Origin of the sequence: Thermoanaerobacterium sp. CMT5567-10, assembly GCF_030534315.2 — a bacterium.
In the GTDB taxonomy this organism is placed as follows: domain Bacteria; phylum Bacillota; class Thermoanaerobacteria; order Thermoanaerobacterales; family Thermoanaerobacteraceae; genus Thermoanaerobacterium.
This window is the reverse complement of sequence record NZ_CP130558.2, coordinates 2,006,200-2,121,542: the sequence shown is the minus strand read 5'-3', so window position 1 is coordinate 2,121,542 and position 115,343 is coordinate 2,006,200. Positions and strand designations below refer to the sequence as shown.

The window sequence follows — 115,343 nt, the reverse complement described above, 5'->3', positions numbered from 1 at the left end:
CTTGTAGCATTATTATACTGTAAAGTTAATATGGGACAGGCTTTTGTCCTCCATGCGGTTTTTCCGCTCTTTAAAGTATGGTCCCTACACCAGATTTGCCTTTTCTCACGCGAAATCTGCTTTGTCGTATATAAACCCCTGGCAGCAGAGGATTCATGTTTATATACTAATAGCTAATTGCGAGGTTGCTACATAATCTGGCCCACAGTTATCTCAAATTAACTTTCATTTACACCATTACCTTTGAAAGGAGGTGCCATAGCTTTGAATAAACTTTTTGTAGGCATGGATATAAGCTTGGATGATGTCAAGGTTCATATTCTCGACCAAGACGGTAATGATGCTTGCTCTCGTTTTTCTGTAGATAATAATCCTTCTGGTTGCGATATTTTAGTGTCTCATATCTTGAATTGTTGTAATAAATACAACATTCAGAAGGTTTTTATTGGTCTAGAATCTACTTCAGTCTATGGTTGGCATATTCAGTATTATTTAGCTGACCATGCTTCCTTGAAGCCTTTTAATCCTTCTGTAACTACTTTTAATGCTAATACTGTCAAGGCTTTTAAAAAGTCTCTTGGCGATTTGCCTAAGAATGACTGGGTTGATGCTTTTGCTATTGCTGAAAAATTAAGGTTTGGAAGGCTTCCTAAATCTTGTCCTGTAGATTTTAGATACCTTGCTCTCCAAAGGCTTACCCGCCATCGCTTTCACATTGTTGATAGTATTGTCAGGGAGAAAAATTATTTCCTAAGTAATCTGTTTCTTAAATTTAGTGGCTTATGTCAGATTAAAGTTTTTAGTAATAATTTTGGTACGGCTGCTACTGAAATATTTAATGAGTTTTTAACCCTTGATGATATTGCGGCTCGACCGCTTGAAGATCTTATTGCCTTTTTAGTTGATAAAGGCAGAGACCATTTTAATGACCCTAATGCTACGGCTAAATTACTCCAAGATGCTGTACGCAAATCTTATAGAATCAACGCTAATGTAAATGATTCTTTGAATTTTGTTATCAAGTCTTGTCTTGATAATATACAGTATCTTGAAAAGCAGAAGAAAGCTTCTGAAAAGACCATTGCCAATGAAGTCAAAGGATTTAAGAATCAATTTCTTTGTCTTACTTCAGTAAATGGCATTGGTCCAACTATAGCAGCTGGCCTAATATCTGAGATAGGCGGAATATCAAGGTTTGATAATGATAATGCCCTTGCAAAGTTTTCCGGCATATATTGGTCAGAATACCAGTCTGCGGATTTTAAAGCGGAGGACACATATTTAAAACGCACTGGTAATGAGTATCTCAGATATTACTTTATTCAAGCAGCCGACCAACTTAGGAAATATTGTCCTGAGTTTTCGCAATACTATGCTCGCAAATTTAATGAAGGTAAAACTCATAAACACAAACGTGCTTTAGTTTTAACGGCACGCAAAGCTGTAAGGTTAGTCTTTGCTCTGCTGCGCGAAGAAAAACTTTATAAACCACCAGCAATGAAAGGAGATGATTGTAAAGAATAACATAATATCCCATTACCATAATTAACATATATTCCCATTGCTGTTTTTAGTAATGGTTAGCTTTGTTATGCTCTTTTTTAGCTATTTTTTTAAAAAAATTTTTTAATTTTTTTAAATCACCCCTTGACATATTACCGAAATACTTCTCTTACCTCAAATCTTTTGTAGGTATTTCATCCATATCAGTAAACGTCTGATTTTCTCCAACCATTCCCCAAATAAATGTGTAGTTTTTTGTACCTACGCCTGAGTGAATTGACCAGCTTGGTGATATAACCGCTTGCTCATTTTTAACAACAATATGCCTCGTCTCATTTGGTGTACCCATGAAATGGAATACTACATTATCTTCGTCCATATTGAAATACAAATAAACTTCCATTCTCCTATCGTGGGTATGGCACGGCATCGTATTCCATATGCTACCAGGCTCTAATATCGTCATACCCATGACTAATTGACAGCTTTGACACACTGCAGGATGTACATATTGATTTATTGTCCTTTTATTGCATTCTTCATCTGTACCGGCTTTTACTTTGTTAGCCTCACTTAAGCCTATTTTTACAGTAGGATAACTCTTGTGTGCAGTCGCACTATTTATATAGAATTTTGCTGGATTATTTGCGTCCAAGCTTTCAAAGCTGACTTCTTTTATGCCCATGCCCACGTACAATCCATCGCTGTTATTTAATTCATACCTTTCACCGTCCAAATTCACAATGCCTGTTCCACCTATATTAATTATTCCCATCTCTCTTCTTTCTAAAAAATAATTAGAGCCCAATTCTTTGCTTGCCTCTAAGTATAGTGGCTTATCTGTCGGAACAGCACCTGCTACGATTATCCTGTCTACATGACTGTACACCATATAAAGCTTACCTGGTGTAAATAAATTTTCAATTAGAAAATGCTTTCTTAACTCAGTTGTGTCATAATGCTTAACGTCTTCATAATGACTTGCATACCTTACTTCCATATTAAAAGCCTCCTCTTAATTTATCATTTCAGAGTGTTACCATTAACGAAATGTTCCAAATTAAGTATACCCCTTATTTAGAGAATAGTCAATAACGCTAAATATTTTCTCCTAAAGATTTTCTGATCACCAATTTAGGTTTAAGTATGATCTTTTTTGGTACCGTACTTTCATCTGCTAATAGATTTAATAAAGTTTCAGCTGCAACTTTCCCCAGTTGATTGCCATTTTGATCTACCGTCGTCAATGGCACAGGCAGCATTGATGATTGCTCAATATTGTCATATCCGGCAACTCCTATGTCCTCAGGTATCCTGATATTGTTTAAATAACAATATTTTACAACTCCTAAAGCCACCGTGTCATTTATTGCAAAAATGCTATCAACGCCTTTCTCAATAAGCACTTTTGTCAAGTTAAAGCCATCTTCAAATGTAGCATTGCTATTTAAAACAATTTCATTATCGAGCTCTATATTATTTTTCTTCAAAACATCTTTATACGCTTTAAACCTTTCATTAGAGGCACTAGAGCTGCTAGACCCCAGTATAACTCCAATCCTTTTAAATCCCTGTTTTATCATGTGACTTATAATTTCTGATGCTCCATGATAGTTGTCATTGCCAACAAAGCTTACGTCAAGCCCTTCCACATAGTTATCTGCCATCACAAATGGTATTTCATTCGCTATACCTTCATAGTCTTCTTTCCTTGGCTGCACAGGCAAAATAATTATTCCATCAACTCTTCCTTCCGCAAGGAAATTCAAATATCTTATCTCATCATCTTTTCTTCTATCGCTGTTGCACAGCAAAAGTCCATAACCTTGCAAACTCAGATATGAGCTTACACCTTTGCTTACGTGTGAATAATATTGATTTGTTATATCAGGAATGATAAGTCCTATCATGTTGGTTTTCTTTGTGACAAGGCTTCTAGCTGCAAAATTAGGCCTGTATCCCAATTCTTCACATGCTTTCAATATTCTTTCTTTTGTAGCTTGTGATATCTGATTGCTATTATTCAATGCTCTCGATACAGTCATGGCTGAAACTCCGCAGTATCTAGCCACATCTCTTATGTTGACCAAAATAATCACCCTTACTTCGTTCAATAGATATTTTATAAATAAATTATCACATATTTTTATTAATTCCACAATAACATAAAATAGATATATAAAAATGAAGATAAGTGCAGAAGAAATTTTCCTCTGCACTCACGAATTCATTTTATATTTAGCATTCAAGATATTTTTTAAGGGTATTTCTTACTGCACCAGTACCAGAAATCAGTTCTTTAAAGTAGCTTTCTACCTTTTCTCCCAAGCCAACCTCATATAAGTCAAGTCCAAATACTTCTTTGTTTGAAAGAATGGGCCTTAAGTTGTCTTTTACGGAGTCAACATCGCCAAGCCTGATATTTGATACGTGAGATTTTAAATCATTCAAAAGCGGATCAGGACTTAAATCCATTTGATTTCCTTCATCATCAATCCCCATCAGATATCTGCACCAGCCTGCTATGACTAAAGGTATAAATTTTAAGTCATTTACGTCAAGATCGCTTCTATGAATATACGATTTAATCGTCTCCCCAAACCTGATTCCCATCTTTTGTGATGTATCTGTCGCAATTCTTTGTGGCGTATCCGGCATGTACGGGTTCGGAAGCCTTACTTCGATTACTTCTTTTATAAATTCTTCCGGATCAAGTACTTTTGGATTTATGACAACAGGCATCCCTTCAACATAGCCAATTTTTTCAACCAGCTTTCTTAAACAATCATCCTTCATTTCATCTGCTATTGTTTTATAATCTAATAAGCATCCGTATATAGCTAATGCTGTATGAAGCGGATTTAAGCATGTTGTGACTTTCATTCTCTCGACTTTTTCAACTGTCTCTTTGTCGGTCAAAAGGACTCCTGCCTCTTCAAGTTTCATGCGCCCATTGGGAAATTTATCTTCTATAACCAAGTATTGAGCTTTTTCAGCATTTACAAATGGAGCAATTACTGTATTTTTAGATGTCTTGATTATGTTCATATCTTCTAAGCCTTTTTCCTCTAATGATTTTTTTACTAATTCATGTGGCCTTGGAACTATCTTGTCTATCATCGTAAGCGGGAAAGAAATCTTTGACGGATCATTTAAATATTGAGTAAATCCCTTGTCTACAAATCCTTTATTTGCCCATTCCTCGGCAATTGTCATTACAGCACTGTAAAGCCTTTCACCATTGCCAGAGAAATTGTCTAGGCTGACAAGTGCGAGAGGATACTCTCCCTTTTTATACCTAGAGTAAACAAGAGATACAAGCTTTGACACGACATTCTTAGGATTCTCCGGTCCTGCTTCAATGTCTTCCATGACTTCTTTTATAAAATTACCTGCAAAATCTTTTAGATTGTAGCCTTTTTCTGTTATTGTCATACTTACTATTTGAAGCGAAGGATTAGAGAATACCTCATTTAATCTGTCCCAATTTTCTTTGTTTGATGGATCTGCCAATATAATATCAGCGATGCTGCCTACTACTTCTTTTTCCAATGTTCCATCGGAATTCATTATAACTAGTAGCCCTAAATTATCATAAGGCACGTATATCTTGTCGTGCACTTCAAAATCGTACGATTCAACTGCGATTATACCTGAATCTGCCAAGCCTTTATTCAGAAGTGTTTGCTGCAGCATTGCTATAAATCCTCTAAATATATTGCCCGCTCCAAAGTGAACCCATTTTGGATTCTTCTTTGTTTCGTCTATCATCTTATCTATATCAAACTGCGGAAGCTTTATCCCCATCTCTTCCCATTTCTTAGGATCTTTTAATTCATGTCTTTTTAATTTCATCCCAAATCTCTCCCTACTCAAAATTTTATATTGTTAATCTTGCTCCCACTCTGTATGGAAAATGCCTTCCATATCAATTCTTCTATAAGTATGTGCACCGAAGAAGTCCCTCTGCCCTTGTATTAAGTTTGCAGGAAGATTTGCTTCTGACATGCTAAAGAAATAATCTAGCGAAGAATTAATCGTAAGCGTCGGGATGTAGAAATCTTTGGCCAGTTTTGTCACTTTCTTTATAGATTCTAATTTTTCTTCCAAATAGCTTATAGACTTTTGACTGTTTAACAAGTTGATATTTGTTTTGTCATCAGAGAGGATTTCTCTTAAGAAATCTAAAATTCTGGCCCTTATAATGCATCCACCTTTCCAAATTCTTAAGACTTCAGAAAGATCTATATTGTAGTTGTACACCTTTGATGCTTCAGATATAAGCCAAAGCCCTTGTGAAAAAGAGGCAAATACAGCAAAAAGCAGCGAATTCTTTAAATCCTCAATTATTTCATCTCTGTTTAAATTGCCTGTAGGATAATTTCTCTGTACTCTCTCTGAAATCTTAGTTCTTTCTTCTTTAAAGAAAGACAATGCTCTTCCAACAACTGCAAGATTTAAAGACGGTGTAGGAATTCCCAAGTCAAGAGACGTCTCTGCCGTCCACTTACCTGTACCCTTTTGTTCTGCTTCATCTAGAATAAGCTCTACAAGTGGCCTTCCCGTCTTTTCGTCTTTATGCTTCATGATTTTATACGATATTTCCATCAAATATGAATTAAGCTCACCTTTATTCCATTCTTCAAATATATTGCAAATTTCTTCACTGGAAAGCTTCAAAACCTTCCTCATCACGTCGTATACTTCTGATATTGACTGCATTATAGCATATTCTATTCCATTGTGAACCATCTTTACAAAATGTCCAGCAGAATAATTGCCAACATATGTGCAGCATGGGCCAGATTCTGTTTGGGCAGCTATTTTAAGAAGCAATTCATTTACCATGTCATAAGCCTCTTTTGTTCCACCAGGCATCAACGACGGTCCATGCAGTGCACCGTATTCGCCGCCAGAAACACCCATACCTAAATAATATATTCCCTTTGCTTTCAGTTCTTCAATTCTCCTGTTTGTGTCTTTAAAGTATGAATTGCCACCATCTATTATTAAATCCCCTTTGTCTAGATACGGTAAAAGTTCTTGTATGACATCGTCAACAGGCTTACCAGCCTTAACCATGAGGATTATTTTTCTCGGCTTTTCCAAAGACTCTACGAATGATTTAATATCGTAGTATGGATAAATCTTTTCGTCTTTCACCTTTTCATTTATAAATTCATCAGTCTTTTGACGAGATCTATTGTAGCCTGACAGGCTATAGCCCTTTCTTGCAATATTTAAAGCTAGATTTTGTCCCATTACGGCTAGTCCAATTAATCCAATGTTGTTCATCTTATTTACCTCCATCTTTTATAATTTACTGTGAACCTCAAATAGGTTCTTTAAATCCTTTGTCATCAACTTAAAAAATTGAAATCCCTTGTCATATTGCCTTATTTTTTCATCTTGAGGCACATAAACATTTTTTATTTTTACCATTTTCTTTGTCGCTTCATCAAGGTCTTTATATATCCCTAGTGAATAGAAGCCAAGCAATGCTGAACCTAAAAGCTCAGGCTCTTCTACATTAGATACCTTTATAGGCAGGCCTAATACAGATGAAAATATGTCCATCCATAAATCAGAGTTCGTACCACCTCCTCCTGCCCTTATCTCTTTAACTTCAACGTTGTTGTCCTTGACTGCTTCATAAAGCATCCTTAAAGAGTACGCAACACCTTCCATTCCAGCCTTGATCATATGCCCTTTATTGTGATTGTTTTTCAGCCCAAAATATACACCTGATGCAATATTCCCAATTTCCTTATCTCTCTCTCCTGTGATATACGGCAAGAAAAAGAGATTTGACGTATCTACCTTTAAAGCTTCATTTGTCAGTTCATCATAACTTATATTAAAAATATTGTCTCTTAACCACCTTAAAATTATCCCTGCATTGTTTATGGCTGCACCGACAAACCATTTTCCTGATGAAAGGTAATACGTTTGAAGCCTCATTGAGTCTTCCTTATCCAGTATAGCTTCAGGATAAGCTACTCTAAACATTCCAGTAGTGCCTATATTTATCGCGCCAACACCTTCTTCAAATGCTCCGATGCCTATACCTACTGCCCCACCATCATATACACCAGGAAGAAGTTTTACATCTCCTTCCAAACCTAAAAGCTCTTTTGATTTTTGTGGCAACTCAACCAAAATTTCATCTGACGGCACTATCTCAGGTAGCCTGCTTTCATCTATTCCCAAAGCATTAAGCGAATAACTGTCCCATTTAAGTGTATTAATATTCATAAGACCTGTAGCGGATGATATGCTTGGCTCTGTATACGGCTTATCAAGCAGCTTTGATATTATATAATCTTTTGAGCTTAAAAAATACTTTGCTTTATCAAATACTTCTCTTCTCCTTTGTTTTAACCAAAAAATCTTAAATAAAGGTGCATGAAATGTAGGTGCAAAGCCTGTCCTTTTGTACGCTTCATTTACATCAATTGTGCTTAACAGGTCTTCATAAGTTTCCTTTGCCCTTAAATCAAGAAGCGTCATTATCCCCATCAATGGGTTTAAATCATCATCAACCGGAACTAATCCAAACATGTAAGACGATGGTATTATCAACGAAATTTTCCCTTCAAATCCCTTTGATGCTTCCTTTGCCGCCTTAACAAACGCTGCAAAAAGCACTTCTGGATTATGTTCAGCCTTTCCATCATTATCCCTCTCTAGCGGAATCTCAGACCTAGAAAGGCTTAATACATTTCCGTCTTTATCTACAACGCCTGCTTTTAAATTAGTCGTACCTATATCAACACAAAGAGCTAACCTATCTTCCATATTAATCCTCCACGATTCTTATTTTATCACGCCATCAGGAACTTCGCCATTTAAAACTTTCTCCACATCTGAAACGACTTTGTCTCCCATTCCTTTTAAACATTCTCTAGTGTATGCAGAAATATGTGGCGTGATAATGACATTTTCATACGCTAAAAGCGGATGATTCTCATCAATAGGTTCATTTTCAACAACATCCATGCCTACACCGGCAACAATTCCATCATCAAGAGCTTTCATTAAGGCATCCTGGTCTATAAGCTCTCCTCTAGCCGTATCAACAATATAAACGCCTTTTTTCATTATTGAAAATTCTTTTTTAGATAGCATGTGGTAATTTCCTGCATTTAACGATGCATTTAAAGATATCATGTCTGCCGTCTTGAGAAGCTCTTCTAAAGTCTTTACCGGTTCTGCTCCTCTTTCCCTTATTAAACCCGGTGCCAGATACGGATCGTATGCTATAACTTTAGCATTAAATCCATATTTCAATATTTCACAAACCCTGCTTCCAATATTGCCGATGCCAATTATACCTACAACTTTATCTCTTATCTCGCACCCCATGAAGCTAGCTCTTTCACTCCATTTGCCTTCTTTTACTTTTAATGAAGCTGCTCTTACTTTTCTAATCACATCAAGAAGTAATGTAACTGCTGATTCTGCAACAGCTTCTCTTTCAACGTATCCGTCAACCTTTGTAACGTATGTCCCTTTTTCCTGAGCGCTTTTTATATCAATGTTGTCGTACCCTATGCCATGCCTTGTAATAAGAAGCGTCTTGTCTTTATACTGGAAAAACTCCTTGTCATAGTACGGCTTCACACTGGCTATGATGATTGAGTATCCCATAAGTTCGTGAGCCAATTCTTTGCCTCTCATATCGTATGGAAATTGAAACCTATCAACTTCTCCAAAGGATTTCAGTTTTTCTAAATGTTCAGGAAAATTTCTCCCGAAACTACTGGAATTTACAATAGCTATCTTTACACTCATTAGTTTCTCCTCCTAAGATTAATTTTTATAGAATATTTCTTTTAAATGGTTCTCTATGTTCTTAGAAACCATTTTATAATGCTCTTCTTCATATTTATTCAGGAAATCTACAATTTCTTTTCTCTTTAAATCCAGCAAAACTCCAAAGGATATGTGGAAAAGCTGTTTTATCTCAGGTTTTAAAATAAATTTCGGGTTATTAAGTTCTGGTTCTTCATTAAAATCTTCTTTCTTAATTAGAACTTTATAAGACTTTTTGCTTTCCTCCAGATTTTCAAGAGCGATTTTATAGAGTTCCCTGTAAAATTCTTTGTCATAATTGTATATTAAATTTATAGCCTGCAGCCAACTTGTACCTGATGTCTTTATATGAAAATTTTTCTCAGTAATATCGCTAAATATCCTGTAAATGCTGAACTTATCGCTTCCTGAATGTAGGCTTATCTTGTACCCGCCTATCATCCTTGACAACTGGTAATGTTTTTTGAGCTCTAACAAAAATTCATCCAAATCTCCAATGTAGTCAACAGCCTTTTCAAATTCCCCAGGAAATTTCGGTGCTATGCTGAAGAAATCTATGCCGTTTCTGTGGAGATATTCTGCTACATACAAATGGTCCTCCAAAGTCGTTACCTTTCCACCCTCATCTATAGATATCTCCATATCAAAATCACTTAATTTTTCTTTTAAAATGTTATTTACTTTATCCACAAACTTCATAGCATTTTCATAAGCAACCGCCGATTTATAGAGTTCCTCTTCTGATACAACATATCCGCTATCTGAAATTATGTCTAATTTTTTACCGCTAAAATCTTTAATTATGTCTTTGCTTACCTGAGATAATTCTTGAGCTTTGTTTCTCATCTCTGATGGATTTAAACTGCTGATATCAATTAGCTGTTCGCTTAAGTCCAATGTGTACATTGTATATCCTGCATTTATACCTTCCAATAAATAATATTCGTCCTTGATATGATCTGCATCTGCGCCAAAATGTCCTATATATCCTGTCTCTAATACCCCCAGCACCACCTTTAAAAGAACGTCTTTAAAATCTCTATTCGTCTTTATAAGCTCTCTTGGAGATTGCTGTGCTAATATTGGAAAAACATCGTATTTTTTTAATGCGGTTAATTGAGCTGCTGTAACAAGCCCGAGTCTATCACCAGTTCCAAATGAGGAATTTCCTCTGCAAACTGTAGGCCCTATATGAAATTTGCCATTTAATGTAACGTAATTTTCAAAAGTAAATGGATATATGTTTAAACGCAACTTATCACTGACGTTTTTATCTTCAGAAAAATATGCCCCATTAAGTTTTACATCGCTAGAAGACAGAATGCCGACCATTTTTTCATTTTGCCTTTTAACGACGAATATATATATATTTTCTCCTAGTTTCCTTAGAGAATCAGGGTAAACTTTAAATCCATTCTCTTCCAACGTGGACAAAACATTCTCTATCATTTCTCTTCTCTCCTTTCAAACACGAAAAACCATTATAGATCTATACCAATACTATATTGACATGACTCTTTAAATCTTCTATCACATCAAGGTTTTGGTCTCCTGACGTTATCACCTTGTCAACATCCTTTATGTTGCAGAATGATACCATAGCATCCTTGCCAAATTTACTGCTGTCAACAACAACTATAGCCGTTTTTGCAGAGCCAAGCATGGACCTTTTAACTTCCGCTTCAAAAATATCTGACGTTGTAAAGCCTTTTTCTGCCGAAACGCCCGCTGCCGCAAGAAAAGCTGTATCGACATTGTATCGTCTTACATATTCCACAGTATCTGGTCCTACTAATGAATAATTAACGTTTTTTAAGTTTCCACCAGTCAAAAGTAAACTAATATCGGTATTGCTGGCAAGTTCTGCAGCAATATTTAATCCATTTGTTATAACGGTAATATTTTTTACACCTTTAAAATTGATAGCACGGGCTACCTGATAAGTTGTGGACCCTGCATCTAAAAATATGCTCATGCCTTCTTTTATTTCATCCAAAGCCTTATTCGCTATTTTCTCCTTCTCTTCGATATTTTCTTCCATCCTAAATAGTAATGGTGGAACAATTACATTCTTTTTCAGTACCCCGCCGCCATAGTTTCTCTCAATTAGTCCTTCTTTTTCTAATTCTTCAAGATCTCTTCTTATTGTCTCATCAGATACCTGGAACATCTCACAAAGCTCAGATACTTTCACAGACTTTTTCTTCATAAGTATTTCTTTTATCTTACCTCTTCTTGTCGCAGCTAACATAAAACACCATCCTAAATATACACAAATTCACATCACAACTATATCAAACATGACAAATCATAATTCAAAAGTAAATGATTTATATTATTATTTAAAAATTTATCAACGCTCACAAATTTCGCTTTTGAAAAAATTTTTATATTATAAATCTATATTTGGCTTTTTCTCTTCTTTAATTTAATATATTCTACATAAATCCAAAAATTCCTTCTTAAAATCAAAAATTTTTATGTGGTTTTTGTGGATTTCACATTACACAATTTTGTATTTTTGCTTTAAATATAAAATGCCTTCGTCAATAAAAGGTTCTTTTGTATTTTCCATCAAAATATTGATGTACGGCTTGTTATATTTTATAAATTTAAATATGGTATTATAATCCAGCAAGCCTTTTCCAACAGGCACAAATTCTAATTTTCCATTCTTTATTGTGAAGTCCTTTGCATGAACAGCCACAATTCTATCACCGTAAAGTTCAAACGCTTCATTAAATATGGTATCTTGATTCATGTAATTTTCTTCTGTCAATAAGTTTGTCGGGTCAAATATAGCCTGCAAATTGCTTGACCTTATTTCATCCATAAGCCTTTTCATCATTTTAGGAGAATAAACCGGATGATTTACACCAGCCTCAATCCCAACAAAAACTCCAAATCTTTCTGCCTCTTCTACCAATTCACTGACGCTTTTTACAACTTCAAGAAAAGGTTCTTCACGGAAGTTATCAGTAGTAAAGCCCATCTTAGCATGTACATTTCCTGTCTCTGTCCCCACGATGCTACATCCAAAATCCCTTGCAAACCTGATGTGCTCTTTAAAAAACTCTAATGATCTCCTCCTTTCATCTAAGTCTGGATGAATTATGTTTACATAGCAGCCAAGCACTGCGATTTGAATGTTATGCTTTTTAAAAGAATCCCCAATATAGCGGGCTAACCCGGAAGATAAACTTCCATTTTTCAAATTTAATTCTGGAAAAGATTTATTAATGGCCAATTGAACAGAAGAAAGCCCTTTTTTAAAAACTTCTTCCGGGAGTTTCTCTATTGAAAGATGCTCTAAATCATGTGCTCTAATACCTAAATTCACAAATACCACCTCTATACCACAGCTTTCTGCCACTTTGTGCCCCTTAACCTTGTCAGGTAAAGTATGCCTCTCACAGCCCAGTCTGTAAACATGCCTATCCAAACACCAACAAGCCCAAAATTTAAAATTACTCCTAAAACATAACCTAATATTATTCTGAATACCCACATGCCAATAATAGACGTCATAAGAGTATATTTTGCATCACCAGCGCCTTTTAATCCTGCAGGCAAGACAAATGACAATGCCCACAAAACCATACAAAGCAAATTAAGCCTTACAACCTTCACAGCTATATTTATGACGTCCTGATTTGTGGTATATATTGAGACTAAAAATCTTGAAAATGGATATGAAACAAGCCCTAGTATACCCATGCATGTGCTAGCAAGAGCTGTCATGTAGTACAGTGATTTTCTTGCTGCATTTGGATCACCCCTGCCCATGTCCTGACCAACAACTATCGTTGAAGCTATGCTTAATGCATTCCCAGGTATATTGAATATCTGCTGTATTGAAAAACCTATAGAATTGGCAGCTATTGATGCAGTTCCAAAGTAGACAACAAAGACCTGCGTTATAAGTTTGCCACCGCTGAATAAAAGCGACTCGATTCCTGCCGGAAGCCCAATATTAAATATAGATCTAAGCATTTTGTAATCCGGCTTGAAATAACGCAAATTGCTTAATTTTATCACGCTAGTTCCCTTTATTAAAACATATAAAGCAATTATAGCTCCCACAAGCCTTGACAATCCAATACCTATTGCTGCTCCTTTCACACCCATGCCATGAAATCTTAAAATCTTTAACCCGTATATAAATAAATAACTTAAAATGACATTCAATACGTTTATGAATATATTTATATACATAGGTGTCTTGGTATCTCCAGCACCTCTTAAAACTCCAAATGCCACCAACTGGGCAGTTATGAACGGGTATGTTATAAGACTTATCCCTAAGTATAAAATTGCATTTTCAAAAACCAACTTTTCAGCTTTGCCAAACAGCAAATAGACAAGTGGATATCTTAAAACCCATATTAAAATCGTTATGATAATTGTAATGATCTCTCCAACGTATAAAATTTGTTTACTCGCCTCATTGGCTTCTTTTTGATTTTTTTGACCAATATAAGCTGCTACAACAACTGTGCCACCTATTGCAAGTGAAGAAAAAAATCCAATTAAGATGTTATTTATTGAGTCAGCCATACCTATAGAAGATATGGCTGCTTTTCCTAATCTACTGGCTAAAATTGTGTTTACTATTCCCATTAAACTTATAAACGTTTGTTCGGTTATTATTGGTCCAATCAACTTTAATATGCCTTTATTAATAAACATTGCTTTCCTCGATCCCTTTAAAGCTTTAATAGTAATTATCTAATGTATAGGAAAGATGACCCTTGAAAAGTATATAACTCAAGTCAGTATTACAACGCTTAATAAAGTAGATACCGTGACTATTTGTGATACATACTCCTTGCAATAGCTGTCATTTTGCCATGTCTACAGTGTTACGCCATTCTTAAAAATAGCAATCTCCTTAAAATTGTTCTTCTCGTTATTAACAAGCTCCCCACTAGCCACCCTAATTACATATCTAACCAATTCTTCTAAAACTTCATCGATATTTTTATCTTCAACAAGAGTTCCAGCATTGAAATCAATCCAATTTTGTTTTAATTGGTATAATTGAGTATTTGTAGATATCTTTATTGTTGGAACAAATGTGCCGTACGGCGTACCTCTTCCTGTCGTAAACAATATTAAGTGGCATCCAGAAGCCGCTAATGCAGTAGATGAAACAAGGTCATTTCCAGGCGCATTTAAGAGGTTTAACCCTTTCTTCTTAACCGTATCACCATACCTTAAGACATCAACCACCTCTGATTTACCACCTTTTTGAACGCACCCTAGAGATTTTTCTTCCAGAGTTGTTATCCCGCCAGCTTTATTTCCTGGAGAAGGATTTTCATATATAGGCTGATCGTATTTCATGAAGTACTGCTTAAAATCATTTATCAGGTTAACAGTCTTTTTAAATACATCTTCGTCATGTGCTCTTTCCATAAGCATTTGCTCTGCGCCAAACATCTCAGGGACTTCTGTCAGTACAGCACTTCCACCCTGCGATATAATAAAGTCTGCAAAAGCACCAACTAAAGGATTTGCTGTAATACCTGAAAACCCGTCAGAGCCACCGCATTTAAGTCCTACTGTCAATTCGCTTAAGTCTACGTCTTCCCTCTTATCTTCTTTCATATTGTAATAAAGTTCTTTTAATAATTTTACACCTTCATCTACCTCATCTTCAGCATCCTGTGCAACCAAGAATCTGACTCTATCTTCATCGTATTCACCAAGATTTTCTTTAAATGCAGGTATATTGTTGTTCTCGCATCCAAGCCCTAAAACCAAGACACCGCCGGCATTGGGATGCTTTACTATATCCATTAGAATTGTTCTTGTATTGGCATGATCATCTCCAAGCTGTGAACACCCATAGCTATGTTTAAATATCTCTATTCCGTCAATACCGTCTATCTTGACTTCATCTTTGAATCTGTTTATAATTTTTTCTCCTAAACCATTTACACAACCTACAGTCGGTACAATCCACAGCTCATTTCTTATACCTACTTTGCCGTATTTCCTTCTATATCCCTTAAAAGTAATGCTTCTTTTCTCATACACACTTTCCTCAATTTGCCTCTTATTGTAAGTATATTTTAGAATTCCGCTTAAATTAGTACTCATGTTGTGGGTATGAACCCATGCACCTTCAGATATATTTGAAAGTGCATGACCTATAGGATACCCATACTTTATTACGTTCTGTCCTTCTTTAATATTGCCTAAAGCAATTTTATGGCCCCTCGGCACATCATCAAGAAGTGTTATTTTTCTACCATCTTCTACAATTTCTTCACCTTTTTTCATATTCTTTAATGCGACTGCCACATTGTCGCTGGAATTTATTTTAATGACATCCTTCATATTATTTTAGCACCTCTTTTAAGGATTCTTTGATTCCATTTTTCTCAATTGAGTAGAGATACTCTGTAACAGCATCATTTAAGCCTTTGACTTCATTTAGATTCATCCTCCACACTTTATCGTATTCTAGAACTCTAGTGACAATGTATTTTATACCATCATAACTGCCATCGAAGTTTTTCCACAAGTTTTGATACATCTTTAGTATTTCAGGATCGTCATTTAATGGTATGACTTCGCTGCCTCTTTGCCCTTTGTAAAACTCTATATATGCAGAAAGCGAAAAGACCAGTTTATGAGGTAATTTTCCAAACCTTTTGACGTACTCTAAAAGAGAGGGCAAAACTCTTGTCTCATATTTTGACATTGCATTAAGGGCTATGCTTGTCAGGTAGTGTTTTACGTATGGATTCTTAAACCTGTCAAAGACTTCTTTGACAAACTCTTTAATCTCATCTTCCGGCAAGTCTAAAGTTGGCATTATCTCCTCATATGCAGCATCTCTTATGAATTTGCCTACCACTTCGTCTTCTACAGCTTCCTTGACTGTATCTATACCATATAGATAAGCAATAGGTACCATTGTCGTATGCATCCCATTTAAGATTCTTACTTTTCTATCCCTGTATGGTGTTATATCATTTACAAATTTAACATTTAAGCCAATCTTGCTTGCAGGAAACTCTTCTTCAATCCATTTCGGTCCTTCAATAACCCATAAGTGGAATATTTCTCCTACATCTACCAGACTATCTTCGTACCCTATCTCCTCCTGTATCTTGTCGATATCCTCTCTTGGATATCCTGTTACAATCCTGTCAACCAAAGTCGAGCAAAATACATTGTCATTTTCTACCCAGTCAACAAACCCTTTCTCTAGATTCCAGATATCTGCGTATTTTAAAATCATTTCTTTAAGCTTCAAACCATTTTTATCAATAAGTTCACACGGAATTACAATAAGTCCTCTGTCACTTCTTCCATTAAAGTGTTTATACCTTCTATACATAAAGGCAGTCAATTTTGCCGGAAAGCTGTTATGTGGTGTAATGTCAAACCTGTCACTTTCATCAAATGCTATACCTGCTTCAGTGGTATTTGACACCACAAATCTTATACTATCACTTTCGGCCACTTTAAGAAAGCTCTCATAATCTCTGTATGGATCTATTCCTCTGCTGATGCTGTTCATTATCTTATGCACCCTCTCAGCTTTTCCATCCCTTATCCCTTGAAGAATTAATGTATATAATCCATCTTGTTCATTTAATATATTAACTAAGCCATTTTGAATAGGTTGGACAACAACGACACTTCCATTAAAAACGCCTTTTTCATTCATCTCATTAATCATCCAGTCGACAAATGCCCTTAGAAAGTTCCCTTCTCCAAATTGTACAACTTTTTCTGGGTATTTCTTATAATCCTTATAAATCTTTGACGATAACTTCATCAATTTCATCCTCCTTGATATGATTTATTCTAGCACACGTGAACATTTTATTTTAAAAAAAATATTTATTCGATTTTTTCATCATCAATATTCAATAATATAAAAGGCTCTGTCGACGCATTTTCTACTATTACATTTTTTAATTTCAACTTTTTAATATTGTTTAAGTAAAAGCCATTTCTGCACATTTCATCTACAAAACTAAGCATCTCTGGATAATCAGGCTTTGCATTTAAATCAAATTTAATATAAATATTCTCCATCGTTACTTTCTCAATCTTTCTTTCTGGAAGTCCATACATATATCCAGCAGCCACCTGCGTATCGTTGCACGTTATATCTTTTAGATATATATTGCCAATATAAGGCGTCCTGTCATCTACAGGGAGTTTTTCTTTGCTCCACACATATTCAGTCTTTCCATCCGCATCACAGAAGTAAAAGCTATTTATAGTAAATGGAGTCAATACCTTATCCATCTTTATATTTGACGCATGTATCTCATCAATAATGCCTGTACTCCCTCTTCCTCTTCTAGTCTTTATGCGTATTCCTCTATCTGTTTTTCTGAATACGCATCTATCTACATGCACATTTTTTACACCGCCAGACATTTCACTTCCTATTACAACTGCTCCATGACCATATTTCATCAGACAATTTCTGATGTATAAATTCTCAGATGGAACTGGCAGTTTTCGACTGGTCGCTAATTTCCCCGATTTTATGGCAATGCAATCATCGCCTACTGAAAATCTGGTTCCTAAGATGACAACATCTTTGCATGACTCTGGATCTAGTCCATCAGTATTTGGTGCATCTTTTGGATTTTCTATATTTAGATTGATAAACTTCAAATTTTGAGAAAGCAGAGGATGTATCGTCCAAGAAGGCGAATTTTTTATTGTAATACCTTCTATTAACACATTCTTGCACTTGTTTAAGAATATAGTTCTAGGTCTCCATGCGATTCTTTTGACCTTTGCGTCGTGCCACCATGTATCAAAGCTGGAATTGCCGTCAATTGTGCCTTCTCCAATAATATTCACATTTTCTACGTCAATTCCTGTTATTAAACTTGCAAAAATCTCTTTTGCTTCACCTTCCCATGAGCCTAAATAGCTGTCCTCAATCTTTTTGCAATCTATTTCTCCAGGAAGGATAGGGTACATCTCCCTCTCTTTTGCTCCTAATAAAACTGCGCCTTTTCCTAATTCCAACGTTATATTGCTTTTTAAAAAAAGTGGATATGTCAAGTAGATGCCTTCGGGGAAAAAAACCCTTCCTCCATCCGGGCAGGACATAATAGCCGCTTGTATAGAAAAAGTATCAATTCTCTTTCCATCACCATTTGCACCAAAATCCCTGACATTAATATATGCTGTCTCAGGCTTTGTCCTTATAACAATTTCGTCCGCATCTCCAGTCTCAATATTTTTAATTGATACGCTATACTCTTTATCAGGATCTAAATTTTTAATCGTAAATACATTTTTATCAATTATACCCAAATTCACAGAATTTACATATAAAATATAATTGCTATCAGCGTAATACGATTCACAATTATCAATTTCAATAGATATAGTCCTTGATGTTGTAGAAATAACGCTTAATTTTGCCATATAATCTACTTCTCTCTAAAAAATTAACCTTTCAAACCACTTGTAGATATACCTTCAACAAAATACTTTTGCGCCGAGAAAAATACAACTATTGATGGTATAAGTGCAATTATCGACATTGCTATGATCTTATTCCACTCAAAGTTTCCTGATGTAACATCCATAGCCATCTTTAGCGCTATTGATACAGGATATTTACTGACAGATGATATATAAATAAGAGGTCCCATAAAGTCATTCATAGACCACATAAATTGAAATATCGTTACAGATACTATAGCTGGTGTTATGACAGGCAATAATATCCTCGTCAATATAGTAAATGAATTGCATCCGTCGATCTTTGCTGCCTCATCAAGCTCTTTAGGTATCCCTCTCATAAACTGTATAATCATAAACACAAAAAACGTTTCGGCTGCAAATATATCATTGGCATACAAAGGAACAAATGTATCCAATAGATGCAACTGCTTCCAAAATAAATAAAGCGGTATTCTCAATACAATCTGTGGCAAAAACATTGTGGAAATCAGTATAGCAAAAAGCGGTTTCTTAAAAGGAAAATCAAACCTCGAAAAACCATATGCTGTCAAAACAGACGAGATAACTGTAAAAAACACTCTAGGAATGACATATTTAAATGTGTTAAGGAAATACGTAGTAAATGTATACTGAGTACCAGTTATCCAACCTTTTATATACGGTGTAAAATCTATCTTTTTTGGTATAAAACTAATTGAAGTAAATATTTCACTGTTTGTCTTAAACGACGCACCTATAAGCCAAATAATCGGATATAGCATTATAAGTGCGCCAACAGTCAAAATAGTATATCTAAAGAATAAATTTGCTTTCCTTCTAAGCTCTCTTTTTCTATATTCCTTATTCATCCTAAGTTGTATATTATTTAGAGTTGCTTCATTATTCATTATGACTCGCCTCCTCCTTCATCTGAATAGAATACCCAGTACTTAGACGACGAGAATACAAACATCGTAAATATCATTATTATTATGAAGAGGAACCATGATATAGCACTGCCATAGCCCATGTTAAAGAACTTAAATGAATTATCGTATATCATCATAGGTAAAAGATAAGTCTTATAAAGTGGTCCACCTTGTGTTATCATGTAAGGCCCATTGAATTCTTGGAATGCTTGTATAAGCTGCATTACAAGGTTGAAGAATATAATAGGCGTTAAAAGTGGAATAGTAACTTTAAAGAAAGTTTTAATCTTTCCTGCACCGTCAACTGCTGCAGCTTCATAAAGCTCCTGCGGTATATCTTTTAATCCTGCAAGGAATATTACCATTGTTGAGCCAAACTCCCACACTCTTAAAGCACTTATAGTAAATATTGCACCTAAACCTGTTGAAAACCATCCTACTGGTTTAATCCCAAATAAGCCTAAGAACTGATTAACAAGTCCAGTATTTGCAAAGACAAACTTCCACAAAACTGCTATTGCTATATTACCGCCTAAAATTGATGGTACGTAATATGCTGTGCGGTAAAAATTTATACCTTTTAATTTATAGTTTAAAATAAAAGCTATAAAAAGTGAGAAAGTCAACTTAAGTGGAACAGTAATAACAACATACTCTAAAGTTGCAGTAAATGACGTCCAGAATGTACTGTCATGAAACATATTTACATAATTTTGAATGCCAATAAATTTTGGAGCATTAATAATATTATAATCTGTAAAGCTTAATATTAAAGATGTTACAAATGGATATATTGTAAATATCAAAAGGCCTATGAGCCACGGCAATATATACAATAATCCTATACGCTTATTTTCCATTTGAACCCTCCTATCAAAACACAACATGAAATCAATTAATGTGTGGAACTACAAATAATAATCTGTAGTTCCACATTGTTATTATCATTGTGTCTTATTTTGTTATCTGGCTTAGCACATTCTGAAGATTTGTGTACATCTCTTTTGCTGCCTGATCAACAGTCTCTTGGTTGTAAGATATCTTATCTATTGTCTGATCATATACTTGTTGTAGTTTTGGATCTTCTAGATATGGGCTTAATGGCAAACCCGGATTTGATTCCAATATTTGTAATCCTTCTAGTTCTAATCCTGATACTTTTCCATCCTTTTTAAGTGTTTCTAATGCTGATTTGCTTACAGGTATTCCTCTGCTAGTACCCATAGCTTCTACACCTTGAGGATCATTCAATATGAAATTCAAGAATGTAGCTGCTTCTTTTGGATATTTACAATCTTTGTTGATTGCAAACAGCATTGACGGTTTTAGTATTGCTGCTGATGTCTTTGCATCTGAATTCATAGGCAATCCTGCCGTTACTAATTCCATATTCTGCTCTTTTATTGGTGTTGCACTCTTTGATATCGCACTAGTCCATTCAAATAGCCCTGCAAATTTTCCATTTAAAAAGCTTGGAAGCTGTGCTATAGGTGCTAGTCCATTGCCGCCTTCTGCTGCTATTGCTTGTATCGGCGTTGTGACTTTCTTGTCTAATAGAGTTTTATAGAATGACAATGCTGTCTTTATATCATCTTGTGTGAAATTCAACTTCCCATCTGTTGTCAAGAATGGCTTCCCTGTTACTTGCTCTGCATATGTCATAGATATTAGCCATGAGTCATACGATCCTGTGATGATCGGATAGCTACCACTTGGGAATTTCTGTGCATCGTTTATAAGATCATCCCATGTCTTTGGGATTGTTGCACCGTATTTATCATAAATTGTCTTGTTTACGTAAAGTACTCTTCCTGTCATGGCTACTGGTATACCATTTAGTTTACCGTTAACAGTTCCAGTCGCTAATATATCCTTAGAATAATTATCCAACCCTAATTCGCTTGATAATTTGTTTAAGTCATAGAACCCATTGCCGTCTTTAGAGAACAATGGCAGCCAGTTCCAGTTTATCTGCATTATGTCTGCTGCTGTTCCGCCTGCTAACTGTGTTGTCTGTTTGTCAAGGTATCCATCCCACCCTGCATATTCTGCTTGTATCTTTATGTTTGGATACTTTTGTTCAAAGAGTTTTATTGCATTTAATGTTGCCTGATGCCTTGTGTCATCACCCCACCATGAAAATCTCAACGTTACTTGTTTTGTTGTCTGGCTTTCAGATGCCTGTGTACTGCTATTAGGGTTCTTTTGGCTTGTTGAACTATTTGATGAGCCACATCCTGTAAGTAATGTCGTAATACCTAGCGCTGCTGCAAGTGCTAATGCTACAAGCTTTTTCATAAATGATCCTCCTTAACTTAAATTTATTAATGATTTACTTATTGCCGAACTTAATACAGAACAGTCATGCATGTATAATGAGCTATCTTAACGGTTAATAGTTTGCAGTCATATTACCGCCATTCACTGTAGAACCACTCTTTATTCTGTATTTTGTACTTGTCGCAGTACTATTGTATTGGTATGAGTAACAGTTATTAATGGTAACAGGACCATCAATCATAGAAAAGTTGTAATAGGTTACACCGCTTGCAATAGTTTTAGGTTCATATGCGATACAGTTAGTCAAAACAGTATGACCAGGATTGTTATTCGAAGAAAAACCTTTTTTCTGATTACCAATTGCTGTGCAATTGGTAACTATATGTGCCACGTTTGCATCAGAACCACCAAGCTTGAAACCTTCTCCATTGCCAGCCGTAGCTTTACCATTGCTGAGGTAACCATTATAATTGGATTTGCAGTTAGTAATTTTGACTGATGTATAACATGCGTATAAATCCCATCCATCATCCGAGTTGTATTCTGCAATACAATTATCAAATGTATTACCTTCACCTGGACTAAGTTTGCATGCAAAACCATCCGCATTTCCCTGGCTAACGTCTACATTATATTTTGACACACAATATTTTACCGTATTATAGCTTGCCCCACTGGAAATCTGTATGCCAGTATCGGCGTTGTTATAGGTCTCACAACTGTTTATGATATTGTGGGTTGAAGATGATCCCTTCATCAAAATACCGTTATCACCGCAATTTTTAATAATTAAGCCACTTAATTCCCAGTATCCACCCGTTATATTGATCCCAATAGAAGAACTGCTTACCGGTTGTCCTGAAAAATCAAGCACCGGCTTACTGTTCAAATCGTAAGCACAAATTTTCGTCATATTGGAAGTTGATGCTCCACTTTTAGAGCCAAGGATGATAGTTCCTGTCATGTTTGTACCGTATTTATATGTTCCTGGCATAATGTATATTGTCGATCCAGCTATAGCTAAAGAAACAGCTTTTTCTATGGTTTTAAAAGGCGTATTTATGCTGGTTCCTGAATTCGCATCGCTACCTGTTGGAGATACGTAGTAATTTGTTGCGGCAGAAGCGTTGCTACTCATAAACATTGTAAAAAGTAACGTCAAGATAAAAACAAAAGACATACACCGGCAAATCCTTTTTAACATAAAAAGACCTCCTTAAAAATATTTTTTTATTTTGCATGTACAAAGATGTTTACGTATGACCTCCCTTTTCTCACCCCTTTCAAAAAATTTTCATTATTTATTTGAATTTAGAACTTCACTGTACGCCATCATCAATGCTCCTACACCTTTAGGATCATCATACACAACTTTTTCTGATATATAGTAGTCGTAGCTTCCATCTCTGTAAGGATTATTGCCTAATCCTGCTACACCACATATACCAGCAAGTCTTAATATTCCTCCATCTTCTACAAGGTATTTTTCTACTGTGCCATCAAAAGCCCTAATCCCAAATTCCTTATATCCTAATGGCAGGATGTGGAGTCTTACTCCCTTTAATATGCTGTAAGATATCATAAGAGTTGCAGAAGTCTCCAGGTAATTTCCTTTTTCATTTCCTTTGTCTAAAACTTGATACCACATCCCACTACTTTTATCCTGATACATTAAAAGTCCATCTATCGCTTCTTTAAAGACGTTTTCAAGTACATTCTCTTCTATTGCCATATCTTCATTCATTTCTTCCAAAACATCAACAAGGGCCATTACAAACCAACCTTCTGCTCTTCCCCAAAAATTCGGAGAAACACCAGTTTTTTTATCTGCCCATGCTTCTTTTTTGCTTTCATCGTATCCATGGTAGTAAAGTCTTTTCTCTTCATTCCACATGCGTCTTCTTACATTTAAGAATTGATTTAAAATATCATTAACTTCATCAATATTGCCAAAATTCTTGATATACTTAACATAGAAGGGCATTACCATATACAACCCATCAAGCCACACTTGATATGGATATATATCTTTGTGCCAGAAATTTCCTTCATTTGTCCTGGGCTGCGTTTTGATTTGATTAAAAATACTTTCTATAGCCTTTCTATACTTTTCTTCATTGGTCAATTCAAAAACGTCAAATAATATCTTCCCCGAATTTATGTCATCTAAATGGTGATTATATGGCTTGTAGCCTTTAATGTTGCCATCTTCACTGATAAATTCATCAAGATAATTCAAAACAAATAATTTGAATTTTTCATTTCCTGTAGCCTTATATAAATCCCATGCACCTTTCAAAACACATCCGTCTTCATAACACCATGATTCCTTATAGCTATGATAATTTTTTATATAATTATCAATAAATTTATCAATCGTTTTCAAAACTTTCAATCCTCCAAATAAAACTATATAGTTTATGCTATATAAAACTTATTTTATTTACATTGTCTAAAGATTTTAAAATTAATATAGGTGCACACGTTAACTATATACGCAAGTTAATTTTATCATTTTAATTCTGCAACAGAATCCCTTATTTTTAGTATTGTAGGTATATATATTCTCTCTCCATCATTTTCATTGTTTTCCAGCATATTCATCAACTTCTCAGCACCTTTTTGGCTTACTTCCTTTATAGGTTTCCTTACCGTTGTCAAGGCAGGAATTATATATCTGCAAAATTCGCTATCATCAAACCCAATCACAGATATATCATTAGGTACTCTAAGGCCTTTTTCGTAAATAGCTTTTATCGCACCAACTGCCATATCATCATTGGAACAAAATACGGCCGTAGGTTTCTTTTTTAGCTTCAACAGTTTATTCATTGCACTGTATCCACTTTCTATGTCATATTCACCGCTTACGATATAGTCATTGTTTATTAGTATTTTGCTTTCGATAAGTGCTTTTAAAAAACCGTCTTTTCTATCTATAGTAGATTTAAAGCCTTCTTTACCTTCTATTATAGCTATATCCTTATGTCCTTTTTCTATCAGATATTTAACTGCATTGTACGCACCTGTTTTTTCTTCGCTTAGTATGTTAACAACTGATTTTTCATTAACTTCCCTATTCAAAACAACTAAAGGTATATTTTTTCGCAATACATAATACATAAATTCATTATCACTTTCACTTTGACTTGTGAGAATGATTCCATCAAAACGGTTTTTTTCAATAGACGAGTAATCTTTGTACTCGTCTATTCCTCTTATTATCAAATTGTAGTTTTTCTTAATTACGCTATTAACACCCCTTACAGTCTCATAGAAAAAGCTTGGGGATGTTCCTTTAAATATTGTAGAAAAGAACAAACCGATGTTGTAAGATTTATTAAGTACCAGACTTTTAGCATTGTAATTTGGAACATAATTAAGCTTCCTCGCAATTTCTTTGATCTTAGCCTTTGTCTCTTCTTTTATCTGCGGGCTGTCATTTAATGCTCTGGACACTGTAGTATGTGAAACATTTGCAAGTTTTGCTATATCTTTTATTGTAACGCTCATTTCCTGCACCTTCCAAATTGTATATATAAATGTAAGAAACTAGACTCCAAAATAATTTACAGCATTATTAAATGATATATCTTGAACTATCTTACCCAATAAATCTATGTCATCAGGCACTTCTCCTTTTTCTACCCATTCGCCAATCAAATTGCACAATATTCTTCTGAAGTATTCATGTCTTGGATAAGATAGAAAACTTCTTGAATCAGTAACCATTCCAACAAACTTGCTTAGAAGCCCTACATTAGCAAGTGTCTTCATCTGCTCTGTCATTCCATCTATGTTGTCATTAAACCACCATGCTGAGCCAAACTGCATTTTACCCGGAATACCTTCACCTTGAAAACTGCCCATCAAAGCTGCTAAAACATAATTATCTTTAGGATTCAATGTATATAAAATAACTTTAGGAAGAGATCCTGTACTCTCCAATGAATCTAAAAACTTCGAAAGTGGATATGCAATATTTACGTCATTTATGGAGTCATATCCAGTATCAGGACCTAACTTTTTAAACATTCTCGAATTTGTATTTCTCAGTGCTGCTATGTGAAGCTGCATCGCCCAGCCCAGCTCTTTATATCTCTTTCCTAAGAACTGAAGAACACTTGTCTTGTATTTATCTACTTCAATCTGAGACAACTTCTCGCCTTTTAATGCCTTTTTGAATATTTCATCGACTTCTTCCTTTGTACTTTCTTCATAAGCCACAAAGTCCAATGCATGATCTGACAATCTGCATCCATAGCTATCAAAAAACTTCAATCTGCTGTTTAAAGCATCTAAGTAATCATCATAACTTTCAATAGCTTTGCCACATACTTTGCTTAGCTTCTTAACCCAATCTTTAAAATCATCTTTGTCAATATTTATGCCTTTATCAGGTCTAAATGCAGGCAAAACCTTTACGTCAAAGCTATCATCTTCTTTTAAAAGCTTATGATACTGTAGGCTATCTGTTGGATCATCCGTAGTACACAATATCTCCACATTGGATTTTTTTATAATATTTCTCACGCTGAATTCGTTGCTATTCAATGTTGAATTAACTTTTTCCCATATCATTGGAGCTGTCTTTTCATTTAATAGCTCATTTATTCCAAAGTACCTTCGCAGCTCTAAATGTGTCCAATGATAAACAGGATTGCCAATAGCCATAGGCATGGTCCTTGCAAACTCTAAAAATTTGCTGTAGTCATCTGCATCACCTGTAATATACCTTTCGTCTACTCCATTGCTTCTCATAAGTCTCCATTTGTAATGATCGCCATATAGCCAAACTTCAGTAATATTTTTAAACCTTCTGTCTTCATAGATATCTTTAGGATTCAAGTGGCAATGAAAGTCAAAAATAGGCGATTTTGATGCATACTCATGAAATAGTTTAACAGCAGTTTCATTATTCAGAAGGAAATCTTCATCCATAAACTTTTTCATATAATCAGCTCTCTCCCATGAAAATTTGTTCACGTTAACATTTGATTTAATTTTATTATAGTACCGATAATTTTAAATGTCAAGTTAATGTTAAAAATTTTTTGCTCTAACGTAAAAACCTGCCGAAGCAGGTCTTTTTTACTATCCAGGAATCGGTAAACATATCACCTGTCCTACCACAAGGTTATTTGGATCTATATACGGGTTTAACGCCAATATTTTATCGACAGTCGTACCTACAGTCTTTGCAATTTTATAAAGTGTATCACCTGGTGCTACTTCCCAGTATATCCCTGTTGGACATTCAGTGGTTTTGCCATAAGGTATTATGGGCGGCAGACAAATTACTTGCCCCACCATTAGCCTATTGGGATCTATGCCTGGATTTTCATTTATTATGTCTTCCACAGGCCTATTTATTTTTTGCGATATAAGCCACAGCGTATCCCCCGGCGCAATTGTGTAATACCTTCCTGATGGACAATATGGCATAATATGACCTCCTCTCAATTTTTGATATTATATTATATTCAAGAGAAATCTTATTGCCATATTTTTTCAAGGATTGCTGTGGTATAATTATATATAAGGTTATCTAAATTGATACAATAATTATCTCTACATAAATTCAAATTAAGGAGGTTTTTAATATGGGATATATCAACATAGATGTCAAAAGAAGATTTATGGGGCGCTTTAAATACGATAATGATCTTCTACAAGAGATAACCAACTTTATCATTAATGAAAATATCAGATCGGGAGAAATAAGGATAATTGGAGCAATCAAAAAAGCCAGATTCGGCTATTTCAACCAATCTACAAAAGAATACAAATTCATCGAAAAAAACGAACACATGGAAATATTAAGTGCCATAGGAAATATTTCTTTAAAAAATGGCAAACCTTTTCCGCATGTACATATAACATTGGCAGATAAAGATGGAAATGTGTTTGGTGGACACTTGATGGAAGGTACAAAAATATTCGCTGCTGAATTTGTAATAGTTGACTATGGTGAAAATAACCTCGAGAGAGTTGACGACGAGTTTACAGGACTTCAGCTCTGGAATCTCTAATATAAAGAAGATTAAAAGACAAGCAATGCCTTTTAATCTTTTTTACTTGAAAATGCGGATGATTGGATGTGCATATTTTATCACATCGATGTTTGTATCGTAAATTATATGCCTTATAATAGGCATGCCTAATATTTTCACCATTCTATCGTAGTCGCTGTTTTTAAACTTATCCAGTTTATCTCTGTAATCCGAAAGCACATTCAGCTTATCCGTAATCACTTTAACCATTTTTTCATAATCTTTGCCGGTCGCAATAGACCTAGCCGCAAAAATACCGCTTTCTAATGCGTGAAATGCTCCAAGCCCTAAAAGAGGATCGATAAATCCTGCAGCATTTCCTACAAAATACAAGTTGTCAATCTTATGCTTTTTTGCTATGCCTGTGTTAAGATCAAACTCATATGTTTCCACAATCTCATAATTTAATCCTTCATTGTGTAGAAACAGCTGCCATAAATCATCAAGTTCACCGTGCTGTGTATATGTCGTTATAAGTACCAACGAAGCCCTGCTTTTATCAAACGGCATAAGGTAACCATACCCTGAACGGGCATAATCTGTATCAAACCAAAGTTCTGCTGTATGCGGTTCAAAATCTCCTAGTACGGTTGCACCTTTAATCCAAGTCGTTACAGTAGTCCTCCACTCAGTAAGATTCTCCAAAATGCTTGGATTTCCAGTTGCAACGACAACATAATCATATTCCCTTGAAAGTTCTTTAAAGTCTGGATCAGAGTTAAAATTTATCTTTGACTTTACGTCTCTTGCTAACTGATTATCAAGTGAATTCATATCTTTGCTTCTTAACACAAAATACCCGTGATTGCCTTTCACAACCGCTCTATATTTAGGAGAGTGCATGATAATAGTAGTCATCCTCTGTACAGGACTCATGGAGATGCCGTATATATGTCTGAAGTAGTTTATAGGGTCTTTAATTGGCCTATCTTCCATATTTAAAAGAGAACCTATATTTGGCTGTACAGTACCTATCATGTTTTTCCTCTCAAACAATATGCACGTTATACCCATCCTCTCAAGTTCATGGGCACATGCAAGACCTGATATTCCAGCTCCTATTATGGCAACTCTCATTCCTTCATTTCCTTTCGTAAAATTTTATCTGTCTTTAAACTCTAATTAACTCATTTACAGCGTATCGTATTAAAAATGAAGAGTATTTAATTATATTAAAATTTGTATCATAAATTAACTGCTTTATTAAAGGTGTAGTCAGAAACTTTATAAGCCTATCAATTTTATCATTATCTACAGTATCAATAGCTTTTCTAAACTCCAATAACTTTATATTAGCATTTGTCAAATAAGCCATTTCATTCTCAAAATTGCAACCTGTGGCAATGCTTTTAGCAGCCAAAGCCCCTCCTAAAATTGATGCAAACTGTCCAAATCCTAAAAACGGTTCAATCGCTCCACCTGCATTTCCTATAAAATACAAATTTTCATATGTGTGTGGAAAACTATTTCCAGATATATGCTCATAATCATATACACATATAATATCATAACCTATTTTCTCTATCTTTAAGAAATTTTCCCAATACTTATCTATCTCTTCTTTTGTAATGTATGGCACAATCAATGCAAGAACGGCCCTTCTATCGTCGAATGGTGCCAAATACACGTAGCCGCTTTTGCAGTAGGCTGTATTCATCCACATTGTAAGAACATTTGGATCGAATTTGCCTATAACTTCCGCTATTTTAAGCCTTGTCTTGACAAGCGTCTGCCAGCAGCCTAATTCATTTGGTATCTGATGATTCCCTGTTGCAACTATAACATAATCATATGCTTCTTTTAAATTTTTATAGTCCGCATGAACATTAAAATTTACATTTGTCTTCAATTTCTTATAAAGCTGGCTTTCTACAGATGTAGCACCCTGCCCTTTTAATAAAAAATAGCCCAATCTTCGACTAGCTACTGTGCGAGTAACTGTCGGTCCGTGCATCACAACTTTATTTATGTTGTTTAATGGTACAATGTTTATGTCAAAATTGTTTTTTAGATAATCTAGCGGATCATTTATTGGTCTGTTGACTACATTTAAAAGTCCTGCAACATGATTAAATGTATCGCCGACTTTCGATTTTCTCTCGAATATATCCGGTTTAATCCCATATGATTCAAGCCTTATGGCTGCAGTTAAACCTGATGAACCAGCTCCTATTATCGCTACTTTCATGCATTTTCCCTCGGAGTTGTATATACAACACTATTAGGTTCAGTCGGCTTAGATTTTAATGACTCTATATTTTGCTGAATCATAGTGATAAACCTCATTTCATCATCCCTCATTTGCGTAAATATCTGCCTTACGTATGGATTCGTAATAATTATAAGATTTTCATTGTAAAACATCTGCTGATTTATCAAATCTTTTACCAAATCCTGCAGCACATCGATCATATCCCTTGACATATTCTTCTTAACAAGGGAATTGATGTGCATCGTCTTCTCCGCCGTCACTATTTTATCTACATGATTTAAAGCCGTTATCTCTACTTGCTTCAATATCGCTTGCATCTGGCTATCTGATATATTTTTCCCGTAATCTTTTGCCTTATTATGTATAATATTCTCAGATTTTTTTGCTTTTATAAAAGCACTTGATATAATTTCTTGAGGACTCATATTCTGCATATTGCATCACCTTTATTTAGATTTTCCACTTTGTATTTTTTATATTCATAAAAAAGCGGCCTTTACCATTCAGATAAAAGCCGCTTTAGTTTTTGAAGAATTTATATATCCAATTGTTTTATTACATCTGCCATTACACTTGCCGAACGTCTAAATTTCTCAACTTCGTAATCAGCCAAAGGCAAATCCAGAATCCTTGCAACACCATTTTTGCCCACAATTGATGGCAAGCTTAAAGATACATCTCTTACACCGTATTGACCGTTTAATGGAGATGAAACTGTAAGAATTGAATTTTCATCCCTTATGATACACTCAACTATTCTTCTTACTGCTACAGCCACAGCATAATACGTGGCACCCTTTTTATCTATAATTTTATAAGCCGCATTAACAACTTCATTTTCCACTTCTTCTCTAAAATTTGTATTGCAAGCTTGTCCGCACAAATTGCAGTACTCATTAAATGTTATTCCTGAAATATTTGTTATACTCCACGCCGCAAATTCCGTATCGCCGTGTTCTCCAATTATCCTTCCATGTACATTTCTAGGATCAATATTGCAATGTTTACTTAAAAGATACCTAAATCGAGAACTGTCAAGGACAGTACCTGAACCGAATACACGTCCCCACGGAAGTTTCGCTATTTTGTATGTAACATACGTTAATATATCAACAGGATTTGTTACAATCAGGTATATAGCTTTATCATTGTATTTTAAAAGTTCAGGTATCATGGACTTGAATATAGATGTATTCTTTTTTACAAGGTCCAGCCTAGACTCTCCTGGCTTTTGAGCCGCACCTGCTGTTACAACTACTACATCTGCGCCCTCGATATCCTTGTAGTCGCCAGCATACACATTTACAGGCTGTATAAGCGGTATACCGTGGCTTATGTCAAGTGCATCGCCTATCGCCTTGTCTTTATTCAAATCTACTAAAACAATGTCTGTCACAGTCCCACTTAAAGCCAGCGTAAATGCCGATGTTGCACCGACAAATCCTGAACCTATTATAGCCACTTTACTCATAACATTACCTCCTAAATAATATAAATTTTCTCTTAATAATATTATAACATTTTCTAATAAAAGTGTCTAAAAGTTTAATCTTATTTTGTCCTTTTAATTGTATAAAAATACCGCTTTAGCTATCATGCCTTAGCGGTTTATTATGCTGCTAACTTTTTTACAAGTTTTTGAACTTTTTGTCTTAATTCATTTTCTCCAATATACAAGTGATATTCATTTCTGATATTTTCATCCTGCTCATAATATTCACAAGCCATATAAATATCATCAAACAAACTCATTTCTTCATCTGTTAGTAAATCTTGCTTTTGTTCATAAAGCACTTGGAAGTCTTCGATAAAATCATTTATGTTCAAGTTATTATTTACATATTGCCGACAAATTTCTATTAATTGTATTGCGACATTACTCATTAATTCTCCTCCATTCTTTTACTATTCGTTTCCTTGGAGTTATAGTAATTATCCAGCCCTGTTCTTTATCGATATGTACTGATATGCCATTTTTGTACCTGACTATATTGCCATTAGGTTCAATATATTTTTCACCATTTTGTAATACATCCAATAACATCTGTTTGTCATCTGGCAATCTTCCAGAAGCTGTTTTTCCAAGTATTTCATTCAATGCATGTTCAGTAGGAACAAAGCCATTATCAGTAAAAAATTTGGCTAAATCAAGCAACTTTTCCTTATATTCAGGTTTATATTTCCCTTTTAATATTATATTGCCCTTTTGTTTTTCCATATATTCATTATACTGCTTTAATATACTACCGTCAATTCATCTCGACGTAGGAATTGTGAATCATATATTATTATGTTTAAAAATAAATACTAGTGGAATATTAGAAATTAGAAATGAAACATATTAATGATTTTTTGAAAGGATTGAGACAAAATGAGTGATATAGATGAAATAAAAAAATTGATGGAGAGACTATCTGAAAGCGAAAGGGATAAAGAAAATGCCAGTAAAAAAATGCAGGAAGTCTTATGTAAATCAATAAGAGAGATAAAAGACATTCTGCTTACGCTTAAAAAATACATAGCAAATGAAAATGTAACGCTAAGAAGCTACAGCGGCAAAACATTTGCCACAGGTGAAGGCATCGTAATTTTTGACAGGGGCATAGACGAGAAGATAGTCCTTAAACCGGATAACAGCTTTTACCTCTTTAAAATAGAAAATGACCAATTAGTGACAGAAAAAATAGAAGACCTAGATATACATGACTATATGAGTTATGATACTCTTTTTGACAGCGTAAAAAAGTCCCTTATAAAATGCATACAAAAAAATGAGGAGGATATTTTGGCATATAGAAGTACCATGCTTAAAATAGACAAGTACAATAAGGATTTAGAGGAAATACTTTCACTAAAGAAAGCAACAGATGAAAAAAATGGTGGTGATAAAAACAAAATAAATTAAAATTTAATATGAAAAGGAATTCATTACTAATTTGTAATATAATATTAATATTTTTTTAATAAATTTTATCTTTAGGCGTGCTATTATTATATATAGAATGAAAATACAGTTTTCTTAAGTTGATATGTTTGCCCATGGGGAGGATGAATAGAAATGAAGGGTAAGGTTTTTCAAGTTGTCTCATTTGTAATGGTATTTTTAATAATGGGCTTCATGATATCAATGGAATTTAAAACTATCCAAGGCAGTGTAAAAACTGCCGCAGATACATCCCGCAACAGCAACGTAAATGTAGATGAACTAAGCAGCCAGCTTCAAAACATGACAGATGAAAGAAACGCTTTAAAACAACAAGTGGCAGAGCTAACTCAAAAGCTCAATACTTTAAATAGCTCATCTTCAAAGTATGAAGCAACATTAAATGCACTGTCGCAGGATGTAGAAAAGTACAAAGAACTAGCAGGCTTCACTGCCATGTCGGGGCCTGGTGTAATAGTTACCCTTAACGACAGCGACCTGCAACCAAAAGATGGCGAAGATCCAAATATGTTTTTGGTACACGATGAAGACTTGATAAAAGTCGTAAATGAGCTTAAAGCTGGCGGAGCTGAAGCAATCTCCATAAATGACCAGAGGCTTATAGCCACATCTGAAATAAGATGTGTTGGCCCAACTATAAACATAAATTCTACAAGGTATGCACCGCCGTACGTCATAAAGGCAATAGGAAATCCAGACACATTACAGGCATCATTAAATCTTAAAGGCGGCATTGTAGATACTCTTAAATATTATGGTATAAAAGTTAACATAGAAACTTCAAAAAATATCATAGTTCCAGCATATTCAGATCCGATTAGCTTAAAGTATGCAAAAGCAGCAAATTAATATTGCCTCTTACCTTAATACATTATCAAAATAGGTTCAGTCTTGACTGAACCTATTTTTTATCTTATTTATTAATTTATTCTGAGCAATGATGTAATATATGTAAAATTTCCCTGCAATAGACGGAAACGAAACAACCAATCTCATATTTCTCTTTTTATTATTCGTCCAATCCTCTTTATACTTTTCATCCCCCCGCAGAAAATCGTAAATTTCATCTCCCACTTCAATTGAGCGCTTTATAGAAAGACCCAAAGTAACCGCACCAACGCTTAACCTGCTGTAATTCAAATCATACCCGCTTATATAATAATACCTTTTACCACCAATATGGTAGCTTAATAAGCTTGCCACAGTCTTATCCTTGTCTTTAAGTTCGAATAAGCTTAATATCCCCCGCTCAAGAAAGTCAAGCGCTACATCTTTGTGAAAATTTCTGATCCTCTTAGAATAAAATGCCCCAGGCATATGTCTTTTTCTCCATCTTGCCTGATGCATTTCAATAAGCCTATCCATTGAATCATCAATTTGATTTTCATCTGTAACGCACATAAAGTTGCCATCATGCTTACTAAAATATCTCTTTATCTCATACTTTATATTTCTTCTGAATTTTCCATCAAGGGAATCCAAATATTCATCCCATGTAGAAGGAAGCTCTATATAAGGACATATATCCTGTACATCATAATCATAGTAAAGGCCACTTCCCATTATGTAAGGATATATACCGCTGCTTTCCGGAAGATGCTCGAGATCTAAAACTGTAAATTGATCTATGACAGTCTCCAAATACTTTATCAGCGAGCGATAAAATATATCCTCACAACCATACCTTACCACAAAATCAAGATAATCGCTGTTGTTAGAACCAATAAATTTAATCCTTTTTATAGGCAGCCCCATCTCGCCAAATGTAATCATAAATGGTGCTATTCCGATGGGCCCATAATTATCAACTATCAAAAGAACCCACAACCTTTTGCCACTTCCAAAGTATTTCCACCAATTTATAACCCACTCAAAAGTATTGAAAGGATACATCTTTGAATTATCCTCAAGCTCATGCCATATGTTTTTAATGCTTAAAAGAGTCTTTACATCTGAAATTATCTTTATTTCTATGTCAAGTATTTTTCCTTCATCCATAAAAATATCCTCCATACAACGTACATAAATAAGACAAAGCCAATCAACATCACAAAGTACATCCACCATGGATATGTCTTTCCTATCAAATCGATCTTCAAAATCTGCATTGATACCAAATACGATACAGATGTCCAAAAGAATGACCACAAAAGGTCTCCAATAGCTGAAAATATAAAAAACGATTTGAAATCCATGCGTGTTATGCCTGAAGCCCAAATAGCAGGTGTCCTAGGCAATCCAATAAGACGGCTTATAAGGTTAGTCATGCCACCATATTTGGAAAACCAGCGGTCCATGCCCTCCAAGTCTTTTACAGTTATCTTTAAATAGCGACCATATTTCTCTACAAAAGTCCTGCCAGATCTAGCACCTATTATGTACGCTAAAGTATTCCCTGTTAAATTGCCTAAAGCTGCTATAAGCGCAACAGCTAGAAAGTTCATCTGTCCTTTTGATATAAGATAACCTGCTGCAAGAAATAATATCTCCACAGGTCCAGGCATGCCAGTGCCTTCCACAACTAATGACAAAAATAAGGCTAAATAACCATAATCTATTATTAAACTGTATAAAATATTCGTACTTTCCATAATTACCTTCCAACAAAAATTTTCTATATAATAGTATACATCTTTATCGTAAAATTTAAAAGTCTAAACGACAAATGAAAAAAGAGCCTATTAAGCTCACTAGAAAATAAAATTTGAAATTGATTTACCGTTCATTTTTTATAATTTTCAATCACATTATTGTACATATCATAAGTTTTCTTCGCAATTGATTCCCAGCTAAACATCTCTTCAACTCTTTTTCTGCCGTTTGCGCCAAATGTTGCTGCAAGTCCTCTATCGTCAAGTAGCTTTTTAATATGCTCCGCCAAATCTTCAGGATTACCTGGTTCTACTAAAAATCCGGTTTCTCCATCTACCACAACTTCCTTTATGCCTCCAGTTGCGCTAGCGACTACGGGAGTATTGCATGCCATCGCTTCTAGATTTATGATTCCAAACGGCTCATAAACAGATGGACATACGAATACTTCTGCATTGCTGTAAAGCTCAATAATCTCTTCTTTAGTCACCATTTTATCAATCCAAATTATATTGGGATAAAGTTTCACCTTCTCCTCCATCTCCATTTTTATTTCCTCTGTATCAGGTGATGAAGCACACAATACAACTTTTACATCTTGTGGCAAATATTTTACAGCATCTATAAGGTGTATTATCCCTTTTTGCCTCGATATCCTTCCGACAAATAAAATGTACCTTCCGTCTATACCGTATTTTTTTCTGGCAACATTTGAATCTGTCTTTTTATACTGGTTCAAATCAATGCCGTTATATATAACCTCGATTTTATCTTCTGGCACATTGTAGCACTTCATTATATCTTTTTTAGAATCATTTGATACAGCAATGATCCTGTCAGCCGCTTCAATTCCCGTCTTCTCCATCCAAGTGCTTAAGTGATACCCATTCCCAAGCTGCTCTTCCTTCCAAGGCCTTAGAGGCTCTAAGCTGTGGATTGTCACAACAAGCGGTATATCATAAAGCATCTTGGCAAGAAAACCGGCCATAAATGTGTACCACGTGTGGCAGTGGACAATATTTGACGTAATTGGATCCTTTACCATTGCAACATCAATAGACAGTGGACCAAGCACCTTTTGCAATTTATCTAAAGAATTTTTCTTTATTATATCCCATTCCCTGTAGCCTCTTACACTCATGTTATTTAAAGACGTATTTTGCTCTCCAAAGCATCTGACATCTACGTCCATAAGCTTAGATAACTCTTTAGTCAAATAATCAACATGTACACCAGCTCCACCATAAATATTGGGTGGAAATTCATTTGTAAATATCGTCACCTTTAAATTATCCATAGTATACCTCCAAATAAGATTTCTTCTTGAATTCTTCTATGCATTCAATGATACCTTTAAGTGGAATCTTAAACCACGATGGTCTGTTGTTGACTTCGTAAATTGCTTCAAATATAGCTTTATCCAATTTAAATAAAGCTAAAATAGCACTTAAATGGTCTAAATCCGGTATCAAGTCTTTTTTATTTGAATTTATAATATTTACATAATTTTCTATAAATACATTTGTAATAGCGGTTGCCCATACCGATAAAAGATTTTCTATCTTTTCTATATCTAGATCTCCTTTCCCACTTTCCTTGTATTCAAAATATTGAGAGTATGCAGCATAATTAAACGACCTTATCATTCCTGCTACATCTTTTAACGGCGACAGGTGCTTGCTTCTCTCATATATTGATTTTGTCGGTTCTCCTTCAAAATCAATCAAAATGTACCCATTTTCCGTTTTTAATAGCTGCTCTAAGTGTAAATCGCCGTGGCATCTTAAATATTTACCGAAATACGGCACTAAGTCTTTAATATTGCTTATACTATCAAATAAGAATTTTTTATTATCAAGAATGTCTTTTATCATATACTCTATTTCGCCGCTGTATTCACCACTGCTTATATATCTAAAAAGAAGGTTAAGATTTGATATTATCTGATTTACCAACTCATCAATATCAGACTCTTTTGGAACTATAACACCAAAATTTTCTTCTGCAATTGAAGATAATTTAATATGCATATTGGCGATCATAGCTGATATGTTTTTTACTTCATCGATGTAATCACTGCAATTTTTATATATATAGTTTAAACAATCACTTCCATCGTATTTTGATATAAAGTTTCTTAAGTAGTCCTGCGTATACTGCCACATATCTGCAATATTGTCTATATACTGTGAAAACATCGAAAGAGTGTATATATTATTGTCCCTATCTACGTACAAAAAATATCCTCTTATATCCTGAACATTTAAAAAGCCATATTTTCTCAGCATATAAGTCATTTCAAGATCAGGATTCATTCCATGAACCATTCTCCTAAAAGTCTTTACTATCTCATTTTTGTTAAGCAGCGTCAAGCTATTGCTGGATTTGTTGTTAAGCCTTTCTGAACTGTAAATATCATGACTTAAAAGCATATATGGCTTAAGCCGCCCGCCAGACTTAAACTCTACATCTTTTCCATCTTTTAATATCCTATCTAAGCATCTAATGTATTCCACATCATCAACCGCATCATATACCACCGCCAAATAATTGCTTCCCTGGTAAGTTGTTAAATAGTCATCACTTAATATATTTTTTCTTATAATTAATGGAAAATAATAGCGAGATTTTTTCTCTTCGCCATTTATAGTATTAAAAATAAAATCTATTAGTGCAGCAATAATAATAATTGATTTGTCTATATGCAATATAGCATAGTCGAAAAGTCTCTTATTCTTTATATTAAGTGCTTTCTCTTGAAACCACCTGAATTTCTGTATTTTTTCATCTTTAATGCTTTTTATTACAGAATCAAGATTTGATATAAGGCCGTCAAATTCTCCTTCTTCTATAGCCATGTAAATCATTCCTTTCAATTAATCTAGCCGCAAAATAGATGCAGCTTGTTCTGGCGGCGTCGGATTTATATACGCACCTGTTGCAAGCTCAAATCCTGCAAAAGTCGTAAGTCTCGGCAGTATCTCTATATGCCAGTGAAAATCTCGTTCATCTTCGTGAGGGAGCGTGTGAATCACTATGTTGTACGGCGGATAGTCAAATAAATCTTCATATCTATTTATAATATATTTTAGCAATGATGATAAGCTTTTAATGCCATCACTGTCTATCTTGTTGAATGCTCTCCTATGTTTTTTAGGCAATATCCATGATTCATACGCAAACCGCGATGCAAAAGGACAAATCACAACAAACCTGTCATTTTCAGCCACAACTCTTGTCTTTTCAGTCAATTCATCATTGACAATGTCACAGTAAGGACATGTTCCTTTCCCATTTTTATATTTTTCTACTCCTTGCAACTCCCTTTCTACTGCTTCTGGTATAAATGTAACAGCCATAATCTGCCAATGCCCATGCTCCAACGAAGCACCACCGTTTGCACCAAAGTTTTTAAACATCTGAACATATTTAATATTTTTATCTTTTACTATTTCATCATACCTTAAAATCAGTGCCTTTATAATATTTTGGATCTCATCTATCTCCATCTGCCCCAACGTCTTGTCGTGTTGATTGCTTTCCACAATAATCTCAGCAACACCATAGCCATCATTTGCTTTGTGTAATTCATTGTCGCCTTCCACCATTGAACCATTTGTATCTTTGCTAAAAGCAGCAAATTTGTTGTTGAAGCCTCTCAATGTCCACATCCCTTTTTCATCGCAAAACTCAACAAGCGTTGGTGGTGTCATGTGTTCATTTCCCGGACAAAAGGGGCAAGGGCCATTGCTCTTTACCACATCTGCCTTTTTAAAATCGTGAGGCCTTTTCCCTCTCTCCGTCGATATAACTGCGATTTTTCCTGTCACCACATCGTATCTTATTTCAGACATGCTATCACCCTTATCTTAAAAAAAGTAACTTTGATGCAAGCGATTGCTATGAAATAAACAAAAACCTGCTTTTGAACATAATCTAACACTAAAATTCATTTTGTGTGCAACCGAGTGCGCTCCTTAAATATATAATATACTCTTTTAGAAAAAATGTCAATCTAATTTTTATAATCTAATACCTATAAAAAAGCACTCAAATTGATGAGTGCCTAATGCATTTATATATGCTATAATTATACTTGAGGTAGTCGGATAAGCAGGGTGCGGTTGCCACTCTCCTTATAAGGAGGTGGTTGCTATGATGAATACATATCAAACGTTGTTTTTAATGATAATGTTTGGAATGTTAATTATAGCAGTCCTCGATTTTAAGAGGAAATAACCGCCCTGCTAACCCCAGGACGGTTTAAGATTTTTGAAAACCGCTTCTTGGGCAACCGCATTTTGCGGACGGCTGCCTCTCTATTTATATTATAGCATAATTCTTAAAAAAATAAACAAAAATTTAGCTGTCTTAAATCTATTATTAAACTAATATTCCATTAACCAATAAACATTGTTATGAAAAATATTATTAAAAGCGAACGATTAATGAAGCTTACGTAATATATCACGATGAACGAAGCGCAGTTTGGCGTATGAGCGAAAGCTAAGCCTAACAACGCATAGACGGCGTTAGCCAAACAAGCGAAGAGAATCGATGATATATAGTAAGCGAAATTTGTGAGCGTTAATAATATTTTCCATGAATATAATCTCTCATTCCAAATTATAATTTAGTATGGTCTTCCATATATTCTTAGAAATGAGAAGGAGCTGTTTATATTGGCTTTTATGATAGCTATGTTTTCTTTAAGTTTGATCTTTATATTAGCATCATGCTTATATTTTACAAATGCCGTAGAATGGTTAGGTAAAAAACTTAATTTAAGCCAAAGCGTCATTGGCAGTATTTTTGCCGCTGTAGGTACGGCAATGCCTGAAACAATAATACCTATAATAGCAATTGTATTTCACAAGGGCCAAGCATCAGAAGAAATAGGAGTCGGAGCCATAGTTGGTGCTCCTTTCATGCTGTCGACACTTGGCTTTTTTGTTACAGGTGCTTCAGCAATAATATATTTTTTATTTAGGAAAAGACCTTTTAAAATCACCCCTTCTATCGCAGGATTTCAAAGAGACTTGACATATTTTATCATCATATATTCTGTGGCCGTCATTACATCATTCATAAATAGCTACTTAAATATCAAAGCAGCGATATCAATATTCATTTTGCTTTCATATTTTATTTATGTAGCCCACACATTTTCTTCAAAAGAAGACAGCTTAAAAGATGTAGATAATCTGTTTTTTTCAAAGCACTTCCATCTAGATACAACTTTATATATTATAATTCTGCAGCTTGTCTTTTCACTTTTTGGAATCTCTTACGGTGCCCATATTTTTATCAAATATACAGAACAACTGTCAGCATTGTTGGGAGTACCACCTGCAATCTTATCACTCATAATAACGCCTATAGCAACTGAGCTTCCGGAAAAGCTTAATTCAATCCTTTGGATAGGGCAAAAAAAAGATACCCTTGCACTTTTGAATATCACAGGTGCAATGGTATTTCAATCATCGGTGCCTGTAGCCATAGGTATGATGTTTACAGAATGGAATTTAACAGGTCTGACAATGCTGACGACTGTGCTAGCGCTTATCTCATCGTATATAAGCCTTATATATGCAGCCAGCAAAAAAAGCTTAAGCCCATTTATTTTAATGGCAGGCAGCATATTCTACTGTATATTTTTGCTACAGCTTCTTTGATTATTCTTTTATATACGATGCAACAATCTCTCCGAAGTAGAATGTATGGTAGTCTGGGTACCACCTTTTATCAATATCAGCATTAAGATTCTCCTTTAACATTTCCTGCTTATACACGACTTTGCATTCGTAGTGCAGTGAACACTCTCCTATGATAGGCGTCTCAATTTTTTGAGATGGAATTGGGGTAAGATTGCACTCCTTAAACTTGTCAAAGTCCCTTCCTGATTTTGTACCGCAAAACGCAATAGCTTTATTTAAGTCCTCATTTAGAGGTACGCTAATCGTAAATTCACCTGATTTTTCGATTTGACTGTATGTAAAGCGGGACTTTCTGACTGCAACTAAAAATACTGGCTTACCCCAAAAATACGTTATTCCTCCCCATCCTATTATCATAGTATTTAGCTTATTCTCTTTAGTAGTTAAAAATATCCCTCTTGATGTAAGCTTTTGATTTACTTCTTTCATGTACATATCATAAGGCACTTCTTTAATATTCATTAAAATCCCTCCATTAATATTTTATTCATTATACATTTTATAGCTTAATCTTTAAAAAACCAAATCATATGAAAAAACCCCGAGTAAACTCGAGGTATAATACATATTTATTGCTTTTTTATTAGATCCGCTATGGCTGATATACTTCCTAAAGTATCAACTAATTTGTCTGGAATTATCAGTTTATTAGCAGGGTTTTTCGCCATCTCCTGCAGTGCTTCTATTTGCTTTAATGCTATGACAGTCTCGTTTGTTCCAGACTCTAATATAGCTTTATTAACCAATTCAATGGCTTTTGCTTGCGCTTCAGCAATCGTTTCAATGGCTTTTGCTTTACCTTCTGCCTCTAATATCTGTGACTGCCTTAATCCTTCGGCCTTTCTAATATTAGCTTCCTTCTCGGCCTCTGCCTGTAAAATTTTTGCCTGCTTTTGCCCTTCAGCGACAGCTATGGCACTTTGCTTTTCTCCCTCTGCTTGAAGTATAGTAGCCCGCTTATCCCTTTCTGCCTTCATCTGCTTTTCCATTGCCTGCCTTATTTCGTCTGGAGGAGTGATGTCCTTTATTTCAACAGACAGTATCTTTATACCGTATGCATCTGTAAGCTGATCTATCACTTTGAGAAGCTCTGCGTTTATCTTGTCCCTGCCTGATAAAACCTCATCAAGTGTCATTTCACCAATGATGTTTCTCATGTTTGTTATTGTAGAATAAACTATGCCTGATTTGTAATTTTCTATATTGTATATTGCATCTTTTGCATTCATTACTTTATAAAATATTACATTATCAACAGATATCTTGACATTGTCCTTCGTAATAACATTCTGCGGTTCAATATCTAGAATCTGCTGCTTGATAGATACTTTTGCCCGTACATAATCAACAAAAGGTATCACAAAATGCCAGCCCGGCTCCAATACCTTGTAAAACTGTCCTAGCCTCTCAATTACATATACATATCCCGTTTGAACAACCTTTATGGATGCTAAAACTGCGATTAATATAAGCAGAAGTAAGATAAGAAACAATATCAACAACTTTATTCCTCCAATCTCTTAACAATTAATTTATTTCCTGATATTCCAGTTATTAAAGCGGTGTCACCATTTTTCAAAGGTTCATCAGACTTAACGGTCCAATATATTCCCTCGAAAAAGACTTGGCCCTCTCTACCTACGTCACTTTTTATCTCAATCGTCTTTCCTATATATTCGCTTTCATACGGGTACGTCTTTGGTATATTTTTAAATCTCTTTCTTAAGTATTTGAAAGAGAAAATGAGTGATACAATTCCTATGGCGAGAAAAATAAAAATCTGAATTGGTGTATTAAGCCCCAGTAGATCTGCACATATTGCGAAAAAAGCTCCGATTGAAAAGTTGAAAAATATGAAGTTGCTTGTTATTAAGTCAATTGCAATTCCTACTATCATTACTGCCAACCATAATGTCAATATGCTATCCGTATTTATCCCCCTTTCTTGTTAAAAATTTGATATTTTATCTTAGTATATCACAGTATGTGTCCAACATAAAGTAGTTAGACAAGATATTTTATAAATTTTCTATAAATTTTTTAGGCAATATATTAGAGCCGATCGCATAGTATCGGCTCTTTTAAGGAGGGTAAACAATAACTTTCATTTATACGCGGTGGCTTCACCTATTTTGCTAATTCTGCTTTCCATGTTTACAGCCATTATCTGAGAACCATCTAGAAAACTAGGAATAATTTTAAAAGAAATCGGAAACCTTGCTGCTGTCGTCACCCGTCTACATCTACCAATAACTCTTCTAGCCGATGCCATACTTCGACCGTCTATTGAGCCAAAATGATTTCAAATTATCGCTTATTACAATCTGATGTACCACGACGCAGGAGTTTCACGAGTACTTGCCAGTGGAACAATTGACAATGGCAAGGTGATTCAGGCCTTTATAGTCATGACACCTTTGACTATATTGGTCATGTGAAGGGCTACTCAGGTTTATCACAAGGCTGTGTCATGATAGAAAAATGAATAATTAAAGAGGGTTGTTTTATAGAAAATTTGACTTAATAAAACAATCCTTTTTTAATAGCCGTTAAACTACTAGTTTGTTAAATTTACCCAGATTAAGTTTCTAGAATCTAAAGATATTTTAAAATTAAACCTAGTATTATACTTTAAATGTTAAAAATTTATAACACCACATGTATGCTTATTGATTCCCGTATAATTCACACTAATATATTTTACTAATCCATTTTCATTGAAAGGATTAACTTCACCTAAGATAAGTGGTTGCACATAATTTATAATTTCATCTTTCATGCCATTTCCTTCTTCATTTATCCAATTTAAAGGAACATTTTTAACTCTATTACTTACATCTTGTAATTTTACTAAATCTGTTTTACATTTATATTTATCATTATTTAACCTTGTTATAGCAGTCATATATCCACTATAACCAGCAATGGCATATTTCACAGAATCTCTACCAACCATCTCAGACTCATCTACGTCAGTTTTAGATGCACAATGTATGGCACATCTCTGCAAAATTCCCAATTTGATTAATTTAACGTTTTTAGTAATGTTTTTCTTTACCAAATCTCGAAGATGTTTACCTGCTCCACCAAGGCGTTTATGTCCAAAAGGATCTGTCTCAACTATATTTTTATTTATATATTCACCATTCTCATCCTTTATGCCTTCAGAAACTACAATAAGAAGTTTGTTATTCCTTTTAATTGCATTTTCTACATCTATTAGAAATTTAGATTTGTCAAAACTTATTTCTGGAAGATATATAAGTTGATTCACGTTTGGATTAATACTCTTTAAAATACCCGTTGAAGCAGCTATCCACCCAGCATCTCTTCCCATTACTTCTACTATCACTACTGACTCTTTTTTATATGCATTTATATCAAACCATATCTCAATGCATGTATTAGCAACATACTTTGCAGCACTACCAAATCCAGGGCAGTGATCAGTTTCAACAAGATCATTATCAATAGTTTTAGGCACCCCAATTATATTGACATCATAGCCTATTTTATTCATATAGATATTTAATTTATTTGCAGTATCCATAGAATCATTTCCACCAATATAAAGAAAATATGTTATATTATACTTCTCAAAAATATTTAATATTTTTTTATACTCTTCTTCATTTACATCATGTTCTTCCAATTTATACCTACAAGAACCAAAAGCAGATGACGGCATATATTTAAGAGATTCTATTGTATTTTTATCCATAGTGTCAATATCAATAATACGATCTTCTAATATGCCTTCTATTCCGTATAAACCAGCATAAACTTTATAATCACTAGCTAACGATATAAATTCTTTAATAGCTCCATACGCAGAAGCATTAATAACACTCGTAGGTCCGCCAGATTGCGCAATTAACAAGTTACCTCTGCTCGATTTCATACAATAAATCACCTCAAATTTTGAATATCTCAACATCATAACTATAGCTTTTTTGGCAATATTATATAAACCATAGTGAGAAATCCACAATAATACCAAATGATTTCCCGCTATGGTTTAATATTATACTTTATTTAGCAGAGAATTCTTTATTATCTTTCTTCCCTCTTTTAAATCCTTTATATATCCCAACGCCATAAGCTGGACTATCACATTGCCATAGATTGAAGCTTCTACAGGTCCTGTTATTACTTTTTTATCTGTAACATCTGCAGTTAATTTGCACAGGAACTTATCCTGTATCCCACCACCAACCATATGGATAGTATCTATTTTTCTCCCTACAATGCCTTCTAAATTATTTAAGCAATTTTTGTATTGCTCAACTATACCATTGTAAGCAGCTCTCGCTATGTCACCAATATTCTGCGGCAAACCCTGTCCCGTTTTTTCACAATATTGCTTTATCGCTTCAGCCATATCATCGGGAGCTATAAACAATTTGTCATCGGGATTTATGATAAATTCTTCGTGCTCTGCTTTAGATGCCATCTGGCTGATTTCTGGAAAACCTAATTTTATGCCATTTGAATTCCAGCTTTGTTTTAATTGCTGAATAATCCACAATCCATTTATATTTTTAAGTAGCCTTATAAAGCCTTCTACTCCACCTTCATTTGTGAAGTTGTACTTCTTTGTATTTTCATTTATTATAGGTCTTTCACTTTCAACACCTAATAGTGACCAAGTACCACAAATCAAATAAGCACTTGAACCGTTTTCGAGAGGTGTACCTGCAACTGCTGATGCCGTATCATGGCTTCCAACAGAAATCACTGGAATATTAGATAATCCCGTTTCTTCCTGAATTTCTTTTGTTAAATAACCTATTATATTCCCAGGCATTAATATTTTTTGAAAAATGCCTTCCGGTAAATTTAACTTTTTTATAAGATCGATCGCCCAATCCCTTTTTTCAGCATTCAACATCTGTGATGTTGATGCAACAGTGTATTCATTATATTTCTCATGCGTCAGATAAAAGTTAAACAAATCTGGCATAAATAATAATGTTCTTGCATTATTCAATAATTCTGGACGTCTCGTTAAATCACAATACAATTGAAATATTGTATTAAATTCCATAAACTGTATACCAGTAATATTATAAATCTCTTCCAATGGCAATATCTTTTCGACATCTTTCATTATTCCATTTGTTCTCTGATCTCTGTAATGAATTGGGTTTGATATCAATTGATCATTTTTATCAAGCAACCCATAATCAACACCCCATGTGTCTATGCCAATACTCGATATTTTAATTTTTCTTTTGGATATTAACTTTAATCCGTTTTTTAATTCATGAAATAATCTCAAGAAATCCCAATAAAGTGATTGCCCAATCTTAACTGGTTCATTTGGAAATCTATAAACTTCTTCGACATCGATTCTTTCACCGTCAAATTTCGATAACATAAGACGTCCACTAGAAGCACCAAAATCGAAAGCTAAATTATACACAATATCTTTCATTTAAATACCATCCTTTAGCCTTAAATTTTAAGCCCTAATTTTTATAATTTCTTTTTCATAATCTTTAACGACATCAATCCATGATGTACCAATTGGCACATTTTCGTCCATGCAGTATTTGTTCCAAACGGAGTAAAATGGCAATGTTTTGAATTCTTCCATCAAAGCAAGCCTTGCACCAAAATTTCCTTTGTTTTCTTCTTCCAACAATAGATGTACAGGCTCTAATAGTGATATTAATATAGCTTTCAGAGTTGCTCTCGCACCTATTACCCATGCCATTATCCTGTTTATGCTTGCGTCAAAGAAATCCAAAGCAATATACACTTTATCATAAGCATTACATCTTCTTATTTCTTTTGCTAATGAGAGCAAATCTTCATTTAAAATGACTACATGATCACTATCCCAGCGAACGCCGCGGCTTACATGAATCAACAAATTGTTACTAAATATCAGTATTGACGATATCTTATCAGCAATATTTTCTGTTGGATGAAAATGCCCCATATCAAGACACAACATTACATCATTTCTTGAGGCATAGCTCATATAAAATTCATGTGACCCTACTACATAGCTTTCAGATCCGATGCCAAACAATTTGCTTTCTAGAGAATCAATGATGTTTGTTTTGTCGTATTTTACTGAAAATATTTCATCTAAAGATTCTTTAAGTATCTTTCTATGTTCAATTCGATTAGCAGGCAAATCTTTTGAACCATCAGGAATCCAAATATCGTTTACACATTGTATTTTTAATTCTTTCCCTATCTCATTTGCAATTTCACGGCATCTTTTGCTATGTTCAATCCAAAACTTCCTTATATTTTCATCTTTGCTTGAAAGCGTATAGCCTGAGTTTGCTTTAGGATGTGAAAAAAACGTAGGATTAAAGTCAAGACCAAGGTCATTTTCTTTCGCCCAGTCTATCCATTTTCTAAAATGCTCGACGTTTATTTCATCTCTATCTACAAATTTACCATCAGTTTCTGCATAAATGGCATGCAAATTTACTTTGTGTTTGCCCGGTATAAGGCTTAAAGCTTTTTCAATGTCTTGCCTCAGTTCTTCACCATTTCTTGCTCTGCCAGGCCAGTTTCCCGTAGCCAAAATACCTCCACCGCTTAATCCATTGGCATTTTTCTCAAATCCAGTTACATCATCACCTTGCCAACAGTGAAGGGAAATACGAATCCTTTTCATTTTCTCTAATATTTCATCAGTGTCTATGTCAAACTTTGCATAAACCTCTTTTGCATGATAATAATCACTTAAAATTTTATCTTTTTCTACTTCATACATAATAAACATCCTTTCGAGAAATGATAAGTATATTTTAAAATGTGAAACTATTCCAAATAGAATATTTCGCGCAAAGGTTTTATAGGCTCCTCTTTATTAAAATCAAATGAGCCCTCCACCATTTTTGATGTTATTGCATTCCACTTATTGCAAATTTCACTTTTAGCAATATAATCAAATGCAGCATTGACATCATCACATTCGAAACAATAGAAAAATTGGTTCCCATTTTGAAAAATTGAGTAGTTCTTTATTCCAGCTTTGCGATGCTCTTCTAATATCTCTGGCCACGGATTAAGATGCATTTTTACATATTCATCTACATACTCTTCCTTTACAGTCCATGTCCAAGCAAATTTATGACTATTTTTCATTTAAAAGACACCTCTCTTCAAACGCCTCTTGAATTTTTCTCAAGAGGCGTAGTTTCTATTTAATTAATTTAAATTATTTATTATCAATTTAATATACTTTCGCCCATTCATCTATATTTTTGATGTCGAACTTAAATGGCGCCCCAAGTAATGTTTGAGTTCCTCCATCATCGGCTTTGACCACTGCTTTAGAACCCAATCTACCAGCATCAATTGTATCTCCTACTTTACCTGATATTTTACCTTTAGCCAAAGCATCAGCCGCATATCCTGTTAAATAACCAACATCTATTGGATTCCACAAATACATCCATTGACATACACCGCTTTTAATATAGGCAGCCATTTCACTTGGCAATCCAAGACCCGTCAATTGTACTTTCCCCTTAAGGCCTTTATCTGTGAGAACTTTCGCAGCTGCTGCAATACCTACTGTTGTTGGGGATATAATCCCTTTTAAATTAGGATAAGCTTGTAATAATCCTTGCGTTTCAGATACACTTTTATCACGAAGATCGTCACCATAAGCAATTTTAACAAGTTGAATATTTTTATATTCTGGCTTTTCTAATTCTTTCTTCATCCAGCTAATCCATGTATTTTGATTTGTTGCTTGTGAAGTAGCGCTTAGAATAGCAATTTGGCCTTTTCCTCCAATCATCGTAGCAATTGCCTGTACCAAAGTACGACCGATCATTTCTGGATCCGCTTGGTTGACATGAACCATACGGCTTTGAGCATTTGTAGCAGAGTCAAACGAAAGAACCTTTATACCAGCATCCATAGCTTTTTGTAAAGCAGGTTGCAATGCATCAGGATCATTAGCAGCAATTGCTATCGCATCAACTTTTTGTGCTGTAAGCTGTTGAATTATCTGAATCTGAGCATCAGCTGTCGGTTGTACTGGTTCTTGAACTATTGCTTCATCACCGAGCTCTTTTAAAGCATTTTTAAAACCTTCTATTTCCTTTTCGTTATACGGGTTTCCCGTACTCTTTACAACAATAGCAATTCTCTTTTTGGCGTTATTACTTTGATTACTAACATTAGAACTATTTTTTGAATTATTATTTGTATTATTTGTAGAGTTTGTACCAGAACTGCAAGCAACTAAAGTTAATGTTACTAAAAATAGCGACAAAACTAAAGCCAACACTTTTTTGAATTTTTTCATAAGCATTCATCCTTTCTAAAAATTTTTATTTATTATTTAAAAATAAATTTATATACTAACAGCATTCGCTGTTGTATAAACATCGAATAATAACTATCTTAAAATTTTTTCCCACTTTTATTCTGATTGATATTTGCGATCATTACCGCAAATATCAACAAAGCTCCAACAACTATAAGCATTGTCGTTGATGGTATATTAATAAGACCAAGTCCATAATGTAATAGTCCAATTATAAAAATTGATATTATTGGTCCAATAATTCCACCTTTTCCACCCGCCGTACTTACACCACCAAAAACAGCCATTGTAATTACATCCATTTCATATCCAAGCGCTACATCTGGTCTAGTGCTACCCATTATAGAAGTAAGAAATATTGATGTAACCGAAGACATAAGACCTGCAAGTATAAAAATCATCAATTTAATTTTGTCAACCTTTATACCAGAAAATCTACTAGCAGTAATATTATTTCCCATTGCATAAACATACCTGCCAAAAGTAGTCTTATGCAATAACAATCCATAGAGCACGGCTGTAATTATAAATGCAATTAACATATACGGAATTCCACCAATGGAACCCCAACCAAAATACTTATACCACGAAGGAAAATTTCCTATAGCCTGATCTTTTAATATTGCATAACATAAACCACGGTATAATGTCATAGTAGTAAATGTGACAATAATTGAAGATAAATTAAATTTAACAATAAGTAAACCATTTATTAAACCGCAAACAATTCCGATAGCAAGTGAAATCAATATAGCTATCGCCATCGGTAATCCAGCTTTATATAAAGCTGCCATAATAACAGAAGATAAAGCGACGGTAGATCCAACTGAAATATCTATCTCGCCTAAAATTAGTATAAAAACCATAGGAAATACTATAAAAGTTTCTGCTAAAAATGTAGTTGTCGCATTAAGTAATTGGCCCGCATTTAGATAATATGGAGAAATGACAGAATTAATAATATTTACAATTATAAATATTATAACTAACATCCATTCCCAACTCATAAATAAATTCTTAATACTAATCTTATTGCTGCTAAGCTCCTTATCATTCGCCACCATTGATTAGTGCCCTCCTTTTTAAATTATTGTATCTAGCTCTCCTTGTTACAAAAACATTAATTAAAATTCCAATTAGTATAACGAATCCCTGAATAGCTTGTTCCCAGAAAGATGATACCTTTATTAATGGCAATGCATTGTTTAATGTCCCTATTAGTAATGACCCTAAAATAACTCCAATAATTTTACCACTACCACCTGCAATACTTACACCGCCAAGAACGCATGAAGCTATTACAGTAAGTTCATAACCAGTAGCTGTATCACCTTGAGCAGAAGCAAATTTTGAAACCCACAATACACCTCCAAGTCCTGCTAATAATCCCATAATCGTGTAAACCATTAATAAGACATTGTCAATCTTAATGCCAGTTATAATAGCAGAATCAGGATTACTTCCTACTGCATAAATTTGCCTTCCTGTTCTTGTATAATTGATAAAATAATAGAAAAACAGATAAATAATTATAGCTATAAAAATCAAATTATTAATTCCTAAAATTGAACTTGTTGCTATACTTTTGAAACTTGATGGCATCTGATCAGCACTAACCCAACTACCACCACTTATTATATATGTTAATCCCCTATATACATTCATCATACCTAGAGAGGCTATTATCGGCAAAATCTTAGCCTTAGCAACAAGCAATCCAACGATAAAGCCACAAACCATCCCAATCATAACACCAATTAAAATTGCAACAATCGGGGATAAACTTTGATATTTACTTACTGTCAAAGCCGATGTCATACCAGACAATGCAAGTGTTGCACCAATTGAAAGATCAATTCCTCTGGTAACAAGAACAAGCATCATACCAACAGCCAAAATACTTAATATCGCTGTGTTGGTAATTAAATCCTTAATATTCTCTACTGTTAGAAATCTTGGATTAATTAATTGAAATATTATACAGAGCAAGACTAAAAATATTACTAAGCCTAATTCCTTGAAATTATAAAAATTATATTTTCTATGATCATCCTTTGAAATTTTCTTAAGCATAATCATTTTCCTTTCTTTTAAAATTACTACTTCTCTTCTAAGCAATACTTATCTTTCTATTATGCATTGCCGCATCAAGAATTAATTCTTGTGTTGCATCTTTTCTACTTAGAATAGCTGTTACTTTACCCTCATGCATAACAACTATATTGTCACTCATTCCAAGTACTTCTGGCATTTCAGAAGACACCATTATAATTCCATAACCTTGACAAGCTAAATCACTCATCATCTCATGAATGGCAGCTTTTGCACCAACATCAATGCCTTTTGTTGGTTCGTCAATAATCAATACTTTCAAATTCGCACTCAGCAATTTAGCAACAACTACTTTTTGTTGGTTACCACCAGACAACGTACTTGCAAGACTATAAATACTATTAGCTTTTACATTCACTTTCTTTGCCATATCCTCAGCTACTTTTGCTTCTTTAGATTTATTTATCCAAACACTATTATTAATTTTCTCAAGTGTTGCTAATGTTATATTCATTCCGATACTCCATTGAAGAATTAGGCCCTGCTTTTGACGATCTTCAGGAAGGTAACCAATACCAAGTTCCATAGCTTCCCATGGATTATTTATTTGTACTTCCTTTCCTTCTAAATAAATTTTTCCCTTATCAATTGGCAAAATTCCAAATATAGCTTGGCAAACTTCACTCCTCCCGGCACCAACAAGACCTGCTAATCCAAGAATCTCTCCTTTATGAAGCGTAAAAGAAACATTATCGAAATATCCCATTTTACCAAGACCTTCAACACGCAGAAGTTCATCACCAATTATTGTTTCTTTTTTAGGAAATAGTTGTGATATTTTGCGACCAACCATAGCTGCAATTAAATCATTTTCTGAAATTTCGTTGACGCCCCATGTTCCAATATATTTACCATCTCTGAATACAGTAACTCTTTCCGCTAACCTATACAAATCTTCCATCCTATGTGTAATAAAAATTACAGAAACACCATTATTTTTTAATTGCTCTGTTATTCTGTACAATTCTTCACATTCTCTATTTGTAAGAGATGCCGTCGGTTCATCCATAATTATTATTCTTGCTTTTGTTGAAATCGCTTTAGCAATTTCAACAATTTGTTGTTGAGCTACAGTAAGCTCACCCATTAAAGTTTTTGGATCAATATCAGAGCCTAATTCTTTTAATAACTTGTTTGCTTCTTCATGCATTTCATTCCATAAAATTCTGTTGAATCCTTTCTTTATTTTTTCATGACCCATAAAAATATTTTCAGTGACACTTAAATCTGGATAGCATGTAACTTGTTGATAAATAGCTGCAATTCCTAATCTCTGAGCATCTCTCGGACTCCTCAAAATTACTTTTTGCCCATTTACATAAATTTCACCATCATCTGGAGAATACACTCCAGTTATTATTTTAATAAATGTAGACTTTCCAGCTCCATTCTCCCCCATCAGCGCATGAACTTCACCTTCTTTTAGCTGAAAATGTACATCATCTAATGCCTTAACTCCAGGAAATTCTTTTTTAATTCCCTTTAGTTCTAAAATATAATCAGACATATCACTTATCATCTCCCACATCTATGAATTATTAAAATTATAGAAAACTTTTACAGTATTCAAATAATGACTTTATCTAAATCCAGCATATAAGCTATCTTTTCAAAGATAGATGCATTATGACCTACAGATAATGCAAAATGATGCGTAGGTGCTTCTATAAACCAGCGATTCATATATTCATCTGGATGACAATTAAATTTAATATGCGTTTGAGTATTTCCTATCATCAATATTGGAGCTTTAATCGCTTCTCCCTCACTTATAATCATTTTCATTTTCCTATCAACTGTTTGGGTTATTCCAAGAGTAGTAACAGCACCAGAAATTACTTTTGCTTCTACCGAAACTCCGCTACCTTTTTTCCCATGGTATAATCCCATACCTCTTAATATAGGTTTACCATCCGAAATTAGAATATGAAATGGTCCATCATGTCCCATTATAATTGTCTCTAAATCATAATCAACAGCTACTATTTCCGAAAAACTACCGCCTTTTCCTAAAATATCACATATTTTCATTGCAATAGCAGTTTTTAAATCTCCTTCACCTGCACAAGGCACTCCTTCTGCAGTAAGTATTGAATGACCAACAATAAATCCACTTTGCAATTTTTCATAGAAACTGCCTTCATACCCATGATAATAATAAGCAAGTGCGTCAAGATCATATTCTTTTACTAATCTTTCTTGTGCTGCAGCAACTTTACATGACCATTCCAATTGTTCATCAGATGGTTTTTTTGCTATTGGATCAGATGGCGAATCACCACTGATTTGAAAAAATTCATTTACTTGCATCATTTTTTCTTCAATTTCATCTTGAGTGACTTTATCCAAGCATCTATTTAAATCATCCATCTCTAAAATCTCAACATGTATTCCAAATTGCGCTTGAACCATTGTAAAGTCACTATACATATCCAACATCCCACTATAATTATTTCCAAGAAAGCCAAAACGACTATATTGTAATGTTCGTTTCACAGTAGCCGCTTGAACCCACTCGCTAATCTCTTTCCATGCTCTTAATGCTTCTTTTCTTTGCGATGTGTTTTCATCTGTAACTGATATCTCAGGTGTTTTATCCATGCCAAGCAATCCATTAACAATTCTATATCTAATTCCTGAACGATTCAAAGCATTTGTAAATTCAGGAACAGGACATGCACCACAATGAGCTAGCCATTCACCTGTTGAAGTTTTCTCATAATTCATTCTTGCCGTAGGTTGTAAATTTAATATTATTAAAGGCGCCTTGCAAATTTGGTGCACTGGTAACATTGACGAACTTGTGCAATACGTAGCAGAATGACAAAAAACTATATCAACATTCTTTGAATTAAACCATTCACCAGCACATCTAGCAGTTATCTCATCGTCAACAAGTCCAAAGTTGTAAACCTCTCCCAAATCACATAAACGAGATTCAATAAATTTCCCATACTCTATTATTCTCTCTTTCAAACCTTCAAATTGATTCCAATAGGCTTTTAAACCAACTGTATATAAACCTATTTTAGCCTTATTAATTGGTTTTACTAATTTAATCATTACGCTTAAATCCTCCCTAATTCAACGTTTACCTAATTCTATAATAAAGCATTTTTACATCTTTCTTAAATAAAAATAATTTATTATTTTTCATCTAATCTAAACAATTATATGTTTATTAATTTAACTATTATATATATTCGACGTTTTTTGTTAAATTCCTTCTTGTTTTTAATATTTTTTATTAATTTTTTTATTATTTTTTTGTTTTAATAATGTTATATATTGTATTTTCTTTTTTTATCTGTTTTTTAATGGTCACACAATCTTCTCCCAAATAGATTTATCAGGATTTGGTATTACAGATTTATTCAAAAGCATACCAGACTTTTCTAAGATTTTGCATCCTGCATTAATTGATGCTTCAACAGCAGCAAGTTCGCCTGTAAGCAGCAAGTATGACTTGCCACACATTCCCCTTGCTATTCTTATTTCTATAAGGTTTACTTTTGCTGTTTTGGCAGCGGTATCTGCTGCAAGTATTATTGATGCTGCTGAAAATGTCTCTATGATGCCAAGTGCTTCTACACCGTTGATTTCAGAAGTACCATTCATAGCTTTATATATTGATTCATGAGGATTCCCAAGTATGAAGCTATCAATGACATTATCTGAATACTGGCTGATACCCTTTTCTATAGCTGAATTGACTGCACTTAATTTCCCACTCAATAGAACGATGTATTTGCCTGGGCAAACTGTCTGAGCTTCGATTATTTCGACGTCTGCAGTTTTCGCCATATCATCAGCAGCAGTTATTCCTGTAGCAACTGATTTGTATTCAACTAATCCTATTGCTTTATCCATTAAAATCACCTCTCGGTTCGATAACAACACTATGGTCAGTGACATCTATTATAACACCTTCAACACTAGCATGTAATCTAGCACCTAGCTTATTATTCGGAATATCGCCTATTAAATCTCCTTCTTTCACCATGTCTCCAACTTTTACTACAGGATTTGCTGCTACTCCAACATGTTGGTTCAATTGCATAATGACAGAACCTGAAGGAACAATAGTATCAGCGCTTAATGGTGCATCAACATTATATTTATTAAGTGCAAGTCTTGATATAAGTCTTTCCATTGGAACTAACCTTTCATTTCTCATAATATTAGCTTTTTCTGGCTTTTTACTATGAGGATTTTTTACACCATTTTGCCTTAATTTTGTTTTTATTTGACTTATTATTTTTCTCGGCGACAAACTTTGATGACACGAATACATTTCACATAATCCGCATTCAGAGCATAACATAGTTATCGTGTATGCAGTGGTATCAGCAATAATGCCATTTGCAACTGCATTCATAACCTTATGAGGTTCTATAGAATGTCCTAACAGGTGTCTTGGGCATAAATTTGTACACATTTGGCATTGAGAGCAAACAGACATTGCACGTTTTAACTCTATGCTTATGTTTGTCTTTCTTTTTGTTATCACAGGGTGGTCTTTTGGGAGAGCAATAATAGCTTTTGTTGTTTTTGTTATTGGGGCTTTTCTATCAACTATTTTCCCAGTCATGGGACCACCCATTATTATTTCATAATCTTCTTCTAAGCATCCTCCTGCTTTTTCAATAAGCTCAGCCACAGATGTGCCTACTTTTACTTTAAATGTACTAGGACATTTGACATTTCCAGTTACAGTTACATATTTTTCTGTGACTGGGTGTTTTAAATAAATAGCATTATAAACATTAAGCACAGTTTCCACATTCATTACAATAGTTCCAACAGAGATAGGTATAGAACCTTCTGGCACAATTCTACCAGTCGTTTCATATATTAATACAACTTCGTCGCCAGCAGGATAAACGTCTGGCAATACCTTTAACTCTAAGTTTTTATAATTACCAATTGAGTTCTTAACTGAACCAATTGCAGCCTTGTATGCTGATTTTATCGCTACTAAGCCACATTTAGCACCTAATGTATCAACTATAAGGGATAAAGTCATTAATATTTCATCAGTATATACGGCAAGCAACTGCCTATCAACTCTCAAAAGCGGTTCACATTCAGCACCATTTAAGATGACTGTATCAACTCCAGCGCTGAGCTTTGCATGTGTAGGAAATCCAGCACCACCTGCGCCAACTATCCCATTTTCAAAGACAATATTTTTAAGTTCATCAATATTCATTTCCTCACCCCAGATAAACTAATCCTCAATTATCACATCTTTTATACTGTCAACTATACCGACAATTGCTGCATCTACAGGCGAATCTGGCACACCACATCCAATCCTAGCCGAACTTCCAAAAACGACGATAACTATTTCTCCTACACCTGCACCTACATTATCTATTGCGACAACCCTATTTTTATTGTCATAATTCATTTCACTTATGGGTTCTACTATTAAAAATTTATTGCCTATTAAATTTTGATTTTTGCGGGTAGAAATAACTGTACCAATAACTTTAGCTATTATCAATTTTTTTCAACTCCTATTTTTATCTAACAATTTCAACAAAATCGCCACTTTTTATCCCCATGCAATTAGCTTCATCTGTGTCGATATGCATCTCAAGGGTAAATTTTTCTCCAACCCTTATATGCACATTTTCAAAAATACCGCCTCGTTCACCTTTCACTTTTACAGAAACTCTGTCATTGTCTAAAACATTAAATCTTTTGGAATCTTCCGGTGACATGTGAATATGTCTTTTGGCTATTATACATCCTTCTTTTAATGATATTGCGCCTTTCGGCCCTACGATTGTGATTGGCGATGAACCTTTTATATCACCTGATTCCCGTATAGGAGGGTTTAACCCTAAACTTATTGCATCAGTCTTCGATATTTCTACCTGCGTTTTATCTCTTAAAGGACCCAAAACTCTCACTTTCTCAATAGCATTTAATTTGTAACCGATAATTGTCACATATTCCTCTGCTGCAAACTGTCCACCCATCAATTCTTTCTTCTTTTTTAACATATAATCTTTGCCAAACAATATCTCCAAATGTTCTTTAGTCAGATGTACATGGCGTGCCGAAACGCCCACTGGTATCTTCAATGAATTCCTTTCACTAAGCGTATTCGCTATCGTCTTTGATATGATTTCTATCAATTTTTCGTCCATCGTTATCACACTACTTTATTGTAGGCAATATTTTCTCTACATCAGCATGAGGTCTTGGTATTACATGAACAGCAACCAATTCTCCAAGTTTTTTAGCTGCATTTGCTCCAGTTTCTGTTGCTGCTTTAACAGCTCCAACATCTCCTCTTACCATAACAGTTACAAGCCCTGATCCTATTTTTTCAGTACCTATCAATGTTACATTAGCAGCCTTTACCATTGTATCTGCCGCTTCGATTGCTGCAACCAATCCTCTTGTTTCTACCATTCCCAATGCTTGTTGTTCCATGATCATTTCCTCCTTGATTTCTTTATTTGAAGTTTTTATCAAATTATTTTTTTGCCTCTGCTCAGATTCTCTAAGCTTTGTGCCTAATTCACTTTTATTCTCCTTAATATTCGTCTCTTTTTCTTCAGAACTCATTTATTTCACCACCATCTACTTTAAATAGCTTTTCTGCGCTAATATTTATCATCCTCATGGTTTCTGAATGAGGATTTGGAATCACCGCATGTGCAACTGTGCGCGTAATTTTGTCAGCTTTATTTTTGCCATTTGAAATTGCTTCTTGGACAGCCGAAACTTCTCCTTTAATAATGATCGTCACAAGTCTGCCTCCAAGTTTTTTCTCCCATGTCATAAACTCTATATTTGCTGTTTTTAACATAGCATCCAGTGTTTCCACTGCTGTGACAAATCCATTTACTTCAATAAGTCCAATTGCATACATTTATTGCACTCCTAAATGTGTCAGCAAAAAGCTGACACGTGTAAATTATTTCAGTGTTGGTAGTATCTTTTCAACATCAGTGTGAGGTCTCGGTATTACATGGACAGCCACTAATTCACCTAATTTTGAAGCTGCACTTGCACCAACTTCTGTCGCAGCTTTTACTGCACCAACATCTCCTCTTACCATGACAGTTACAAGTCCTGAACCTATTTTTTCAGTTCCTATCAATGTCACATCTGCAGCCTTAACCATAGCATCTGCCGCTTCTATTGCTGCAACCAATCCTCTCGTTTCTACCATTCCCAATGCTTCCTGTACCATATTTAAAATCCTCCTCAATTCTATTTTTTATTTTAGACAATTTAGTTTTAATAGCTTTTCAGTATCATTCTCAGGTTTTGCTATTATATCTGTGGAAACTACTCCAGATATTTTATTTGCTGCATCAACTGCAGCATCAACTGCTATTTTTACATTCTCAAGATCTCCTCTAAGTTTAACAACTATTATCAATGGAACTGGCAATGCTTCAGCGTTTAATGGCTTATTATTATCGAAAGACTCTATTACGACATTTGCTTTTTTGCATGCAGCATCTGCTGCTACAAATGCCGCTACCAATCCATACACTTCGATTAATCCGACAGCTTGCATCATATCACCTAAAATCTGTCATTTATATACACTACTTTTATTCCTTCCTGCTTCATATTGACTTCCATCGCTTCATTCATCTTATCAAGTGAAAACTTATGTGTTATCAACTCTTCAATCGGAAGTCCTATTTCTTTAGCTCTTTTAAGAAAATCAAAAGTTGTCAAATAATCTTGAGGGGTGTAAGTCCATGAGCCAACTGCTGTTATTTCTTTATTGCAAATATCATAATGGGGATTTATCTTACAATCACCATTATTTACAAAAAATCCAACTTCGCATAAACCACCTCCTCGTCTTACAAACTTCCAAATATTAGATGCTGCAGAAGGAACGCCTGTACATTGAAATGCGAAATCTGCGCCAATTCCATCGCTTGCCTTTTTAACAGCTTCAACAAGTTCATCAACATTGCTGTATTTAGTAAAATTAACGAGTTCTGTAGCACCTAATCTTTTAGCCATATTTAGTCTATTTTCATCACCATCAACCGCTATGATATTTTCTACTCCAAGCGTCTTTACAACTGAAAGCAACAGTAATCCTATAGGACCGCAACCTTGTACGAGAACTTTACTGTTGAATTTTAAAAGGCCTGTCGATTTTGCACGTTCTACCGCATGTACAACTACTGCCGCCGGCTCTACAAGAAGCCTCAAATTAAGATTCATATCATTAACTTTATAAAATGTTGAATTTTTTCTTATGACGATGTACTCTGAAAACCAACCATTTAAATGATAATTATCATCAGGTATTAAACCATAGATCTTTGAATTCTCACACAAATTTGTCTTATCTGGATGATTTAAGCATATATCGCATTCACCGCACGGAACTACAGATGTAACGATCTTATCTCCTTTTCTAACTTCTTTGCCTGCAGAGTCACGTCTTACGTTTTTCCCCAGTTTGACTATCTCGCCTGTTCCTTCATGTCCTAAAACTAATGGTATAAGGCCAAATGGATCTCCTTTGTACTCATGCACATCCGTGCCGCATACGCCGCATCCCTCTACCTTAACAAGCATTTCATCATCATTTATTTCTGGGATGTTAAATTCCTTTACTTCTATTTTTTTAACTTCTGTAAGTACGGCTGCTCTACATGTAGATGGTAATGTTGAATTGTTCTCTTTAATATTCTCTTTAGGCTCATTTTTCAAATCATTTAATATTTTTTTCACTATTTCCTCAATGTCTATCTGATTGACTTCCATATTATCCTCTCCTATCTTATTGATAATCCATCTGCCAACACACATCTTCTGCTTTTGGTAAAAGTCCTTGCAGATGTCAATCCTTCACCTGTTCTGCTTGCAATCGTGAATGTACAGTAACCTTCACCGCCATATCCCAATGCAGCGTACGATGGCGCATTCTTGACAAATATAGCAGTGTCAATGATTTTGCCAAACTTTGTTAAGTTGTCCACGTTTTTTGAATGCATATGTGCTGAATGTCTATTGCCGTGTTCTAATTCTGTCGCAATCATTATAGCTTCATCAACATTTTTAGCTCTTACTATTCCTAAAATAGGCATCATTAGCTCTTCTACCACCAGCGGATTATCTTTTTCAGCCTCAAAAATTATGCACCTTACGCTCTCATCAACATCTACGCCTATGGCTTTTAATATTAAATGAGCATCTTTGCCGACCCATTTCCTATTTAATGTTGTTTTGCCACCTTTGTGATCTAATACAAGCTCAATGAGTTTTTCGATTTCTTTTCCTTCAATCTTGTAGCATCCATTCTTTTGCATGTAATAAATAAGCTCATCTGTTATTTTATCTACAGATACTACTTCTTTCTCAGCAATGCAAGGTAAATTGTTGTCAAATGTAGCACCATCGATAATGTCTTTCGCAGCCTTTTTGATATCTGCAGTCTCGTCAACTACAACTGGTGGATTTCCAGCTCCGGCACCAATAGCTCTTTTACCAGATGAAAGAACTGCTGTAACTACGCCAGGTCCGCCAGTTGCAACTAATAGTGGAATATCAGGACTTTTGAACATTATATTCCCTGTTTCAAGTGTTGGCTTTTCAACTGATACAGCCAAATTCTCAGGTCCACCGACTTCTACAACCGCCTCATTTACTAACTTAACAGCAAAATTAGAAACATTTACTGCACCTGGATGTGGATTAAAGACAACAGAATTGCCCGCTGCTATCATTCCAATGCTATTGCAAAGGACAGTTTCACTTGGATTTGTTGATGGAGTAATCGCACCTATTACACCAAACGGCCCCATTTCAACTAATGTCAGTCCTTTATCACCTGACCATGCTGTAGTTGTTATATCTTCTGTACCTGGTGTCTTAAGTGCTACGAGTTCATGTTTGACTATTTTGTGCTCTACTCTCCCCATGCCAGTTTCTCTAACGCCCATTTCTGCAAGTATTTTTTTGTTCTCCATAATCTTTTTTCTTATATTCTGTATAATCTTTTCTCTCGATTCCATGGGCATATTCCTCAATTTTTTCTGGGCATCTTTTGCAGCACTAATAGCATCATTCATATCTTGAAATATTCCAACATCCCCATACTTACTGGTAGTCTTTTCAAGATTAAATTCCGATAAGATTTTTTTGACAATCGCTTCAATATCTTCCTCTTTAACTTTCATGATATAACCTCCTCAAATACATCTGCACCATAAAGGGAAAGTTCGATATCCTGTTCTACCGTTCCACCGCTTACGCCTATACCACCGATAATTTTGCCATGATATTTTATAGGGCAGCCTCCACCAAATACTACAATTCTATTGTCAGTTGTATTGATCCCGTAAAGAGGCTGGCCCGGCTGTGTAAGCTTTGAAAGCTCATGAGTTGCCATTTTAAGTGCTACAGATGTATAAGCTTTATTTATGGCTAAATTCATGCTTTCTATAAGTGTTCCATCCATAAAATGCGCTGCTATCAAATTGCCATGCATGTCGACTATTGCAATAGCAACTGGAAGCTCCATGCTTTCAGCCTTCTTTTCTACCTTTTCCATTAACTTTTTTGCGATATTTAAATTTAATTTCAAGTCTTTATCTACTTTTTTATATTGTTCTTTTATAATACTTGTCACTTTCTCCTCTATTTTGCCTCTTACTTCCATGTACCTTGCCAAAACAAACAAATAATCGGATAATCTATTAATATACACTTTAGAATTAATATCCAGAGGATATTTCTTATCAACTTCTATTAAAATTCTCTCTGTTCTCCTTGCTATAGCTCTTGCAATGTCCACTAATGCAGAAATTTCATTTTCTCCAGGGAGAATAAACTTATCTTGAATCTGCATTGCATTCTGATAATTGTCTATTAATCTTTCAATAGCCAATACATCATCTTCTGATAGATGCCATTTATCACTTTTACCGTCAGCAATTTCAGAAAGAATCATCTTAATATTAATCTGTGCTTTCTCTATTTCCTTTTTTATCTCATCGTCTTTTATTTTTGCTTTTATATATCCGAGATGGCTTGTCAATTCATCTAAATTTCCCAAAGCTTTTATTCTTAAATCATATTTTGATACTCTATCTCCATTTAATAGAAATGTATTTCCATCATCACCAGTTTTAGTATAAACACTCATTGTACCACCTGCTAATCAATGTATTTTAGTGGCAAACCTTTAACATATCTTGCGGCATTACAGCCAATAATCCGAGGATTTAAATACATATCTGTCTCTGTAAAAAACAAAGGCATATCCAACTCTAAATTTTTGCAATGCATGCATATTGAATCCCCGGCAATGCCTATGCCTACACCTAATACAGATGCTTTTGCCGCATCATAAGCCATTTTCACAACATCAGTGCACTCATTGGCAGCTAATCTATATAACGCACCTTCTTCTTCGATGCCAGCTATAACTTCATTTATTAAGTCTCTGTTTTCTGTATTCGAAAAAATCACAATTTGAGGTATTATAAATTCCATAAAATCACCCTAAATAAGACATCACAAGACCTGTTGCTACAGCGTTTCTTGGACCTTCGACTTTTCTTATATTTCCCCTACCTGCTATGATTTTATAGTTTGATAGCTCAGTCAAAATCATCTCCGGAATTTCAAAATCCAAAGCAGAACCTCCGACTAATACGACATTTGGTATTTGCCTTAAATTATTTCCCGGAGCAATTTTTGTTAAAGCTCTGAGAGCATTTTTTACAAAGACTTTATATTTTGCTTGTCTTCGTACGTAAATAATCTTTTCCATAGTCAAATCTTCTTTAAATATAGGAATCATATCATTTTCTTTTAAAATCACGATCCTCCCATAATATCGAGGATTTAAGGGTTTATCAAAAAACTTTATCTCCCTATTTTCCATTCTTATGTGAAATAAACTTTCAACTTTTCCAATCGGGTTCTTTTTTATTTCTTCTGACAAATATCTATCATTTAATCCTAATTCTGAATCAATAAGCATTGTGACTAATTCTCCAGCACCTGCCATGTGTATAGATTTTACAATGCCTTTTTCATCAATCAAGGCTGCATCTGTAGATCCTCCACCAATATCCAGTATTGCAAGTGGCAATTTGGTACCAGGAGTAGTCAATGCGCCTAATGCGGCCATCACAGCTTCTACCCCAGCTATTTTTACAAACACTCCTAATTCTCTTTGAAGCCTTTCTGCAATCTCTCTCATAGGAAGCATATCTGTCTTTACCATGGCCGCCAATACAACTGCTTTCTCCATTGAAGTCTCACCAGCAAGCCCACCTTCTACTTTAACAGGAACGGTTGTGTCAACCGCAAAAATGTCTTTAATCTTTACCTTGTCTATTTTTTGACCGGTAATACTTGACATTTTGCTTTTTAGATTTTTTATCATATTTCCAACATTTGTATTTTTTTCACCTTCTACATCATCAATTGTACCAACTTCCTCAACTGATTCCATTATAGCTTCAGCGCCAGAATCAACACTTACTTTTGATGACATATTAGACCCTATGATTAAGAGGTTTCCCGCTGGAATTATCCTCTCCTTTACTTGTCCTTTTGGCGTTTTTATAACCACTGCCGACTTTTTCCCAATCAAACTTTTCGAAATCGGTATGACGTACTTTGTCTCTTCTGGAGTAAGATCAAATATTGTTGCGATACCATAAGGATTTGATAGCGTGCTTATGGACTTGCCTTCCGGTGCTACCTCTACAGCCGCTACAACTCCTAATGGAATCTTCTCTATCTGTCTTACTTCGTCCACAATTGGTATAGTCTTTTTTAGTCTGTTGTTGATTAAAACTGCTTCATCATTTTGGACTATGACAGCTTTTACATCAATATCGTTTTCAAATGACATGTTTATGATTTTTGAAGCTTCTTCATAGCCGATTTCCTTAGGTATGACCACAATGTAACTTTTTTCTTTCATAGCACCAGACAAATCTTTTATATGTATCGTTTCTCCTACTCCAAGCCCAACACCACCTGGCGTAGATGGATTATGACCTATCATGGTAGAACCAGTGATAACAGTCTCAGTTATTGTCTCCATAGCCGCACCACAGACAACCGGTGTAGCTTCATTGATTCTAATAAGGCTTAAATCGATTATATTTTTATCAATCTTTTTTAAAGCTTCGGTTAATCCATTTATAATCCCCGTCACATTGTCTACAGTGCCTTTTACGCCTGTTGTTGCTGTCAGAGAACTGCTTAAAAATTCCATCGTATTGTCATCTTTTACGCCAGCAATACATACTTCTGTTGTAGAATTGCCAATATCAACACCTGCTATAAGTTTCATCTAAAAAGCCCCTTTAAGTTCTCAAAATGTTTCTTTTTTCATATACTTCAGCAGCTTCAAGTATCAAGTTCGCACAGTTAATGGCATTGTACTTATCTCTTAATTCGTAAGCAAGGTTTATAAGTTCTTCTTTTGTTGCCCTGAAGGGTCTTAAGCTTTCATATATTTCCAAAATCTTTTTATCTGGAACATCTGTAAGCTCCGATGCTCTTGTGAAATTTTCCTTCATCTGGTGTTTGCCGTATCTTTCTGCAATTTTCCCTTGCATTAGAAGTACTTCTTTTGAAATCTTAATATCGTCAGGTTTTACGTTTCCCATCATTACATTTTCTATATTGATTTCATTTAAATGTTTGCCTGTTTTTGTCACTAATTTATCAAAAGCACTCTTTGACAGCGGATACTCTTCCATATTTATCATCCTAACTTTCATAAATCTACCGTCAATTCGATTGATTGAGCATTTTTCAATATCTTTTCAGTCTCTTTTATATGCATTATAGCAGCTTTCACTTGATATTTAGGTCTCACCATGTAATCATTTTGAATTAATATAGGCTTTACCATCATTCCCTTAGCATACCTTGCTGCATTTTTGCCTATTTCCCTATATAATTCTAAATTTAACAGTGGAGCTTGTGGAAATAGTTCAAGATTGCTTAAAGGATATAGATCTTTTTGATGAATCACTGTCGTACCTTTTGATTGTATGCCTATACCTATTCCTGACCCACTTAATAAAGCAGCTTCTTTGCCTATGAACGCAACATCAGATGTCTTTAGAACTCTTATAATCCTAGGAACCATGCCTTCTTCTTCGATGCCTGCAATTATTTCTTTTATGACATCTTTATGGTCAAGGCCATTTATAGTCTTTTTTATATGCTTCCCAAATGCAGGTCCAACTCCAATGACGACTTCCTTTATATTTTTACCCTTATGGGCAATTCCATTTTCAATAAAATACGAAGGCACATTATCAGTTTTCTGCTTCTTATTTATTTCTTCTATGACCCGTTTAGTTATTTCTTTTAATAAATCTTCATCCACGTACATTTTTTCACCATCTTTACAAATTGTCAGGATTAATGGTGTAAGGAATATTTTTTATCTCTTCCCATCTATCTTTGTCAATTCTATATCCTGTTCCAGGTCCTAAGTAATCATTTGGACAATTTATAGCGCTTATAACATTAAAATCCTCATCGAGAATAGCTGATGTCTGCAAATAATCTCCAGATATGCGCTGTTTTAGCATGTTTAAAATATTTTCTGCTATGTCCTCATGTCCAGATCTATATAAAGCCTTTACGATGTCAATGCCTGTAATCCCTCTTTTCATCATTTCATCGATTGATTCAAGGTCAGACAAAACGTCTCTTTCAGGCATGTCCTTGCTGCCATGTGCATATGCTGCTGCTTCTACTTCTTCATCTGTAACTACTCCAAGATTTAACTCTCTAAATACATCCTGCAAAGCTTTAGCCGCTTTTCTTCTTACTTTTATCACATCTTCTTCTTTTACAGGTCTCAATCCGCCATCTACCATCAAATCTCTTTGCAGTACGTTGTAGTCATCGAAATCTTCTGCGTCAAAATTTGAACCAGCAAACATGTTATCGTAATTAGGTGTTCCACTATAACCTGAAAATATAAAATCAGTACCCGGCAAAAACTGCATAATTGTTCTTGCAGTCCTTCTTATGTCTGAATGTGTAAAAGTCTGATCATTGCCTGACGCCACTTCTAAGTCAAGCATAGATGCTATAAGGTTTTCAGCCAGCACTGCACGTACACCTGAAGGAACTGAGCTAGTTATGCCTATGCAGCTTATTGCACCGTTTTGAAGCCCCTGAACGCCCGCACCTTTTGTAACCATGATACACCTGATTTCTAGGTACAACATTGATTTACCTTCTGCATTTCCCATAAGCACTTCTGAACCTGTCCCAGATGTAAACCTCATCTTTAATCCTCTCGATGCATAGGCAGAAGCGAGAAATGCTTTCGAGTAAGGTGTATCGTCACCATCTATAAAAACACTTTCAGTTCCATAAACAGATATAGTCTCAGCGTATGTGGTAAATCCTCTCATGCCTAATTCAAGCTCCGTCGCCTCCTCAACAGCGCATTGAGTAAGCACACCTCTTTTTAATGTCTGAGATCCTATCAATAATGCTATAGCGTTAAACGGAGCATATTTTGTGACTCCGACGGTTGTCTCTTCCTCCCTAAAACCTCTTAAGGCACATTCGGCAGCGTCCGCTGCAATCTGTACAGGATTATCTTTAAGATTTGTAATATGTGCTTGATTAGCTGGAATCTTTCTTGCTCGCATTTTCTGTATAGCCATCATCATTTCCACAACATTAAGATGGTTTACAACTTCCATTATTTTAGCAGGTGTGAGCCCCGAAACTATTTTTATGATAGTCTTTCTTTCTACATTTATATCTACAAGCATTCTGGCTATATCAAGTGAATTCATTTTCATAGATTTTTCAGCCTGATGAACGTTTATGGCATGATCAGCTATAAATAGATCTATAAAGTCAAAGTCCTCTCTTCTTTTCCCATCCATCTCTACTATCTTATCATTTTCAATCTTTATTGATGGCTTAGGATCGTTTGGACTAGATATTGCTATAAAGCCTTTCTCTGGCCATTCATTTATAAATCCATCCTGATTTACAGGTCTTTTGCTGAGAACCTCAAATCTCTTAGAACGTTTCATAGAGAATTCCTCTTTTACGCAATAATATGTGTTTTTAATTGTATTTCAATTGTTCTAATACTTTTTTAGTGATAACATTCACAAGTTCAGAAATATCGTCATCATTCGATTTTGCAGAATTTGTACTGCATCCTAACATGCTGCATAAATCACCTGGATGTCTTCCTTTCAGACCGAATTTTCTTCTGATTTCATAAAGCTTTTCTACTTGGCTATCTGATAATTCTTTTGGACCGCCGAGAAGTGTAGAAATGAAAGTCAACTTTGCGTAAAACTCAAGTGATTCCATTTTATAGTATGCACTTATCAAGTCAGGACCATACGTCAGCGCACCATGATTTTCTAATAAAAGCGCATCGTAATTCTGTAAATATTTAGAGACAGCATCTGGCAGCTCTTCTGTTGAAGGCGTGCCGTATTCAGCTATGGGAACACATCCTAAAGATATGACAGCTTCTGGCATTATAGGCTTTGTAAGCGGGATCCCTACAATGGCAAAGCTTGTACCAAACGGCGGATGCGCATGTATGACAGATTTGACGTCTGGTCTTTCTCTATAGACTCTAAGATGCATCTTTATCTCTGTAGACGGCTTATAATCGCCTGAAGATTTTAATACTTCACCGTTTAAATTAATATTCAATAGCATATCTGGAGTCATAAACCCTTTGCTGACACCTGTTGGTGTCGTTATTATTTCATTTTCACCGATTCTTACAGTGATATTTCCGTCATTTGCTGCCACAAATCCATTCATGTAGATTCTTTTCCCTATTTCGCAAATCTGTTTTTTTACCTCATATTCAGAATACACTTTTTGCCCTCCTTTAAATAAAGTTAATTTTTATTGAATTTATTTTGATTTATGTCTGTTTTATTTTGTTTATCTTTATTATATCACGAATTTAGGAAATGTCAATTATAAAATTTCATATAAAAAAAATATCTCACAAAATGTGAGATACATCTAACAATAGATTAAATCAATATTGTGTTTTTTCAAGAATTCTTCCCATTCCAAAGACAGCTTTCTATCGGTAAATAGATAATCTATTTTATTTAAGTCAAACATCTTAACAAACGAAGACTTGTCAAATTTGTTGTGATCAAGCAGCAAAAATACCTTTTCTGCTGAATCAGCCATGGCTTTTTTTATTTCAGCTTCCATTTCATTTGACTCCGTAATACCATTTGTCATGTCAAATCCCTTTGATGATATTATGGCTTTATCTACACAGAAATTTCTTATCATATTTTCTGCAAAATTTCCGATTAGCGACATTGAATTCTGTTTTAATACTCCTCCTGTTGAGATAACTTTGCAATCTTTCGCATTTGCTAATTCTAATATTATCTTTTCCGAATTTGTTATGACTGTAAGCTTCTTTTTGAATTTTATCTGCTTTGCTACTTGGAGGACTGTAGAACTTGAATCAAGCAAGAGAGTGTCACCATCTTCAATGTATTCGGCAACTTTCATACTGATCGCTTGTTTGCTTTCTATATTTGTTATTTCCCTTATATTAAGGGGAATATCTGCACTTGAATTTTCATTTATAACAGCACCACCATAAGTCCTCTTTAAAAGCCCCTCGGCTTCAAGTTTTTCTAGATCCCTCCTTATTGTCTCTTCCGTCACATTAAATAATTTACTTAATTCTGGAACTAAAACGCTCTGATTTTCTTGTATAAGCCTCATTATCCTTTTCCTTCGTTCTATTGCAAGCATACACTTTCCTCCAGTTTCTTTAAATTTTAATTAAATTATATACTAAAAAACAACAATAAACAACATTTAGTCAAATAATGCAATATAAAATAGATAAAAACATAATTAAAAATGCTATTTTATAGATAAAAAAATAAGGCGGCTTAAAAGACCACCTTTGTATGCCACAACTTATTAACTTTTTTAGTGCTGAATTAATTTTTTTACCTCATCTTTGCTAAGCTCAGTGATGTCCGCTACTTTATCAATGTCCATACCTTCCTTTAATAATTTTCTTGCTATTGCAATTTTTTCTTGTTGTGCCCCTTTTTCTATGCCTTTTTCTATACCTTTTTCGATTCCCTTCTCAATACCTTTTTGCATACCTTTTTCTATTATCATCTTATACGTCTCAGATTCTTCAATCCTAAACATTCTTACCACCTCCATAAAAGCCAAGCAACTGCTCAATATTACAAACACTACTATTAAGATGAGTATAAGCATAAACTTTTTTCAGTAGGATTACAATATCAAATTAAAATTCGACTCCAGATTGCAGTATTATATTTGCATAAGGTGTAAATTCTCCAGTTCTAATAACGGCTTTTGATATTTTAGTTAATTCTTTTAACTTTTCATGATCTATAATAACTATTTTGTCTTGTTTTAAAACATGTAAAATTTTTTCATACAAAGCATTATTTTGTTCTATCATTTCTTTTGCAATATATACTTTTTCAATGCCAAGTTCCGTGAGGACTGCTTCTAGCGTTTCTATTAAACTCGGAATACCTGGCATTAAAGCAATATCAATTCTTTTTGTTCTATCTGGTATTGGCAAACCACTATCTGATATAACTAATAAATCTTGATGTCCACATTCTGCAACAACCTTTGATATTTCATTATTCAGCAATTTTGTTTTTTTCATCGTAATTTCTCCTGTCATTAATAAATTTATTTACTTCTATTTTGTCAGGAAAAGAACTTTGTGCTCCTTCCTTCGTAACAGTTAAAGCAGATACATAAGTTGCAAATTCTATCGCTTTTTTTATGTTTATGTCATCACATAAGGCTGCTGACAGTGCCCCATTAAAAGAATCACCAGCCCCTGTTGTATCTACAGGCTTTACTTTAATTGCAGGAAAATAACAAGATTCAAATCTATTCTTAAAATAGCAACCTTCATCTCCTAAAGTTGTTATTACATTTTCTACCCCTTTATCTATCAACATGATCGAAGCATTATCAACATCTTCCTGTGTTTTAATAATTTTATTAGTTAAAATTGATAATTCAGTTTTATTGGGAGTTAGTATATATATTTTGTTTAATATCGCCTCAGGGATTTCTCTTGCAGGTGCCGGATTTAATATTATTTTTATATTTCTTTTGTTACAAATTTCAACAACATATTTAATTGTCTCAATTGGGATTTCCAATTGTAGTATGCAAAATTTTACATTTTCAAATAATGAAACATGTCTTTTTATCTGTTCTACATCTAAATTTTTATTAGCACCTTGATTTACAACAATATTATTTTCACCTTTATCACTTACATATATAAAAGCAGTACCCGTTTTTTTTTGATTATCTACTTCGATTCCATCTATTTTTACATTATGTTTTTTTAAATTTTCTATTATGTCCTTACCATATCCATCATTTCCTACCCTTCCTATCATAATTACATTTCCTTTAAGCTTTGCTATAGAAACTGCTTGATTCGCACCTTTACCTCCATAAAAGTACTTTACTTCTCTTGCAATGACTGTTTCACCAATTTGGGGTATATGCTCGACTCTAGCAACAATGTCCATATTAATACTTCCTACAACCAAAATATTATTCATAATATTGATTCATCTCCACATGAAATCTATTCTATAGTTATTAAGAAAACTTATTTTTAACTTTGCGTTTTTAGCTCAGTTTTTCTTCAGAATTTGCTTACAAAAATAATTATTAATATATTGATACAGCAGATTACAATATATAATGAGACATTGCTTTTTATTGATTGCTATAAAATTATCAGCAATACAATAAATAAGCTTATGTCTCACTTTATTTTAATTAAATTAAAACCCGCATCTCAAAATCTAACATTTTTATTTAAATCCAACCACAAATATTTGAAAGTCTATCCAAAGCTTATCAATTCTTGATTGTATATTATGCATTTTTTTGCTCAAGTGCCATCTTAGCTTCCATATTTCTTTGCACCTGATCCACAATTACAGCTATGATAATAACCGAACCTCTTATTACTTGTTGCCAAAATTCAGAAACACCACTCATTACCATACCATCATTTATAACACCAATAATTAAAGCACCAATAACTGCACCTCCAATTGTACCAACTCCACCCATCATAGATGTACCACCAAGTACTGATGCAGCAATTGCACTTAACTCCCACGACTCACCTGTAGCAGGTTGAGCTGCAGTAAGCTGCGATGCCGCAATTAATCCAACAAATGCAGCACATAACCCAGAAAATGCATAAACAAATAATTTCACTCTATCAGTCAAAATACCAGATAATTTTGCAGCATTTTCATTTCCTCCTGTTGCATATATATGCCAACCTAATGGTGTCTTCTTTAATAAAAATGCTGCAATTAAACTAATTATAGCAAAAATCCATATTGCTACTGGAATTCCCAATATCGTACCTTGACCGAGAAATTGAAACCCGGTATTTCCAAGCTCAGCTTTTCCAGTAAGATCAGGAAAAGTCGCACCGTTAGATCTCAACAGAGCAAGACCTCTTGCAATATAAAGCATGCCAAGAGTAGTGATAAAAGGTGTGACTTTAAATTTTGTTATAACAATACCATTTATCAGCCCAATTATTACACCACTAATTAATGTCAGTATTATAATTATCGGAACATTAAAATATATTTTAACACCAAACATAGGTAATGCTAACCCCTCATATATAAGCCCACCTGAAATCATCGCAGAAAGGCCAACTATAGAACCAACAGAAAGATCAATACCTCCAGTAATAATTACCAATGTCATTCCTACGCCCAACAAACCATACAATGCAACATGCTTAATAATAAGAATTATGCTCTCTTTATTTGTAAAATTCGGTGCAACAAAACTGAATACTATTAAAAGAATAGCTAATACAACAAATGTTCGAACTTTAAGTAATAACATCCCAATTGACAAACTGTTCTTCTTTTTTTCTTTTTGTTTAGAATTAGCAATTTTTTCCATATTTCACCATGCTCCTTTGCATATAATAATTAATTAAAATTAACTAAACTTTTATACGAAGCCTCCACAAGTGCTTCTTTTGTAATCTCATTTCCAACAAATTCACCAGTTAATCGGCCATTTGAAAACACTACTACTCGATCTGAAATATTTAAAATTTCTTCTAATTCTGAAGAAACAACAATAATTGATATACCTTCCTTGGCAAGGTTATCTATAATTTCATAGACGTCACTCTTTGCAGCTACATCAATACCTCTAGTAGGCTCATCTAGTAGCAATACTTTTGGCATTGTTAGTAAATCTTTACCTATTATGACTTTTTGCTGATTACCACCTGATAAAGATAATATTGGTAAACTTTTATCTGCCACTTTTATTCTTAGACTATTTATCATTTTATCAATATTCAAATCTTCTTCTTTATTCTTTAAAATTCCAAATTTTGAAAATCTATTTAGACTAGATAATGATATATTTTTTGCTATATTCAACGTCTGAATTAAACCATCTTTTTGTCTATCTTCAGGAACCATTGTAAAGCCATTTTTTATTTGCTGTGCGATATTTTTAATTTTTATAAATTTTCCTTCTAACTTTATACTACCTGTAAATTTAGTATTCACTCCCATTATACATTCTAAAAACTCTGTTCTTCCAGAACCTAACAGTCCATAGATGCCAAGTATTTCACCTCTTTTTAAATTTAAGGATATATCTTTCAAAACGAAATTATTATTGTTTTTCTTAAGTGAGAGATTTTCAACTTCTAAAATATTTTCAGTGTTAATATCAAAATTTTTCTCCCGCTTCTTATATTGCTTTTCTGAGCCAACCATATTGCTAATAATCCATGAAATATTTACATTTTTCGTTAAATCTTCTGCAACTTTTTTCCCATCACGTAAAACCGTAATATAATCAGAGATTTCCATAATTTCCTCTAGACGATGAGAAATATAAATTATTGAAATACCTTTTTCTTTAAGTCTATTTATTAATTTAAATAATATAGAAACTTCAGCTACAGTTAAAGAAGACGTCGGCTCGTCCATTATAAGAATTTTCAAATTAGGTTGAAGCAAATGTCGAGCTATTTCTACAATTTGTTGCTGACCAACACTAAGCTCACCCATCTTTTTTTCAACATCAAAAGGATGTCCAAGCTCAGCCAAAATCTTATTACATTTTTCCTTTTGCGTTTTTCTATTTACCAAAATACTATTTTTTTTCTCCTCAACTCCCATAAACATATTTTGTTCTATAGTTAAATCTGGGAAAAAATTTATTTCTTGATGAATCATTCCTATCCCATTTTTTTCAGCATCAATTGGGCTTCTTAATTCTATCTCTTTATCATCAAGAAACAACTTTCCTTCTGTTGGACGTTCGATTCCTGCTAATATTTTCATAAGTGTTGATTTACCAGCACCATTCTCTCCTATTAGTGCATTTACTTTTCCTTTATACACTTTAAAAGTAACATTATCTAAAGCCTTTGTACCAGGAAAAATTTTGACTATATTTTTAGCTAATAAACATACATCATTACTTTCCTTAATATTAAGATTTTCTTCCATTTTTTATTCCCCTTTAGCTAATCAATCTTTAATTCTACAGGTATTATAGAAATATTCGAAGGATCATCTCCAGTAAACGCACCTATAAATGTCAGATTTTTACCTACTAATGTGTTTACATCTATTTTACTAATAACATTATCATAAACGTGCTTATTAAAAGCATCAGAAACAGAATCAAAAATAACTTGATTCTGAAAATCTTCAAATTTTACAAATGAAAGGCTGTCCCTAATAGCAGAACTCGTAAAAACAGGACCTATTTGCAAAGTGATTTTTATATTACCATTGTATCCAGGTAATGCACATTCCAAAGTTCTAGCCCTTAACTGAGCATTAACTTTAACTACCTTGACTTTCCCTTTGACCACAAAATCATAACTGCCTACAGAAGAGGCATTCGTTAAGCCGTATTTTTTTCCTGCCTCAGAAAAACTACCATTTACACTTTTAAGTAATTCTAAAAGATCAACAGCTTTTTCCTCAAAATATGGTATTGCTTTAGAGTCCCAAACTTTATTAACATAAGCATTTGCATCAAAATTACTTCTATTAAATCGATTTGCAGTTGTACTATTATTGTCTTTAGATAATGGTACAACAGTTAATAACTTACATCCTGTCATAAAAATCGTAAAACTTAATAGTACCATCACAAAAATACTGATTTTCTTATTCATAACTTAGCCTCCATAATATTTACATATAATATAGTTATTTAATATTAACTAAGTTTTTAATATTTCAAAATAACAACTTATAATTAATTTCAACAATTAGAAGATTAAAATCTGTATATTACATACTAATTATAAATTTTTATAAACTCTATAAAGCACGTGGAAAAACCAGGAAAAACATCCTTAACTTTTTTATTAGATAAACTTCTACAAATAAAATCTTTATTTTTAGAATTACTTACAAAGATTTATTAACGTGAATTTCTGGTTATCCACATGCTTTATTATTTAATTTATTTATTTGTTTTTATTTTGATAATTAACAATTAGTTATACAATTTATATAAATCATAATTACAATTACTGCGAAAGACTAAAATTATTTAATTTACTTGCATTATCTTTAGTAATCAATACACAATCTACAAGCTGCTTTTCAGGTTTTCCTGTACTACCCGTTTTTATATATTGATCAGCTTGCTCCACTGCCATCTCTGCAATTTTAGCGGCAGGTTGCATTGCTGTAGCTTTTATACCATCAGACAAAATAGAATCTCTGACGTCATTGCTACCATCAAAACCGACAACGATTACATCGCTTTTACCCGCTGCTTTAAGAGCTGCATAAGCCCCTACTGCCATCGTATCATTGCCAGCAATGACTCCTTTTATGTCGCTGTGAGCCTGCAAAATTGACTCCATTTTTGTATACGCTTCATTTTGGTCCCAATTAGCAGTTTGTTGGGCCACCATTTTAAGTTCAGGGTATTGATCAAGTACTGAATGGAACCCAGTTGATCTCACAGCAGCATTTGTATCAGATTCTTTGCCTAATAATTCAACATAATTACCTTTCTCTCCCATAAGTTTAACAAATTCCTGTGCAACTAACTTTGCGCCTTGTGAATTATTTGATACTATTTGTGATATAGCCAAACCTGTCTGATTTATTTCTCTGTCAATCAAAAAAGTAGGAATTCCAGCATCTTTTGCCTTCTTAACTGCTGCTACAGTTGCATCTGCTCCTGCATTATCACAAATAATTGCAGCTGCCTTTCTTGAAATAGCAGTATCAAATTCCTGTGTCTGTTTAGTAGGATCATCATCATGTGAAAGTACAAGCGTATCATATCCAAGTTGTTTTGCTTTTGCCTCTGCTACATCAGCTTCAGTTTTAAAAAATGGATTGTCATGTGACGGTGTAATGATTACCATCAATTTTTTGCTGTTAGTTGTATTTGTTGATGTTGAATTTGATGTCTGATTATTTGCTAATGAAGAATTAGAATTACCCTGATTTTGCTGTGTTCCGCATCCTGAAAAAATGACAACAACCATAAGTAAAGCCATTAATACTGCCAAATACTTAATTGTCTTTTTCATAATTAATCTCCTCCTCCTTGAAATATTTTTAAATTATTTGCGAAACAGCGTAAATTATTTTGTTTCGCATATATTTCTAAGGTACACCCACAATATTAATAGAATTATACAAAGCTTAATCATGGGTTTCCCTTATGAAAACAAATTTTAAACAGTAGAATTGGTTTACAAAATCTCATGTCAATACCATTTTTACGGCGTTTTTCCAACCGCTATAAAGTCTATCCATTTCTTCTTTTACATTTAAATTTGGTGAATAAGCATATTCATTTCCTCTTAGCTTTATAATTTCATCCTTACTACCCCATAAATTTATGCCAAGTCCAGCCATATATGCTGAGCCTAACGCAGATAAATCTTCATTTTCTGTTTTAATAACTTTTATATTCAGCAAATCTGCTTGAAATTGCATTAAGAATTTATTATTAGTTGCACCTCCATCAACTCTTAATTCTTTTGGAGCTATTCCAGATTCTTTTTCCATTATATCAATGGCATCCTTAATTTGATATGCTATCGATTCTATTGCAGCTCTAATTATATGTTCTTTTTTTACACCTCTGGTCATACCAACTATGGCTGCTTTTGCATCCATATTCCAATATGGAATTCCAAGTCCTGAAAATGCAGGAATTAAGTAAACGCCTTCATTGCTTTTTAAATTAGAAATTAATTTTTCTAGTTCATCGTAATCTTTAAAAAGCCCTAAATTGTCTTTTAACCATTTAAGAGTATCGCCAGTACTATTGACAATACCTTCAAGCACGTACTCTACGTTTTTGTTTATTCCCCAAGCAATAGATGTTACCAGCCCCCTTTCTGCATCTATGAAATTTTGACCTACATTCATCATAATTGAAGACCCAGTACCGTATGTAGCTTTTACCATACCTGCTTCAAAGCAATTTTGTCCAAAAAGCGCTCCTTGTGAGTCACCAATTATTCCTGTTATGGGTACTTCCTCATTAAGTATTCCATCGCAATTTGTATAACCAAATACATCATTCGATGATATTACTTTAGGCAACATATTTAAAGGTATATCAAATATTTTTAATAGTTCTTCATCCCATTCAAGAGTTTTTATATTAAAAAGTAGTGTCCTACTAGCATTTGTATAATCAGTTGCGTGTACTTTTCCATTCGTAAAATTCCACAAAAGCCAAGTATCTATTGTACCAAGCAGCAATTTACCTTTGTTTGCCTTATCCCTAGCTCCTTCAACATTATCCAATATCCATTTCACTTTTGTGGCTGAAAAATACGGATTTAAAAGCAATCCTGTTTTACTTTTTATTAATTTTTCAATACCCTGTTTTTTGAACCAAATACACATATCAGAAGTTCTTCTACACTGCCATACTATAGCATTATAAATAGGTTTTCCTGTTTCCTTATCCCATACAACAACTGTCTCTCTTTGATTTGTAATAGATATCGCTTTTATATAAGACGATGGTAAGTTTAATTTATTTATTACATCTCTTATTACTATCTTTACATTGTTATATATTTCTAACGGATCTTGTTCTACCCATCCAGGATTAGGATAATACTGTTTATGTTCTTTATTACTTCTCGCTATTACTTTACCATATTTATCGACAACCATAGCTTTTGTCCCCGATGTACTTTGATCTATAGCAATAATACAACTATCAGTCATACGTATCACTTCCTATTTGAGTAATGACATTGAAACATTGTATAAATTTGATACTGATAAACCATAATAATCGAAAATTTGTTTGCTATTCCCTGCTATGGCTGGTTCATCTGGTATGCCTAATATCTTCATTGGCACTGGTTTATTTTGTACTACTACTTCAGCTACAGCAGCACCTAACCCACCAAATATGCTATGTTCCTCTATTGTGATAATGCGACCAGTTTCATGTGCTGCTTTTATAATAGCTTCTTCATCAAGAGGTTTAATAGTATGCATGTTTAAAACCCGACAACCTATACCTTCTTCTTTTAATTTGTCAGATGCATCAACTGCTATTTTTACTGTTTCTCCTGTTGCAATTATCGTTATGTCATTCCCCTGTCTCATAACAACTGCTTTCCCGATTTCATAATTATAATTTAAATCACTGTAAACATCTTCTACTGGGTTTCTACCTACCCTTACATAAACAGGTCCTTCATAATCTAATAAGCTTGACATCATTTTCTCAGTTTCATATCTATCAGCAGGTATAATAATACTAATACCTGGTATAGCTCTCATTACAGCTATATCCTGTAGAGAATGATGTGACATACCTAATGCCCCATAACTTACTCCACCACTTATACCTACAATTTTTACATTCATTTGGGAATAAGCAACGTCAAGTTTTACCTGCTCTATACTTCTCATTGTCAAAAAACATGCAGGCGAAGTTATAAATGGTTTCTTACCTACTGATGCTAATCCTGCAGCTATACCTACCAAATTCTGCTCCGCAATTCCTACTTCTACAAATTGCTGTGGATATTTCTCAGCAAAGCTAGTCATAGAGGCAGAACCTCTTGAGTCACTAGCTAATACAACGATATCCTTATCAACCTCTGCTACTCTAGATAATACATCGCTAATAACTTCTTTATTTGATATTTTGTTCATTCAAATATACCTCCATTAGCTCTTGCAACTCAGAAATTGCAGCTTTATATTCATCGGAATTTGGAACACGGTGGTGCCAATTTGCTTTATTTTCTATAAATTTTACTCCTTTGCCTTTTGTTGTATATGCTAATATAAGTTTAGGCTTATCATTAGCAGATGCTATAGCCGCATTAAAAGTATCTATAAGTCTTTCAATATCATTGCCATCAGTAGTTAATACATCCCAACCAAAGCTTTTCCATTTATCTTCCAGTGGTTCAAGAGACATTACTTCTTCTGTATTTCCACTAATTTGAAGTTTATTCCTATCAACAATTCCTATAAGATTATTTAATTTATAGTGAGATGCAGCCATAGCAGCCTCCCAATTGGAACCTTCAGCAAGCTCTCCATCTCCCATAAGAGTAAACACGCGGAAAGATTTATTATCCATTTTTGCACCTAATGCCATACCAACTGCAATGGACAATCCATGTCCAAGTGCTCCCGTGTTCATTTCTACACCAGGTATTTTATTATTTGGATGTCCAATAAGCCTTGTGCCAAATTTGCAATACGTCTTTAATTCTTCCTTTGGAAAATATCCTTTATCGGCAAGAACACTGTAATATGCCTCTACTGAATGTCCCTTACTTAAAATGAATCTATCTCTTTCTTCCCAATTTGGATTATTAGGATCTACATTCATTACATTATAGTACAATACTGTAAGTATGTCTGCAGACGAAAGTGAACCACCAATATGTCCAGACTTAGATTCATAAATCATATTAATTAAATCAAGTCGAATTTGTGTAGCTTTTATCTTTAGATCTAAAACATCATTCAATTATATCACCTCAAAAGTAAAACAATATAAATTTGAAATTTATCTTTATGTAATGTGATTGATTTGTATTAAATAATTTCTAAATTTTAGATTTAAAAAATTGTAACTTATAAATATACAAAATTTCGGAAGTATCTAATATATTATTATCTTCCTCTTAAAAATTCTTTAATTTCTTGTTCAGATGGATCGACAGGATCTGGCCTCAAACCAGGAATAAAATTGCATGCTTCATATAAAACTGGAATGACGTCATGATGTATTCCTACGCAGTGATGAACATAAGGTCCCTTAACTAATTTTTCTTCCCACATTGGCCAATCATTTACTTCAACCCATAGGTATGTACCTCTGGTATACGGTCCTTTAATTCCTTTAGCTTTCCCTAAAAGCAAAGAATATTCTCCATGATCACCATCAAATCTTACTATAGAAATATTGCCACCTTTGATTTCGAATTCAGCCGTACCAGGTGCATGTGATTCAAACAAGAAATGGTGTTTAAATTTAGGTTTATCATCATTAGAACACAGAGATGGAGGGAAATTCCCACAGTGAAATAACAGCTCACCATTTTCATTTTCTGGATGCCTTATTGTGAGATCTGCAAAAAATGGAACTGCAGAATTCATTGATGCAGCCTGAGCTATAACTGCACTTATCGCCCCATGAACATCCGTTTCGCATGTGACAGGAATACCTTCATCCGTTAATAATCCATTTACTAAACAAGGCATGATTCCTAAACTTACCTGTAATGCAGTCCAACATTGTATAGCAACTGCAGAACAATCTTTTTCTTTTATTAATCTATTCAAAGCTACTTTAAAAGCAGCTACTCTTTTAACATTTAAATCACTTACTTCATTACAATCAAATTTTGATTTTATAAATTCTATTGTCGTCTTTAATTCGGTACCATCTTCCTTCTCAACAGACAATGTTCTCTGTTCAACATCTTTTAAAGTGACAGGAGTAATTTGAATGCCAAAACGTTCTAATAATTCACCCTCATTGTAAATCATCGTCCAAAAGCCTTCTGGTCTTGTTGAAATTTGCAATATTTTAAGGCTATTAAATTTCTTCACAACATTTGCTACAGAAATAAAATTCTTAAATCCTCTATCAAAAGATAAATCATCCAAATAACTATTTACTAAATAAGAAAATGGTACATTGAATCTCCGCAGTATCTTTCCAGTTGCAAATAATCCACACTGAGTATCTCTAAGACGCATTCCATCATCAAGTGGCGCTTCATCCCTTGGTCCCCACAGTAACAATGGTTTATTTATTTCTTTCGCAACCTTGGCAACAGCGTCTTCCGTACCAAAATTGCAATGCGGTACAAAAACAGCATCAACGTTTTCATTTTTGAATTTATAAATTACTTTTTTTATGTCATCTGCATTATCTGATAATAATCCTTCATCGTTAATATCTTCAATACCAACAATGTCAATATTATAATTCTCGATTTTATTTCTTGTTAAATTTTTATATTTAAGAGCATCTTCTTTACTAAAAACATTTCGCCGTGTAGGTAAAAAACCTATTTTTACTCGATCCTCCATTAAATATTCTCCTCCTTAATAGTTTTAGATGATTAAATTTGAATTTACATTTAACTTAAGTTTTTAATCAAATTAGATTAATTTTTTCACTATTATTATATAATATATTAATATAAATTTCAACCATTTATATAAATTTTTTATCATATAGTAGACAATTTTTATATATAAATTATCAATATTTAGTGTGGCTAAATAAAATTTTAGATAAAAAAATAAGACTCTATTTACTTTTTTCTTAATAATAGAGCCGTCACATAAAAATAAAACTTATTCTTACTATATTAATAATAGAATTTTATTTCATAAAACAATTTTAAAATACTATTTAATAATTGCTTAATATTTTAATAACTTTAATTAATTTTTAATACACTTTCTCTAACTACTAACTGTGTATTGATTTCAATTTTTTGTACACTATTATCATTTTCTTTTATCTTATCAACCAATCTCCTGACAGCAGCTTTGCCCATTTCCTGTTTAAATACTTTTAATGTAGTCAACTTCGGAGTTGAAATTTCGCAAAAAGGCATATCATCAAAACCTATAATAGAAACATCTTCTGGTATTTTTATGCCGCTTTCTTTTAATGCTCTCATTGCACCTAGAGCAATGATATCATTATCGGCAAAAAAAGCTGTAGGCAATGCTACATTCTTTTGTTTTAAATAAAGAGACATATCACGGTATGAACCTTCTGCTGTTGGCTCTAAAGGAATCTCAAACTTTTTATCCGCTTTTAAAGCATAGTCAGTTAAAGCCTCTAAGTATCCTCTTCTTCTATAATAAAAGTTATTAATATGCACCGAACTATGAAGATATCCTATATTAGTATGTCCATTCATGATTAAATATTCTGTAGCTTTATACGCAGCATCTACATTATTTATTAAAACAGAATCAAAATCGCTGTTTTTAAAATAACTATCAAGCATTACAATCGGAACATTAACATTTTTTAATACCAGTAAATCTTCACTTGTCATTTCAGTCGCCAAAATTAATATGCCTTCAGAATAATCTTTTTCAATGGTTTCTATTAATTCTTTATTATCTTTCTCATTAAAATTTACATGCGATATTAACAATTCATATCCTTGTGCTTTAGATTCCTTAGTTATGCCTTCTATAAGAGAAGTAAAAAAAGGCGTATCGCAAACGACAAAGCCATGCTTTTTATACATGATAAATCTAATAGTTTTTTGCAAAGTATTGAAAATATTATCCTTAAAATAACCATATTCTCTAGCAATTTTTATTATTTTCTGTCTTGTTTCTTCGCTTACACCGCTTTTACCATTAAGTGCATTTGAAACTGTTGCAGGAGATACTCCAACTATTGATGCTATATCTGATATATTAATTCTAACCACCTCGATATATCTATATTAATTTATATTATTTGAAGTTCACTATAATTTTAATATAATTCACTAAATATATCAAGTAAATTATGTAAAATTTTTATATGAATTTTTTATATATTTTTTAAAACAATTTAAATATTAGCTTTGATTCATGCCCCTACTATTATTTGCCTTGCTAGCAGGCAAAATTACATAGAATATGCTCACTGGCAAAATCATGATATAAAAAATGTTAGCGCGTAAACAAAGCTTCAGCACTAACATTTTTTATATTGGAATATCAATTATTTTCTTTAATTAACCTAAGAAATTAATTTATATCTTCTCTCCATTAGATTCTATAACATCTTTGTACCAATAAAAACTCTTTTTCTTTATTCTTCTTAAATCCTTTAAATCAAATTCATCTCTATTGACATAGATAAAACCATAACGCTTGCTAAATCCTTGATGTGTGCTAACAAGGTCAATTGCTGACCATGGACAATATCCTATTAAGTCTACACCATCAGTAATCGCTAGCTTAGCTTGTTCTATATGCTTACGTAAGAAATCAATCCTGTAATCATCATTTACTACATCGCCTTCCTCTAATTTGTCATAAGCACCTAACCCATTCTCTGTTACCAGCAACGGAAGATTATATCTTTCATTTATTTCCCGCAATGTATTACGAAAACCTATCGGATCGATTTCCCAGCCAAATTGTGTTTTTTCTAAATAAGGATTAGAAACTCCTCTGTAAACTCCCGACTCTCCAATGGCAATTTGCTGATCTCCAGTAGAGTTTTTATCGGAAGGATCATTCTTACTCTCAGCTACAGTTGATGTTGAATAATAGTTAAAAGCTATAAAATCAGGCTTCCCACTCTTTAAGATTTCCATATCTCCTTCTTGAATTATCGGTGTATATCCTTTCTCTTCTAAGTAGCTCCATGCTATACTATTGTATCGCCCAAATACAGCCGCATCTAAGTACAGCCAGTTGCGGATTGACGAGAAGTTTGAAGCAGCTAATACATCTTCAGGCTTAGAACTAGCGGGATAGATTGATATGATATTTGGCGCAGGACCAATTTTTGCATTTGGACACATTTCATGGCATAGTTTCATCGCTTTTGCCTGGGCCAAAAGCATATGGTGGTTCTGCTGATACAATTCTTTTTGTGGATTTTCTATTTTAGAATCAACAGTTCCAAGAACTGCTCCGTATAAAATCATCATATTTTGTTCATTAATTGTTAACCAATATTTGACGCGATCGCCAAAATATTTAAATAAAGTTTTAGCATAGTTTTCGTAAGCATCTATCGTATCTCTATTTGACCAGCCACCCTTTTCTTGCAAGGCGTAAGGCAAATCAAAGTGGTACATAGTGACAATAGGTTCAATATTATGTGACAGCAATTCATTAATTAAATCGTTATAAAATGCAATACCTTTTTCATTTATTTCCCCTGTGCCTTTCGGATAAATTCTTGTCCATGCAATAGAAAAGCGATAAGCTTTAAGACCCATTTTTGCAAATAAAGCTATATCTTCTTTGTAACGATGATAATGATCACTGGCTACTTTAAAATCTGATGTTCCTTCAGGATACTTTCCCATATCAATGACAGAAGGTCCTTTTCCGTCTTCATCCCATGCCCCTTCCACTTGATAAGCTGATGTGGATGCTCCCCATAAAAAGTCTTTTGGAAATGGTTTTATAAACTCATGATACATTAATAAATCTTTCCTTCCTAAATTAGTATTATAACATAAACTTATAAATTGGAGGCAATTGTATACCCTTCCATTACAGCTTCCATTATTTTTCTTGGTTTGATGCAATCTCCGATCATAAATGTTTCTGGTACAATCCCATAAAAACTTTCTGCTACCGATTTATTTGGTTTCAATCCGGTGGCAATTATAACAGTATCTGCCTTAATGAATTTTTCTTCTCCATCACTTGTTTTAACCACTACAACATCTTCTTTGATTTCCTGGCATGTAGTCTTCAACATTGTATTTAATGTGCTTGCCTGTTGCATTTTTTGGCGAAGTGCAATTTTATAAAGCATGTTTCCCTGTGCTGCTATTTCTCCTGCAAGCTCGATGATTGTAACATTTTTCTGCTGAAGTAATGAAAGCTCCAGTCCAATTTCTGCACCAATTGTGCCGCCACCAATAATTACAACATTCTGCCCAATCTTATCCATATGTTCAATGGCATCATAGAAACTGATCACATGTTGCTTATCAATTCCTGGTATATGTGGTATAACAGGATTCGCTCCCACTGCTATTATAACTGCATCTGGCATAATTTTTTCTACAAGTTCCGGCGTAGCTTCTGTATTTAGATGAACTTCAACTTTGGACTTTTTAAGCTGTACTTTAAGATAATCTAAAAATGCTTTAATATCACTCTTATAATATTCCATTGCAACATAGTGAAGTTCGCCACCTAAGAAACTATTTTTTTCAAATAAAATTACTTTATGACCTCTTTTATCTGCTACCAATGCAGCTTGTAGTCCTGCTGGTCCAGCACCTATTACGACAATTCTTTTCTTTATATCAGCCTTTTCTAATTTCCGCGGTATCCATGATTCATTGGAGTATCTTGGATTCACAGAACATCCTACATTTCTGTGGTTTGTAGATATATGATAACATTGTAAACATCTTATACACGGGACAATGTCCTCAGGTCTACCTTCTCTCGCTTTTTTAGGCCATTCAGGGTCTGCCACCAAAGCACGTCCAAGTGCAACCATGTCTGCAACACCATCTGAAATCAACTGCTCAGCTTCGTCTGGATTCATAATAGCCCCAACGACTGTAACAGGAATATGAACATTTTCTTTTACGATTTTTGCATATTTTGCATTAGGCACATGTTCTGAAAAATTAGTAGTAACCATATGAACATTAGCCTCGCGCTCCATGTCTAACCCACACGAAATCTGTACCATATCAATTAATGGTTCTGCCATCTTTATAAAAGCCAACACATCTTCAAATTCTATCCCACCCTCGATCCATTCTGTTGCTGAAATTCGCATATCAATAGGGAAATTTGCTCCTACCGCTTTTCTAACCCTTTCTAAAATCATTAGAGGAAATCTTGCTCTGTTCTCAAGGCTTCCACCATATTTATCTGTTCTTTTGTTAAAAAATGGTGAAAGGAATTGTGCTGGTAGCCAGCCATGGCCAAAATGCATAAAAATCATATCAAAGCCTATATCTTTAGCGTCAAATGCAGTTTGTTCGTACCAGCGAAGTGTTTCCTCCATCATTTCTTCTGTCATTTCTTTTACTTCTACTCCATCATTTCTAATAAATCCGGAAGGTCCTTTGGCAAAATCTTTTACTCGAGCATATTGACCTGCATGTACAATTTCAATAGAAGCTTTTGCACCAGCCTGACGTGCAATCAAAATCCTTTGTCTTGTTTGTTCAACCTCATATTTTGAAAATGCATAAGGTTCATCTGATGAAGCAAACGAAGACTTTCCAGGTTCTGCAATGACAGAACCAGCGATAACAATCCCCGGTCCACCTAAGGATTTGTCAAAAAATTTCTGTCCAATAGGTGTAGCCACAATTCGATTTCTTACCATCATATCATTGATCTTAATCGGTGAGAATAAGTTTGGATATTTCATAATATTCCTCCTAAATTTAAGTTTTCGCATATATACGATTACTTTTTTATATCATCAATAAATATTCCATTAAAACTCTTTAATTTACCATTTCATACGTCATTTTCGTCCATATAGCCAAAATCTACAGTGGTTTTCTCTATTCTTTCCAGAATAATGTCAATACAGACTTTTAGCACATCCCATTAACTAGTCATAATTGCTTATCAAAATGAAAGTTACCTAATAATTGAGTTGTACTGATAAAAAGAAGAGATGGCTTTATCGCCCCTCTTATAAACAACTTAATTTATTTTACTAATGTTTCTTCTGTTTCTTCCAACATAATTTGTCTATCTACCATCTTAAAAAACGGAATCCATATTAAAGTTGTTATAATAATCAATACTATTTGTAAAATTGCTGTCGGCACACCTTGCGCAAGAAAACCTGAAATAATCTGCGGCATAGTCCAGTTTACTATAACGCCGGATAATCTCGGGGTAACGCCAAGTGCTATTGAAAGATAACTAATTGTTGTACAAATTATCGGATTCAAAATATAAGGAATGAATAATAATGGATTTAATAAAATTGGTATACCAAATAACAATGGCTCGTTAATGCCAAAAATTGCAGGAATTATTGCCATTTTACCAAGTGTTTTTAATCTCTTACTCTTTGCAGTAAACGCCATTAAAAATGCAAGACCAAATGTGCCTCCAATGCCTCCAGGTTGACATAATACAGAAAATGAATCAGTTATAATATTCGGTAAAGGTAAGCCAGATGACAGTGCCTTTAAATTTTCAGCAGATGCAGCTAATGTCAACGGTGAAATGATGCTAAAAACCGCATTGCCATGAATACCAAAAAACATAAACAAAGTACTTAGTATTTGGACAAGAAGATAAGCTGGATATGACAATCCAATTCCTTGTAATGGTACTTGAATTAGTGAGTAAATCATCTGATGAATGCTTCCAAAACTTGTCTTAGCTAATCCTGCTTCTATAAACGTTGCTAAAAGTGCAGAAAACAATGCGGGCACTAAACTTGCAAAAGATTCTTCTACTATAGGTGGAACACCTTCTGGCATACGCAAATAAATCTTTTTATCTTGAAGCAATTTTGTAAATCTTACAGTAAAAGCACTTATAAGCATCGCAGTAAATAAACCTGGATATCCTAACCATTGAGTAGGAATATCAGTATATAGTTTATGTGGAGTAATTAACAAAAATGTCATAAAACTAATAATCGTTATGGAAAGAGGTTTCATTCCCAATTTTGTTGCATATTGATATGGTAATACAATAGCAACATACAAAGCAATTATACTAAGTGTTAGAGATTGAATTGTCATAAATATAGTTGCTAACCCTGTATTTTTAACAAAACTTTGCCATGCTGGGATATTTAAAAATGCTCCTAAGCAAGCAAATGAACCAAGTAAAATAACTGGCAATAAAATTTGAAATGTAGCACCTAATGCACTTAAAAATTTAATGTCGCTTATTTTTTTTGCTATAGGCATTAGCCTTTTTTGCAATGCGTCTATAAATCTATCCATCTTTTTTCCCCCTAAAATATATTTTTTATCTTCTAGTCTCCAGCATCATCGTCATGATTTATGTGTACAGTTAAACTAATATTAGCAGCTACACATAGTATAGATGTAAACAAAGCTGAAACTATAATTAATATGATTTGACCTTCTGTCATTAAGCACTTATTAATATACTAAAAATAGAATTGTAATATGGATGGAAATTTCCATTTAAAAGATGTTTAGGAATGGCAATAGACTAAAACTATACATCATCATACTTTTATTTTCATATAGTCAATACTGAAATCGTAAGCAATCATATATTTAAAAAAAATTTCCTGAAATCAGTCATAAAATTTCAACAAATCTTATAAGTACTGCAAAAAATCATTTTTTAATAATCGCAATAGCATCATCCAAAATTTTTTCGCCATTCATCATTCCGAAATCCATAGGTTTTATAACATCAATTTTATCCGCATACTTTGAAAATGTTTTTGCAATAACGTCCTTTTTGTATGCGATCTGTGGACCTAAAAGTATAGCATCTACCTCTTCAATAAAATTTTCTAATTGTGTATATGGATAAGCTTGAATTTCTGCCTCTATCCCACGTTTTTTTGCGGCTTCTCTCATTTTTCTGACTACCATACCAGTACTTGCACCGTTTTCACACACCAAAGCAATTTTATACATATCACACCACCCAATATAACATAGATTTCTTAACTATCGTGTCTTATACAAATAAATGATCTCTTCCGCCAATTCTTTTATAATACCTGCTGCAGTCAAATGATCTGCTGCATGTACCAACAACATATTAATTTTTAAATCCTGATGTTCTGCATCATAGAACAGCAATTCGCTGTGGGCCTGATGTGCCTTTATAATCGCCTCATCTGCATGCTTTAAGTCTGCCTCCGCTTCTTCATATTTGCCAACACGAGCTTGCTTGATTGCTTTCATTGCCAAGCTTTTACCTTCACCACTGTTTGCAATAATTTCCATACTTTTTGCTATTGCATCCATAAACATCTCTCCTTCCATCCATCTGCATTTGTTCTCATCTCTCATCGCTGTGATTTTATTATACTAGCTGGACAATCAAATTTCTATTCTTGATTTTGCACTTTTACGGTGCAATTGATAATATAAATTTTTGAAAATTGCTATGCTATAATATAAAAAAGTAATAATTACAGTATTATGTAAGAGGTGAGACTCTCCTATGCAAGAAAAAGAACTTAAAATATTGAACTATTTGAAAGATCAGACAAGCTACGTTACAGCTTTAAACATAGCAGAAAATTTAGAATTTTCAATTCGCAGTGTTAAGACTTATATATCTAATATCAATACAAATTATCCCAATTTGATCCTTTCATCCAGAAAAGGCTACTCTATACAAGATAAAGAACGTCTGGCTAATATATTGAATAATTTTACAAATAACGATATACCCCAGTCTTCAAAAAACAGACAAGCATATATACTTAAACTTCTCTTGCTTCAGCAACAAACAAAAAACCTTGATGAATTAGCAGACGAGCTGTGTATCTCCCCTGTGACTTTGATGAATGAGATATCAAAAATCAAGGCAGAATTAAAAAATTTTGATCTGGTATTCAAAACAAAAAATAATTGTGTCTATATTGAGGGACTGGAAAAAAATAAAAAAAAGATGATATCACATCTTATCTATAATGAGATAAAAGAAAACTTTATTAGTTTAGATCTCCTTCAAACATATTTCCAAAACTTAGATTTAAAGGTAATAAAGGAAGTAGTGACTGAGAGGCTTTTAGCAAATCACTATTTTATCAATGACTTTTCATTGATAAACTTTATTTTACACTTAGCAATCACAATGCAGCGTTCCCTGGAAAATCTTACTACACCGGAAGTTTTGGATTCCTCAAACAATGCTCATATCACCGAACCTGTTTCTAAGTTATTAAGGGAGATCTGTGATGATTTAAAAAAGTATTTCCCTGTTCATTTTACAAACAATGAATTTTATAATCTAGCACTAATTCTAATGACCAGTATTGTCAATGAAAATAGCACCAAATTGGAATATTCTCAGCTAAACGAAATTATCGGATCTAGAATATGTAATCTAATGGAATTAATTCAAAATAAGGTAAAAAACGCTTTATATATCAACTTAGACAATCCAGATTTCGTGATACGTTTTTCTTTACATCTATGCAACATGCTGGTTCGTTTGGAAAGCAATATCAATTTAAGAAATCCTCAACTTCTGTCAATTAAAAACACTTATCCATATATTTACGATGTATCAGTTTTTATCGCTAATATCATCACAGAAGAAACGGGTTACGCAATATCTGAAGATGAGATTGCCTATATAGCATTGCATGTAGGTGTCTTAATAGAAGAACAAAAAGCATTAAGAAATAAAGTAAAGGTAATCGTACTCTGCCCTCGTTATTACTCTACTCACCTCAAGTTAGTAAAAAAAATTCATGCAATCTTTGAGAACGACATAATACTGTCCGGAGTCATTACCACTCCAGATGAGTTAAAGAATTTTTCGGATTATGACCTTGTAATATCTACAATACATGTTAACATCTGCCTTACTGTCCCAATGATCATCATATCAAATTATTTTGATAATAAAGATATGAGTATTATTGCCAATGAAATTGAAAAAATCAAAAAAGCAAGATTAAGAACCATTTTAGAGAAAAAGCTTAAATTTATATTTAAAAGGGAATTGTTTTTCTATAATCCCGGCTTTTCGAATAAAGAAGATGCAATAAATTATTTGTCTAATGCCTTAAATAAATTCGGTTATGTAGACTCATCTTTCCAAGAAAGGATTTACGAAAGAGAAAGGATTAGTCCTAGCGCATATTTAAATATCGCTATACCTCATCCTTTAGAAATGAGCGCTTTTTCAACTGCCATAGCAGTATCGATACATCCAACACCAATCAATTGGAATCAAAATAAGGTAAATGTTGTTTTTATGCTTGCAATCAATGAGGAAGATCGGATCCTTTTTCGCGATATATTTGATTTTGTAACAGAAATAATTTCAAATAAAAAATATTTTCAAACACTTTTAAAAACTAAAACATACGAAGATTTTATCAATCTTTTAATAACATCGGTATAATTTGAGAGAATTTTCTTGCTTCAAAAATTTTATATTTATGACGGTTTATAACATTTATTATTAGCTTCTACATCGTTTTATTATTTTCACGTTTCCATGTTATTGTTGTAAATTCATACATTTGAAGAATCATATTTTAATAATTTAAAAGCCATTTCATGGATAATTAAATGAAAAAATTTTTATGAAAAATATATGGGGATTATTGTAATCTCTACAATATGAGTGTAATATTAAATTTCACAGATGAAAAGAAACAATTTATGACCAAATTCATATCAAAGTATACAATCTCGATAGTGTAAAATTTTATTAGGTTAAAAAGCAGGAAAATGACAATTATATGTAGAAATAAGAACACACAATCGTTGATATATACCCTATTGTATCCATTTTTAAATATTTGTCTAAAGATAAATATATTCTTTTTTTCCTTCTTTGTTTGTCTGTTCATAAATTCTTTTATCAAATTCAACAGTGCCCATGACCGTTTTTATATTTGTGTGTTTTTGCCTTTACATCTATATTCTTTCTTGTCTCTTTTTTCTAGTAGCATATCATCTATCATCGTAAGGATTTGAGCTATTAGTTCACAAGCTTCGTCGCAAACAAATTTATAAATTTTCGCTTCTAAATCCTTGAAATTTATTTCATTATGGTTTAAACTTAACCCGAACATGTAATCACCTCTATAACATTTGGTCTTTTTTATTTAAACATTATAGCGGATGATTCATGTGAAGGGAAGGTATTTTTTAGTACCTTCCTTTTTCTATTTTTTACCGCCTGCTAAAGTTATACACTAAGTCTTCTCTCCATTTGATTCTATAACGTCTTTGTACCAGTAAAAGCTCTTCTTCTTTATCCTTCTTAAGTCCTTTAAATCAAATTCGTCTCTATTGACATAGATAAAACCATAACGCTTGCTTATACCTTGATGCGTACTTACAAGGTCAATTGCTGACCAAGGACAATATCCTATTAAGTTTACACCATCGGTTATCGCCAGCTTAGCTTGTTCTATATGTTTCCTTAAGAAATCAATCCTGTAATCATCATTTACTACATCGCCTTCCTCTAATTTGTCATAAGCACCTAACCCATTCTCTGTTACCAGCAACGGAAGATTATATCTTTCATTTATTTCCCGCAATGTATTACGAAAACCTATCGGATCGATTTCCCAGCCAAATTGTGTTTTTTCTAAATAAGGATTAGAAACTCCTCTGTAAACTCCCGACTCTCCAATGGCAATTTGCTGATCTCCAGTAGAGTTTTTATCGGAAGGATCATTCTTACTCTCAGCTACAGTTGATGTTGAATAATAGTTAAAAGCTATAAAATCAGGCTTCCCACTCTTTAAGATTTCCATATCTCCTTCTTGAATTATCGGTGTATATCCTTTCTCTTCTAAGTAGCTCCATGCTATACTATTGTATCGCCCAAATACAGCCGCATCTAAGTACAGCCAGTTGCGGATTGACGAGAAGTTTGAAGCAGCTAATACATCTTCAGGCTTAGAACTAGCGGGATAGATTGATATGATATTTGGCGCAGGACCAATTTTTGCATTTGGACACATTTCATGGCATAGTTTCATCGCTTTTGCCTGGGCCAAAAGCATATGGTGGTTCTGCTGATACAATTCTTTTTGTGGATTTTCTATTTTAGAATCAACAGTTCCAAGAACTGCTCCGTATAAAATCATCATATTTTGTTCATTAATTGTTAACCAATATTTGACGCGATCGCCAAAATATTTAAATAAAGTTTTAGCATAGTTTTCGTAAGCATCTATCGTATCTCTATTTGACCAGCCACCCTTTTCTTGCAAGGCGTAAGGCAAATCAAAGTGGTACATAGTGACAATAGGTTCAATATTATGTGACAGCAATTCATTAATTAAATCGTTATAAAATGCAATACCTTTTTCATTTATTTCCCCTGTGCCTTTCGGATAAATTCTTGTCCATGCAATAGAAAAGCGATAAGCTTTAAGACCCATTTCTGCAAATAAAGCTATATCTTCTTTGTATCGATGATAATGATCGCTTGCTACTTTAAAATCTGATGTTCCTTCAGGATGCTTTCCCATATCAATGACAGAAGGTCCTTTTCCGTCTTCATTCCATGCCCCTTCCACTTGATAAGCTGATGTGGATGCTCCCCATAAAAAGTCTTTTGGAAATGGTTTTAATTTTGAATAGTCCACTTAAATCATACCCCTTTTCTATAAAACATTCATTTGTATTAATATGGTATTAATAATGTTTAGAGAAATTTGTCTGCAAAATTATTCTGTTAATTTAATTTTTTAAAATTTTAATTTCTAAATAAAATACTTAAATTGCAAATTACTTTGTTCCAATAATCAAAACATCTGAGGTAAAATTGTGCATATGAATTATCGTTTTATCATTAGAAGTTTCAATAGTAGGTTTCGCAATATGTTTTTTTTCTAAATCAATAATAATAAAATTATAATTTTCAAGTTTCATATTAACAATTACTGTTGTATTTGATGGCATATAAATCACAATTGTACTTAAGTCCGGGTTCCCAGCCATTCTAATTTCTCTTGTATTATTAAGTATTGCATCCAGAGGCTCTATTTCGAACAGATCATACATTTCAAAAATCCATTTTGCAAAAGAATAATCCCATGCTCCATCAAATCTTAAAGCATCTCTCCAATCATATGGTTTATCAAAAACTTCTCCTATATTTTTTTCAAACTCTTTTCCTTTTTTATGCCAGCTCCAAATTCCATGTGCACCATAAGTAATACCAGCACTGGCTCCTGATAGCAAACTCTGCCATGCAGCTTTTCTAACATCAAAAGTCGTAAATCTACCGTAAATACCTCTGCTAAATCCCATTTGTTCATAACAAGGTTCAGCATTTATAATTGGCTTCTTAACTGACTTATTATAAAAATTCAGTGCCATTTCATAAGGCATATGACGATATGCTGAATTATGCCCTGACTGAAACATATAAAAATCCAAATTTTTATTATTTACAAATTCTTCTGGTAGTTCAGTCAATCTGCCTTGGAGATGCATTGTTGTTAAACATTCTGGGCTAAGTTTCTTTATTGTATTTAAAGCAAGCATGTAATAATTTTTTGTAAGTTCCGTTGGAAAATCTGTATCACCACTTATTATATAAATAGGACAAAATTTTGAAAAAGTTTTTGCTACATGTTCTACATAAGTTTCTACCACATCTAATGGCATTTTACTTGTTTCCCTTAATTTGCTCGCCCATGTATCTGGCACATAATTACACCAAAGTAAAACAAGTGCAGGCAAAAATCCTTTTTTTACTGCTACTTCAATCATTTTTTCAGCTCTATGAAAATATTCTTCGTTGATGGAATAAAAATCAAATGTACCATCTTTATTAATTTTAAATGGCATTATATTGATATCTGATTGGCTTGCATCCCACTGTGGAAGAATATTTATTTGAAGCGCATTAAATCCCTGCACTTTTCTGTAGGATAAATATTCTTCCCACTCTTCAAAACTTATGTTAGTAAATGCACTCCAACAAGTATCTGCTAAATAAAAAAATTTTTTGTTTCCATTTATAAAGTATTTTTTATCTTTTGAAATAGTAAGTCTTATCATTTTCTCACTCCTTGTCTATAAAAACATCAAAATGCCAGAACTCTACTACATATTGGAATTTCAATTAATTTTCTAAAGACTTTAACATTTTACATGTTTAACGCAATCCTGCCGCTTCCGCCCGTTCAACTGCAAGCTCAACAACTTCATCTCGTTCTTCTGGAAGAATGAAACCCAAAGCAACTGCACAATCTGTACTTTTTTCCGCAAGATTACGATAGTTTTTCAGAGAAGTATAAATTGCTTGCATTTTTTCTTTTGAAAAAGGATTCATATGTCCAAATACACTTTGACTCCCATCAGGTTTTGTAGAAAAACCATAGTAAGTAGCTGTGGGCAGATCAATAAAAGGAGTACGGATTCCACCAACAGCATTACCAAATACATCTCTAATATTTTTACCATCAGGTCCTCTCTTTATAGGCTCAGCATGAGGCGCAGGTACACCTTCACGAACCCAGCAATAGAGATTCCTAAATGCGGCATTAAACACGTATTCATAAGGGTAATCATTAGGCAATCCATCAATACCTTTGTAGACTTTCCTATTACCAACCATATAATTTTCATCGGCATTATACCATTTTAAAATATTATTCACAGAATCATGACTAGCTCCTGGAATTTCATAAGCTCGGAAAAGATTTCCTGGAATATCGCTATCTCCTTTCCACCTGACAGCTTCATTTTCACTCTCTGTATTGACAGCAATATAAGGTTCTCTAGCTCCCATTATTCCAGCACCTTCTGAATCAAAATAGCTTTTACCTGAAAGAATTATAGGCTCATAAGAATTTAGTGGTGCTGGCCTAGCACCGCCTCCAGCTGCTAAGTAACCATCAAATATCGGTCCTTCAGAGCAATTTTTTTCCAAATAAGCAAATGATTTTACATAACGTACTATATATGTGGCTGATTGTGACCAGCCAGTTAAATACAATTTGTAGTTATCATATTGAGAAATTGGATTTATTTCGCTTTTAGTACGAAGTGCCTTCGCAAAGTCAGTCAACATATCCCAAAATAGTCCAGCTTCATACTGTGGAAAAAACTTAAACACAGTATTTTTGGGTTCTGGTCTATTAGGCAGAGGATTTTTCCAAGACAGTATTGAGTACCTTTCCCTATCCGCAGCATAAAGTGAATCTAAAACATCTGACTTACTTGTTATTCCAATGTAAATATCTCCATTTCGTGTAAAGTACTTCCATGAACTAACCCATATGCGGTCGATATCAAACAATGCCGTTGCATTCAAAATTTCAATTACGACATTACCACTAAACTTAGCAACATCTTTGGGACGGCGCACTATAAATCGGTTAACATAAGGCGCATCTTTATAAATAGTTATGGGAGCATGATCCTCCCCATCCTCGTATATATTAGCTGTTCCCCACATGAAGTATTCTTCTTCTACATAGCCTATTTCTGCAAAATTACACTTTTCTGAAGCCTGTGCGAAAGGGACAGATTTTTCTGTTACAGGTATTAGCTTGATTTTTTCAATCATTTGCCCGCCTCCTTAAATTATTATAATCATCTATTATTATTGAATAGTTAAAACTCGTATATGAACTCGAGTTTTAACTATTCTTTGAAGATAAAATTTTTTATTTTATTATTTTCTAAGCTTGAACTTGTTGATTTGTTTTTTCTGCATTAAGCTCTTCTTGCAAACTTTGATCGTCTAATTTTTTGAAAAATGGATAATAAATAACTAGAGAAAGCACTATAAGTACTAGCTGCAATAATCCAATTCTCCAACTTCCCTGCATAATACCAGCTACAATCACCGGTACACCAAATGGAACTTGAACCCCTGCTGGTGGTGGTACTAATCCTATATAGGTTACTATATAGGCAACCAAAATCTGAATTAATGGTACAGAAATAAAAGGAATAGCCATAATGGGGTTGAACATCATCGGAACACCAAAAACAACAGGCTCATTTATAGTAAAACATCCAGGAATAATTGCAAGCTTTCCTAATGTCTTTAATCTTTTACTTTTAGCAATGAATAACATAAGGATGACTAATCCTAAGGTACCACCGGCTCCCCCGATTCCTGCATAAAGATTATAAAATTGTTGTCCTAAAATATGAGGTAGTGGTTGTCCTGCTGAAAAAGCTTGTAAGTTTTGTAAATCCATCGGCAAGTAAACTGCAGTAATTATACTACTTACAACTAATGATCCATGCATTCCAAAGAACCATAAAATCATTTGAATCAATACTATAATAAATAAAGAAATAAAATTACTACCAAGTGATGATAATGGAGTTTGCACTAAAGTATAAATAAACTGAGTAAATGATTTAAAGTGCGTATGTGAAAATACTCCAGCAATCACAAGAAAGAATAAACCTACAATTACAGCCGGTATTAATCCTGAAAATACATTTGATATAGTAGGCGGAACACCAGCAGGCATTTTTATAGTCCAATTCTTATCTAAAACATATATATATAGTCGAGCAGCAACCAACGATACGATTAATGCTGTAAATAATCCTTGAACTCCAAACCAACTTAATAAGAATGCGTTTTGTTTTTCAAAAGTAGATATTGGTGTAACTAGTAAAAAGCAAAATACGCTTACCAAGGCCGGTACTACCGGTTCTTTTTCGAAACTTTCTACCAATTTATAAGAAACTAAAAATGAAACATATAATGCTAAACATCCTATTGCTATGTTATATGGTATTAGAAGAATTGCCTGAATTCCAGTAGTTTTGATAAATGTTTGCCACGGAGCGATAGGAAGTACCGCTAACAAAACAGCAAATGATCCTATCATTAATATAGGAAGTGCTGACATTAATCCATTTGAAATTGCCTGTAGATATCTGTTAGATTGCATTAAAAGTGCAAATTTTTGCAGCTTCTCACTAAAATTAGATTTATTCATTAATACTCCCTCCACTGACATAATTTCATTTTTTATAGCCCTAACGCATTTTTTAAAACTTTTTCTCCATTCATCATTCCATAGTCTATACTGTCTATTACTTCCACTTTTATTCCTTTAGGTTCGTACGTTTGTTTATACTTATTTAGCAGAAAACCCACCTGGGGTCCTAAAAGCAAGATGTCTGTATCGTTTTCGTACTGCTTAAATTTGCTCTCTGAAGTTGCCCTTATCTCAACCTCCTCTCCTAACTTTTTTGCTGCTTCCTTCATCTTTGTAACCATTAAGCTTGTAGACATTCCGGCTGCACAAATTAAAGTAATTTTTTTCATTCTACTGCCTCCTCATTTTTAGATAATGTGTTTTCCTATTAATATATAATGCAATTATCGTGCCAAAACACTTTCAAGCTTTAACTGCTTTTCGTACATGTCAATAAATTCTTGGGCTAAATCTTTTACAGTTATTGCATTCATAAGGTGGTCTTGAGCATGTACCATAAGAAGCGTAACTTCCTTCCTATTTCCGGCTGCTTCATCTTGAATAAGTTTTGTTTGCACGTCATGAGCTTTATCCAACTCCTCACATGCTTTATCAATCTCCTTTCTCGCCTCTTTAATATTGCCAGATTTCGCATACTGAATGGCAGTCATCGCATGTGACCTAGCATTACCACCGCTTACAATAATTTTCATAACTATTTCTTCGTATTCCATTTGCAACGTCCTTTCTTATCATGATTATTGTTGTGTTTTCATTATATTAAATATGCAAATACCGTGCCAAAACACATTGCATAAAAAAAGGCGGCAAAATGCCGCGTAAGGTCAAGGTACTATTTAAGTATTGTTTTGTAGTTGAAAAAAGTCATGATGTAGCAAATCTCATCATCTGAAATATTTATATCGTATTTTTTATTTAAAATCTCACATGACTTTTTAACTATTCTATAAAGTTCACGGTTTTCCGAAATATATTTTTCCCTATCAACAAATTCATCAACAGATCCACCGCCTTTTAACCTATCTATCATACAAGCAACATGCAGGGCTATTCCAATCAAAGCGTTTGTATTAATTTTTGTATTCAGTTCACCTTCAATGGCGCCTATGAACTTTCTTATATCCTGTAGAACACTTTTACTGCTGATATTTTTCAACTGATTTTCTAATGTATCTCCCATCTTTAAATAAGTATTTTCAATATCTATAAGCCTCTGTATAGGCTTTATGGCCTCTAAACTTAATACTTCGTGCAATCCATACTGAGGTATGCTTGTATCTATTTTAAATGAGCTTACTATGCATAAAATTTTGTTTTCTCTTTCGATATTTCTCAATCTCGTATGAATGCTTTCTGTCCCCACAAGATTTATAGGAACAATTTCAAATATATTGCTGTCGTATTTAAGATGCTTATCAAGAATATTTTTTACAGCAACAGCGCTTCCTTCTCCAGTTGTACATACAGTTACAATAGAGATTTTCCCTTTCATTTCATTGTCTAAATCAGCCTGCCGCTCAATCTCTAAAAATGTATTGACATTCAAAGTTTCATCATATACTTCCTCTAGAGAATACCCCATCATTGCCTTTCTTGTGGCCTCTATGACATGCAGTGTACTTACAAGCGGAATTGTTTTTGTCCTTATTCCAAATTCTTTTTCAATTTCTTCCCCAAAAGTTGTAAGCGACCCCATGTCCACTAAAAATAAGATATCAGATTTTATCCCAGCATTTTTAAGATATGCCTTCAACCTTGAAATTACCTGCTGAGGCTTTTCATCAAGGGGAGCATTAATGCCTATAGCATATTTCGTTCCTAAAAGGTTATTGGCAGTTTCCACCATAGAACTAGCTGTAGCAGTACCATGTGCAATTACGATTACTTTTACATCTTTCTTCTCTTGCTCTTTTACAACTCTACCGTCGTAGGCAAAAAGCATAGCAAGAAAGCCAGCTTCATCGATAGGCATAGATACATCCAATACTCGCTCTATTATTTTCAGGCAATCAAGGGCTGTATTAAATTCTTCACTATGTTCAGTTCTAATTCTATTTAGCTGTGGATTCACTATCTTTCTATTTCGCTTAATTCGCTCAACTGCATTGTATATGTGTACCGCCATTCCACAGTAAAGTTCTTTGCTTAATTCCTTTTTCAGCCTCTTTTCAGCATATTTTATAATCTCTTCTACCGTTTGGACGATTTCAATGCCAACGACATTTTCGATGTCAGAAACGTCAATAATCTTATTGACTTTGTGAAAATACTTTTCAAAGTAATCATTTATATCTTTCTCCATCTCTTTATCAAGTTCTTCACCTGAAAGTCCCATGCTTTTAAGTTCATGCATCCTAGAATCTATCATTTCATAAATATTATCTTTGCTGCTATCTTTCTCAAACAAAATGTTCTCTTCATTTTTGTCAAATACGTAGTACCTTTTATTTATCTCTAAAAACTTATTCCAAAGTTGACGGTGTTCCGTTTCCATATAAAGTCCATTTCTTATATACTGTGGCAAATCAATGCTATTTATTTTTATTTCTTCTTTTTTATTTGAAACAAAATCTGCATATGCTTTTGCACACGCAAGCTGAATATCTGTTTTTAACTGCCCAATGTTATTTGGACAGTTATAGCTTAGAAAAGCTTTCATTGAATTTACCGACACAATAATTTGTCTACCGAGTTTGTTCGATTCTTCTCTTATAAATTGGCAGATAAGGTTGAATCTCTCATCAATGCTTCTCTCTCGAAGACTTGGCAGACGTATAATCATCGGAATTCTTCTTGTAAATGTCTTAAGAAGGATAGAATCTGGATTCTCTGTAGTAGCAGAAATTATCAATACATTGGATTTTCTCTCTAAATCGGTTTCACCAAGCCTTCTAAATATACCCTTATCCATAAAGGTAAAAAACATTTCCTGCCCCTCTGGTGGAAGCCTATGAACCTCATCTAGGAAAAGTATTCCTCCATCAGCTTTTTCTATAAGTCCCACTTTATCATAATCCGCACCTGTATAAGCACCCTTTTTAGAACCAAATATTTGTCCCACCAAAAGTTGTGGATTATTGGCATAATCTGCGCAGTTAAAAACTATAAACGGAGAATTTTCATCCATTCTATTCATTTCAATTGCATATTTGTGTATGAGTTCTGCAAACATTGATTTCCCAACGCCTGTCTCTCCCAATATTAATATGTGCATTCCATTGGGAGGATACAGTATCGCTGCTTTAGCCTGCTCCACTGCAGAAAATAGGCTTGGATTTTTTTCTAAAAATTTATCAAGAGAAGTCTCTTCTCTTTTATTTGAAATTTCCTCAACATATCTAAAAAGTACCGGCTTTGTACCTACTTTAACTGCTTTTCCTTCATCACATAGTCTATTTAGATCGCTACTGACATTTGCTCTGCTAAGCCCAAGAGAGTCAGCTATATCAGAAGCACTTACGCCTATTCCTCTATCCAGTTCTTTTAGTTTCTGATAAATAATATCGATTCTCTTCAAAGTTACCACCTCAAGTAAAACAATATAACATAAATCAATTTTAAATCAAATTACGCACAATATTCTCTTTTATTTATTATACATTAACTAAATCTTAATATAAATGAAAAACTTTGCACTTGCTTATTTATTTTTTGCATAAAAATAAGGCGGCTTTAAAAACCACCTTTGCAATCCCAAACATCTTTCTTCCATCCCTCGTAAATAATCCCATATCTAATTATTATATTGTTGCAGTATTATTTTTGAAAAGACTATCAAATCATTTAAGCCATTTTCAATCAAATCCTGGACAACTTTCAAATCTATCAATTGATAATTATGCACAGCGATGTTTCTAAAACCAACCATGGATTTTAATTTCTTCTCTAATGCACCATCTATGACACCATTTTTTCGAAGCAGTTCAAATGCATCTCTACTATTTTGAGGAATGTGTAATTTCAGTTTTATTAATTACAACATCACTCATTGTAAATTCGTCCCCTTTTTAATATTTTATCAATTATTTCAGCTCTTTCCTCATTCAATTTCGCATAATCTTTCAATGCATACATTTCGAAATTCATTCGCCTTAAATCATCACTACAATAAATTATTTTTTTCGTTCCTACCACCTGAGCTTTGAATACAGTTGATGCTTTTCGCAAATCTATTAAATCCACATCCCGTTTTAGTAAATCCGCTAATTCCTGCGAAATCATAAATAAATCATAACCGCTAATATCTTTATCGCTTAAATACGCAATATCAATATCACTGTCGCTTCTAAATATACCATTTACAGCCGAACCAAACAGATATATTACATACGGCTCTACTTTATTTATAAGAAAATTCTTTATTACATCGACTTGTTCATCGTTAATATTCATCGTCATCACCACCATTCATTATGATACATATGATATTAATCAAAAAACGATTGTATAAAAAGACCTTAACTTTTCTTGATAAAATCTTTCAAGATTATTATGCCATATTGTTCTATCGCATACAATAGAAATTCATATCCCACCTTAAAAAGATGAAAATTTTCTTTCAAACCTTTTGCTATTTAGTTTTTATTAACAATTGCAAAAATAATTTCGCGTTAATATTAAATAATAACATTAAAAAATCTCCCCTCTTTTCAGATGGAGAGATTTTTAATCATATATTCATTTGAACATCGTCACAAATGACTTAAATAACGTTCTTACATCATACTGATATTGATTTATTGGTTCCACTGGTCTAGTTATTCCAAAAAGTTTATATACAGCAATTCTTGCAGATCTAACTGAATATTCTTCTGTGAATACTACGTCATCAGGTATTTCACAAAATTGTCCAATAAATGCTAAATTAGTTGAGCCTTCCGGTACAACTTGAGGCCTATCTCCTATCGACCTTGGCATAAATTGTGCTGTAATAAATGGCATCATGCATGGAATGCAATTTGCCGATTTTATTATATCACCCATTTCTTTTTCAAATTTTAAATGATGCAAAAGTTCAATTAATATTTCTTCTCCTGCACATTCTGACATTTTCTTTTTAACATAATTACCTGGATTATCAGGATACAATCCATACCCCCAAAATACTTTCACATTATCAGGTTGATTTCTAAAGTGTGGTTGATGTGCCAAAACAATTGACATAAACCAATTAGAATCCTTAAATGTAACAAGAGCGCCTGTCCCAGCTTTATTACGCGAAAATTTTTCCATCAAATCAAAAAACTTTGAATTATAACAAGTTACAGTAAATGATTCCCACTTTGACCCTTGTATATTATCGTCAAATACAGTAGGATTTCCTAAACCTTGTTTTTTCTTTGAAATCTTATCCCATAATTTCCACGATGCACCTTTTTCATTTAAAACAGGTGGCTTTGTCATGGATCCTAAGCTGTAGCCCTCTGTCATTGAACCATTTGTGACAAATACAACGTCGCTTTCATTTAACTCAATTGTTTTTTCCATACCTTCTTCTTTGTAGTATATCTTTGTAACCGTAATTTTATCTGAATCCTTAAAGTCTAGATCTGTTACGACACATTTCAGTTTGAAATCAACATTGTGATTTTCCAAGAACTTCTTTATTGGCAAAATTAAAGAATCGTATTGATTATAAGGTGTTCTTGTCACACCTTCCAATGTATGAATTCTTGGAAATTCATGCATAAACCTTATCATATATCTTCTTAATTCTGCTAAACTATGCCACGGTTGAAATGCAAAAGTCGTTGCCCACATGTACCAAAAATTGGTCTCAAAAAAGTGTGGTTTAAACCAATCACTAATTTTTAACATATTAAGCTTCTCTTCAGGCGTTACAATGAGCTTTGCCAAAGCAATCCTATCTTCATTGTCAAAACCCATAGATGATACATCTACGACTTCACCGTTATTATTAACAAGTCTTGCATTGGAATGGGTTGGATGCTGAGAATCAAATTCAATTATTTCTTCTCTAACAGATTTCTCTGGATTGTCAATAGATGGTATTGACAATAAAAGCTCCCAAGTATTTTCATAAGTCTCATCGTTTAACATCCTGCCGCCTCTTATTACATATCCAGTTTCAGGATTACCCGCACCATCATTGCTTCCACCTAAGACATTCAATTCTTCGAAAATATGAATATGATCACCTGGAAAGCTGCAGTCCCTAATCAAATAGCACGCTCCTGCAAGTGAAGCTATTCCTCCTCCTACAAAATAAGCATGAGTGTTTTTATAATCTCTCATAAAAATCAGCTCCTTGATTATCGAATATTTCTAAAAATAATATAGCTTTATAACACTGATTTTGAAATAATCAAAGAGCTTAAACTGTATAAAATTTTGACATTTGATAGAATTTGTATATTTTTTAATCACACAGCTCATATTTTTGTAGAGCTTTCATGAAATTGCCTTCAATAAGTTCACTTAAATCTTTAATTAGTTTCTCCGGTTCTTCCCTCATCCCTTTTTTCATCCATTGTATTATTAATCCTATAAATGCCAGGGTATAAAAATTCGCAATAAATTCCTTGTATTTCTCCTTCACTTTCATATTTCTGGATATTTCATAAACAACCCCAATAACAAGGTCATATGTTACAGAATAAAGATAATTCTCCAAGTGTTCTCTACCCAATGAGTTTAATGTATTCATGCAGAATAATTTGTTATCCTCAATGTATTTAAATACTTGATAAAATCCCTCTGTCCAATGTTCATAATTTTTATATTGAGAGATTTTTTCAATGGCTTCTTTTTTATAAATCCACTCAAGCAGTTCAAAAATATCGTGAAAATGATAATAGAAAGTCTGCCTATTGAGGCCACATTTATTTACGATATCCTGTACGGAGATTTTATTTAATGGCTTTGTTTTCATCAATTCTTTAAGCGCATCAGCCATTGCTTTTTTCGTTATTTGAGAATTTGCCATAAATTTTACTCCTCCACATATGGCAACGTAGAATTTGCGTATGGAAGAACAAGTACCTTGGGATCGCGATATTTTTTAATAGCTTCATCAAGTGCATCCTGCGGAGTCTTTGCATATTTAAAGAATATCTTTTCAGTGAAGCTGCGGTCAAAAGATGATACAAGGTAGATATCAGCCCTTTTTAATACTTCGCAGATTACAGCAGCTTTATGTGCGCCAAGCCTGAATTCCTCTTTTATCCACTTTAATGGCTCATCTACAGATGATGAATTTACCATCCAGTCTGAAAAAAGCTTCTCTCCCAAACCTTCTCTGCATTCCGCCACTAATATTATTGTTCCACCGTCTTTTACAGAATATTGGGCATTGTCAAGCCCTTTTTGAGCTTGATAAAGGTTAATGTCTTTTGGGTATCCTCCGCAAGATGCGACGACAATATCGGCTTTTTCTGGTATAACTCTTTTGTACATCTTATCGATGTATTTAGCGCCTTCTCTGTGAGCTTTTATCGGCTCCCCTGATACTACTTTCACTATCTCTTTATGGCTATTTAAAACTGCATTTACTATAAAATTTACACCTGCCAGCTTTCCTCCTTCTTCGATATCCTCTCTCATAGGATTTCCATCGATTTTGCCTGGCATCGCTCCTTCTGAAAACATAAGGACGTGATTTTTTTCTATGGTATTTTTGCTGCACACACCCGGAAGCAAAGCTTTATGTCCTCCGCTGTACCCTGCCTTATAGTGAAGCTCTAAATTACCTGTAGCTATGATGAAATCTGCATTGTACACTTCACGAAAGACTTCTACAGGCGTACCTCTTTTTGTAGTACCAACGTATACGCAGTCATCTATATCATGGTCGATGCACTTTATCCTATTAAACACTTCTTCACCAACAAGCGTCTTCTTTTCATCATCTGTATGTTTCCTGTGGTATCCAAGCCCAAAAACGATTTTTATGCTATCATCGCTTATGCCTGCCTTGTTTAATTCATCGATTATAGGTGGTATTAGAATGTGAGATGGCGACGGGCGAGTTATATCGCTGGCTAATATTACGACATCTTTTTTGCCCTTGACCAAATCAGATAAAGGCACTTTACCAATTGGATCTTTAAGCGATCTTGATACTTCCGCCATAGGGTCTTCAACACCAGGCAAATCCTCAGGATACAGCACTGTACACATATTCTCATCTATTCTTACGTCTACCGCACCTTTCCCGTATTTTAAGGAGATCTCTTTATAACCCATCACAAACCTTCCTTTCCGCGAATATTCATCTCAGCCTTAAGCCTGTCATATCGTACAACTTATCACTTATTTTTTTAATAAGTTCATCATCAACATCACCATCTATTGAAATGCCAACTGTCATGTCGTCTAAATACACGCTTGGATTTTTCTTAAGTTTTACTCCCATTTCACCAAATACTCTCTTTGCGATATTTATGACTTCTATCTGATTGCATCCACTTCCTACAACTATCGTCCAGCCAGTCTTCTTTATAAGTTCATCTATTTTTTCTTTATACCTTTCCCCTACTACCTTAGATATAAAGGAAAGTTCAATGTACTTGATGCCGTTTGCTGTCTTAATGCTTTTTTTATAAGGCTTATGAAGCAAATCCTTAAACGCTTCATCTATGATCTTAAGTGCCTCATTCTGCTCAAGTTTATCGGCACCTGTATCAACAACACGAATTGTATCAACTGACACATCTTTCCCATTAATGTTAAGCTTAAGTCCCGTCTCATTGTAAAATTTATCTTTTACTTCCTCAATATTTCCAATTTCTCCGTCAATCTTTACAGATACTAACTTGTCAGCACCTTTGTAGGACACTTTGTTAATAGAGACATTTGGCACAAGCTTATATATCACATCATTTATGGCTGATGTATTTATATTGTCGTTGATCTCAACTTTCCAACCTGTTCTTTCTTCAAATTCTTTAAATAGATGGGAATATCTATCTTTTGCTATGTCAGGAAAATCGAAGTACAAAAGAGCTATCTTCTCGTCGAATCTGGCGCCTTTTTTGTAAAGACCTGACTCTCTTGTAAAGTATTCATCAACTAACGACAGCATCTGATTCACTTCCATAGGGCCCTCATCTTTTTCCTTCTTCAATTCTTCTTCCAGAACAGCATGGTATAAAAACATCCTCCTTTTGTCAGGCTGAAAATACACTGAGTTATTTAGTAAATCTTTTAAAGCATCAGTATCTTCCATACAACCCCAGATTTCCGCTATATCTTCTACAGATAATGCAGCATCTGCACCGATTCTGTCAAATACAAACCTCCAAAGCTTTTCTATATTTCCTTCGTTTAAAGCTTCTTCCATTTTCATTGAAGGATATGGTTTTCTTTTAAGCTGTTTTCTCGGATTTTGTATATCAATCTCCTGCACATCGCCATTCTGTGGCACGTACACATCTGTTTTAATGTCTTTTTGTATCTCTTTCCCTAAAAAATTTATCGTATCTGGATCGCCATGGATTAAAAATACCTTTTTAGGATGAAGGATATTGGCAAGTGACAGTATTTCGCTCATATCTGCATGTGCTGAAAGTCCAAATTTGTCAACTGCGCATTTTATCGGTATTTCCTTATCCGCCAATTTAAGCTTTTTATCATCGTCTTTTTCATCCGTAAGCTCCAAAAGCCTTCTTCCCGGCGATTCCTCATCTTGATACCCTGTTATGGCTATCAGATTTTTTTCATCTCCTGCCAGTTTTTCGGCATACCACTGACTGGGGCCGCCTGTAAGCATGCCTGAGCTTGATACTATCACGCATGGCTCTTTTATGATATCTTCCCGCATCTCAGGCCTATCAACTGGCATTACGTTGTCATCAAAAAATATTTCTCCACCTTTAAAAATCTTCTTGGCCAGATTTTGCCTTAAATAGTTTGGATTTAATTTATAAATCCTGCATATGTCTTTTACCATTCCATCTACGTACACCTTGGTATCTATCATGCCTTTATTTATGGCTTTTTTAAGTATGAGGATTATTTCCTGCGCTCTCCCTAAGGCAAAAGCAGGTATCAACACTTTCCCGCCATTTTTTACTACAGATCCTATCTTCTCAACAAGCCTTGATTCTTCCACCTCTCTATTTGCATGAAGCTTGTCGCCATACGTAGATTCAAAGAAGGCTACATCTGGCCTTAATTTAGGTATTGATGCGCCTTCTATCGTATTCTGCCTAAATCTTGAGAAGTCGCCGGAATAAAAAATGCTTCCCTCATTTCCGACTATGTATATTGACGCTGCACCTTCTATGTGACCTGCACTGTAGAAAGTCACCTTTAAATCAGCATCTAAAAAAGGAGAAAATGTATGCCCCGGCGTATGGCATATTATCCTGTTTAGCATTTCCCTTACGTGTATCTCAGCATAAGCAGGTATCTCTGCTTCCTTTTCCATTATCTTTAAGCTGTCATACAAAAGTACCCGCGTTAAATCCTTTGCGGCATGTGTCATGTATATCTTTGCATCAGGGTATATTCTTGATATTATCGGAAGAGCACCTATATGATCCATGTGGGCATGGCTTATTACTATGACATCTACTCCACCATTTTCCTGAATAAGCTGAAAATCAGGAAGATTGTCCTTGCTTGATGACATCCTTATTCCACAATCTAGTAAAATATTTTTCCCGTCTATATTCACCAAGTAGCATGATGCACCTACTTCACTTGCTCCACCACAAAAATAAAGCTTCATGTGTATCTCCTTTACTTGACTTTATTTGTCAGCTTACCTATTCCTTCAATCTCGATTGTGACAACATCGCCTGAATTAAGCGGTCCTACTCCCGATGGGGTTCCTGTAAGTATTACATCACCGGGGTTTAATGTCATGATATGCGATATGAATGATACAAGCTTAGGTACACTGAATATAAGGTGCTTTGTGTTGCTGTGCTGCTTCAATACGCCATTTACATATGTTTTTATCTCTAAGTTTGAAGGGTCTAAATCTGTTTCAATCCATGGCCCTATAGGCAGAAATGTGTCAAATGACTTTGCCCTCGTCCACTGCCCGTCTTTTGACTGCAGATCTCTTGCAGTAACATCATTTGCAATCGTATATCCCAGTACATAATTTAATGCCTCATCTTCTGAAACATCCTTTGCCGTATTCTTAATGACAACGGCCAATTCTCCTTCGTAGTCAACCCTTCCTGACATTTTAGGAATTACTATGTAATCATCAGGTCCTATCACTGCAGTTGCAGGCTTTATGAACAATGTAGGCTCATCAGGACGCTTGTCTCCCATCTCCTCAATATGATCACCGTAATTCAATCCAACGCATACAGCCTTTGTTATTTCGCATGGCGGTAAAAGTTTCGCATCGTCAATTTTTAAACTTTTCATCAAGCTCCCATCTATTGTAAAAATATTTTCACCATCTACTACTCCATACTTCTTTCCTTCATCGTCTATTCTCACAATTCTCATATTCACCGCTCCTTTTTTATCTTTAATAGATATTTTAGCATATTATATAACACGTGTAAAAATGTTTTAGCAGTTTAAAGTAAAAAATTTTATTGACACATAGATATTTTTGTTGTATTATTATTACAATAATTTGAGTGAAAGACGATGAAAGAGGAAAGTAGGTATGCGGAGGATTAAAGAGAGTCCGGGACGGTGGAAGCCGGACATCTTAAGCATATTGAAGTTCCCTCTTAAGTTGCGATCTGAAACTAAAGTAGGTGATGCCGGAGTCTTCTACCGTTAAAAAGAAGGGAGTATGATTGTACTCTTAGAGTGAACCTTTTACGGTTAATAAAGGTGGTACCGCGGAAAATCTCCGTCCTTTGGGATGAGAGATTTTTTTTATCAGAAAATATGTTAAAAGGGGCTGATTACATGGTCATTATAATGAAAGAAAATGCCACAGAGGAAAATATAAAAAATGTCTGCGAATACGTAAGAAAATTCAATTTATCGACGCATGTAGTAAATGGTGCTGAAAGGTCAATAATCGGCGTAATCGGAAATGTAGAAATCTTAGAAGATAAGCCTATATCGTCAATGGAAGGCGTATACGACGTAGTGAGAATTTCATCACCGTATAAGCTTGTATCAAGATCTGCAAAGCCTGACAATACCGTTGTAAGAGTCAAAGACGTAGATATCGGCGGAGGCAATTTTGTCATGATGGCAGGACCATGTGCTGTAGAAAGCTATGAGCAGATGATTGAAGCTGCTAAAGCAGTCAAAAAATCAGGCGCAAAAATTTTAAGGGGTGGAGCATACAAACCAAGGTCATCCCCATACTCTTTTCAGGGATTAGAAGAAGAAGGGCTTAAGATACTAAATGCCGTCGGACGAGAAACAGGCATGGTTACTATCACAGAGATAGTCAGCAGCTCCCACATCGATAAAGTATCCCAGTACGCAGATATACTGCAAGTTGGTTCAAGAAACATGCAGAATTTTGAGCTTTTAAAAGAGATAGGTAAGTCAAACATGCCCGTTCTATTAAAGCGCGGCTTGTCATCGACTATAGAAGAATGGCTTAACGCAGCGGAATACATCATGAAAGAAGGAAATCCAAATGTGATACTTTGTGAAAGAGGCATACGCACATTTGAGACGTACACAAGAAACACTCTGGACCTAAATGCTGTCGCTGCTGTTAAAAACCTTTCACACCTTCCTGTAATTGTAGACCCCAGCCACGGAACAGGAAGGCGTGACCTTATAGCGCCGCTATCAAGGGCTGCCGTAGCAGTTGGGGCAGATGGGCTTATCATAGAAGTGCACCCGCATCCGGATATAGCTCTTTCAGACGGCGCACAGTCGCTTACGCCTGAGGAATTTGATAAAGTGTGCAGTGAGGTTAATAAAATACTTTTAGCTTTAAAAAACTGAGGCAATCAAGATATAACATTTATAGCTATCGCCCATGTTTGCACGCTAAAATAGCTGGATTATCCTACGATAACCCAGCTATTTTTATCGGCATACATTAGCTTTTTCTATGGTTTACAATATAAAATGTCAAGACAATATTCACATTGAACATATCGTCTAGTCTTTCTGTTAAGCAATCTTTTCGGGAACAAAATTAATAAATTTTTTTCTGAAATAATTAGCTAATATTACAAGACATATATAATCGAAAACAAAAAAACATTTTTACTATTGCCAATTGACGTACGTTTTTAAGTACGTTATAATTATATACAGAGGTGATTTATATGAAGATAATGCCTGTGACAAAAGTAAGGCAAAACATATATAAAATAATTGAGCAAGTTAAAAAGTACAGCGAACCAATCCAAATAACTTCTAGAAAAGGCAATGCAATTTTAATTTCTGAAGAAGACTGGAATGCAATTCAAGAAACCTTGTATTTATTGTCAATACCAAATTTAAAAGAAAGTTTCATAGAAGCTGATAAAACACCGTTAGACGAATGGAAAGACGAGGAAGATTTAGGATGGGATATAAACTAAAATTTTCGAAATATGCTTTAAAAGATGCAAAAAAGCTAGAAGAATGTGGATTAGATGGAAAAGCAAAAGAAATTTTAAAGATATTAAAAGAAAATCCGTACCAAAATCCTCCTCCTTATGAGAAATTAAAAGGAGATTTGCAAGGAAAATTTTCAAGAAGAATAAACATTCAGCATAGAATAATATACGAAGTTTTAGAAGAAAAAAGAGTTGTAAAAATCTACAGGATGTGGACACACTACCAGTAAAAGACAATAAAATAATAACAGTTAGCCGCGAACTTACTCACATAGAACTTTTATCGCAAAGTCATCGTCCATGTTGGCGCACCTAAAAAAAGCTGGATTATCACATAATAACCCAGCTATTTTCATCGGCATACATTATTCCATTATCGTTAAGATATTCTTTTGCCTCATCTTCAAAACCATTAAGTGAGTAAAATATATAATTTTTTTAATGTCTCTATCTGCTGCTTTTCGCGTTCCTCATCTGATATTTTCTCTAGCGGAAAACTCTCTATTTCTTATTCATATTTGTATCTAAATACTTTATAAAATATGTCATCTGTCATGCCTTTATACCTTATGCTTGTGCTTCCTTCACTTATGAGATCTCCTTTTAATAACATTTGGAGCTTATTCTCAGCTTCTCTATCATCGTACGGCAAATTACAGTTCTTTATTATCTCCTGCCGCGTCCACTCTTTTTCTCTATTTCTTGATAAAAACAAGACTATTTTTTTGGCATTTTTATCATTTACTGCACTTAATGTGCGACTTATATACTCCATCCATGTCCCATAAAGACATATAAAAGTTCAAAGCAAAATCAACGATCCACTTGCTGCCTTCTTTTACTTAAAAGTAATTAACAACAAACTTTTACAGATAATCTTAACTTCCTGTACTTGAATATCTTTTAAAGCTTCCTTTTATATAATTGATGCAACTAAAATCAATATAAGTGCTGTAACCGGCGACATATAGTCCGGCCAAAAATTTTTGTGAACTTTCTTAAGCAAGATTAAAAGGTGTATAAAAGAAATTAAATGAAATATGCAGGTGAACTGTTCAAACAATTAGTCCACCTGTATTGTTTTTATAAAGTCCGATTAGTTGTAACTATCTATGTTGAAATATCCATTCCAATAACCCTTTGTCATCCATTTCTCCACTGGCAAGCTGTAAACCTGCATTAATAATATCTTGATCCGTACAACTAAGCTGTACACCATTCAATTCAAGAAAGACCATCATAGCAAGCATCCCTATACGCTTGTTTCCATCTATAAAAGGATGATTTCGTATGATTGAATAGCCAAGTCGTGCGGCCTTTTCTTCAATGGATGAATATACATAAACACCGTCAAAAGTTTGAAAAGGTGCGTTAGCAGCAAGGTCCAGAAGCCCGCTGTCACGAATTCCGTCAATCCCACCAGTCTCACGAATCAGAATACTATGCATTAGTACAATCTGTGGGACACTTAACCGTATCATTTAGCTAATTCCTCAAAAGCTTTCCGGTGCTTAGCAATCAACCGGGTTGCGATGCTTTCTATATCTTCATTTTTTGCAGTCTGCTCATCTTTATATTCTTTAAACTCTGTTATAACATATTTCGGCACATTGTTTTTCAAAATTACCACAACACCATTTTTGTCTACTAACCTTGCAACTTTCGAAAAGTTCTGATTAGCCTCTGTAATTGAAACCATATTTTCCGTATTAATTTTCATGCTTTATGCACCTCCTACCTTTATTATATCCTAATGTAGGATAAATTCAACCTATTTATTTTAAGTAAAAAATAATTTTATTTAATTACATATACATTATTTTGGCTATCTCATTTCACATATATTTCATATATTTGCCAAAGAAATGCCACTTTTAGCTGCACTCTATATTAATACATATTGGGAAAGCCCAGTTGTTTTAAAGCTTCATAGACTACGATAGCTACAGAATTTGACAAGTTTAAAGATCTCTCCGCCTTTACCTCGTTCATAGGTATCCTTATACAGTCATCTTCGTACATTTCCCTAAGCCACTGAGGAAGCCCTGCTGATTCTTTTCCAAAAAGTATGTATGAATCATCTTCGTACTTTACTTCATGATAAAAATGCTTGCCTTTTGTAGTAGCTAAATAATACTTACTGCCTTTTGTGGACTCTAAAAATTCTTCTATGTTTTCGTATACTTTTAAGTCGAGGTAAGGCCAATAATCAAGCCCAGACCTTTTTAAATACTTCTCACTTAAAGAAAATCCAAGCGGTTTTACTAAATGAAGCCTTGACCCTGTCAGGACACAAGTCCGCGCTATATTCCCTGTATTTTGCGGTATCTCCGGTTCAACCAATACTACATTGATGGGCATCTGCATTCCTCCAGTTATCTAAAAAACTTTCTTGGTATGTACTTCCACATGGCTTCTATCATCTTTTCATCAGGTTCAAAGTAGAGAATTGTCCTTTTCCCTCCATTTTCAAATACAGCAAAGTAGACATCTGGTGATGTCATAGAGCTTACTGCTTCTATCCGATTTGGGATATTTTTATACTCTTCCAAATATTTGTCGCTTGATACCTTTGCTACAATTTCAAAGTCTTTGCAGTCAACACTTAAAAGCCTCTTTCTTCTGCTCTCTGCAACTATCTTGTCCACATCCAGTTCGCCATTAGTATATGCGTACTCATATTCTATGTTTTGCGATCTTATAACGTAATACGCAAAAAAAGGTATGGCGACGATGAAAAAGATGAGAAATCCTTTCACAAAAGGTATCATAGGTATTATGAAAAAAACAACTACCAATGAAGCCACAATAAGTCCAACTGCCGTCAATGTGTCCTTAGGGGTCTTTTGTTTTTTTACAAGCTTTTCTATAAATACATCCACAAGATCAACTCCCAGTCTATTTATACTACTATAATAAATTTATTTTTGCCAATTTGCAACTATTTCATAAAAAATGAACAATAGAATCCCCATGTTTCACACCATCAGATACTTCCACTTTCCCTGCTTGAATCTATATGTGTACATGAAAGACCTAACGACAAAATCAAAGCATATGCCTATCCATATCCCATATATGCCCATGCCCATCGTTTTGCCCAGCACATATCCTATAGCGATTCTAAAAAGCCATAAGCCTACAAATGCAGTTATAACTATATACATTAAATCGCCGGCTGCTCTTAATACGCCTGATAAAACGTTCATTATAGCAAGCATTGGCTCTATAGCAGCAAATATCCTTATTACGACCGCCCCCATCCTTATGACTTCAGGATCTGTTGAATAAAGTGCAGCAAGCTGACGTGCAAAGATAAACATGAGAATTCCTATAACCGTTATAACCCTTACGGCTATTTTATTTGATAGTTTCCCGTATGTCTCCGCCAGCATTATTTTTCTAGCGCCGAGGCTTCTCCCTACAAGGGATGTTGCAGCAAGCTGAAACCCAAATATAGGCATAAATGCAAGGCTGTTGGCATTCATACCTATTTGATACACTGCAATAGACGCTGTACCCATTGTAGAGACAATAACCTGCAGTATTAAAAATCCACCCTGCATTATCAGTTGTTCCAGCGATGCAGGTATACCCACTCTTACGATTCTAAACATCATCGGTAAGTCTAATCGAATCTTTTCATGTACACTTAAATTTATCTTCCTCTTTCCAAAGTAAAGAACGTAAAGCTGTATAAATCCGCCTATCACCCTCGCTATAGTGACAGACATAGCAGAACCTTTTACGCCGTATGCAGGTATAAATTGATGTCCTCCTATGTTTACGCCAAATACCGTAAGTGAATTTAAAATGAGGCTTATTAAATTTATCGTAGCAGTAATGTACATGGGCGTTCTCGTGTCGCCAGCGCCTCTTAATGCTCCACCTAAAACAATGTCTATTATGACAAAAGGCATTCCTAAAAGTATTATCTTATAGTACATTAGGCCTAGTTCGAAAACATCTTTTGCAACTGTACCAAAAAACATTTTTATGATGGGAGCTGCAAATATATATCCAAAAACAGTAAAA

110 protein-coding genes, 1 pseudogene and 1 other annotated feature (1 of these 112 running past the window's edge) are annotated in these 115,343 nt (G+C 34.1%); of the genes and pseudogenes, 10 read left to right on the top strand and 101 right to left on the bottom strand.

Translation table 11 applies throughout. The annotated features are described in order from the left end of the window. The first annotated feature begins 285 nt into the window (after window positions 1–285). Window positions 286–1,524, top strand: a complete 1,239-nt coding sequence (locus Q2T46_RS10735; protein WP_303265772.1) for an IS110 family transposase — start codon at window positions 286–288, stop codon at window positions 1,522–1,524. Window positions 1,525–1,672: 148 nt separating this feature from the next. On the opposite strand, the gene kduI is transcribed toward Q2T46_RS10735, so the two are convergent. The 21 genes from kduI to Q2T46_RS10630 form a co-directional block, all read right to left on the bottom strand. Beyond that, the gene (gene kduI, locus Q2T46_RS10730) at window positions 1,673–2,503 is read right to left on the bottom strand and encodes a 5-dehydro-4-deoxy-D-glucuronate isomerase (protein ID WP_013298805.1); all 831 of its coding nucleotides are present in this window, start codon (window positions 2,501–2,503) and stop codon (window positions 1,673–1,675) included. Window positions 2,504–2,600: 97 nt separating this feature from the next. Further along, window positions 2,601–3,617, bottom strand: a complete 1,017-nt coding sequence (locus tag Q2T46_RS10725; RefSeq protein ID WP_311062242.1) for a LacI family DNA-binding transcriptional regulator — start codon at window positions 3,615–3,617, stop codon at window positions 2,601–2,603. A gap of 124 nt (window positions 3,618–3,741) precedes the next feature. Beyond that, window positions 3,742–5,358 (bottom strand): mannitol dehydrogenase family protein, encoded by a 1,617-nt coding sequence (locus Q2T46_RS10720; protein WP_303265480.1) that lies wholly within the window; start codon window positions 5,356–5,358, stop codon window positions 3,742–3,744. A 33-nt stretch (window positions 5,359–5,391) separates the two neighbouring features. Continuing rightward, window positions 5,392–6,798: an NADP-dependent phosphogluconate dehydrogenase gene (gndA, locus tag Q2T46_RS10715; protein WP_303265481.1), complete on the bottom strand. Its 1,407-nt coding sequence runs from the start codon at window positions 6,796–6,798 to the stop codon at window positions 5,392–5,394. An 18-nt stretch (window positions 6,799–6,816) separates the two neighbouring features. Further along, window positions 6,817–8,301, bottom strand: coding sequence for a gluconokinase (locus Q2T46_RS10710; RefSeq protein ID WP_303265482.1), 1,485 nt, complete (start codon window positions 8,299–8,301; stop codon window positions 6,817–6,819). 18 nt (window positions 8,302–8,319) lie between these two features. Continuing rightward, window positions 8,320–9,297, bottom strand: coding sequence for a D-isomer specific 2-hydroxyacid dehydrogenase family protein (locus tag Q2T46_RS10705; RefSeq protein WP_303265483.1), 978 nt, complete (start codon window positions 9,295–9,297; stop codon window positions 8,320–8,322). Window positions 9,298–9,315: 18 nt separating this feature from the next. Beyond that, entirely contained in the window at window positions 9,316–10,767 is a 1,452-nt protein-coding gene (locus Q2T46_RS10700; protein ID WP_303265484.1) for a tagaturonate epimerase family protein, read from the bottom strand. Window positions 10,768–10,807: 40 nt separating this feature from the next. Continuing rightward, window positions 10,808–11,569 (bottom strand): DeoR/GlpR family DNA-binding transcription regulator, encoded by a 762-nt coding sequence (locus Q2T46_RS10695; RefSeq protein WP_303265485.1) that lies wholly within the window; start codon window positions 11,567–11,569, stop codon window positions 10,808–10,810. Between the two features lie 252 nt (window positions 11,570–11,821). Then, window positions 11,822–12,658 (bottom strand): sugar phosphate isomerase/epimerase family protein, encoded by an 837-nt coding sequence (locus Q2T46_RS10690; RefSeq protein ID WP_399388611.1) that lies wholly within the window; start codon window positions 12,656–12,658, stop codon window positions 11,822–11,824. Between the two features lie 11 nt (window positions 12,659–12,669). Then, complete coding sequence (locus Q2T46_RS10685) at window positions 12,670–14,007, bottom strand: MATE family efflux transporter (RefSeq protein ID WP_303265487.1); 1,338 nt, start codon at window positions 14,005–14,007, stop codon at window positions 12,670–12,672. Window positions 14,008–14,172: 165 nt separating this feature from the next. Then, complete coding sequence (locus Q2T46_RS10680; protein ID WP_303265488.1) at window positions 14,173–15,663, bottom strand: UxaA family hydrolase; 1,491 nt, start codon at window positions 15,661–15,663, stop codon at window positions 14,173–14,175. Window position 15,664: 1 nt separating this feature from the next. After that, window positions 15,665–17,116, bottom strand: coding sequence for a tagaturonate reductase (locus Q2T46_RS10675; RefSeq protein WP_303265489.1), 1,452 nt, complete (start codon window positions 17,114–17,116; stop codon window positions 15,665–15,667). Between the two features lie 65 nt (window positions 17,117–17,181). Next, window positions 17,182–18,741 (bottom strand): glycoside hydrolase family 28 protein, encoded by a 1,560-nt coding sequence (locus Q2T46_RS10670; RefSeq protein WP_303265490.1) that lies wholly within the window; start codon window positions 18,739–18,741, stop codon window positions 17,182–17,184. A gap of 23 nt (window positions 18,742–18,764) precedes the next feature. After that, the gene (locus tag Q2T46_RS10665) at window positions 18,765–19,670 is read right to left on the bottom strand and encodes a carbohydrate ABC transporter permease (RefSeq protein ID WP_303265491.1); all 906 of its coding nucleotides are present in this window, start codon (window positions 19,668–19,670) and stop codon (window positions 18,765–18,767) included. Then, window positions 19,670–20,551 (bottom strand): carbohydrate ABC transporter permease, encoded by an 882-nt coding sequence (locus Q2T46_RS10660; protein ID WP_303265492.1) that lies wholly within the window; start codon window positions 20,549–20,551, stop codon window positions 19,670–19,672. Before Q2T46_RS10660 ends, Q2T46_RS10665 begins: the two co-directional genes overlap by 1 nt. 94 nt (window positions 20,552–20,645) lie before the next feature. Then, window positions 20,646–21,989: an ABC transporter substrate-binding protein gene (locus tag Q2T46_RS10655; protein ID WP_303265493.1), complete on the bottom strand. Its 1,344-nt coding sequence runs from the start codon at window positions 21,987–21,989 to the stop codon at window positions 20,646–20,648. Window positions 21,990–22,083: 94 nt separating this feature from the next. After that, a complete protein-coding gene (locus Q2T46_RS10650) occupies window positions 22,084–23,175 on the bottom strand; it encodes a right-handed parallel beta-helix repeat-containing protein (RefSeq protein WP_303265494.1) in 1,092 nt (363 codons plus the stop codon). 93 nt (window positions 23,176–23,268) lie between these two features. Continuing rightward, entirely contained in the window at window positions 23,269–24,357 is a 1,089-nt protein-coding gene (locus tag Q2T46_RS10645; RefSeq protein WP_303265495.1) for a glycoside hydrolase family 105 protein, read from the bottom strand. Window positions 24,358–24,482: 125 nt separating this feature from the next. Beyond that, window positions 24,483–25,484, bottom strand: coding sequence for a LacI family DNA-binding transcriptional regulator (locus Q2T46_RS10640; RefSeq protein WP_303265496.1), 1,002 nt, complete (start codon window positions 25,482–25,484; stop codon window positions 24,483–24,485). 39 nt (window positions 25,485–25,523) lie between these two features. Then, entirely contained in the window at window positions 25,524–26,924 is a 1,401-nt protein-coding gene (gene uxaC / locus Q2T46_RS10635) for a glucuronate isomerase (RefSeq protein WP_303265497.1), read from the bottom strand. Window positions 26,925–27,065: 141 nt separating this feature from the next. Beyond that, window positions 27,066–27,416, bottom strand: coding sequence for a LysM domain-containing protein (locus Q2T46_RS10630; protein WP_132776428.1), 351 nt, complete (start codon window positions 27,414–27,416; stop codon window positions 27,066–27,068). 158 nt (window positions 27,417–27,574) lie between these two features. Here Q2T46_RS10630 and Q2T46_RS10625 point away from each other — a divergent pair, with 158 nt between their 5' ends. Beyond that, complete coding sequence (locus Q2T46_RS10625) at window positions 27,575–28,003, top strand: PPC domain-containing DNA-binding protein (RefSeq protein WP_303265498.1); 429 nt, start codon at window positions 27,575–27,577, stop codon at window positions 28,001–28,003. 42 nt (window positions 28,004–28,045) lie between these two features. On the opposite strand, the gene Q2T46_RS10620 is transcribed toward Q2T46_RS10625, so the two are convergent. The 6 genes from Q2T46_RS10620 to Q2T46_RS10595 all read right to left on the bottom strand — a co-directional run bounded on the left by Q2T46_RS10620 (window position 28,046) and on the right by Q2T46_RS10595 (window position 32,454). Beyond that, window positions 28,046–29,101 (bottom strand): NAD(P)/FAD-dependent oxidoreductase, encoded by a 1,056-nt coding sequence (locus Q2T46_RS10620; protein WP_303265499.1) that lies wholly within the window; start codon window positions 29,099–29,101, stop codon window positions 28,046–28,048. 34 nt (window positions 29,102–29,135) lie between these two features. Then, window positions 29,136–30,212 (bottom strand): FAD-dependent oxidoreductase, encoded by a 1,077-nt coding sequence (locus Q2T46_RS10615; protein WP_303265500.1) that lies wholly within the window; start codon window positions 30,210–30,212, stop codon window positions 29,136–29,138. Next, on the bottom strand, window positions 30,209–30,670 hold the full coding sequence (locus Q2T46_RS10610; protein ID WP_303265501.1) for a DUF2383 domain-containing protein: 462 nt from the start codon (window positions 30,668–30,670) through the stop codon (window positions 30,209–30,211). The genes Q2T46_RS10615 and Q2T46_RS10610 overlap by 4 nt, the downstream gene beginning before the upstream one ends. Before the next feature lie 101 nt (window positions 30,671–30,771). Beyond that, window positions 30,772–31,707, bottom strand: a complete 936-nt coding sequence (locus Q2T46_RS10605) for an L-lactate dehydrogenase (protein WP_303265502.1) — start codon at window positions 31,705–31,707, stop codon at window positions 30,772–30,774. A 140-nt stretch (window positions 31,708–31,847) separates the two neighbouring features. Further along, window positions 31,848–32,120: a colicin immunity domain-containing protein gene (locus Q2T46_RS10600; protein WP_303265503.1), complete on the bottom strand. Its 273-nt coding sequence runs from the start codon at window positions 32,118–32,120 to the stop codon at window positions 31,848–31,850. Beyond that, window positions 32,113–32,454 (bottom strand): hypothetical protein, encoded by a 342-nt coding sequence (locus Q2T46_RS10595; RefSeq protein WP_303265504.1) that lies wholly within the window; start codon window positions 32,452–32,454, stop codon window positions 32,113–32,115. Before Q2T46_RS10595 ends, Q2T46_RS10600 begins: the two co-directional genes overlap by 8 nt. Window positions 32,455–32,607: 153 nt before the next feature. Here Q2T46_RS10595 and Q2T46_RS10590 point away from each other — a divergent pair, with 153 nt between their 5' ends. Next, on the top strand, window positions 32,608–33,141 hold the full coding sequence (locus Q2T46_RS10590; RefSeq protein WP_303265505.1) for a hypothetical protein: 534 nt from the start codon (window positions 32,608–32,610) through the stop codon (window positions 33,139–33,141). A 153-nt stretch (window positions 33,142–33,294) separates the two neighbouring features. Then, on the top strand, window positions 33,295–34,029 hold the full coding sequence (locus Q2T46_RS10585; protein WP_303265506.1) for a DUF881 domain-containing protein: 735 nt from the start codon (window positions 33,295–33,297) through the stop codon (window positions 34,027–34,029). Between the two features lie 36 nt (window positions 34,030–34,065). Here the strand turns inward: Q2T46_RS10585 and Q2T46_RS10580 are convergent, their stop codons facing one another. From Q2T46_RS10580 to galT, 5 genes are all read right to left on the bottom strand, one after another. Beyond that, entirely contained in the window at window positions 34,066–35,178 is a 1,113-nt protein-coding gene (locus Q2T46_RS10580) for a GNAT family N-acetyltransferase (protein WP_303265507.1), read from the bottom strand. After that, window positions 35,151–35,771: a DedA family protein gene (locus tag Q2T46_RS10575; RefSeq protein ID WP_303265508.1), complete on the bottom strand. Its 621-nt coding sequence runs from the start codon at window positions 35,769–35,771 to the stop codon at window positions 35,151–35,153. Before Q2T46_RS10575 ends, Q2T46_RS10580 begins: the two co-directional genes overlap by 28 nt. 131 nt (window positions 35,772–35,902) lie before the next feature. Continuing rightward, the gene (glgA, locus tag Q2T46_RS10570) at window positions 35,903–37,069 is read right to left on the bottom strand and encodes a glycogen synthase (protein ID WP_303265509.1); all 1,167 of its coding nucleotides are present in this window, start codon (window positions 37,067–37,069) and stop codon (window positions 35,903–35,905) included. Further along, on the bottom strand, window positions 37,062–38,639 hold the full coding sequence (locus Q2T46_RS10565; RefSeq protein WP_311062429.1) for a hypothetical protein: 1,578 nt from the start codon (window positions 38,637–38,639) through the stop codon (window positions 37,062–37,064). Before Q2T46_RS10565 ends, glgA begins: the two co-directional genes overlap by 8 nt. Window positions 38,640–38,648: 9 nt before the next feature. Beyond that, window positions 38,649–39,626: a galactose-1-phosphate uridylyltransferase gene (galT, locus tag Q2T46_RS10560; protein ID WP_150200619.1), complete on the bottom strand. Its 978-nt coding sequence runs from the start codon at window positions 39,624–39,626 to the stop codon at window positions 38,649–38,651. Between the two features lie 301 nt (window positions 39,627–39,927). Between galT and Q2T46_RS15575 the strand changes: the two genes are divergently transcribed. Further along, a complete protein-coding gene (locus tag Q2T46_RS15575) occupies window positions 39,928–40,011 on the top strand; it encodes a putative holin-like toxin (RefSeq protein ID WP_399388607.1) in 84 nt (27 codons plus the stop codon). Window positions 40,012–40,454: 443 nt separating this feature from the next. Further along, on the top strand, window positions 40,455–41,447 hold the full coding sequence (locus Q2T46_RS10555) for a sodium:calcium antiporter (RefSeq protein WP_399387184.1): 993 nt from the start codon (window positions 40,455–40,457) through the stop codon (window positions 41,445–41,447). Here Q2T46_RS10555 and Q2T46_RS10550 read toward each other — a convergent pair whose 3' ends face one another. From Q2T46_RS10550 to Q2T46_RS10315, 48 genes and pseudogenes are all read right to left on the bottom strand, one after another. Next, window positions 41,448–41,951: a flavin reductase family protein gene (locus Q2T46_RS10550; RefSeq protein WP_303265511.1), complete on the bottom strand. Its 504-nt coding sequence runs from the start codon at window positions 41,949–41,951 to the stop codon at window positions 41,448–41,450. A gap of 107 nt (window positions 41,952–42,058) precedes the next feature. Then, window positions 42,059–42,991 (bottom strand): SPFH domain-containing protein, encoded by a 933-nt coding sequence (locus Q2T46_RS10545; protein ID WP_303265512.1) that lies wholly within the window; start codon window positions 42,989–42,991, stop codon window positions 42,059–42,061. 2 nt (window positions 42,992–42,993) lie between these two features. Next, window positions 42,994–43,407 carry an NfeD family protein gene (locus Q2T46_RS10540; protein ID WP_045411708.1) on the bottom strand — a complete coding sequence of 138 codons (414 nt, stop codon included), beginning with the start codon at window positions 43,405–43,407 and terminating at the stop codon, window positions 42,994–42,996. 186 nt (window positions 43,408–43,593) lie between these two features. Next, window positions 43,594–43,761, bottom strand: coding sequence for a hypothetical protein (locus tag Q2T46_RS10535; RefSeq protein WP_303265513.1), 168 nt, complete (start codon window positions 43,759–43,761; stop codon window positions 43,594–43,596). 366 nt (window positions 43,762–44,127) lie between these two features. Beyond that, window positions 44,128–45,390, bottom strand: a complete 1,263-nt coding sequence (locus Q2T46_RS10530; RefSeq protein WP_303265514.1) for a 6-phosphofructokinase — start codon at window positions 45,388–45,390, stop codon at window positions 44,128–44,130. Window positions 45,391–45,513: 123 nt separating this feature from the next. After that, window positions 45,514–46,926 (bottom strand): rhamnulokinase family protein, encoded by a 1,413-nt coding sequence (locus tag Q2T46_RS10525; RefSeq protein ID WP_303265515.1) that lies wholly within the window; start codon window positions 46,924–46,926, stop codon window positions 45,514–45,516. Between the two features lie 27 nt (window positions 46,927–46,953). Beyond that, window positions 46,954–48,231, bottom strand: a complete 1,278-nt coding sequence (locus Q2T46_RS10520; protein WP_303265516.1) for an L-rhamnose isomerase — start codon at window positions 48,229–48,231, stop codon at window positions 46,954–46,956. Window positions 48,232–48,278: 47 nt separating this feature from the next. Then, window positions 48,279–48,605 (bottom strand): L-rhamnose mutarotase, encoded by a 327-nt coding sequence (locus Q2T46_RS10515; protein WP_303265517.1) that lies wholly within the window; start codon window positions 48,603–48,605, stop codon window positions 48,279–48,281. Window positions 48,606–48,693: 88 nt separating this feature from the next. Then, window positions 48,694–49,779, bottom strand: a complete 1,086-nt coding sequence (rhaS, locus tag Q2T46_RS10510) for a rhamnose ABC transporter substrate-binding protein (protein ID WP_303265518.1) — start codon at window positions 49,777–49,779, stop codon at window positions 48,694–48,696. Window positions 49,780–49,877: 98 nt separating this feature from the next. Beyond that, window positions 49,878–50,864: an ABC transporter permease gene (locus Q2T46_RS10505; protein ID WP_303265519.1), complete on the bottom strand. Its 987-nt coding sequence runs from the start codon at window positions 50,862–50,864 to the stop codon at window positions 49,878–49,880. Beyond that, window positions 50,851–51,873, bottom strand: coding sequence for an ABC transporter permease (locus tag Q2T46_RS10500; protein ID WP_399388604.1), 1,023 nt, complete (start codon window positions 51,871–51,873; stop codon window positions 50,851–50,853). The genes Q2T46_RS10505 and Q2T46_RS10500 overlap by 14 nt, the downstream gene beginning before the upstream one ends. A 37-nt stretch (window positions 51,874–51,910) precedes the next feature. Further along, window positions 51,911–53,419 carry a sugar ABC transporter ATP-binding protein gene (locus Q2T46_RS10495; RefSeq protein WP_399388600.1) on the bottom strand — a complete coding sequence of 503 codons (1,509 nt, stop codon included), beginning with the start codon at window positions 53,417–53,419 and terminating at the stop codon, window positions 51,911–51,913. A 59-nt stretch (window positions 53,420–53,478) separates the two neighbouring features. After that, a complete protein-coding gene (locus tag Q2T46_RS10490) occupies window positions 53,479–54,975 on the bottom strand; it encodes an L-fucose/L-arabinose isomerase family protein (protein ID WP_303265522.1) in 1,497 nt (498 codons plus the stop codon). A gap of 258 nt (window positions 54,976–55,233) precedes the next feature. Further along, on the bottom strand, window positions 55,234–55,782 hold the full coding sequence (locus tag Q2T46_RS10485) for a BMC domain-containing protein (RefSeq protein ID WP_303265523.1): 549 nt from the start codon (window positions 55,780–55,782) through the stop codon (window positions 55,234–55,236). After that, on the bottom strand, window positions 55,775–57,124 hold the full coding sequence (locus tag Q2T46_RS10480) for a 4Fe-4S dicluster domain-containing protein (RefSeq protein WP_303265524.1): 1,350 nt from the start codon (window positions 57,122–57,124) through the stop codon (window positions 55,775–55,777). Before Q2T46_RS10480 ends, Q2T46_RS10485 begins: the two co-directional genes overlap by 8 nt. An 18-nt stretch (window positions 57,125–57,142) precedes the next feature. Continuing rightward, on the bottom strand, window positions 57,143–57,421 hold the full coding sequence (locus Q2T46_RS10475) for a EutN/CcmL family microcompartment protein (protein WP_303265525.1): 279 nt from the start codon (window positions 57,419–57,421) through the stop codon (window positions 57,143–57,145). 19 nt (window positions 57,422–57,440) lie between these two features. Beyond that, complete coding sequence (gene pduL / locus Q2T46_RS10470; protein WP_253666760.1) at window positions 57,441–58,073, bottom strand: phosphate propanoyltransferase; 633 nt, start codon at window positions 58,071–58,073, stop codon at window positions 57,441–57,443. Between the two features lie 10 nt (window positions 58,074–58,083). After that, window positions 58,084–58,362, bottom strand: coding sequence for a BMC domain-containing protein (locus tag Q2T46_RS10465; RefSeq protein WP_253666776.1), 279 nt, complete (start codon window positions 58,360–58,362; stop codon window positions 58,084–58,086). A gap of 124 nt (window positions 58,363–58,486) precedes the next feature. After that, window positions 58,487–58,804: a BMC domain-containing protein gene (locus tag Q2T46_RS10460; RefSeq protein ID WP_253666759.1), complete on the bottom strand. Its 318-nt coding sequence runs from the start codon at window positions 58,802–58,804 to the stop codon at window positions 58,487–58,489. A gap of 45 nt (window positions 58,805–58,849) precedes the next feature. After that, complete coding sequence (gene pduA, locus Q2T46_RS10455; protein WP_253666758.1) at window positions 58,850–59,128, bottom strand: propanediol utilization microcompartment protein PduA; 279 nt, start codon at window positions 59,126–59,128, stop codon at window positions 58,850–58,852. Window positions 59,129–59,155: 27 nt separating this feature from the next. Then, window positions 59,156–59,464: a BMC domain-containing protein gene (locus tag Q2T46_RS10450; protein WP_253666757.1), complete on the bottom strand. Its 309-nt coding sequence runs from the start codon at window positions 59,462–59,464 to the stop codon at window positions 59,156–59,158. Between the two features lie 5 nt (window positions 59,465–59,469). Then, window positions 59,470–60,681 carry a zinc-binding dehydrogenase gene (locus tag Q2T46_RS10445; protein ID WP_303265526.1) on the bottom strand — a complete coding sequence of 404 codons (1,212 nt, stop codon included), beginning with the start codon at window positions 60,679–60,681 and terminating at the stop codon, window positions 59,470–59,472. Between the two features lie 11 nt (window positions 60,682–60,692). Then, window positions 60,693–62,096 carry an aldehyde dehydrogenase family protein gene (locus Q2T46_RS10440; protein ID WP_303265527.1) on the bottom strand — a complete coding sequence of 468 codons (1,404 nt, stop codon included), beginning with the start codon at window positions 62,094–62,096 and terminating at the stop codon, window positions 60,693–60,695. Beyond that, window positions 62,093–63,064 (bottom strand): cob(I)yrinic acid a,c-diamide adenosyltransferase, encoded by a 972-nt coding sequence (locus Q2T46_RS10435; protein ID WP_303265528.1) that lies wholly within the window; start codon window positions 63,062–63,064, stop codon window positions 62,093–62,095. Before Q2T46_RS10435 ends, Q2T46_RS10440 begins: the two co-directional genes overlap by 4 nt. Window positions 63,065–63,075: 11 nt before the next feature. Further along, window positions 63,076–63,414: a glycerol dehydratase reactivase beta/small subunit family protein gene (locus tag Q2T46_RS10430; RefSeq protein WP_303265529.1), complete on the bottom strand. Its 339-nt coding sequence runs from the start codon at window positions 63,412–63,414 to the stop codon at window positions 63,076–63,078. Between the two features lie 4 nt (window positions 63,415–63,418). Further along, complete coding sequence (locus Q2T46_RS10425; RefSeq protein ID WP_253666752.1) at window positions 63,419–65,236, bottom strand: diol dehydratase reactivase subunit alpha; 1,818 nt, start codon at window positions 65,234–65,236, stop codon at window positions 63,419–63,421. A gap of 13 nt (window positions 65,237–65,249) precedes the next feature. Then, on the bottom strand, window positions 65,250–65,669 hold the full coding sequence (locus Q2T46_RS10420) for a diol dehydratase small subunit (RefSeq protein ID WP_303265530.1): 420 nt from the start codon (window positions 65,667–65,669) through the stop codon (window positions 65,250–65,252). After that, entirely contained in the window at window positions 65,666–66,292 is a 627-nt protein-coding gene (locus Q2T46_RS10415; protein WP_303265531.1) for a propanediol/glycerol family dehydratase medium subunit, read from the bottom strand. The genes Q2T46_RS10420 and Q2T46_RS10415 overlap by 4 nt, the downstream gene beginning before the upstream one ends. Before the next feature lie 13 nt (window positions 66,293–66,305). Beyond that, window positions 66,306–67,970 (bottom strand): propanediol/glycerol family dehydratase large subunit, encoded by a 1,665-nt coding sequence (locus Q2T46_RS10410; RefSeq protein WP_303265532.1) that lies wholly within the window; start codon window positions 67,968–67,970, stop codon window positions 66,306–66,308. Window positions 67,971–68,004: 34 nt separating this feature from the next. After that, complete coding sequence (locus tag Q2T46_RS10405; RefSeq protein ID WP_303265533.1) at window positions 68,005–68,784, bottom strand: class II aldolase/adducin family protein; 780 nt, start codon at window positions 68,782–68,784, stop codon at window positions 68,005–68,007. A 153-nt stretch (window positions 68,785–68,937) separates the two neighbouring features. After that, window positions 68,938–69,699, bottom strand: a complete 762-nt coding sequence (locus tag Q2T46_RS10400) for a DeoR/GlpR family DNA-binding transcription regulator (protein ID WP_303265534.1) — start codon at window positions 69,697–69,699, stop codon at window positions 68,938–68,940. A gap of 183 nt (window positions 69,700–69,882) precedes the next feature. Continuing rightward, window positions 69,883–70,131 (bottom strand): annotated as a pseudogene (locus Q2T46_RS10395) (DUF4351 domain-containing protein); the annotation flags it as partial. A gap of 85 nt (window positions 70,132–70,216) precedes the next feature. Continuing rightward, a complete protein-coding gene (gene rbsD / locus Q2T46_RS10390; RefSeq protein WP_303265535.1) occupies window positions 70,217–70,612 on the bottom strand; it encodes a D-ribose pyranase in 396 nt (131 codons plus the stop codon). Continuing rightward, entirely contained in the window at window positions 70,587–71,537 is a 951-nt protein-coding gene (gene rbsK, locus Q2T46_RS10385; protein WP_303265536.1) for a ribokinase, read from the bottom strand. Before rbsK ends, rbsD begins: the two co-directional genes overlap by 26 nt. A 322-nt stretch (window positions 71,538–71,859) precedes the next feature. Continuing rightward, window positions 71,860–72,924 carry an ABC transporter permease gene (locus tag Q2T46_RS10380; protein WP_303265537.1) on the bottom strand — a complete coding sequence of 355 codons (1,065 nt, stop codon included), beginning with the start codon at window positions 72,922–72,924 and terminating at the stop codon, window positions 71,860–71,862. 29 nt (window positions 72,925–72,953) lie between these two features. Continuing rightward, window positions 72,954–74,504 (bottom strand): sugar ABC transporter ATP-binding protein, encoded by a 1,551-nt coding sequence (locus Q2T46_RS10375; RefSeq protein ID WP_303265538.1) that lies wholly within the window; start codon window positions 74,502–74,504, stop codon window positions 72,954–72,956. A 17-nt stretch (window positions 74,505–74,521) separates the two neighbouring features. Next, window positions 74,522–75,184: a DUF2291 family protein gene (locus Q2T46_RS10370; protein ID WP_303265539.1), complete on the bottom strand. Its 663-nt coding sequence runs from the start codon at window positions 75,182–75,184 to the stop codon at window positions 74,522–74,524. Window positions 75,185–75,544: 360 nt separating this feature from the next. Next, window positions 75,545–76,567: a D-ribose ABC transporter substrate-binding protein gene (locus tag Q2T46_RS10365; RefSeq protein ID WP_303265540.1), complete on the bottom strand. Its 1,023-nt coding sequence runs from the start codon at window positions 76,565–76,567 to the stop codon at window positions 75,545–75,547. A gap of 175 nt (window positions 76,568–76,742) precedes the next feature. After that, window positions 76,743–78,233 carry a glycerol kinase GlpK gene (gene glpK / locus Q2T46_RS10360; RefSeq protein ID WP_303265541.1) on the bottom strand — a complete coding sequence of 497 codons (1,491 nt, stop codon included), beginning with the start codon at window positions 78,231–78,233 and terminating at the stop codon, window positions 76,743–76,745. Between the two features lie 12 nt (window positions 78,234–78,245). Beyond that, window positions 78,246–79,178 (bottom strand): transketolase family protein, encoded by a 933-nt coding sequence (locus tag Q2T46_RS10355; protein WP_303265542.1) that lies wholly within the window; start codon window positions 79,176–79,178, stop codon window positions 78,246–78,248. Next, the gene (locus Q2T46_RS10350) at window positions 79,159–79,950 is read right to left on the bottom strand and encodes a transketolase (RefSeq protein WP_399388596.1); all 792 of its coding nucleotides are present in this window, start codon (window positions 79,948–79,950) and stop codon (window positions 79,159–79,161) included. The genes Q2T46_RS10355 and Q2T46_RS10350 overlap by 20 nt, the downstream gene beginning before the upstream one ends. Before the next feature lie 206 nt (window positions 79,951–80,156). Further along, window positions 80,157–81,584: an L-fucose/L-arabinose isomerase family protein gene (locus Q2T46_RS10345; protein ID WP_303265544.1), complete on the bottom strand. Its 1,428-nt coding sequence runs from the start codon at window positions 81,582–81,584 to the stop codon at window positions 80,157–80,159. 356 nt (window positions 81,585–81,940) lie between these two features. Beyond that, window positions 81,941–82,960, bottom strand: coding sequence for a LacI family DNA-binding transcriptional regulator (locus tag Q2T46_RS10340; RefSeq protein WP_303265545.1), 1,020 nt, complete (start codon window positions 82,958–82,960; stop codon window positions 81,941–81,943). Window positions 82,961–83,269: 309 nt separating this feature from the next. Further along, window positions 83,270–84,679, bottom strand: a complete 1,410-nt coding sequence (locus Q2T46_RS10335) for a glycoside hydrolase family 1 protein (protein ID WP_303265546.1) — start codon at window positions 84,677–84,679, stop codon at window positions 83,270–83,272. Window positions 84,680–84,720: 41 nt separating this feature from the next. Next, complete coding sequence (locus Q2T46_RS10330; protein ID WP_303265547.1) at window positions 84,721–86,610, bottom strand: FAD-dependent oxidoreductase; 1,890 nt, start codon at window positions 86,608–86,610, stop codon at window positions 84,721–84,723. 289 nt (window positions 86,611–86,899) lie between these two features. Then, complete coding sequence (locus tag Q2T46_RS10325; protein WP_303265548.1) at window positions 86,900–88,162, bottom strand: PTS sugar transporter subunit IIC; 1,263 nt, start codon at window positions 88,160–88,162, stop codon at window positions 86,900–86,902. A 366-nt stretch (window positions 88,163–88,528) separates the two neighbouring features. After that, window positions 88,529–88,837 (bottom strand): PTS sugar transporter subunit IIB, encoded by a 309-nt coding sequence (locus Q2T46_RS10320; RefSeq protein ID WP_209452912.1) that lies wholly within the window; start codon window positions 88,835–88,837, stop codon window positions 88,529–88,531. Between the two features lie 33 nt (window positions 88,838–88,870). Then, window positions 88,871–89,218 carry a PTS lactose/cellobiose transporter subunit IIA gene (locus Q2T46_RS10315; RefSeq protein WP_311062240.1) on the bottom strand — a complete coding sequence of 116 codons (348 nt, stop codon included), beginning with the start codon at window positions 89,216–89,218 and terminating at the stop codon, window positions 88,871–88,873. A 154-nt stretch (window positions 89,219–89,372) separates the two neighbouring features. Here Q2T46_RS10315 and Q2T46_RS10310 point away from each other — a divergent pair, with 154 nt between their 5' ends. Then, window positions 89,373–91,292: a transcription antiterminator gene (locus Q2T46_RS10310; protein WP_303265550.1), complete on the top strand. Its 1,920-nt coding sequence runs from the start codon at window positions 89,373–89,375 to the stop codon at window positions 91,290–91,292. 493 nt (window positions 91,293–91,785) lie between these two features. Here Q2T46_RS10310 and Q2T46_RS10305 read toward each other — a convergent pair whose 3' ends face one another. The 15 genes from Q2T46_RS10305 to Q2T46_RS10235 form a co-directional block, all read right to left on the bottom strand. Next, window positions 91,786–91,971, bottom strand: coding sequence for a UPF0236 family transposase-like protein (locus tag Q2T46_RS10305; protein WP_303265551.1), 186 nt, complete (start codon window positions 91,969–91,971; stop codon window positions 91,786–91,788). A gap of 123 nt (window positions 91,972–92,094) precedes the next feature. Further along, window positions 92,095–93,504, bottom strand: a complete 1,410-nt coding sequence (locus Q2T46_RS10300; protein WP_303265552.1) for a glycoside hydrolase family 1 protein — start codon at window positions 93,502–93,504, stop codon at window positions 92,095–92,097. A 142-nt stretch (window positions 93,505–93,646) separates the two neighbouring features. Next, window positions 93,647–94,927: a DUF4038 domain-containing protein gene (locus tag Q2T46_RS10295; protein ID WP_303265553.1), complete on the bottom strand. Its 1,281-nt coding sequence runs from the start codon at window positions 94,925–94,927 to the stop codon at window positions 93,647–93,649. A gap of 97 nt (window positions 94,928–95,024) precedes the next feature. Further along, window positions 95,025–96,440, bottom strand: a complete 1,416-nt coding sequence (locus tag Q2T46_RS10290) for an alpha/beta hydrolase domain-containing protein (RefSeq protein ID WP_303265554.1) — start codon at window positions 96,438–96,440, stop codon at window positions 95,025–95,027. Between the two features lie 115 nt (window positions 96,441–96,555). Next, window positions 96,556–97,842: a PTS sugar transporter subunit IIC gene (locus Q2T46_RS10285; protein ID WP_303265555.1), complete on the bottom strand. Its 1,287-nt coding sequence runs from the start codon at window positions 97,840–97,842 to the stop codon at window positions 96,556–96,558. A 32-nt stretch (window positions 97,843–97,874) separates the two neighbouring features. Next, window positions 97,875–98,174 (bottom strand): PTS sugar transporter subunit IIB, encoded by a 300-nt coding sequence (locus tag Q2T46_RS10280; RefSeq protein ID WP_094044622.1) that lies wholly within the window; start codon window positions 98,172–98,174, stop codon window positions 97,875–97,877. 54 nt (window positions 98,175–98,228) lie between these two features. Then, window positions 98,229–98,558 carry a PTS lactose/cellobiose transporter subunit IIA gene (locus Q2T46_RS10275; protein ID WP_015312490.1) on the bottom strand — a complete coding sequence of 110 codons (330 nt, stop codon included), beginning with the start codon at window positions 98,556–98,558 and terminating at the stop codon, window positions 98,229–98,231. A gap of 119 nt (window positions 98,559–98,677) precedes the next feature. Continuing rightward, entirely contained in the window at window positions 98,678–101,362 is a 2,685-nt protein-coding gene (locus tag Q2T46_RS10270; protein WP_303265556.1) for a sigma-54-dependent transcriptional regulator, read from the bottom strand. 216 nt (window positions 101,363–101,578) lie between these two features. After that, window positions 101,579–101,797, bottom strand: a complete 219-nt coding sequence (locus tag Q2T46_RS10265; RefSeq protein ID WP_303265774.1) for a type VII toxin-antitoxin system HepT family RNase toxin — start codon at window positions 101,795–101,797, stop codon at window positions 101,579–101,581. 29 nt (window positions 101,798–101,826) lie between these two features. Beyond that, window positions 101,827–102,237 (bottom strand): type VII toxin-antitoxin system MntA family adenylyltransferase antitoxin, encoded by a 411-nt coding sequence (locus Q2T46_RS10260; protein ID WP_132775687.1) that lies wholly within the window; start codon window positions 102,235–102,237, stop codon window positions 101,827–101,829. A gap of 285 nt (window positions 102,238–102,522) precedes the next feature. After that, window positions 102,523–104,100 (bottom strand): oleate hydratase, encoded by a 1,578-nt coding sequence (locus Q2T46_RS10255; protein ID WP_303265557.1) that lies wholly within the window; start codon window positions 104,098–104,100, stop codon window positions 102,523–102,525. A 124-nt stretch (window positions 104,101–104,224) separates the two neighbouring features. Then, window positions 104,225–104,791: a dihydroxyacetone kinase transcriptional activator DhaS gene (gene dhaS / locus Q2T46_RS10250; protein ID WP_015312495.1), complete on the bottom strand. Its 567-nt coding sequence runs from the start codon at window positions 104,789–104,791 to the stop codon at window positions 104,225–104,227. A 5-nt stretch (window positions 104,792–104,796) separates the two neighbouring features. After that, window positions 104,797–106,050: a nickel-dependent lactate racemase gene (gene larA / locus Q2T46_RS10245; RefSeq protein ID WP_303265558.1), complete on the bottom strand. Its 1,254-nt coding sequence runs from the start codon at window positions 106,048–106,050 to the stop codon at window positions 104,797–104,799. Between the two features lie 25 nt (window positions 106,051–106,075). After that, entirely contained in the window at window positions 106,076–108,538 is a 2,463-nt protein-coding gene (locus tag Q2T46_RS10240) for an MBL fold metallo-hydrolase RNA specificity domain-containing protein (RefSeq protein WP_303265559.1), read from the bottom strand. Window positions 108,539–108,549: 11 nt separating this feature from the next. Then, on the bottom strand, window positions 108,550–109,278 hold the full coding sequence (locus tag Q2T46_RS10235; protein ID WP_303265560.1) for a fumarylacetoacetate hydrolase family protein: 729 nt from the start codon (window positions 109,276–109,278) through the stop codon (window positions 108,550–108,552). A 138-nt stretch (window positions 109,279–109,416) separates the two neighbouring features. Continuing rightward, window positions 109,417–109,647 (top strand) — a binding site (T-box leader). Between the two features lie 48 nt (window positions 109,648–109,695). Between Q2T46_RS10235 and aroF the strand changes: the two genes are divergently transcribed. The 3 genes from aroF (at window position 109,696) to Q2T46_RS10220 (ending at window position 111,538) form a co-directional block, all read left to right on the top strand. Beyond that, window positions 109,696–110,703: a 3-deoxy-7-phosphoheptulonate synthase gene (gene aroF / locus Q2T46_RS10230; protein ID WP_303265561.1), complete on the top strand. Its 1,008-nt coding sequence runs from the start codon at window positions 109,696–109,698 to the stop codon at window positions 110,701–110,703. Between the two features lie 329 nt (window positions 110,704–111,032). After that, complete coding sequence (locus Q2T46_RS10225; RefSeq protein ID WP_303265562.1) at window positions 111,033–111,290, top strand: type II toxin-antitoxin system Phd/YefM family antitoxin; 258 nt, start codon at window positions 111,033–111,035, stop codon at window positions 111,288–111,290. Further along, complete coding sequence (locus Q2T46_RS10220) at window positions 111,275–111,538, top strand: Txe/YoeB family addiction module toxin (RefSeq protein WP_303265563.1); 264 nt, start codon at window positions 111,275–111,277, stop codon at window positions 111,536–111,538. Before Q2T46_RS10225 ends, Q2T46_RS10220 begins: the two co-directional genes overlap by 16 nt. Before the next feature lie 278 nt (window positions 111,539–111,816). Here the strand turns inward: Q2T46_RS10220 and Q2T46_RS10215 are convergent, their stop codons facing one another. The 6 genes from Q2T46_RS10215 to Q2T46_RS10190 all read right to left on the bottom strand — a co-directional run. Beyond that, window positions 111,817–112,083, bottom strand: coding sequence for a hypothetical protein (locus Q2T46_RS10215; RefSeq protein WP_303265564.1), 267 nt, complete (start codon window positions 112,081–112,083; stop codon window positions 111,817–111,819). Between the two features lie 331 nt (window positions 112,084–112,414). Beyond that, window positions 112,415–112,789 carry a type II toxin-antitoxin system death-on-curing family toxin gene (locus Q2T46_RS10210; RefSeq protein WP_303265565.1) on the bottom strand — a complete coding sequence of 125 codons (375 nt, stop codon included), beginning with the start codon at window positions 112,787–112,789 and terminating at the stop codon, window positions 112,415–112,417. Next, window positions 112,786–113,028, bottom strand: coding sequence for a type II toxin-antitoxin system Phd/YefM family antitoxin (locus Q2T46_RS10205; protein ID WP_303265566.1), 243 nt, complete (start codon window positions 113,026–113,028; stop codon window positions 112,786–112,788). Before Q2T46_RS10205 ends, Q2T46_RS10210 begins: the two co-directional genes overlap by 4 nt. 170 nt (window positions 113,029–113,198) lie before the next feature. After that, window positions 113,199–113,669, bottom strand: coding sequence for a tRNA (uridine(34)/cytosine(34)/5-carboxymethylaminomethyluridine(34)-2'-O)-methyltransferase TrmL (gene trmL, locus Q2T46_RS10200; RefSeq protein WP_150200629.1), 471 nt, complete (start codon window positions 113,667–113,669; stop codon window positions 113,199–113,201). Window positions 113,670–113,683: 14 nt separating this feature from the next. Beyond that, window positions 113,684–114,190 (bottom strand): DUF6106 family protein, encoded by a 507-nt coding sequence (locus Q2T46_RS10195; RefSeq protein ID WP_303265567.1) that lies wholly within the window; start codon window positions 114,188–114,190, stop codon window positions 113,684–113,686. Window positions 114,191–114,286: 96 nt separating this feature from the next. After that, window positions 114,287–115,343, bottom strand: the 3' portion of a protein-coding gene (locus tag Q2T46_RS10190; RefSeq protein WP_303265568.1) for an MATE family efflux transporter. The gene runs 311 nt beyond the window's last position; the window shows 1,057 of its 1,368 coding nt (coding positions 312–1,368); its start codon lies off the right edge, out of view — the gene reads right to left on this strand; it ends in the stop codon at window positions 114,287–114,289.

Coding starts and splice junctions, on each gene's coding strand:
- Q2T46_RS10735 (WP_303265772.1), top strand. CDS start 286: ATGGATATAAGCTTGGATGATGTCAAGGTTCATATTCTCGACCAAGAC.
- kduI (WP_013298805.1), bottom strand. CDS start 2,503: ATGGAAGTAAGGTATGCAAGTCATTATGAAGACGTTAAGCATTATGAC.
- Q2T46_RS10720 (WP_303265480.1), bottom strand. CDS start 5,358: ATGAAATTAAAAAGACATGAATTAAAAGATCCTAAGAAATGGGAAGAG.
- gndA (WP_303265481.1), bottom strand. CDS start 6,798: ATGAACAACATTGGATTAATTGGACTAGCCGTAATGGGACAAAATCTA.
- Q2T46_RS10710 (WP_303265482.1), bottom strand. CDS start 8,301: ATGGAAGATAGGTTAGCTCTTTGTGTTGATATAGGTACGACTAATTTA.
- Q2T46_RS10705 (WP_303265483.1), bottom strand. CDS start 9,297: ATGAGTGTAAAGATAGCTATTGTAAATTCCAGTAGTTTCGGGAGAAAT.
- Q2T46_RS10700 (WP_303265484.1), bottom strand. CDS start 10,767: ATGATAGAGAATGTTTTGTCCACGTTGGAAGAGAATGGATTTAAAGTT.
- Q2T46_RS10695 (WP_303265485.1), bottom strand. CDS start 11,569: ATGTTAGCTGCGACAAGAAGAGGTAAGATAAAAGAAATACTTATGAAG.
- Q2T46_RS10685 (WP_303265487.1), bottom strand. CDS start 14,007: ATGTTTATTAATAAAGGCATATTAAAGTTGATTGGACCAATAATAACC.
- Q2T46_RS10680 (WP_303265488.1), bottom strand. CDS start 15,663: ATGAAGGATGTCATTAAAATAAATTCCAGCGACAATGTGGCAGTCGCA.
- Q2T46_RS10675 (WP_303265489.1), bottom strand. CDS start 17,116: ATGAAGTTATCGTCAAAGATTTATAAGGATTATAAGAAATACCCAGAA.
- Q2T46_RS10670 (WP_303265490.1), bottom strand. CDS start 18,741: ATGGCAAAATTAAGCGTTATTTCTACAACATCAAGGACTATATCTATT.
- Q2T46_RS10665 (WP_303265491.1), bottom strand. CDS start 19,670: ATGAATAATGAAGCAACTCTAAATAATATACAACTTAGGATGAATAAG.
- Q2T46_RS10660 (WP_303265492.1), bottom strand. CDS start 20,551: ATGGAAAATAAGCGTATAGGATTATTGTATATATTGCCGTGGCTCATA.
- Q2T46_RS10655 (WP_303265493.1), bottom strand. CDS start 21,989: ATGAAAAAGCTTGTAGCATTAGCACTTGCAGCAGCGCTAGGTATTACG.
- Q2T46_RS10650 (WP_303265494.1), bottom strand. CDS start 23,175: ATGTTAAAAAGGATTTGCCGGTGTATGTCTTTTGTTTTTATCTTGACG.
- Q2T46_RS10640 (WP_303265496.1), bottom strand. CDS start 25,484: ATGAGCGTTACAATAAAAGATATAGCAAAACTTGCAAATGTTTCACAT.
- uxaC (WP_303265497.1), bottom strand. CDS start 26,924: ATGAAAAAGTTTATGGATGAAGATTTCCTTCTGAATAATGAAACTGCT.
- Q2T46_RS10630 (WP_132776428.1), bottom strand. CDS start 27,416: ATGCCATATTGTCCATCAGGAAGGTATTACACAATTGCGCCGGGGGAT.
- Q2T46_RS10625 (WP_303265498.1), top strand. CDS start 27,575: ATGGGATATATCAACATAGATGTCAAAAGAAGATTTATGGGGCGCTTT.
- Q2T46_RS10620 (WP_303265499.1), bottom strand. CDS start 29,101: ATGAGAGTTGCCATAATAGGAGCTGGAATATCAGGTCTTGCATGTGCC.
- Q2T46_RS10615 (WP_303265500.1), bottom strand. CDS start 30,212: ATGAAAGTAGCGATAATAGGAGCTGGTTCATCAGGTTTAACTGCAGCC.
- Q2T46_RS10610 (WP_303265501.1), bottom strand. CDS start 30,670: ATGCAGAATATGAGTCCTCAAGAAATTATATCAAGTGCTTTTATAAAA.
- Q2T46_RS10605 (WP_303265502.1), bottom strand. CDS start 31,707: ATGAGTAAAGTGGCTATAATAGGTTCAGGATTTGTCGGTGCAACATCG.
- Q2T46_RS10600 (WP_303265503.1), bottom strand. CDS start 32,120: ATGAGTAATGTCGCAATACAATTAATAGAAATTTGTCGGCAATATGTA.
- Q2T46_RS10595 (WP_303265504.1), bottom strand. CDS start 32,454: ATGGAAAAACAAAAGGGCAATATAATATTAAAAGGGAAATATAAACCT.
- Q2T46_RS10590 (WP_303265505.1), top strand. CDS start 32,608: ATGAGTGATATAGATGAAATAAAAAAATTGATGGAGAGACTATCTGAA.
- Q2T46_RS10585 (WP_303265506.1), top strand. CDS start 33,295: ATGAAGGGTAAGGTTTTTCAAGTTGTCTCATTTGTAATGGTATTTTTA.
- Q2T46_RS10580 (WP_303265507.1), bottom strand. CDS start 35,178: ATGGATGAAGGAAAAATACTTGACATAGAAATAAAGATAATTTCAGAT.
- Q2T46_RS10575 (WP_303265508.1), bottom strand. CDS start 35,771: ATGGAAAGTACGAATATTTTATACAGTTTAATAATAGATTATGGTTAT.
- glgA (WP_303265509.1), bottom strand. CDS start 37,069: ATGGATAATTTAAAGGTGACGATATTTACAAATGAATTTCCACCCAAT.
- Q2T46_RS10565 (WP_311062429.1), bottom strand. CDS start 38,639: ATGATTTACATGGCTATAGAAGAAGGAGAATTTGACGGCCTTATATCA.
- galT (WP_150200619.1), bottom strand. CDS start 39,626: ATGTCTGAAATAAGATACGATGTGGTGACAGGAAAAATCGCAGTTATA.
- Q2T46_RS15575 (WP_399388607.1), top strand. CDS start 39,928: ATGATGAATACATATCAAACGTTGTTTTTAATGATAATGTTTGGAATG.
- Q2T46_RS10550 (WP_303265511.1), bottom strand. CDS start 41,951: ATGAATATTAAAGAAGTGCCTTATGATATGTACATGAAAGAAGTAAAT.
- Q2T46_RS10535 (WP_303265513.1), bottom strand. CDS start 43,761: ATGGCATCGGCTAGAAGAGTTATTGGTAGATGTAGACGGGTGACGACA.
- Q2T46_RS10530 (WP_303265514.1), bottom strand. CDS start 45,390: ATGAAATCGAGCAGAGGTAACTTGTTAATTGCGCAATCTGGCGGACCT.
- Q2T46_RS10525 (WP_303265515.1), bottom strand. CDS start 46,926: ATGAAAGATATTGTGTATAATTTAGCTTTCGATTTTGGTGCTTCTAGT.
- Q2T46_RS10520 (WP_303265516.1), bottom strand. CDS start 48,231: ATGTATGAAGTAGAAAAAGATAAAATTTTAAGTGATTATTATCATGCA.
- Q2T46_RS10515 (WP_303265517.1), bottom strand. CDS start 48,605: ATGAAAAATAGTCATAAATTTGCTTGGACATGGACTGTAAAGGAAGAG.
- rhaS (WP_303265518.1), bottom strand. CDS start 49,779: ATGAAAAAATTCAAAAAAGTGTTGGCTTTAGTTTTGTCGCTATTTTTA.
- Q2T46_RS10505 (WP_303265519.1), bottom strand. CDS start 50,864: ATGGTGGCGAATGATAAGGAGCTTAGCAGCAATAAGATTAGTATTAAG.
- Q2T46_RS10500 (WP_399388604.1), bottom strand. CDS start 51,873: ATGCTTAAGAAAATTTCAAAGGATGATCATAGAAAATATAATTTTTAT.
- Q2T46_RS10495 (WP_399388600.1), bottom strand. CDS start 53,419: ATGTCTGATTATATTTTAGAACTAAAGGGAATTAAAAAAGAATTTCCT.
- Q2T46_RS10490 (WP_303265522.1), bottom strand. CDS start 54,975: ATGATTAAATTAGTAAAACCAATTAATAAGGCTAAAATAGGTTTATAT.
- Q2T46_RS10485 (WP_303265523.1), bottom strand. CDS start 55,782: ATGGATAAAGCAATAGGATTAGTTGAATACAAATCAGTTGCTACAGGA.
- Q2T46_RS10480 (WP_303265524.1), bottom strand. CDS start 57,124: ATGAATATTGATGAACTTAAAAATATTGTCTTTGAAAATGGGATAGTT.
- pduL (WP_253666760.1), bottom strand. CDS start 58,073: ATGGACGAAAAATTGATAGAAATCATATCAAAGACGATAGCGAATACG.
- Q2T46_RS10465 (WP_253666776.1), bottom strand. CDS start 58,362: ATGGAACAACAAGCATTGGGAATGGTAGAAACAAGAGGATTGGTTGCA.
- Q2T46_RS10460 (WP_253666759.1), bottom strand. CDS start 58,804: ATGTATGCAATTGGACTTATTGAAGTAAATGGATTTGTCACAGCAGTG.
- pduA (WP_253666758.1), bottom strand. CDS start 59,128: ATGGTACAGGAAGCATTGGGAATGGTAGAAACGAGAGGATTGGTTGCA.
- Q2T46_RS10450 (WP_253666757.1), bottom strand. CDS start 59,464: ATGATGCAAGCTGTCGGATTAATCGAAGTGTATGGATTGGTAGCGGCA.
- Q2T46_RS10445 (WP_303265526.1), bottom strand. CDS start 60,681: ATGGAAGTCAATCAGATAGACATTGAGGAAATAGTGAAAAAAATATTA.
- Q2T46_RS10440 (WP_303265527.1), bottom strand. CDS start 62,096: ATGAAAGTTAAAGAGGAAGATATTGAAGCGATTGTCAAAAAAATCTTA.
- Q2T46_RS10435 (WP_303265528.1), bottom strand. CDS start 63,064: ATGAGTGTTTATACTAAAACTGGTGATGATGGAAATACATTTCTATTA.
- Q2T46_RS10430 (WP_303265529.1), bottom strand. CDS start 63,414: ATGGAATTTATAATACCTCAAATTGTGATTTTTTCGAATACAGAAAAC.
- Q2T46_RS10425 (WP_253666752.1), bottom strand. CDS start 65,236: ATGAAACTTATAGCAGGTGTTGATATTGGCAATTCTACAACAGAAGTA.
- Q2T46_RS10420 (WP_303265530.1), bottom strand. CDS start 65,669: ATGAAAGTTAGGATGATAAATATGGAAGAGTATCCGCTGTCAAAGAGT.
- Q2T46_RS10415 (WP_303265531.1), bottom strand. CDS start 66,292: ATGTACGTGGATGAAGATTTATTAAAAGAAATAACTAAACGGGTCATA.
- Q2T46_RS10410 (WP_303265532.1), bottom strand. CDS start 67,970: ATGAAACGTTCTAAGAGATTTGAGGTTCTCAGCAAAAGACCTGTAAAT.
- Q2T46_RS10400 (WP_303265534.1), bottom strand. CDS start 69,699: ATGCTTGCAATAGAACGAAGGAAAAGGATAATGAGGCTTATACAAGAA.
- rbsD (WP_303265535.1), bottom strand. CDS start 70,612: ATGAAAAAAACAAAATTGCTGAATAATGAAATATCAAAGGTTGTTGCA.
- rbsK (WP_303265536.1), bottom strand. CDS start 71,537: ATGAATAATATTTTGGTTGTAGGAAGTATTAATATGGACATTGTTGCT.
- Q2T46_RS10380 (WP_303265537.1), bottom strand. CDS start 72,924: ATGGAAAAAATTGCTAATTCTAAACAAAAAGAAAAAAAGAAGAACAGT.
- Q2T46_RS10375 (WP_303265538.1), bottom strand. CDS start 74,504: ATGGAAGAAAATCTTAATATTAAGGAAAGTAATGATGTATGTTTATTA.
- Q2T46_RS10370 (WP_303265539.1), bottom strand. CDS start 75,184: ATGAATAAGAAAATCAGTATTTTTGTGATGGTACTATTAAGTTTTACG.
- Q2T46_RS10365 (WP_303265540.1), bottom strand. CDS start 76,567: ATGAAAAAGACAATTAAGTATTTGGCAGTATTAATGGCTTTACTTATG.
- glpK (WP_303265541.1), bottom strand. CDS start 78,233: ATGACTGATAGTTGTATTATTGCTATAGATCAAAGTACATCGGGGACA.
- Q2T46_RS10355 (WP_303265542.1), bottom strand. CDS start 79,178: ATGAACAAAATATCAAATAAAGAAGTTATTAGCGATGTATTATCTAGA.
- Q2T46_RS10350 (WP_399388596.1), bottom strand. CDS start 79,950: ATGATTTATGAATCTAAGTCTGGACATATTGGTGGTTCACTTTCGTCT.
- Q2T46_RS10345 (WP_303265544.1), bottom strand. CDS start 81,584: ATGGAGGATCGAGTAAAAATAGGTTTTTTACCTACACGGCGAAATGTT.
- Q2T46_RS10335 (WP_303265546.1), bottom strand. CDS start 84,679: ATGTATCATGAGTTTATAAAACCATTTCCAAAAGACTTTTTATGGGGA.
- Q2T46_RS10330 (WP_303265547.1), bottom strand. CDS start 86,610: ATGAAATATCCAAACTTATTCTCACCGATTAAGATCAATGATATGATG.
- Q2T46_RS10325 (WP_303265548.1), bottom strand. CDS start 88,162: ATGGATAGATTTATAGACGCATTGCAAAAAAGGCTAATGCCTATAGCA.
- Q2T46_RS10320 (WP_209452912.1), bottom strand. CDS start 88,837: ATGTATAAAATTGCTTTGGTGTGTGAAAACGGTGCAAGTACTGGTATG.
- Q2T46_RS10315 (WP_311062240.1), bottom strand. CDS start 89,218: ATGAGAGATGAGAACAAATGCAGATGGATGGAAGGAGAGATGTTTATG.
- Q2T46_RS10310 (WP_303265550.1), top strand. CDS start 89,373: ATGCAAGAAAAAGAACTTAAAATATTGAACTATTTGAAAGATCAGACA.
- Q2T46_RS10305 (WP_303265551.1), bottom strand. CDS start 91,971: ATGTTCGGGTTAAGTTTAAACCATAATGAAATAAATTTCAAGGATTTA.
- Q2T46_RS10295 (WP_303265553.1), bottom strand. CDS start 94,927: ATGATAAGACTTACTATTTCAAAAGATAAAAAATACTTTATAAATGGA.
- Q2T46_RS10290 (WP_303265554.1), bottom strand. CDS start 96,440: ATGATTGAAAAAATCAAGCTAATACCTGTAACAGAAAAATCTGTCCCT.
- Q2T46_RS10285 (WP_303265555.1), bottom strand. CDS start 97,842: ATGAATAAATCTAATTTTAGTGAGAAGCTGCAAAAATTTGCACTTTTA.
- Q2T46_RS10280 (WP_094044622.1), bottom strand. CDS start 98,174: ATGAAAAAAATTACTTTAATTTGTGCAGCCGGAATGTCTACAAGCTTA.
- Q2T46_RS10275 (WP_015312490.1), bottom strand. CDS start 98,558: ATGGAATACGAAGAAATAGTTATGAAAATTATTGTAAGCGGTGGTAAT.
- Q2T46_RS10260 (WP_132775687.1), bottom strand. CDS start 102,237: ATGAATATTAACGATGAACAAGTCGATGTAATAAAGAATTTTCTTATA.
- Q2T46_RS10255 (WP_303265557.1), bottom strand. CDS start 104,100: ATGAGAGATTATAAAAACACTCATGCTTATTTTGTAGGAGGAGGAATA.
- dhaS (WP_015312495.1), bottom strand. CDS start 104,791: ATGGCAAATTCTCAAATAACGAAAAAAGCAATGGCTGATGCGCTTAAA.
- larA (WP_303265558.1), bottom strand. CDS start 106,050: ATGGGTTATAAAGAGATCTCCTTAAAATACGGGAAAGGTGCGGTAGAC.
- Q2T46_RS10240 (WP_303265559.1), bottom strand. CDS start 108,538: ATGAAGCTTTATTTTTGTGGTGGAGCAAGTGAAGTAGGTGCATCATGC.
- Q2T46_RS10235 (WP_303265560.1), bottom strand. CDS start 109,278: ATGAGAATTGTGAGAATAGACGATGAAGGAAAGAAGTATGGAGTAGTA.
- aroF (WP_303265561.1), top strand. CDS start 109,696: ATGGTCATTATAATGAAAGAAAATGCCACAGAGGAAAATATAAAAAAT.
- Q2T46_RS10225 (WP_303265562.1), top strand. CDS start 111,033: ATGAAGATAATGCCTGTGACAAAAGTAAGGCAAAACATATATAAAATA.
- Q2T46_RS10220 (WP_303265563.1), top strand. CDS start 111,275: ATGGGATATAAACTAAAATTTTCGAAATATGCTTTAAAAGATGCAAAA.
- Q2T46_RS10215 (WP_303265564.1), bottom strand. CDS start 112,083: ATGGAGTATATAAGTCGCACATTAAGTGCAGTAAATGATAAAAATGCC.
- Q2T46_RS10210 (WP_303265565.1), bottom strand. CDS start 112,789: ATGATACGGTTAAGTGTCCCACAGATTGTACTAATGCATAGTATTCTG.
- Q2T46_RS10205 (WP_303265566.1), bottom strand. CDS start 113,028: ATGAAAATTAATACGGAAAATATGGTTTCAATTACAGAGGCTAATCAG.
- trmL (WP_150200629.1), bottom strand. CDS start 113,669: ATGCCCATCAATGTAGTATTGGTTGAACCGGAGATACCGCAAAATACA.